97 protein-coding genes, 1 rRNA gene and 1 pseudogene (1 of these 99 running past the window's edge) are annotated in these 95,824 nt (G+C 67.6%); 35 read left to right on the forward strand and 64 right to left on the reverse strand.

Translation table 11 applies throughout. The features are described 5' to 3' along the window. Positions 1 to 56, reverse strand: partial view of a long-chain-fatty-acid--CoA ligase gene (locus A5789_RS23870; protein WP_063012122.1) — the beginning only. Its footprint begins 1,489 nt before the window's first position; the window shows 56 of its 1,545 coding nt (coding positions 1–56); the start codon lies at positions 54 to 56; its stop codon lies beyond the left edge, outside the window. A gap of 250 nt (positions 57 to 306) precedes the next feature. On the opposite strand from A5789_RS23870, the gene A5789_RS23875 reads away from it, so the two are divergent. Both A5789_RS23875 and A5789_RS23880 read left to right on the forward strand, forming a co-directional pair. Then, complete coding sequence (locus A5789_RS23875; protein WP_227462664.1) at positions 307 to 1,479, forward strand: CdaR family transcriptional regulator; 1,173 nt, start codon at positions 307 to 309, stop codon at positions 1,477 to 1,479. A 206-nt stretch (positions 1,480 to 1,685) separates the two neighbouring features. Continuing rightward, the gene (locus A5789_RS23880; RefSeq protein WP_063012126.1) at positions 1,686 to 2,018 is read left to right on the forward strand and encodes a hypothetical protein; all 333 of its coding nucleotides are present in this window, start codon (positions 1,686 to 1,688) and stop codon (positions 2,016 to 2,018) included. Positions 2,019 to 2,043: 25 nt separating this feature from the next. Here A5789_RS23880 and A5789_RS23885 read toward each other — a convergent pair whose 3' ends face one another. From A5789_RS23885 to A5789_RS23895, 3 genes are all read right to left on the reverse strand, one after another. Then, positions 2,044 to 2,865, reverse strand: a complete 822-nt coding sequence (locus A5789_RS23885; protein ID WP_030516045.1) for a YceI family protein — start codon at positions 2,863 to 2,865, stop codon at positions 2,044 to 2,046. A gap of 73 nt (positions 2,866 to 2,938) precedes the next feature. Continuing rightward, positions 2,939 to 5,638, reverse strand: coding sequence for an MFS transporter (locus A5789_RS23890; RefSeq protein WP_082940914.1), 2,700 nt, complete (start codon positions 5,636 to 5,638; stop codon positions 2,939 to 2,941). Positions 5,639 to 5,651: 13 nt separating this feature from the next. After that, complete coding sequence (locus tag A5789_RS23895; RefSeq protein WP_227462665.1) at positions 5,652 to 6,179, reverse strand: MarR family winged helix-turn-helix transcriptional regulator; 528 nt, start codon at positions 6,177 to 6,179, stop codon at positions 5,652 to 5,654. Between the two features lie 451 nt (positions 6,180 to 6,630). Between A5789_RS23895 and A5789_RS38045 the strand changes: the two genes are divergently transcribed. From A5789_RS38045 to lipB, 3 genes are all read left to right on the forward strand, one after another. After that, positions 6,631 to 7,125, forward strand: coding sequence for a transglycosylase SLT domain-containing protein (locus A5789_RS38045; RefSeq protein ID WP_227462666.1), 495 nt, complete (start codon positions 6,631 to 6,633; stop codon positions 7,123 to 7,125). 122 nt (positions 7,126 to 7,247) lie between these two features. After that, on the forward strand, positions 7,248 to 8,477 hold the full coding sequence (locus A5789_RS23905; RefSeq protein ID WP_082940915.1) for a DUF475 domain-containing protein: 1,230 nt from the start codon (positions 7,248 to 7,250) through the stop codon (positions 8,475 to 8,477). A gap of 47 nt (positions 8,478 to 8,524) precedes the next feature. Continuing rightward, positions 8,525 to 9,160 (forward strand): lipoyl(octanoyl) transferase LipB, encoded by a 636-nt coding sequence (gene lipB, locus A5789_RS23910; RefSeq protein WP_064902185.1) that lies wholly within the window; start codon positions 8,525 to 8,527, stop codon positions 9,158 to 9,160. On the opposite strand, the gene A5789_RS23915 is transcribed toward lipB, so the two are convergent. Genes A5789_RS23915 through A5789_RS23925 form a run of 3 tightly spaced genes read right to left on the reverse strand, consistent with a single transcriptional unit; the run spans position 9,118 to position 12,571 of the window. Beyond that, the gene (locus A5789_RS23915; protein ID WP_064902184.1) at positions 9,118 to 10,125 is read right to left on the reverse strand and encodes a hypothetical protein; all 1,008 of its coding nucleotides are present in this window, start codon (positions 10,123 to 10,125) and stop codon (positions 9,118 to 9,120) included. The two genes, lipB and A5789_RS23915, sit on opposite strands and share 43 nt — an antisense overlap. Beyond that, on the reverse strand, positions 10,122 to 11,525 hold the full coding sequence (locus A5789_RS23920) for a pyridoxal phosphate-dependent aminotransferase (protein WP_064902183.1): 1,404 nt from the start codon (positions 11,523 to 11,525) through the stop codon (positions 10,122 to 10,124). Before A5789_RS23920 ends, A5789_RS23915 begins: the two co-directional genes overlap by 4 nt. Beyond that, positions 11,522 to 12,571: a helix-turn-helix transcriptional regulator gene (locus A5789_RS23925; RefSeq protein ID WP_036524955.1), complete on the reverse strand. Its 1,050-nt coding sequence runs from the start codon at positions 12,569 to 12,571 to the stop codon at positions 11,522 to 11,524. The genes A5789_RS23920 and A5789_RS23925 overlap by 4 nt, the downstream gene beginning before the upstream one ends. 387 nt (positions 12,572 to 12,958) lie before the next feature. Here A5789_RS23925 and A5789_RS23930 point away from each other — a divergent pair, with 387 nt between their 5' ends. Then, positions 12,959 to 13,435, forward strand: a complete 477-nt coding sequence (locus A5789_RS23930) for a hypothetical protein (protein WP_063012136.1) — start codon at positions 12,959 to 12,961, stop codon at positions 13,433 to 13,435. Here the strand turns inward: A5789_RS23930 and A5789_RS23935 are convergent. The 4 genes from A5789_RS23935 to A5789_RS23950 all read right to left on the reverse strand — a co-directional run bounded on the left by A5789_RS23935 (position 13,408) and on the right by A5789_RS23950 (position 18,968). Next, a complete protein-coding gene (locus A5789_RS23935) occupies positions 13,408 to 15,960 on the reverse strand; it encodes an MFS transporter (protein WP_064922692.1) in 2,553 nt (850 codons plus the stop codon). The genes A5789_RS23930 and A5789_RS23935 overlap by 28 nt on opposite strands. Beyond that, complete coding sequence (locus tag A5789_RS23940; protein WP_063012140.1) at positions 15,957 to 16,469, reverse strand: MarR family winged helix-turn-helix transcriptional regulator; 513 nt, start codon at positions 16,467 to 16,469, stop codon at positions 15,957 to 15,959. The genes A5789_RS23935 and A5789_RS23940 overlap by 4 nt, the downstream gene beginning before the upstream one ends. A gap of 99 nt (positions 16,470 to 16,568) precedes the next feature. Then, entirely contained in the window at positions 16,569 to 17,408 is an 840-nt protein-coding gene (locus A5789_RS23945) for a DUF72 domain-containing protein (RefSeq protein WP_064903020.1), read from the reverse strand. A gap of 45 nt (positions 17,409 to 17,453) precedes the next feature. Continuing rightward, positions 17,454 to 18,968: a hypothetical protein gene (locus tag A5789_RS23950; protein ID WP_064903022.1), complete on the reverse strand. Its 1,515-nt coding sequence runs from the start codon at positions 18,966 to 18,968 to the stop codon at positions 17,454 to 17,456. Between the two features lie 221 nt (positions 18,969 to 19,189). On the opposite strand from A5789_RS23950, the gene A5789_RS23955 reads away from it, so the two are divergent. Next, positions 19,190 to 20,356 (forward strand): thiolase family protein, encoded by a 1,167-nt coding sequence (locus A5789_RS23955; RefSeq protein WP_063012146.1) that lies wholly within the window; start codon positions 19,190 to 19,192, stop codon positions 20,354 to 20,356. Between the two features lie 54 nt (positions 20,357 to 20,410). On the opposite strand, the gene A5789_RS23960 is transcribed toward A5789_RS23955, so the two are convergent. The 3 genes from A5789_RS23960 to A5789_RS23970 all read right to left on the reverse strand — a co-directional run bounded on the left by A5789_RS23960 (position 20,411) and on the right by A5789_RS23970 (position 23,982). Further along, positions 20,411 to 20,611 carry a hypothetical protein gene (locus A5789_RS23960; protein ID WP_030516058.1) on the reverse strand — a complete coding sequence of 67 codons (201 nt, stop codon included), beginning with the start codon at positions 20,609 to 20,611 and terminating at the stop codon, positions 20,411 to 20,413. Between the two features lie 163 nt (positions 20,612 to 20,774). After that, complete coding sequence (fadD32, locus tag A5789_RS23965) at positions 20,775 to 22,640, reverse strand: long-chain-fatty-acid--AMP ligase FadD32 (RefSeq protein WP_155525530.1); 1,866 nt, start codon at positions 22,638 to 22,640, stop codon at positions 20,775 to 20,777. Positions 22,641 to 22,737: 97 nt separating this feature from the next. Then, positions 22,738 to 23,982 (reverse strand): KasA/KasB family beta-ketoacyl-ACP synthase, encoded by a 1,245-nt coding sequence (locus A5789_RS23970; RefSeq protein WP_064903024.1) that lies wholly within the window; start codon positions 23,980 to 23,982, stop codon positions 22,738 to 22,740. A gap of 218 nt (positions 23,983 to 24,200) precedes the next feature. On the opposite strand from A5789_RS23970, the gene A5789_RS23975 reads away from it, so the two are divergent. Together A5789_RS23975 and A5789_RS36855 are read left to right on the forward strand one after the other, a co-directional pair. Further along, positions 24,201 to 25,199, forward strand: coding sequence for an acyl-ACP desaturase (locus A5789_RS23975; protein WP_064903026.1), 999 nt, complete (start codon positions 24,201 to 24,203; stop codon positions 25,197 to 25,199). Between the two features lie 118 nt (positions 25,200 to 25,317). Then, positions 25,318 to 25,491, forward strand: a complete 174-nt coding sequence (locus tag A5789_RS36855; protein ID WP_156055668.1) for a hypothetical protein — start codon at positions 25,318 to 25,320, stop codon at positions 25,489 to 25,491. Positions 25,492 to 25,516: 25 nt separating this feature from the next. Here A5789_RS36855 and A5789_RS23980 read toward each other — a convergent pair whose 3' ends face one another. Continuing rightward, a complete protein-coding gene (locus A5789_RS23980; RefSeq protein WP_063012151.1) occupies positions 25,517 to 26,221 on the reverse strand; it encodes a VIT family protein in 705 nt (234 codons plus the stop codon). 374 nt (positions 26,222 to 26,595) lie between these two features. Here A5789_RS23980 and A5789_RS38050 point away from each other — a divergent pair, with 374 nt between their 5' ends. Beyond that, positions 26,596 to 26,973: a hypothetical protein gene (locus A5789_RS38050; protein ID WP_030516063.1), complete on the forward strand. Its 378-nt coding sequence runs from the start codon at positions 26,596 to 26,598 to the stop codon at positions 26,971 to 26,973. On the opposite strand, the pseudogene A5789_RS38055 reads toward A5789_RS38050, so the two are convergent. The 3 genes and pseudogenes from A5789_RS38055 to A5789_RS23995 form a co-directional block, all read right to left on the reverse strand. After that, a pseudogene (locus A5789_RS38055) lies at positions 26,974 to 27,249 on the reverse strand (Ada metal-binding domain-containing protein); the annotation flags it as partial. A gap of 23 nt (positions 27,250 to 27,272) precedes the next feature. Continuing rightward, a complete protein-coding gene (locus tag A5789_RS23990) occupies positions 27,273 to 28,025 on the reverse strand; it encodes a 2OG-Fe(II) oxygenase (RefSeq protein WP_064903027.1) in 753 nt (250 codons plus the stop codon). After that, entirely contained in the window at positions 28,015 to 28,500 is a 486-nt protein-coding gene (locus A5789_RS23995; protein WP_064903029.1) for a methylated-DNA--[protein]-cysteine S-methyltransferase, read from the reverse strand. The genes A5789_RS23990 and A5789_RS23995 overlap by 11 nt, the downstream gene beginning before the upstream one ends. 150 nt (positions 28,501 to 28,650) lie before the next feature. Between A5789_RS23995 and A5789_RS24000 the strand changes: the two genes are divergently transcribed. Then, positions 28,651 to 29,073 carry a PPOX class F420-dependent oxidoreductase gene (locus A5789_RS24000; RefSeq protein WP_063012297.1) on the forward strand — a complete coding sequence of 141 codons (423 nt, stop codon included), beginning with the start codon at positions 28,651 to 28,653 and terminating at the stop codon, positions 29,071 to 29,073. A gap of 12 nt (positions 29,074 to 29,085) precedes the next feature. On the opposite strand, the gene A5789_RS24005 is transcribed toward A5789_RS24000, so the two are convergent. Continuing rightward, the gene (locus tag A5789_RS24005; protein WP_064903030.1) at positions 29,086 to 30,558 is read right to left on the reverse strand and encodes an NAD(P)/FAD-dependent oxidoreductase; all 1,473 of its coding nucleotides are present in this window, start codon (positions 30,556 to 30,558) and stop codon (positions 29,086 to 29,088) included. Between the two features lie 39 nt (positions 30,559 to 30,597). Here A5789_RS24005 and A5789_RS24010 point away from each other — a divergent pair, with 39 nt between their 5' ends. After that, positions 30,598 to 31,635, forward strand: a complete 1,038-nt coding sequence (locus A5789_RS24010) for an AraC family transcriptional regulator (RefSeq protein WP_227462667.1) — start codon at positions 30,598 to 30,600, stop codon at positions 31,633 to 31,635. Between the two features lie 13 nt (positions 31,636 to 31,648). Here A5789_RS24010 and A5789_RS24015 read toward each other — a convergent pair whose 3' ends face one another. Beyond that, positions 31,649 to 32,131, reverse strand: a complete 483-nt coding sequence (locus A5789_RS24015; RefSeq protein ID WP_030516069.1) for a nuclear transport factor 2 family protein — start codon at positions 32,129 to 32,131, stop codon at positions 31,649 to 31,651. A 103-nt stretch (positions 32,132 to 32,234) separates the two neighbouring features. Then, positions 32,235 to 33,005, reverse strand: a complete 771-nt coding sequence (locus tag A5789_RS24020; RefSeq protein WP_064903032.1) for an SDR family NAD(P)-dependent oxidoreductase — start codon at positions 33,003 to 33,005, stop codon at positions 32,235 to 32,237. Positions 33,006 to 33,119: 114 nt separating this feature from the next. Here A5789_RS24020 and A5789_RS24025 point away from each other — a divergent pair, with 114 nt between their 5' ends. Beyond that, positions 33,120 to 33,836, forward strand: a complete 717-nt coding sequence (locus tag A5789_RS24025) for a TetR/AcrR family transcriptional regulator (RefSeq protein ID WP_064903034.1) — start codon at positions 33,120 to 33,122, stop codon at positions 33,834 to 33,836. Positions 33,837 to 33,937: 101 nt separating this feature from the next. On the opposite strand, the gene A5789_RS24030 is transcribed toward A5789_RS24025, so the two are convergent. Both A5789_RS24030 and A5789_RS24035 read right to left on the reverse strand, forming a co-directional pair. Next, complete coding sequence (locus tag A5789_RS24030; RefSeq protein ID WP_197516702.1) at positions 33,938 to 34,348, reverse strand: DUF1801 domain-containing protein; 411 nt, start codon at positions 34,346 to 34,348, stop codon at positions 33,938 to 33,940. A gap of 19 nt (positions 34,349 to 34,367) precedes the next feature. Further along, entirely contained in the window at positions 34,368 to 36,917 is a 2,550-nt protein-coding gene (locus A5789_RS24035) for an ATP-dependent Clp protease ATP-binding subunit (protein ID WP_064903036.1), read from the reverse strand. Between the two features lie 338 nt (positions 36,918 to 37,255). On the opposite strand from A5789_RS24035, the gene ctaD reads away from it, so the two are divergent. Beyond that, on the forward strand, positions 37,256 to 39,001 hold the full coding sequence (gene ctaD, locus A5789_RS24040; protein ID WP_082856844.1) for a cytochrome c oxidase subunit I: 1,746 nt from the start codon (positions 37,256 to 37,258) through the stop codon (positions 38,999 to 39,001). Here the strand turns inward: ctaD and yidC are convergent. Together yidC and A5789_RS24050 are read right to left on the reverse strand one after the other, a co-directional pair. After that, the gene (gene yidC / locus A5789_RS24045) at positions 38,998 to 39,834 is read right to left on the reverse strand and encodes a membrane protein insertase YidC (RefSeq protein ID WP_064903038.1); all 837 of its coding nucleotides are present in this window, start codon (positions 39,832 to 39,834) and stop codon (positions 38,998 to 39,000) included. The genes ctaD and yidC overlap by 4 nt on opposite strands. A gap of 115 nt (positions 39,835 to 39,949) precedes the next feature. After that, positions 39,950 to 40,246: a DUF6412 domain-containing protein gene (locus A5789_RS24050; RefSeq protein WP_063012305.1), complete on the reverse strand. Its 297-nt coding sequence runs from the start codon at positions 40,244 to 40,246 to the stop codon at positions 39,950 to 39,952. A 127-nt stretch (positions 40,247 to 40,373) separates the two neighbouring features. On the opposite strand from A5789_RS24050, the gene A5789_RS24055 reads away from it, so the two are divergent. Next, positions 40,374 to 41,468: a dihydrodipicolinate reductase gene (locus A5789_RS24055; RefSeq protein WP_064903040.1), complete on the forward strand. Its 1,095-nt coding sequence runs from the start codon at positions 40,374 to 40,376 to the stop codon at positions 41,466 to 41,468. After that, positions 41,465 to 41,944: a carboxymuconolactone decarboxylase family protein gene (locus A5789_RS24060; protein ID WP_064903042.1), complete on the forward strand. Its 480-nt coding sequence runs from the start codon at positions 41,465 to 41,467 to the stop codon at positions 41,942 to 41,944. The genes A5789_RS24055 and A5789_RS24060 overlap by 4 nt, the downstream gene beginning before the upstream one ends. A 44-nt stretch (positions 41,945 to 41,988) precedes the next feature. On the opposite strand, the gene A5789_RS24065 is transcribed toward A5789_RS24060, so the two are convergent. From A5789_RS24065 to A5789_RS24110, 10 genes are all read right to left on the reverse strand, one after another. After that, positions 41,989 to 42,630 (reverse strand): hypothetical protein, encoded by a 642-nt coding sequence (locus A5789_RS24065; RefSeq protein WP_063012169.1) that lies wholly within the window; start codon positions 42,628 to 42,630, stop codon positions 41,989 to 41,991. 22 nt (positions 42,631 to 42,652) lie between these two features. Further along, positions 42,653 to 43,609 carry an MlaD family protein gene (locus A5789_RS24070; RefSeq protein ID WP_063012171.1) on the reverse strand — a complete coding sequence of 319 codons (957 nt, stop codon included), beginning with the start codon at positions 43,607 to 43,609 and terminating at the stop codon, positions 42,653 to 42,655. Beyond that, a complete protein-coding gene (locus tag A5789_RS24075) occupies positions 43,606 to 44,667 on the reverse strand; it encodes an MlaD family protein (protein ID WP_063012173.1) in 1,062 nt (353 codons plus the stop codon). Before A5789_RS24075 ends, A5789_RS24070 begins: the two co-directional genes overlap by 4 nt. Further along, complete coding sequence (locus tag A5789_RS24080) at positions 44,664 to 45,749, reverse strand: MlaD family protein (protein ID WP_064903078.1); 1,086 nt, start codon at positions 45,747 to 45,749, stop codon at positions 44,664 to 44,666. The genes A5789_RS24075 and A5789_RS24080 overlap by 4 nt, the downstream gene beginning before the upstream one ends. Then, a complete protein-coding gene (locus A5789_RS24085) occupies positions 45,749 to 46,795 on the reverse strand; it encodes an MCE family protein (RefSeq protein ID WP_064903044.1) in 1,047 nt (348 codons plus the stop codon). The genes A5789_RS24080 and A5789_RS24085 overlap by 1 nt, the downstream gene beginning before the upstream one ends. Then, positions 46,783 to 47,781 (reverse strand): MlaD family protein, encoded by a 999-nt coding sequence (locus tag A5789_RS24090; protein WP_064903045.1) that lies wholly within the window; start codon positions 47,779 to 47,781, stop codon positions 46,783 to 46,785. The genes A5789_RS24085 and A5789_RS24090 overlap by 13 nt, the downstream gene beginning before the upstream one ends. Beyond that, a complete protein-coding gene (locus A5789_RS24095; protein WP_082856845.1) occupies positions 47,778 to 48,803 on the reverse strand; it encodes an MlaD family protein in 1,026 nt (341 codons plus the stop codon). The genes A5789_RS24090 and A5789_RS24095 overlap by 4 nt, the downstream gene beginning before the upstream one ends. A gap of 5 nt (positions 48,804 to 48,808) precedes the next feature. Next, positions 48,809 to 49,675, reverse strand: a complete 867-nt coding sequence (locus tag A5789_RS24100; protein WP_064903047.1) for an ABC transporter permease — start codon at positions 49,673 to 49,675, stop codon at positions 48,809 to 48,811. A 1-nt stretch (position 49,676) separates the two neighbouring features. Beyond that, entirely contained in the window at positions 49,677 to 50,522 is an 846-nt protein-coding gene (locus A5789_RS24105; protein ID WP_064922696.1) for an ABC transporter permease, read from the reverse strand. A 272-nt stretch (positions 50,523 to 50,794) separates the two neighbouring features. Beyond that, positions 50,795 to 51,370: an isoprenylcysteine carboxylmethyltransferase family protein gene (locus A5789_RS24110; RefSeq protein ID WP_064903051.1), complete on the reverse strand. Its 576-nt coding sequence runs from the start codon at positions 51,368 to 51,370 to the stop codon at positions 50,795 to 50,797. Positions 51,371 to 51,572: 202 nt separating this feature from the next. Here A5789_RS24110 and A5789_RS24115 point away from each other — a divergent pair, with 202 nt between their 5' ends. After that, entirely contained in the window at positions 51,573 to 52,475 is a 903-nt protein-coding gene (locus A5789_RS24115; protein WP_064903053.1) for a PHB depolymerase family esterase, read from the forward strand. Then, entirely contained in the window at positions 52,472 to 53,038 is a 567-nt protein-coding gene (locus tag A5789_RS24120) for a YbhB/YbcL family Raf kinase inhibitor-like protein (RefSeq protein WP_063012187.1), read from the forward strand. The genes A5789_RS24115 and A5789_RS24120 overlap by 4 nt, the downstream gene beginning before the upstream one ends. Before the next feature lie 3 nt (positions 53,039 to 53,041). Here the strand turns inward: A5789_RS24120 and A5789_RS24125 are convergent, their stop codons facing one another. Beyond that, positions 53,042 to 53,986 (reverse strand): phosphotransferase, encoded by a 945-nt coding sequence (locus tag A5789_RS24125; protein ID WP_064903054.1) that lies wholly within the window; start codon positions 53,984 to 53,986, stop codon positions 53,042 to 53,044. A 94-nt stretch (positions 53,987 to 54,080) separates the two neighbouring features. Here A5789_RS24125 and A5789_RS24130 point away from each other — a divergent pair, with 94 nt between their 5' ends. Genes A5789_RS24130 through A5789_RS38060 form a run of 3 tightly spaced genes read left to right on the forward strand, consistent with a single transcriptional unit; the run spans position 54,081 to position 55,513 of the window. Next, the gene (locus tag A5789_RS24130) at positions 54,081 to 54,527 is read left to right on the forward strand and encodes a MarR family winged helix-turn-helix transcriptional regulator (protein WP_063910718.1); all 447 of its coding nucleotides are present in this window, start codon (positions 54,081 to 54,083) and stop codon (positions 54,525 to 54,527) included. 22 nt (positions 54,528 to 54,549) lie between these two features. After that, positions 54,550 to 55,239: an MBL fold metallo-hydrolase gene (locus tag A5789_RS24135; protein WP_227462668.1), complete on the forward strand. Its 690-nt coding sequence runs from the start codon at positions 54,550 to 54,552 to the stop codon at positions 55,237 to 55,239. After that, a complete protein-coding gene (locus tag A5789_RS38060) occupies positions 55,190 to 55,513 on the forward strand; it encodes an MBL fold metallo-hydrolase (protein WP_231953337.1) in 324 nt (107 codons plus the stop codon). Before A5789_RS24135 ends, A5789_RS38060 begins: the two co-directional genes overlap by 50 nt. Here the strand turns inward: A5789_RS38060 and A5789_RS24140 are convergent. Further along, positions 55,485 to 56,132, reverse strand: coding sequence for a class I SAM-dependent methyltransferase (locus A5789_RS24140; protein ID WP_063012193.1), 648 nt, complete (start codon positions 56,130 to 56,132; stop codon positions 55,485 to 55,487). The two genes, A5789_RS38060 and A5789_RS24140, sit on opposite strands and share 29 nt — an antisense overlap. 100 nt (positions 56,133 to 56,232) lie before the next feature. On the opposite strand from A5789_RS24140, the gene A5789_RS24145 reads away from it, so the two are divergent. Then, entirely contained in the window at positions 56,233 to 56,973 is a 741-nt protein-coding gene (locus tag A5789_RS24145) for a VIT family protein (protein ID WP_036524962.1), read from the forward strand. Here the strand turns inward: A5789_RS24145 and A5789_RS24150 are convergent. Beyond that, entirely contained in the window at positions 56,970 to 57,629 is a 660-nt protein-coding gene (locus A5789_RS24150) for a pentapeptide repeat-containing protein (RefSeq protein WP_063012195.1), read from the reverse strand. The genes A5789_RS24145 and A5789_RS24150 overlap by 4 nt on opposite strands. Before the next feature lie 41 nt (positions 57,630 to 57,670). After that, positions 57,671 to 58,108, reverse strand: a complete 438-nt coding sequence (locus A5789_RS24155; protein WP_063012197.1) for a hypothetical protein — start codon at positions 58,106 to 58,108, stop codon at positions 57,671 to 57,673. A gap of 85 nt (positions 58,109 to 58,193) precedes the next feature. Between A5789_RS24155 and A5789_RS24160 the strand changes: the two genes are divergently transcribed. Next, positions 58,194 to 58,979, forward strand: coding sequence for a helix-turn-helix domain-containing protein (locus A5789_RS24160; protein ID WP_064906771.1), 786 nt, complete (start codon positions 58,194 to 58,196; stop codon positions 58,977 to 58,979). Positions 58,980 to 59,010: 31 nt separating this feature from the next. Here A5789_RS24160 and A5789_RS24165 read toward each other — a convergent pair whose 3' ends face one another. Then, entirely contained in the window at positions 59,011 to 59,625 is a 615-nt protein-coding gene (locus A5789_RS24165) for an NAD(P)-dependent oxidoreductase (RefSeq protein ID WP_064906770.1), read from the reverse strand. Between the two features lie 142 nt (positions 59,626 to 59,767). Here A5789_RS24165 and A5789_RS24170 point away from each other — a divergent pair, with 142 nt between their 5' ends. Together A5789_RS24170 and A5789_RS24175 are read left to right on the forward strand one after the other, a co-directional pair. Further along, positions 59,768 to 60,427, forward strand: coding sequence for a PadR family transcriptional regulator (locus A5789_RS24170; RefSeq protein WP_064906769.1), 660 nt, complete (start codon positions 59,768 to 59,770; stop codon positions 60,425 to 60,427). A 187-nt stretch (positions 60,428 to 60,614) separates the two neighbouring features. After that, positions 60,615 to 61,823 carry an FAD-dependent monooxygenase gene (locus tag A5789_RS24175; RefSeq protein WP_063012203.1) on the forward strand — a complete coding sequence of 403 codons (1,209 nt, stop codon included), beginning with the start codon at positions 60,615 to 60,617 and terminating at the stop codon, positions 61,821 to 61,823. A 55-nt stretch (positions 61,824 to 61,878) separates the two neighbouring features. Here the strand turns inward: A5789_RS24175 and A5789_RS24180 are convergent, their stop codons facing one another. Next, positions 61,879 to 63,912: an MDR family MFS transporter gene (locus tag A5789_RS24180; protein WP_064906768.1), complete on the reverse strand. Its 2,034-nt coding sequence runs from the start codon at positions 63,910 to 63,912 to the stop codon at positions 61,879 to 61,881. Between the two features lie 231 nt (positions 63,913 to 64,143). Here A5789_RS24180 and A5789_RS24185 point away from each other — a divergent pair, with 231 nt between their 5' ends. The 3 genes from A5789_RS24185 (at position 64,144) to A5789_RS24195 (ending at position 65,961) form a co-directional block, all read left to right on the forward strand. Further along, positions 64,144 to 65,019 carry an oxidoreductase gene (locus tag A5789_RS24185; RefSeq protein WP_063012207.1) on the forward strand — a complete coding sequence of 292 codons (876 nt, stop codon included), beginning with the start codon at positions 64,144 to 64,146 and terminating at the stop codon, positions 65,017 to 65,019. Positions 65,020 to 65,083: 64 nt separating this feature from the next. Then, entirely contained in the window at positions 65,084 to 65,557 is a 474-nt protein-coding gene (locus tag A5789_RS24190) for a hypothetical protein (RefSeq protein ID WP_063012209.1), read from the forward strand. Then, entirely contained in the window at positions 65,554 to 65,961 is a 408-nt protein-coding gene (locus A5789_RS24195; protein ID WP_064909584.1) for a DUF3817 domain-containing protein, read from the forward strand. Before A5789_RS24190 ends, A5789_RS24195 begins: the two co-directional genes overlap by 4 nt. Before the next feature lie 15 nt (positions 65,962 to 65,976). Here the strand turns inward: A5789_RS24195 and A5789_RS24200 are convergent, their stop codons facing one another. From A5789_RS24200 to clpS, 10 genes are all read right to left on the reverse strand, one after another. Further along, complete coding sequence (locus tag A5789_RS24200; RefSeq protein WP_064907088.1) at positions 65,977 to 66,585, reverse strand: non-canonical purine NTP pyrophosphatase; 609 nt, start codon at positions 66,583 to 66,585, stop codon at positions 65,977 to 65,979. Then, entirely contained in the window at positions 66,585 to 67,352 is a 768-nt protein-coding gene (rph, locus tag A5789_RS24205; RefSeq protein WP_030516106.1) for a ribonuclease PH, read from the reverse strand. Before rph ends, A5789_RS24200 begins: the two co-directional genes overlap by 1 nt. A 76-nt stretch (positions 67,353 to 67,428) precedes the next feature. Next, complete coding sequence (locus A5789_RS24210) at positions 67,429 to 68,193, reverse strand: cyclic nucleotide-degrading phosphodiesterase (RefSeq protein WP_063012215.1); 765 nt, start codon at positions 68,191 to 68,193, stop codon at positions 67,429 to 67,431. Between the two features lie 69 nt (positions 68,194 to 68,262). Beyond that, the gene (locus A5789_RS24215) at positions 68,263 to 69,039 is read right to left on the reverse strand and encodes a rhomboid family intramembrane serine protease (protein WP_082940917.1); all 777 of its coding nucleotides are present in this window, start codon (positions 69,037 to 69,039) and stop codon (positions 68,263 to 68,265) included. A gap of 99 nt (positions 69,040 to 69,138) precedes the next feature. Beyond that, complete coding sequence (locus tag A5789_RS24220; RefSeq protein ID WP_063012217.1) at positions 69,139 to 70,101, reverse strand: PLP-dependent cysteine synthase family protein; 963 nt, start codon at positions 70,099 to 70,101, stop codon at positions 69,139 to 69,141. 5 nt (positions 70,102 to 70,106) lie between these two features. Next, positions 70,107 to 70,418 carry a MoaD/ThiS family protein gene (locus A5789_RS24225; RefSeq protein WP_051756375.1) on the reverse strand — a complete coding sequence of 104 codons (312 nt, stop codon included), beginning with the start codon at positions 70,416 to 70,418 and terminating at the stop codon, positions 70,107 to 70,109. 47 nt (positions 70,419 to 70,465) lie between these two features. Continuing rightward, positions 70,466 to 70,888 (reverse strand): Mov34/MPN/PAD-1 family protein, encoded by a 423-nt coding sequence (locus A5789_RS24230; RefSeq protein WP_030516111.1) that lies wholly within the window; start codon positions 70,886 to 70,888, stop codon positions 70,466 to 70,468. A gap of 161 nt (positions 70,889 to 71,049) precedes the next feature. After that, positions 71,050 to 72,108, reverse strand: a complete 1,059-nt coding sequence (locus A5789_RS24235; RefSeq protein WP_227462670.1) for a P1 family peptidase — start codon at positions 72,106 to 72,108, stop codon at positions 71,050 to 71,052. A 43-nt stretch (positions 72,109 to 72,151) separates the two neighbouring features. Then, on the reverse strand, positions 72,152 to 72,721 hold the full coding sequence (locus A5789_RS24240) for a DUF2017 domain-containing protein (RefSeq protein ID WP_064907108.1): 570 nt from the start codon (positions 72,719 to 72,721) through the stop codon (positions 72,152 to 72,154). Positions 72,722 to 72,743: 22 nt separating this feature from the next. Beyond that, entirely contained in the window at positions 72,744 to 73,178 is a 435-nt protein-coding gene (gene clpS / locus A5789_RS24245; RefSeq protein ID WP_369817606.1) for an ATP-dependent Clp protease adapter ClpS, read from the reverse strand. A 114-nt stretch (positions 73,179 to 73,292) separates the two neighbouring features. On the opposite strand from clpS, the gene A5789_RS24250 reads away from it, so the two are divergent. Both A5789_RS24250 and A5789_RS24255 read left to right on the forward strand, forming a co-directional pair. After that, on the forward strand, positions 73,293 to 74,606 hold the full coding sequence (locus A5789_RS24250) for a nicotinate phosphoribosyltransferase (protein WP_064907091.1): 1,314 nt from the start codon (positions 73,293 to 73,295) through the stop codon (positions 74,604 to 74,606). Positions 74,607 to 74,641: 35 nt separating this feature from the next. Next, positions 74,642 to 75,220, forward strand: a complete 579-nt coding sequence (locus A5789_RS24255; protein ID WP_064907109.1) for an isochorismatase family protein — start codon at positions 74,642 to 74,644, stop codon at positions 75,218 to 75,220. 71 nt (positions 75,221 to 75,291) lie between these two features. On the opposite strand, the gene A5789_RS24260 is transcribed toward A5789_RS24255, so the two are convergent. Continuing rightward, positions 75,292 to 76,152, reverse strand: coding sequence for an alpha/beta fold hydrolase (locus tag A5789_RS24260; protein WP_063012225.1), 861 nt, complete (start codon positions 76,150 to 76,152; stop codon positions 75,292 to 75,294). Positions 76,153 to 76,364: 212 nt separating this feature from the next. Between A5789_RS24260 and A5789_RS24265 the strand changes: the two genes are divergently transcribed. Then, positions 76,365 to 78,485, forward strand: a complete 2,121-nt coding sequence (locus A5789_RS24265) for an ATP-dependent DNA helicase (protein WP_064907093.1) — start codon at positions 76,365 to 76,367, stop codon at positions 78,483 to 78,485. Between the two features lie 174 nt (positions 78,486 to 78,659). Here the strand turns inward: A5789_RS24265 and A5789_RS24270 are convergent, their stop codons facing one another. The 4 genes from A5789_RS24270 to A5789_RS24285 form a co-directional block, all read right to left on the reverse strand. Next, positions 78,660 to 79,190: a DoxX family protein gene (locus tag A5789_RS24270; RefSeq protein ID WP_082856848.1), complete on the reverse strand. Its 531-nt coding sequence runs from the start codon at positions 79,188 to 79,190 to the stop codon at positions 78,660 to 78,662. A 174-nt stretch (positions 79,191 to 79,364) separates the two neighbouring features. Next, a complete protein-coding gene (locus A5789_RS24275) occupies positions 79,365 to 80,729 on the reverse strand; it encodes an NCS2 family permease (RefSeq protein WP_064907095.1) in 1,365 nt (454 codons plus the stop codon). 135 nt (positions 80,730 to 80,864) lie between these two features. Then, complete coding sequence (gene glgP, locus A5789_RS24280; RefSeq protein WP_064907097.1) at positions 80,865 to 83,450, reverse strand: alpha-glucan family phosphorylase; 2,586 nt, start codon at positions 83,448 to 83,450, stop codon at positions 80,865 to 80,867. A gap of 81 nt (positions 83,451 to 83,531) precedes the next feature. Continuing rightward, positions 83,532 to 84,293 (reverse strand): dienelactone hydrolase family protein, encoded by a 762-nt coding sequence (locus A5789_RS24285; protein WP_064907099.1) that lies wholly within the window; start codon positions 84,291 to 84,293, stop codon positions 83,532 to 83,534. Between the two features lie 183 nt (positions 84,294 to 84,476). Between A5789_RS24285 and A5789_RS24290 the strand changes: the two genes are divergently transcribed. Both A5789_RS24290 and glgB read left to right on the forward strand, forming a co-directional pair. Continuing rightward, positions 84,477 to 86,480, forward strand: a complete 2,004-nt coding sequence (locus A5789_RS24290; RefSeq protein ID WP_064907101.1) for an alpha-1,4-glucan--maltose-1-phosphate maltosyltransferase — start codon at positions 84,477 to 84,479, stop codon at positions 86,478 to 86,480. 34 nt (positions 86,481 to 86,514) lie between these two features. Next, positions 86,515 to 88,725, forward strand: a complete 2,211-nt coding sequence (glgB, locus tag A5789_RS24295; RefSeq protein ID WP_082940918.1) for a 1,4-alpha-glucan branching protein GlgB — start codon at positions 86,515 to 86,517, stop codon at positions 88,723 to 88,725. A 35-nt stretch (positions 88,726 to 88,760) separates the two neighbouring features. Here glgB and A5789_RS24300 read toward each other — a convergent pair whose 3' ends face one another. From A5789_RS24300 to A5789_RS24315, 4 genes are all read right to left on the reverse strand, one after another. Further along, positions 88,761 to 89,129, reverse strand: coding sequence for an SSI family serine proteinase inhibitor (locus A5789_RS24300; protein ID WP_146098814.1), 369 nt, complete (start codon positions 89,127 to 89,129; stop codon positions 88,761 to 88,763). Between the two features lie 119 nt (positions 89,130 to 89,248). Beyond that, a complete protein-coding gene (locus A5789_RS24305; protein ID WP_063012269.1) occupies positions 89,249 to 90,097 on the reverse strand; it encodes a tetratricopeptide repeat protein in 849 nt (282 codons plus the stop codon). 61 nt (positions 90,098 to 90,158) lie between these two features. Next, on the reverse strand, positions 90,159 to 90,512 hold the full coding sequence (locus tag A5789_RS24310; protein ID WP_051756420.1) for a DUF3817 domain-containing protein: 354 nt from the start codon (positions 90,510 to 90,512) through the stop codon (positions 90,159 to 90,161). Positions 90,513 to 90,582: 70 nt separating this feature from the next. Beyond that, the gene (locus A5789_RS24315; RefSeq protein WP_063012271.1) at positions 90,583 to 91,764 is read right to left on the reverse strand and encodes an acetyl-CoA C-acetyltransferase; all 1,182 of its coding nucleotides are present in this window, start codon (positions 91,762 to 91,764) and stop codon (positions 90,583 to 90,585) included. 133 nt (positions 91,765 to 91,897) lie between these two features. On the opposite strand from A5789_RS24315, the gene mce reads away from it, so the two are divergent. Beyond that, positions 91,898 to 92,368: a methylmalonyl-CoA epimerase gene (mce, locus tag A5789_RS24320; RefSeq protein WP_030516129.1), complete on the forward strand. Its 471-nt coding sequence runs from the start codon at positions 91,898 to 91,900 to the stop codon at positions 92,366 to 92,368. Positions 92,369 to 92,454: 86 nt separating this feature from the next. Beyond that, a complete protein-coding gene (locus A5789_RS24325; RefSeq protein ID WP_064907103.1) occupies positions 92,455 to 93,447 on the forward strand; it encodes a hypothetical protein in 993 nt (330 codons plus the stop codon). A gap of 101 nt (positions 93,448 to 93,548) precedes the next feature. Here the strand turns inward: A5789_RS24325 and A5789_RS38065 are convergent, their stop codons facing one another. The 4 genes from A5789_RS38065 to rrf form a co-directional block, all read right to left on the reverse strand. Continuing rightward, the gene (locus A5789_RS38065) at positions 93,549 to 93,851 is read right to left on the reverse strand and encodes a hypothetical protein (RefSeq protein ID WP_064907105.1); all 303 of its coding nucleotides are present in this window, start codon (positions 93,849 to 93,851) and stop codon (positions 93,549 to 93,551) included. Positions 93,852 to 93,860: 9 nt separating this feature from the next. Continuing rightward, positions 93,861 to 94,550, reverse strand: a complete 690-nt coding sequence (gene nucS / locus A5789_RS24335) for an endonuclease NucS (protein ID WP_063012275.1) — start codon at positions 94,548 to 94,550, stop codon at positions 93,861 to 93,863. Between the two features lie 45 nt (positions 94,551 to 94,595). Further along, the gene (locus A5789_RS24340) at positions 94,596 to 95,339 is read right to left on the reverse strand and encodes a rhomboid-like protein (RefSeq protein ID WP_030516133.1); all 744 of its coding nucleotides are present in this window, start codon (positions 95,337 to 95,339) and stop codon (positions 94,596 to 94,598) included. A gap of 266 nt (positions 95,340 to 95,605) precedes the next feature. Then, positions 95,606 to 95,722, reverse strand: a 5S ribosomal RNA gene (gene rrf, locus A5789_RS24345). Between the last annotated feature and the right edge of the window lie 102 nt (positions 95,723 to 95,824).

Here is a 95,824-nt window from a genome sequence, read left to right on the forward strand (position 1 = left end):
ATGACCCCGTCGGGGTTCTGCTGAACGGCCCGGTGCAGGCCCTGAGTGAGATACATGCGCGTCTCTGCTTTCTGCCTTCGCTTCGCTCCGGCGGGGTCTCGGCCTCTTGGCCTCGATTTTTCCCTCCTCCGCTCAGTCGCTGCGCTCCCTCGCTCCGTCAGTCCAAAATCGAGGCGGCCGAGCCCCACGGAGGAACTCCGATGAGTGTCGTACGCCACAGGCTGGGCAGCCATGGATTTCGCGTCGAAGTTCGGGGGCTGGGATTTGTTGGTTTCTCCAAAGTCGCGTCGTATTCTCGGGCCTGTCATGACTGAGTCGTCCGAGTCCTCGAGTGCCCCGCGGCAACGCTTGCTGGCGCGGATGCGGGCCGAGCGCGACGCCCTCGCCGCCCGCATCGTCGACCGGGCCCGCGCCGAGATTCCGGATTACCGCACGATCGATGCGGCCGATCTGCTGCCGACGACGATGGCGATCATGGACCGGCTGTTCGCCTCCCTCGCCGGTACGGCCGATGTCGAATCGTCCGAAGGCACCCGGCTGACCGATTACGGCCGGATCCGCGCCACGCAGGCGGTGTCCATGGAGGCGCTGCTACGCGCCTGGCGCCTGGCCGAACGCCTGCATCTGGAGACGCTGAGCGCGGTGGCGGCCGAATGTGGCGCCGACGACGCGGTGCTGTTCGAGATCACCCGTGATCTGCTCGAATTGGTCGACGATGCGACGGCCTCGTTCTCCGACGCCCACCACGAGGTCGAGCGCACCCGGTCCGGTCACGACCGCATCCAGCGCGCGGAATTCACGCGGGCCGTGCTGGCGGGCACGATTTCGGCCACCGAGCTGACATTGGGCATTCAGCGCTACGGCCTGCGCGCCGACGCCGACTATCGCGCCTTCCGCGCCCGCGCCGACGCGGCGCCGCCGACCGAATTCGACCGTCTGCTGCGACCCCAGGGCGCGGATTACGCCTTCCGCACCGTGATCGACGGCGACTATGCCGGGTTCACCGATCGCACGATCCACATTCCGGGAGCGGCACTGCTGGCGTTCGGACCACCGCGCCCGCTCGCCGAGGCCCCGCGGTCGTTTCGGCTGGCGGGCCGCGCCCTGGCCACGGCGGCCGCGCTCGGCCATACCGGGACCTGTGAATTCGACAGTCTCGGCCTGCTTCCGGGCGTCGCCGCCGATCCCGAACTCGGCGCCGAACTCGTGCGTCGCTATCTCGCGCCGCTGGGCAGCGGCGGCTCGGCCGCGACGCTGATCGACACCGTGACGGCGTATCTCGATACCGGCATGCGCATCGAGGCGACCGCACAGCGACTGATCGTGCATCCCAATACGGTCCGCTATCGCATCGGCCGTTTCGAGGAGCTGACCGGGTGCGATCTGCGCCGGGCGCACACGGGTGCGCAGGTGTGGTGGGCGATTCAATACGACCGTCTGGTACGGCCTGGCGCAACGAATTTCGCGTCTGCGAATTAGTGAAGTTTCCCCCGAAATGCCGTGCGGTTGCTCCGGGGTGGCTTAGGCTCTGACTGCCTCGATAGCTCGGGGCTTGCAGAGCGGGTCGCCATGCCCACAGTGTCCCGCTGTCGCAACATCAGGTCAGGTGGGGGCTGCGTCCCCGACAGCCCCCATCGCCCCTGAACAACACCGTAGTGTGAAACATCGATAAATCGAGGGACAGTATGCGCGGATTCCACGCCCCGTCGCCCGCCGAACGATTGCTGGCCGAGATCTACGAGGCCGGATACACCTCCGTCGATGACTTCATCGATCGACTACGGTTTCGCCCGCGCCACGCCGCGCCGGAACCGGCCCGTCACGCCGCGGTGATCGACCCGTTCACCGACACCATCGAGCTGCAACTCGACATCCCCGATGCGGCGGATTCCCTTGCGGGCATGACACATTGGTATCCGGAGTTCGATGCGGACGTCGAGGTCGACCCCAGCGCCGACACCACGGAATTCCCTGCGGTGCAGCGCATCTGGGTCGTCCCGGAACGCCACGCGAGCTGACCGGTCGCACCGGCCCGGCCCGCCGCTACATCTGCGGTAGCGAATCTCCCTGCACCAGTTCGATATCCAGCTCGATCTTCACGGTGGTGCCCACCGCGGCCACACCGGCGCGCACGACGGCGTTGTAGTCGATCGCGAAATCGTTGCGGTGCAAATGGGTCTCGGCATGGAATGCGGCGCGGACCCCGCCCCACGGGTCGGGTCCCGACCCGCCGTAGGTCAGGTCCAGCTCCACCGGGCGGCGCTGACCGTGCAACTCCAGTTCACCGGGCATCACCCAGGTGTCGGCGCCGGTGCGCCGCAATCCGGTTCCGGTGAATCCGATCAGCGGGTAGCTCTCGACATCGAGGAAGTCGGCCGAGCGCAGATGGTCGTCGCGCATCCCGATTCCGGTGTCGATGCTGGCCGCCTTGATCTCGGCGAAACCCGTTGTCTGCTCGAAGTTCCGGGCCACGTCCAGCCGGCCGCCGACCTCGGCGAACCGCGCCTTGATACTCGCGATACCGAGGTGGCGGGCGGTGGCCACGACCGTGGAATGCACCGGGTCGATGGTCCACGGGCCGGGTGCCGGCGTGCCGAGGGAGTTCGCCTCCGACTGCAACGCCACCGCACCCAATTGCCCGCTGCCGGAAGCCGATATCCGCGCGATCTGCGCCACCGGCTGATAACCGGGGGCGGTCACCACCGCGGTGTGCATACCGGCGGGCAGCGGCTCGGTCGCCGCGGCCCCGGTTTCGTCGGCCACCGCACGGGCGAGCTGACGACCGTTCAGATCGGTCACGGTCAGCAGCGCACCCGGCACCGGCCAGCCATCGGAATTGCGAACCTGTGCGGTCAAACCGCTCATGCCTGCGCCTCGCTGACGCTCGGCTCCGGCATGCGCGGGGCGCCCTGTGACATTGATTCGCTCGCAAGCTCGCTCATGACAGCTCCGTGTTCTGATCGACACCACTGGGCTCGACACCATTGTGCCGGACCCCGTTCCGTTCTCCGTTCGTCGCGGCACCGTTGGTGCCGGCGACTCCGGCGGGCCCGGCGGCCGGGCGCTCGCCCTCGTCACCGTCGTCGTAACCCAGCCGGACATCGTGCTCGACCTCGCCGCCGCCGACGGCGACCCGGCTGGTCACCGGCGGATATCCGCGCGCGACCACCGTGTACTCACCCTCGCTGAGGTCGGTCAGTACATACTGCCCGTTCTCGTCGGTGCGAGTGGTCCCGATCGGGGTTCCGGAGCGATCCAGCACCGTGACCTCCGCGTCCGGCACCGCACCGCCGTCGGCGAGCACGGTTCCGGTCAGCACTGCCATCGGCGAGAGCTCGATGTCGTGATGCAGCAGGCCACTGTCGGGCACGACCAGCGCGGTCGCGCTCGGGCGCATGTGTTCGGCCACCGCGACCAGGGTGTAGGTCCCCGAGACCACACCGTGGCAGAGGTAGTTGCCGGACTCGTCGGTGACGGCCGCGCCCACCACTTCACCACGCAGATCGGTGAGGGTGACGGTCGCACCGGCCAGCGGCTGACCCGTCACAGTGGTCCGGACCGTGCCCGACAGCTCGCCCGAACCCTGCAGGGTCAGGTCGAGGCGCTGAGTGCGGCCGTCGGCGGTGACATTGACCGCGGCGGGCTGGTGACCGTTCGCGGAGACGATCAGCACATAGTTGCCCGCGCCGGGCGGCTCGATCGAGTAGCGACCGCCGCTGTCGCCGGTCGAACGCGAAACCTGGTGTCCGCGTTGGTCGATCAGTGTCAGCGCGGCGCCCGCGACCGGTCGGCCGTCGGCCCGCTGCACCTGCCCGCCGATGGCGTGGCCGCTGCCGTGGGAGTTGACGACAGGAGTGTTTGTCATCGCCGAAACCTCCGCAATTCGATGTGATTCGTGCCCGTTGGCCGCGGCGTGCCGACCCGCCGCCGCGGCGGCGAGAACCGGTTCGGGCTCGGAGAGCGCCTGGGCGGCACCTTCCCACACCTGGTTCTCGGCCCATTCGGCTTCGGCCGTCTCGACCGGATCCTTCGGCGCCGGGGCGGGCGCCGAAGCATCCTGCAGCGGAATCTCTTTCATGAACATCATGACGATGCAGGCCAGCAGGGCCACGCCCGCCGCGGTGTAGAAGACGCCGTGCATCGAGTTGGTGAATCCGATCAGGATCGGGTCCTTGATCTGCTGCGGCAGCGCGCCGATTCCGGCGGTGTTGGCCTGCAACTGGTTCAGCTTGCCGGCGTCCAGTCCGGGCGGCAGGTGACCGCCGAAGGCATCGGTGATCTTGTGCGGCAACAGATTGAACAGAATCGTCAGGAAGACCGCGACACCCAGTGTGCCGCCGACCTGCCGGAAGAATGTCGCCGACGCCGTCGATACACCCATATCCGACCGCGGACCGGCATTCTGCGCCGCGATGATCAACGTCTGCATACAGCAGCCCAGGCCCAGACCGACCAGCGCGCCGATCGCGAGCACCTGCCACATCGCACTGTCGAAGTGCAACTGGGCGTAGAGCAGCGCGCCCACGGTCACCAGGAAGGTGCCGACCACCGGCAGGATCTTGTAGCGGCCGGTGCGCTTGACGACCTGACCGGAGATCATCGAGCCGATCATGATGCCCAGCACCAGCGGCAGCATCAGCAGACCCGCCTCGGTCGGCGAATAGCCGCGCACCACCTGCAGATACAGCGGCACCATGCTGATCGCGCCGAACATCGCAATACCGACGATGAAACCGCCGATCATCACCACCGAGAAAGTGGAGTTCTTGAACAGCCGCAGCGGAATCAGCGCGGAGTCCTTCATCAGGTACTCCACCCCGATGAACAGCACCAGGCCCACCGCGCCGACGGCGTAGCAGATCACCGAATTGCCGGAACCCCAGCCCCAGGTGCGGCCCTGTTCGGCCACGATCAGCAACGGCACCACACAGATCGCCAGCGCGATCGCACCCCACCAGTCGACATTCAACTTCTGCCGCTGATGCGGGACATTGAGCACCTTGGCCACGACCGCGAGGGCGACCACGCCGATCGGCACGTTCACCAGGAACACCCAGCGCCAGCCGTCGATCCCCCACAGGGTGTCGTAATCGGAGAACAGACCGCCGAGCACCGGGCCGAGCACGGTCGAAGTGCCGAAGACCATCATGAAATAGCCCTGGTAGCGGGCCCGTTCACGCGGCGGGACGATATCGCCCACGATGGTCATGGCCAGCGACATCAGGCCACCGGCGCCCAAACCCTGGAACGCCCGGAACGCCGCCAACTCGTACATCGACGTCGCGAACGTACACGCCGCCGACCCCACCACGAAAATACCGATCGCCAGCAAATAAAACGGCTTACGACCATAAATATCGGCCAACTTGCCGTACAACGGCGTCGAAATCGTCGCCGTGATCAAATACGCCGTCGTCGCCCACGCCTGCTGATCGAAACCATGCAAACTATTCGCGATCCGGACAATCGCCACACTCACAATATTCTGATCCAGCGCCGCCAAGAACATCCCCAGCAACAAACCGGACAAAATAGTCAAAATCTGGCGATGCGACAGAGACGGTCGCACGTCCGCCGGCGGCGCGACGGTCGGAGCGTTCGGCTGCGCCGGCGGAGCCTCACTGGTCGAAGTCGTCATGTGTATGTAAGCCCTAATTCGAATCGGCTGTTGCAGTGGATTTTTCGGCTGTGGATTCCTCGATGCCGCTGACGAGCAGCTCGAGGAGATCGGTCAATCTGGCCCGTTCGTCGGCGGGCCACTCGGCCATCACCTCGGCCAGCCAGCGGTTGCGGTTTCGACGGTTCTCCTCGAAGACCCGCACCCCCTCGGCGGTGGGCGCCAGCACGCAGGCCCGGCCGTCCACGGGGTCGGCCCGGCGTTCCACCAGGCCGTGTGCCACCAGCGATCGAGTCTGCCTGCTGATGGTCGATGTTTCGGTATGCAGGGTGTCCGCCAGCTTCCCCGTCCGCTGCGGACCGTCGTGGACCAGGCAGAACAGTACAGAATAGGCCGATCGCTCCAGACCGTCCGGACCGTACTTGGCTATGTGCGATTTGGTTCTGCCGATCGCCCGCATCAACCGGATCAGCTGGCCGCCGAGTCGATCGGCCACATCCTGTTCGGTGACGCCGGCGCTGTGTTCGATGCCGTGCTCGCCCGGGCCTACATGGTTACGCAAGCTACCGCCTTCGGCCCGCGTGCTCACACGGGGATCACGGGCATCGACGACCATGACCGAGCTTCCTTCTCCCCACGACGCATTTGATTAGCATGTACAACTAGTTGCTGAGGCCAACTATACATACGTTCGGAACCCACTCGCACGTACCCCGGCCCACACCCGGGAACGCCGGGCCGGACACGCCGAGCGCAATCCGGACATCCCGTGATTACCGATGGTTTGCTCGAACTGTCGCATTTCCGACTCTGATCGATCGGCAAGTCGACGCGGAAGGACCGAGCTGACCATGTCTGCGCCAATCGAGCCCGCCCGAATTCCGGCCCAGCCGACAAATCAGACCCCGAACACCGCGGATTCCGCAACGCATTTTCCGGCCGCCTTCGCAGCGCCGATCGACTCGGCAACCTCGCCGCCATCTTTCGACCCCACTCGGATCGCAGGCCAAATTGTGACCGAGACGACACCGGCGCCTCAGCTTCGCCGCGCCGCTCTCGCCGCATTCTGCGCGCTGTGGCTGGTCGGCGCGCCGGTGGCCCTCGCCGCGACGGCCGGCGCCGACTGCGGGCCCGCGTGCGCCGACACCTCCGGATCGGCATCCGGTTCGGCCTCGGGTTCGGCGGGATCCTCCGGTTCCGCCACCGCGGGTCTGCTGCTGGGCCTGCCGATGAAGACGGTCGCCCTGACGATCGTCCCGGCTCCGCAGTTCCCGTCGTTCGACAACGTGATCACGCACGAGAGCAGCTGGAATCCGTTCGCGGTCAATCCGGAATCGGGCGCCTACGGTCTCGGGCAGGCGTTGCCGCCGGAGCGGATGGCCTCGCACGGGGTGGACTGGATGGTCAACCCGGTGACCCAGATCCGCTGGACCTACGACTACATGGTCGAGCGGTACGGCAGCCCCGACGGAGCCTGGGCGTTCTGGCAGTCCCACCACTGGTACTAGCTCTCGATTGTCGCCGGACCACTTCAACTGTCACAATCGAAGGCAGGGTTGCGAGCACTCTGAATGCTGTAACCCGCGAGGTCATACCCCCCGCGGGTGTCGAATTGACGAAAGGCATCGGCATGTTCGTGCGAGTTTTCGCCCTGTCGTTCCTGGTTGCCGCGGCGTCTCTAGTCGTCGCGCTGCTGTACGGCGGGCCGGAGGCCGTGGTGCTGGTCGCGGCCCTCGGCGTTCTCGAGGTATCACTGTCGTTCGACAACGCGGTGGTCAATGCCAGTGTCCTGCAGCGGATGAGCGCGTTCTGGCAGCGCATCTTCCTGACCGTGGGCATGGTGATCGCGGTCTTCGGTATGCGCCTGGTGTTCCCACTGGTGGTGGTCGCGATCGGGGCGCATCTGGACCCGATCGAGGCGCTGCGGCTGGCGATGAACCCTCCCGCCGGCGGCGCGCCGTTCTTTCCGGACGGCCGGCCCAGTTACGAGACGCTGCTCAACGACGCCAATCCGAAGATCGCCGCCTTCGGCGGCATGTTCCTGCTGCTGCTGTTCCTGAACTACATCTGCACCCAGCGTGAGGTCACCTGGCTGAGCTGGCTGGAGCGACCGCTGGCGCGGATCGGGCGGTTCTCGATGTTCACGGTGGTGATCGCGCTGATCGCGCTGGTACTCACCGCCGGTGTGCTCGCCCCCAACAACAAGGCCGACGTCGTCATGGTCTCCGGCGCTCTGGGCATGGCCACCTACTTCCTCGTCGACGGTCTCGGCGCGCATTTCGAGAACGAGCAGCCCGGCCAAGGCCCCTCGCGCGCCGCCGTTCTGACCGGGCGCGCCGCCTTCTTCGGCTTCATCTATCTGGAAGTGCTGGACGCCTCGTTCTCCTTCGACGGCGTGATCGGCGCCTTCGCCATCAGTGCGGATCCGATCGTCATCGCCTTGGGACTGGGTCTGATCGGCGCGATGTTCGTCCGTTCGATCACCGTCTACCTGGTGCGGCGCGGCACCCTGGCCGAGTACATCTACCTCGAACACGGTGCGCACTGGGCGATCGGCGCGCTCGCGGCGATCCTGCTGGTCTCCACCGGCCACCATCTGAACGAGGTGGTCACCGGCCTGCTGGGAGTGGGGATCATCGCCGCGGCCTACCTCAGCAGCATCGTCCACAACCGGCGCCACCCGGCGCCCGCCGCCACCGAGACCGAGCTGGAGCATCTGTCCCTCGGCGGGGACGAACTGACGCTGCGCGGCGACACCGGCAAGCTGTCCAGCCTCGACGCCGGGTTCCCCATCGATCGGGTCAGGCTGCCCGGCGACGCGCTGCCGCCGCGGGACAAGCTGAATACCGAAGCGTTCTGACGACTACTGCGCGAGTTCGCTGTCGACCCCGGTCGTATTCTCGGAGCATGAGGTCGCGGCCGCTGACACTGATCCAGGACGAACTCGTCGACTACGACAAGGCCATGGAGCGCATGGCCGAACTGGTGGAACAGCGCCAGCGCGATGAACGACCGGATACGTTGTGGCTGCTGAGCCACCCGCAGGTCTATACGATCGGGCGCCGGACGCCGAGTGCGCATCTCCCTGACCCCGACCACGGGATTCCGGTGGTCGAGACCACCCGCGGCGGGCAGCTCACCTATCACGGCCCGGGACAGCTGGTCGGATATCTCGTGGTGAAACTCGGGGACGGCGAGGGCGTGGTGGACTACATACGCGAGGTCGAGCACCGCCTGGTCGCCGCACTCGACCGGCTGGGCATCCGGGCGCAACGCCGCGACACCCCGCCGGGTTCGGAGCTGCTCACCGGCGTGTGGACCGTCGAGACCGGCCGCAAGATCGTCTCCATCGGCATGCGGCAGAGCCGCGGCGTCACCAGTCACGGATTCGCGCTGAACGTCGACGGCGATCTGGAGCCGTGGCAGTGGGCCGTCGCCTGCGGACTGCCCGATGTGGATATGACGTCGGTGCGGCGCGAACAGCCGGGCGCGCGAATGGATCAGGTCCGGCCGATCGTGGCGGAGGCGTTCGCGGCCGTCTGAGCCTCCGGCAGCCCGGAGTCCGCCAGTCGCAGTATCGACGCGGTTACCGCCGCGCTGTAGGCCCGGCTGGCCGGGGCCGGTCGGCGCGCCGGATAGTTCGAGCGGTGGGTCACCACGACGCCGTTGCCCAGCACCACGGTCGCGTCGGTGACGGTCGCCGCGCAGTTGCCACCGGCCTTGGCGGTCAGGTCGACCACGACCGCACCGTCCCCGAGCGCGTCGAGTGCGGTCCGGTCGACCAGCAGCGGCGCCCGTTGTCCACGGCGCACCGCGGCGCAGAAGACCAGATCCGGTTTGTCCGCGCGGATCCGCTCCAGGACCCAGGCGGCGTCGACCTCACCGGACCAGTGAAAAACATTGGGGCCCTGCGCATCCAGGGCCTGCCGCAGTTCGGGCCGGCGCCCCAGCACCACCGGCGGTTCGGCCCCGCAGGCGGCTGCCGCCGCGACGGCGGACAGTCCCGCCTGGCCGCACCCCAGGATCAGTGAGCGGATCGGCCGGCGCACGGTGCGCGGCACCAGCCGCCGGCCCGCGAGATAGGCCACGCTGCCGGCGATCCGGCTCATCGCCGAGAGCGCGTCCAATTCACCGGACTCGCGCGAAAAGAGTTCGAACGCAATCGATTCCACACCCAATTCACGCAGTTCGGCGATCTGCGGGGCTCGCCGCAGCGGGTCCTGGAAGCCGATCAGTGTGAGGTCCGGCCGCCGCGACATCGTGCGCAGATCGTGGGTCGTCGGCTTTACCCACGCCAGCACATCGCAGGCCGCGACCACGGTGCCGGGATCTATTGCGACGGCAGCCCCCGCGGACCGGTAGGCCGCGTCGCCGAAGCCCGCCGCCCGCCCGGCATTCGCCTCCACGACGACCCGCATCCCCGCCGCGGTCAGGCATCGCACACCGTCCGGTGTCAGCGCCACCCGCCGTTCCCGGGCGGCGGTTTCGCGCAGCACGCCGACGATCACGCCGGTGGCTCCGCGAGACCGCGCCGACGCAGGATGTCGCGGTAGGTGGCACCACCGGCCAGGTCAGCGACGAGCCCGCCGAGCCGGTCGAACAGTTCGTCGATCAACTCCCTGGACTCGGTGCCGGGGCCGCGCCGGGGCGCGAGGACGTTGAGCCGCACACCCCGCCGCGGTGATCCGGTGCGGCCCAGCGCGACGCCGTCGATTCCCGCGCCGGCCAGCAGCAGATCCTCCAATGCGGCACTGTCGCCCACCCCAGCCGCGTCCAGGAGGGCGGAATCGGCGACCACGGACAGGAACATGCTGGCCCCGGAACCCAGCGGCCGCAGTGTGTTCGATCCGAATTCGGCATTGATCGCCGCGATCCGCTCCAAGGCGGTGTCGAACTGTTCGCGCACCAGCTTGCGGTTGTGCTCGAAATACGCGTCGGGCGTATGGTCCAGCACCGCGCGCACCAGATGCGTACTCTCACGCTGAAAAGCGATCGTGAGTCGCGCCCGGATACGCTCCAGCCACCGCGAGTCCCCGGAGCAGGCCGCGCCGAGCTTGCACGGGCCGAAGGCGTTGTAGCCCTTGGAATTACCGGTGACGGTCACCATCCGGTCGTACAGCCGGACCGGGCCCTGCGCGGTCGGCACCTCCAGCGCGGCGAGCGGAATGTGCCCGCCGACGATCCGGTCGAAGGCCATATCGCAGACCACCGGAACATCGGCGGCGACCAGAACCGCCGCCAGTTCGCGCAATTCGTCCGAGGAGTACCGCGTGACGACGGGATTGCCCGGCAGCGTGAGCAGCACGGCACAGACGGCGTCACCGTGCCGTTCCAGTTCGCGGGCCAGTGCCATCGGATCGATCCGGAACGAGTCGTCCGGCGTCGCCTCCGGAACTACCACTCGCACATCGAATTTCGCGATGTGGGTGGCGAAGTTCTTGTAGAAGCCCTCGGGACAGACGATCACGCCGCCGGGCCGCACGACCGTGGCGATCACCTCCTCGAGCATCAGCATGCTCGAATACGGGCAGACGACAACCTCTTCGGGACGGACCCGGACACCGGTCACTCCGTCGGCGGGGCGGTGCAGCCGGTCGAACAGGTGGGCGGCGGCCGACTCCCGCAACTCCAGCGGTTGCCGCTTGTCGTAGTCCGGCAGGCCGCGGCGCCGGATCCGATGGGGCGCCAGATCGTTCCACGCCCGCCGCAGGGCGCGCGCCGCCGCCGGATCGATCTCGAATCCGGTCTCGCCGTGATAAGCGTCCAGCACACCGTGGTACCGGCGACCGGATCGGCCGAGAAACGGCACGCTCTCCGGCAGCTGCCGGCGCAGTTCCTTCTTGCGCTCCTCCGAACGCAGAATCAGCGCGGCGGCGGCGCGCTCGGCATGCCGGGGGCCGGTCGTCACAGCCGCCCTGTTTCCAGCGGCGCCTGGCCCGGCGTCGGGATTTCGTTCCACGCTCGAACGAGCGTCTCGCGGAACAGCTCCCGTCCCTCGCCGTCACCCAGACGCTCGAATCGGGCCAGTCGGGGATCGGCCAGCAGATCGTTGACCACGATCGCCGAACCGATGCGCCGCAGGTCGTAGAGCTTCTCGAAGCGCCGGACCGCGAATGCCACATCATGTTTGAGCACCGAGAAACGCGTCGCGACCCGGGTCTGCCGCGAATAGTCGTATTCCCCTACGCAGACGTATCGGTCGTCGACGACGAGCATGCTCTGCGCGTTGCGCGCGTGCTCACGCTTGACCAGCACACTCTCGACACCGGAGCGCGCCTGCCACCACAACTTGTCGTCGTAGGGCCACACATCCTCGATGCGATCCAGAACGTACATGCGCCGCACCGTGACTCGCGGCTCGTGCACCGAATCGGCGAGGCGCACGATCGCGGCGTGGTAGTCGTCGCCGACGTCACCACCGATGGTGCCCAGGTCGGCGGTGTGTATCGCGCGAACGGACTGCTCGGCCTGCTCCAGAATGGTCAGCCAGTCGTTGACCGTATTCCACTCCCACACCGTCGCACTGCGCGAAGGTATCTGCGCCAGGAGCTCTTCCGCGCGTTCGAGCTGGCGGGCGGCGATGAGGCGCAGCGGCTCCACCTCCTCGCGCGCACCCCGGGCGTCGAGCACGGTCTGGGCGATCGTCAGCACCCGATCCACCACCGCGGGGTCCTTGCCGAGGAGCACGTTGAAACGCATCCGCAGGTCGTAATGCCCGCCGGGTTCGGACGAGCCGGCGACGCCGTCCATCGGAAGTTCCTGCCCCAGCGCAGAACTCAGACGTTCCCGCAGCGGCAGCGGCGGCACCCGGGTGCCGTTCTCGATCTGCTGCACGAGGCTGCGTGAACAGTCCGCCTGTTTGGCCAGCGCGGCCTGGGTGAGACCGGACTCGATACGGAGTCGGCGCACCAGTTCGCCGATCCGTTCGCCACCGTCTGGGTCAGATTGTGTCACGATGCGGAATTCTAATCACATGTGGCCCATTGCATCATCAGCTAAACATCAATTTTTCATTACTCCGATGAACGCACCTCGAACACCGCTCGTCGATAACTCGAATGCGCTGGGCCCGCCGCGGATTCTGCCACAAGGCGCCCGAACTGCTTCCGCGAAGCCAACTTTCACCCCTTCGTACCCACCACTGGTAATCAATGCGGATATTCTCAGGGCATATCTGATTCAAGATGGGCATTGAGGTCTCGAAGATATCTCAGATAAGCACAGATGCTTAGTTGACAGCCCCGGAAAGCCGTCCTTAGCATTTAGCTATAGCCACCGGCTCTCCGTTTATCGGAGCGGCAATGACCGCCGCAGCGGCCGGCTTGGTGGAAGGGGAATGCCATGACGCTTCATATCACCGACTGGTTGATGACCAGCGATGTCACCCCGGAATCTGCCCAGCGTCTGCCCTCACTTCCCGGGCAGTGGCTGCTGAGCTGGCTGCCCGGCGAGCTTCTGACCCAGGAGCAGGCGCTGAGCGGCATGATCGTCGACGAGATCCTGTCCGATCCGGCTTTCGTGGACGACCTCGGGGCCGTCGAGATGGCCACCCTGCACGCCGCCGAACTCGGCATCACCCTGGACGAGGCGGTGATCCGGCTGTGTGCCCGGGTCCTCGAGCGCACCGCCCTGCGATCCGGCGAAATCGGACCGGACGATATCGAGCCCGGGGATATCGGGCCGGGCGACAGGGGGGCGAGCACCACCGAATACGGCCCGGTCCGAGGCCACCCACACCTACCGCACGCCCACCGCACCCCGGTCTCGCCGCACCGGCCGCGGCATACCGATCACGATCTGTCGGCGGCGCCGTCGTAGCAGAGCCGCAGGTCGTGGGCGCTCCGCTCGCCGTCGACCGCGACGCGCGCACTGGCGGGCGGATAGCCGCGACCCACCACCGTGTAGTCCCCGGCGGGAAGATCGTCGATCCGGTAGCGACCGTCGCCGTCCGTCAACGCGGCGGCCACCACCGTGCCGCCCGAGTCCAGCACCGCGACGTGGGCATGGGCGACCGGGCCGCGCTCGGAGCGCACCCGGCCCGACAGCACCGCCGTCGGCGCGAGTTCGATGTCATAACGCAGCATGCCGGTCGCGGGCACGGTCAACGTCGTGGCATCGGGCCTGCGATGTCCGGCGACCGCGACCAGGGTGTAGGTGCCGGCGACGATGCCGTGACAGGCGTAGGCGCCGTCGGGTCCGGTCACCGCCGCACCGACGACCTCCCCCCGCCGATCGGTCAGCGTGACGGTCACGTCCGCGAGGGGCCGGCCCGGCCCCTCGGTGACGATGCCGGACAGCTCCCCGGCGCCCAGCAGGGTGAGGTCGGCCGTCTGCGGCTCGGCACCGATCGCGACGTTCACCGCGGCGGGCTGATGCCCCTCGGCGGAAACGATCAGCACATGGTTCCCCTGGTCCGGCGCGCTCAGGCGGTAGGCGCCCGCGCCGTCGGTCGCGGCTCGGGAAACCTGATGTCCCCGTTGGTCGATCAGGGTCAGCGCCGCGCCGGATACCGGTTGCCCGTCTTCGCGGTGAATGCGTCCGGACAGGGGCGCGTCGCCGGCGCTCTCCGGGAACGCGGCGTGCGCCCCCGTTCCGGCGGGTGCCGGTTCCGGCCGGGCGGCTCCCTCGTCGTCCTCCCACAACGGCTCTCGCTCCCAGGCCTCCGGCTCCGACCCGGCCGTCTCGGCGTCGTCGTCGGGCGCCGTGTCGAGGTCGAGCACGGTCGGCTCGTCCGGTGCCGACTCCGCGCGCTGCGGCTGCGCCGGTGGCGTCGGACTGTCCTGCAGCGGAATCTCTTTCATGAACAGCAACACCACACAGGCCAGCAACGCCACCCCGGCAGCGGCGTAGAAGACGCCGTGCAGGGATTCGGTGAAGCCGATGAGAATCGGATCGCGCACCTGCGCCGGCAGCGCCGCGATGCCGCTGGTGTTGGCCTGCAACTGGTCGAGTTTCCCGGCGTCGAATCCGGGTGGCAGCACACCACCGAAGGCGTCGATGATCTTGTGCGGCAACAGATTGAACAGAATCGTCAGGAAGACCGCGACACCCAGCGTGCCCCCCATCTGCCGGAAGAATGTCGCCGACGCCGTGGACACACCCATATCCGACCGCGGACCGGCATTCTGCGCCGCGATGATCAACGTCTGCATACAGCCACCGAGTCCGAAGCCGATGACCGCGCTGTACACCAGCGGTTGCCAGAGCGGGCTGTCGTAATGCACCTGCGCGTACAGCGCCGCCCCGCACGCGATGACGAAAGTACCCAGCACGGGCAGGATCTTGTACCGGCCGGTGAGCTTGGTGATCTGCCCGGCGATCAGCGAGCCGATCATGATGCCCAGCACCAGCGGCAGCATCAGCAATCCCGCCTTGGTGGGCGAATAACCACGCACCACTTGCAGATACAGCGGCACCATACTGATCGCGCCGAACATCGCGATACCGACGATGAAACCGCCCAGAATGGTGATGGAGAACGTCGAATTCCGGAACAGCCGCAACGGAATCAGCGCGGCGTCCTTCATCAGGAATTCCACGAGGAGGAACAACACCAGGCCGGCGGCGCCGATCCCGTAGCAGAGCAGCGCCCGCGGCGATTCCCAGCCCCAGCCGCGGCCCTGTTCGGCGACGATCAGCAACGGCACCACACAGATCGCCAGCGCGATCGCGCCGAACCAGTCCACGCGATGCCGCTGCCGCTCGTGCGGCACGTTGAGCACCTTCGCGACCACGGCCAGCGCGAGCACGCCGATCGGCACATTCACCAGGAACACCCAGCGCCAGCCGTCGATCCCCCACAACGTGTCGTAATCGGAGAAGAAGCCGCCGAGCACCGGGCCGGCGACCGTCGCGGTGCCGAACACCATCATGAAGTAGCCCTGATACCGCACGCGTTCGCGAGCGGGCACGATATCGCCGATGATGGTGAACGCCAAGGACATCAGGCCACCGGCGCCCAAACCCTGGAACGCCCGGAACGCCGCCAACTCGTACATCGACGTCGCGAACGTACACGCCGCCGACCCCACCACGAAAATACCGATCGCCAGCAAATAAAACGGCTTACGCCCATAAATATCGGCCAACTTGCCGTACAACGGCGTCGAAATCGTCGCCGTGATCAAATACGCCGTCGTCGCCCACGCCTGCTGATCGAAACCATGCAAACTATTCGCGATCCGGACAATCGCCACACTCACAATATTCTGATCCAGCGCCGCCAAGAACATCCCCAGCAACAAACCGGACAAAATAGTCAGAACCTGCCGATGCGAGAGTGTGCCCGGCGCGGCGCCCGGGGCCGGCTGCGCCGCCGGCTCCCGGGTGGTCGAAGTGGTCATATTTCCAAGCCCTGTTTCGGTTCGGCCGTCGATGGCGGGGTTGATTCGATACCGCAGTTGAGCCGGTCGAGCAATGCGATCAGCGTGGACCTGTCCGCGTCTGGCCAATCGGCCATCACCTCGGCGATCCAAAGGTTGCGCAAGCGCCGATTCTCGGCGAACACCCGGACACCCTCGTCGGTCGCGGCCAGTACGCATGCCCGGCCGTCGATCGGATCGGCGCGACGCTCGACCAGGCCGTGTGCCACGAGAGATCTGGTCTGCCGGCTGATGGTGGAGATCTCGGCGTGCAATTGCTCGGCCAGCTTGCCCGTCCGCTGCGGTCCGTCGTGAACCAGACAGAAGAGCATGGCGTAGGCGAGCTTCTCCAGTCCGTCCGGGCCGGTCTTGGACAGCTGCGTCTTGGCGCGATTCACCGCGCGTACGAACCGGATCAGTTGGGCGCCTAGTCGATCGGCGTCGTCGAGCGCTGTGGCAGTGACGGTGCGGTCAAGGCCGGCAGCGGTCATCGGGTGTCCCCTTTTCCCAGATCTGCAGACTTGCTTAGCGCGTACAAGTAGTTGCCGACGCCAACTATACAGACGGCGTACGGCGGTGGTTCATTTCGTTCAGAACAGGGTCATCGGCTCGATCGGCGCCGGATCCACGAGGGCCGGCAGTTCCGCGCCGGCGGACCGCACGTCATCGTAGAACCGCCGGGCCAGCAGTAGCGAATCCGCATTGTCGGGAGTGTGGACGAATACCGTCGGCGACCGCCCTTCCCGCAACCACTCGACGACGAGGTCGCGCCACGGCCGCCAGCCGGCGACGGTCGCCTCGACATCGTCGTTGCCGTGATACCGCACGATCGGATAGTCGGTCAGTGCGCGCAAGCGGCGCGGCAGGCGCGGCTTCTTCGCGCTCGCCTCGTACTCGGCCGGGCTGCGCGACGGTGCGGCGAACAGGGTGGTGGTGTCGAACGGAATCCATTCGGCACCAACCCGTTCCAGCACGTACTCCAGCCGGTCGGCCGCCTCGGGATCGGCGAAGAACGCGCGGTGGCGCACCTCGACCGCGCAGCGGTACCGGCGCGGCAGGCGCTGCAGCAGTCCGGCGAGCACGCCGAGATCGTCCGGCCCGAACGAGGCCGGCAATTGCGCCCAGAGCGCGTGGATGCGCGGCCCCAGCGGTTCCACCGCGCGCAGGAATTCCGCCAATTCCGTTTCCGCACCGCGCATCCGGCGTTCGTGGGTGATGGTCCTCGGCAGCTTGAGCACGAATCGGAAATCCTCGGGCGTCTGCTCGACCCACGACCGCACGGTGGCCGGACTCGGCGTCGCGTAGAAGGTGGTGTTGCCCTCCACCGCGGTGCAGTACCGGGCATAACCGCCCAGTCGCCGCCGCGAATCCGGCTGATACGCGCGCCACGCCTCGTGGGTCCACTGCGCGCATCCGACCGAGAGTGTCATGGTGTCGACGGTAACCGCCCGCGGTGACAGGGAACGCGGGGCAGCTCAGTCCTGCCGCGTGCCACCGCGGAAGAACAGGATCTGGTCGCCGTAATCGGCCAGGGCACGCGCCTGCCCCGCCTGCCGGATTCCACTGGCGGGCAGGTTGGTCAGCTTGGCGAACATGCCGGAGTTGCCGAACGCCGCCCGGACCTGGGTTTCGGAGGCGTAGTCGGCGCCGTAGTCGGCGAGCATCGCGAAGTCCAACGGCGCCAGCGGAGTATCCAGCGGCTCCTGTCCGGCCGGGCGGCCCAGAGCGGCGAACTGTCGCGCGGCACCGTCGGCGTACCAGCACAATTCGTAGGTCAGATTCTCGATGGTGTTGACCGCGAGCACCGGCCACTGCCGCGAAAGCCGCAGCGCCAGAGGGTTTTTCCCGGTGGGCGCGAGTTCCCAGAACAGGCTCAGCACATGCACCCAGCTGCCCGCGCGCTGCAGCAGCACCACATCGTCATCGAGGTTCGGAGCGGCGTTGAGGACGGGATCGGGCATATGCCAATGGGTTTCGCCGACCCCGGCGAAGGCGCTGCTGTCCACCGGATGCGCGCCGTCGGCGGCATAGGCCTCGATCACCGCCGCGCGCACCCGGGCCACCGCGTCGGCGGCGGCGCAGCGCACGCTCAACGCACCGTAGGAGGTGGCGATCTCCATGGGCTTGGACGGCGGGTCCGCCAGCGCACCGGCGGCGAGGGGTTTGAGCCCGACCAGGCCGAGCTTCCAGTTGATCTCCTCGATCGTGGTCAGATCGCCGGCGGTTTGGTAGAGGATCTGCTGCTGGGTGAGATATCCGGCGCGTTCGAGCGTCGGGCATTCCAATTTCACCAGGGCGCCATGGGTTTTGCTGGTGAATTCGAGTTCGTCGATCGAGGTCTCACGCAACCGCGTGGTCATCTCCGGCGTGGTCCACGCGGAATACCGTTCGCGATACATCGCCAGCGCCTGTTTGCGCGCGCGGCCGATCATCAGGGTGCGCAGCAGCATGTTCAGGCTGGCCAGATAGCGGCCCGCCTGATCGGGATTGGCGGCGAACAGGCCCGCGCGAATACGCACCGCCTCTGCACTGGCCGCCACCGCCGACTCGGGATCCAGCCGGCACAGCCACACCCCGCATTTGGACAGACCGTCGGCGCACACCCCGGCCGCCATCGGATAGTTCTGCGCCACTTGGTGATACGCGTCGCAGGCCTGGCGGATGGTCGCGGTGGCCAGTTCACGATGGCCGATGGTGCGGGCGGCCTGTTCGAACAATCGCAACGCCTCGGTGACCTGCCCGGCGAATTGCGCGGTCACATGACCGGCGGTCAGCCAGTGCAGCCGGATCAGCACCGCCTCCTGGGCGGGTTCCAGCGCTGCGGGCGCGCGGTCGCGGTCGGCGCCTTCGGTCTTGGTGTCCAGGCAGGCCTTGGCCAGCTCGCACAGCGACGTCGCCAGGCGCAGTTCGGCCTCGGCCGATCGTTCCTGAGCGGCGGCCCGTCTGTGGTCGGCCACCTGCTGTTCGATCGCGCTCAGCGCACTCGCCATCCCAACTCCCGCATCACCTTCCACATACGGTCGTCGACCGGCCGCATCGTGCCGTGCCGAGTCTGCCACATCCGGGGACCGCGCAGCAGCCGACGACGCCCGCGTGCCGCGCCGCCGCCGGGCCGCAGACCGCCCGCAGACCGGGCCCACTCTCGGAAAAGAAGCGAATCGGTGTTAACTTATAGCAGAACCTCGAGTAACTTTGATCGATCGGAGTGGCTATGACCACGGCAGTCGTCGTCGATGTCGTCCGGACCCCGTCCGGTAAGGGAAAAACCGGTGGCGGCCTGTCCCAGGTCCACCCGGCCACCCTGCTGGCCGGAGTGCTGTCCGACCTGGTCGCACGCAACGACCTGGATCCGGCGCTGGTCGACGATGTGATCGCCGGCTGCGTGACGCAGAGCGGGGAACAGGCGTTCAACATCGCCCGTACGGCGGTGCTCGCGGCCGGATTTCCGGAGGCCGTCCCCGCTACCACCGTCGACCGCCAGTGCGGCTCCAGTCAGCAGGCCGCGCACTTCGCCGCTCAGGGCGTGATCGCCGGCGCCTACGACATCGCCATCGCCTGCGGTGTGGAGTCGATGTCGCGGGTGCCGATGTTCTCCAACGGCCAGGGCGCCGACGCCAATCGCGGTCCGATCGCCCATCGCTACCCCGAAGGGCTTGTGCAGCAGGGTATTTCGGCAGAGGTGATCGCCGCGCGGTGGAAGTTCGACCGCGCCGCACTGGACGAATTCGCGGCCCGGTCGCACCGGCTGGCCGCCGAGACCGCCGCTTCGGGCGGGTTCGATCGCGAGATCGTCGCGGCCGGAACCCTGCAGGCCGACGAGACCATTCGCCCGTCCACCACGGTCGAGGGCCTGGCCGGTCTGCGTCCCGCCTTCGCCGACGACCAGTACCTGGCCCGCTTCCCCGAGATCGACTGGTCCATCACGCCGGGCAACTCCTCCCCGCTCACCGACGGCGCCTCCGCGGCCCTGATCATGAGTGAGGAAAAGGCCGCCGCACTCGGCCTGCGCCCGCGCGCCCGCTTCCATTCCTTCGCCGTCACCGGCGACGACCCGCTGCTGATGCTGACCGCGGTCGTCCCCGCGACCCGGAAAGTGCTGGCGCGCGGCGGCCTGTCGATCGACGACATCGACGCCTACGAGGTGAACGAGGCCTTCGCGCCGGTCCCGCTGGTGTGGGCGCACGAACTGAACGCCGACCCGGCCAAGCTGAACCCCCGCGGCGGCGCCATCGCACTGGGGCATCCGCTCGGCGCCTCGGGCGTCCGCATCCTCGCGACGCTGGTCAACCACCTCGAACAGTCGGGTGGCCGCTACGGCCTGATGACCATGTGCGAGGCCGGTGGTCTCGCCAACGCCACCGTCATCGAACGACTCTGAGGATCGATCGGATCACGTGTGCCGGTCGGCGTCCCCGACGCCGACCGACGCACGCTACCCGCGGCGCCGGCAACTGTCGGGCACGATATGCCCGGCGGTTACCAGCGCGTCGAACGCCGCCTGCTTGATACCGCAGCCGTCGGTCGAACAATCGGTGTGCAACTGCATCACCTGATGCGCACGCTCCACTGTCAATGGCCGGGTGGGCGCCGAATGTGCCATCACCACAATGAGATAATCGGTAGACAACTCCATGACATTGCCCCATATCCGGTTCTACATGTTGATGTAGCTACACGGTAACTCCGCAACGGGGTGTCGCCGACGGACAAGTACCGGACAATCCGGTGCCCAGAGGACATCTCAACGGGCACACGAGGATTGCCTCACCTAATCAGCCTCCCCCGCTCCGCCACGGCTAGTCGTCGGAGACGTCCGGGAATGCCTGCTGGCGGTGGCCGCCGCGCAGGGTTCCCGTCAGATATGCGGCCTTACAGGCACGTCGGGCGATCTTCCCGCTCGACGTGCGCGGAATCGATCCGGCCGGCACCAGGAGCAGTTCGCGCACGATGACCCCGTGGCGCGCCGAAATCGCCGCCCGCACCACCTCCGCCACCGGCCCTGTATCGAGTTTCGCTGTGCCACTTCCCCGTTCGGCCACGATTACCAGATGTTCGCCTCCGTCCCCGGAGGCGGCGAGTTCGGCGGGCAGCTCGTCACCGCGAACCGAGAACGCCGCCACGAAACCCGGCCGCAGTGCGGCCGACGACTCCTGTGCCGACATCTCCAGATCCTGCGGATAGTGGTTGCGCCCGTCGACGATCACCAGATCCTTGACCCGGCCGGTGATGTACAACTCGCCGTCGTGATACACGCCGTAGTCCCCGGTGCGCATCCAATATGCCTGTGGCGCAGCGCCTTCGGCACGGCTGGCGGCGGGCTGCCGGGCGCTGAGCCGATTGTGGAAGGTCGCCTCGGTCTCCTCGGCACGGCCCCAGTAGCCGATGCCCATGTTCTCCCCGTGCAACCAGATCTCGCCCACCCGGCCGTCCGGCAGTTCGGCGCCGTTGTCGTCGACGATCACCGCCCACTGTGAACGCGCCACATATCCGCAGGACACCTGTGCCACGGCGTCTTCCGCGTCCGGGGCGACCTCGACGAGGTCTCCGGCATTGAGGCGGGTGCGGTCGGCGTAGACGACCCGCGCGGCGTCCTCACGCCGGGTGGCCGACACGAACAGGGTGGCCTCGGCCATCCCGTAACACGGCTTGATCGCCGTCTTCGGCAATCCGTAGGGCATGAAGGCATCGTTGAATTTCGCCATCGACGACACCGACACCGGCTCACTGCCGTTGATCAGACCGATCACATTCGACAGATCGAGGTGCTCACCCGCCTTCGGGCGTCCGCGCGTCGCGGCGTGCTCGAACGCGAAATTCGGTGCGGCGGCATAGGTTGCGGCGCCGTCGGAGGCGGCGGCCAACTCCTTGATCCAGCGATAGGGCCGCCGGACGAACGCACTCGGCGACATGATGGTGATGAACTTGCCGCCGATCGCCGGCAGAATCACACACAGCAGGCCCATGTCGTGGAACAGCGGCAACCAGGTGACGCCGCGGGCGGTTTCGTCGATGCCGAGCGCGTCGATCATCTGCAGCAGATTCGTGCCGACCGAGCGATGCGTGATCTCCACGCCGGCGGGCGTGCGGGTGGAACCGGAGGTGTACTGCAGATACGCGACGCTGTCGATATTGATATCCGGTTCGGTCCAGCCCGCGCCGACGCTGTCGGGAATCGCGTCGACGGCGATGATGCGCGGACGCTGACCCGTCGGCATGCCGCGGAAGAATTCGCGCACCCCGGCCGCCGCGGAACTCGCGGTCAGAATCGCGGTCGGCCGGCAGTCGCCGAGGACGGCGTGCAGCCGGTCGGTGTGGCCGGGTTCGTCCGGATCGAACAGCGGTACAGCGATATTGCCCGCGTACACCGCCGCGAACATCGCCACCACGTAGTCCAGGCCCTGCGGCGCCAGAATGGCCACTCGATCCCGCGGCCGGGTCACCTGCTGCAACCGGGCCGCCACCGCCCGCAACCGCGCACCGAACTGACGCCAGGTTAGCTCGTGGTACTCACCGTCGCGCTCGCGCGAATAGTCGATGTAGCGGTAGGCCAGCTCGTCCCCGTTCGCCGCACTGTGCTTGTCGACGAATTCGATCAGGGTCGCATCGCCCAGGATCTTGATGTTGCCGTGTTCGTCCAGATAGTCATCGAAGGTCTCGCCGATCATTCCCTCATCCTTTTCACGCACGAACGTCACGCACGAACAGTCACGCAGGAACGAAAGCCCGGAGCCCGCACTCGGCGGAGCTCCGGCGGGCAACTCAATACCGGCCGAAGGTCAACGACACGTTGTGGCCGCCGAATCCGAAGGAATTGTTGACCGCGTAGTCGATCCGCCCCGCCCGGGCCTGGCCCTTGACGATGTCCAGATCGACATCCGGATCCTGGTTGTCCAGGTTGAGGGTGGGCGGGACGACGCAGTCGCGAATGGACAGCACCGTGAGCACCGATTCCAGTGCCCCGACGGCGCCGATGGAATGTCCCAGCGCCGATTTCGGCGCGTAGACCGAGGCGTGATTGCCGACCGCCGCGGCGATGGCACGGGCCTCCGCGGTGTCGCCGATCGGGTTGGCGGTGGCATGCGCGTTCACATGTCCCACATCGGTTTTCGACAATCCGGCGGTCTGCAGCGCGCGGGTGATGGCCCGCGCCGCGCCCGTGCCGTCCGGATCCGGCGCCACCAGGTGGAAACCGTCGGAGGTGAGGCCGGCGCCGAGCAGCCGGGCATGCACGGTGGCGCCGCGAGCCCGGGCGTGTTCCTCGGATTCGAGCACCATCATCGCGCCGGCCTCACCGAAGACGAATCCGTCACGATCGGTGTCGAAGGGACGCGAGGCGCGTTTCGGATCGTCGTTGCGCGTACTCATCGCCCGCATCATGGTGAACGCGGCGATCGGCACGGCCTGGATCGACCCCTCCACACCGCCGGTCACGACCACGTCGGCGTCGCCCATCACGATCATCTTCCACGCGTTGGCGATGGCCTCCGACCCCGAGGAACACGCCGAAACGGGGGTCGCGATACCGGCTTTGGCGCCCAATTCCAGCCCGACCACCGCGGCCGCGCCGTTGGGCATGATCATCTGGACCGCGAGCGGGCTGACCCGGCGATATCCGCCGTTGGCCATCTTGTCCTTGACGTCGATGAGCGCCTCCACACCACCGAGCCCGGTGCCGATGGAGACGCCGAGCCGCACCGGATCGACCTCGGGCGCACCGGCGTTGCGCCACACCTCACGCCCCAGCACCAATGCCATCTGCTCGACGTAGGACAGCCTGCGGGTCTCCTCACGGCTCAGAACGGTGGACGGAACGACCTTGAGGTGACCGCCGATGCGGACCGGAAGTTCGAACTGGTCGATGAAACCGTCGTCGAGTACGTCGATTCCGCTCTCACCGTTCAACAGTCCCTTCCACGTGGAGTCGACATCACCGGCGATGGACGTGGTCGCGGCCAGGCTGGTGACGACGACGTCGCGGTAGCGCATACGGCTGGAAACCGTCATTCTCGGCTCACTTTCGACAGGCAACACTGCGGAACAGGGGCAACACTGCGGCGAATACAAGCTGGAGCGACAACGGTGGCGGTGGAGCGGCTACATTAGCGAGACGAAACACGACCGGCACAGCCCTGAGTGCCACCCGGCAACCCGGTCGTGACTGCACTGTACCGGTTTCCTCCCGCAGCGTCGCACGGCGATCCACAACGAGGAAGGGCAACACCGTGGTCAGGAATCTCACCCAACTCGAGTTGCTACTGGAACTCGAGCCCGTGGCGGAGAGCAACGTGCATCGGCATCTGTCGATGGCGAAGACGTGGCATCCGCACGACTACGTCCCGTGGGATGCGGGACGCAATTTCGCGGCCCTCGGCGGAACCGATTGGGACCCCGCCCAGTCACGGCTGAGCGAGGTCGCCCGCGCCGCGATGGTCACGAATCTTCTCACCGAGGACAATCTGCCGTCCTACCATCGCGAGATCGCCGAGAACTTCTCCACCGACGGCGCCTGGGGAACCTGGGTGGGACGCTGGACGGCCGAGGAGAACCGGCACGGCATCGTGATTCGCGACTATCTGGTCGTGACCCGCGCGGTCGACCCCGTGGCCCTGGAACGGGCCCGGATGGTCCACATGACCAACGGTTACGACGCGATGAAACTCGTGCGCGAAAGCGACAAGGCCAGCGTGGTGGAGCGGGCCGACACCGGATTCCTGCACTCGGTCGCCTATGTGACCTTCCAGGAACTGGCCACCCGCGTCTCACATCGCAACACCGGGAAGGTCTGTGACGATCCGGTCGCCGACCGCATGCTGGCGCGCATCTCCGCGGACGAGAACCTGCACATGATCTTCTACCGCAATATGTGCGCGGCGGCTTTGGATCTGGCGCCCGACCAGGCGCTGGAGGCGATTTCCGATATCGTGTGCAATTTCCAGATGCCGGGCGCCGGAATGCCGGATTGGCGGCGCAACGGCGTGCTGATGGCAAAACACGGAATCTACGATCTGCGCCAGCATCTGGAGGAAGTGGTGATGCCGGTGTTGCGCAAGTGGAATGTGTTCGATCGCAACGACTTCACCGCGCGCGGCGACCGGGCCCGCAATACCCTCGGGGAATTCCTGGAGAAACTGCGAAACGATTGTGCGCGTTTCGAAGAACAGCGGGACCGGGCGCTGGCCCGGGCGGCCCGCAAACGGGAGCTGGTGGGCTCCCGGTCGTGAGCGGCGGCAGCGCCGCGGTGTAAGCGACTGCATCCCCGAGCATTTCGATTGGGTTTCGAAAGCGACAGAGCGGCAGAACACATTGCCAGAAAATAGCCGCGGGTGCACACTGGGAGTTATGACCGCTTCACCCCGCGCTGCTCACTCCACGGACCGCGAAACCGTGGCGCTGATCGACGCATCCCATCCCGTCGTGCACGTCGAATTCCGGATCGGCGATCCGCACCGGCAAGCCAAGATGCGCGCGGTCATGGACCGGCTGCGCGTGGGAAACCGGTTCCGGAACCGTTGATTTCGCCTGCCGCCCCGACCGCCCGCTAGACCGCGATACCGACCAGGTGGCCGACCACATAGGTCGTCGCCATCGCCAGCGCACCGCCCGCCAGCACGCGAATCGTCGCGCGCCCCACCGGCGCCTGCCCCAGACGGGCGCCGATGGCGCCGGTCGCGGCCAGTGCCACCAGAACCGCCGTCGCGGTGACCGGAACCCGGATCGCCGCCGGTACCAGCATGGCCAGCAGCGGCAGCAGCGCCCCGATGGTGAACGCCGAGGCCGACGAAAGCGCGGCATGCCGCGGGTTGGTCAGTTCGCTCGGATCGATGCCCAATTCGGCCTCGGCATGGGCGGCGAACGCGTCCTTGGCCGTCAACTCCTCGGCGACCTTCCACGCGGTGGCCGGCGTCAGGCCCTTGCCCTCGTAGATGGCGGCCAGCTCGGCGAGTTCACCCGCCGGGTCCTCGGCGAGTTCCCGCCGTTCCACGTCCAGCACCGCGCGCTCACTGTCGCGCTGTGTGCTCACCGACACATACTCGCCCAATGCCATCGACACCGCGCCCGCCGCGAGTCCCGCGACGCCCGCGGTGACGATCGCCGACGTCGACGTAGTGGCGGCCGCCACACCCACGACAATCCCTGCGACGGAGACGATTCCGTCGTTGGCACCCAGCACCCCGGCCCGCAGCCAATTCAGTCGTACCGACAAACCCGGTCCGTGAGTTTCCGGCCGGACCACACTCTCCATTACCGCCGTATCCGCTTGCACCAGACAAAAATAACCCGGCCGCCTTTTCCTCGCCAGCAAAGAAAGGCTGCCCGAATTTAGGTAAACCATTGCACAGGAAGGTATCCCATACCTTATTTCGAAAAGCCGGAACACTCCGCCGATTATCGTGCCGGATATCGAATTGCGTTCGTCGCCAAGACTTTCGGCGATGTCGCCCGGCAGGACCCGCACGGGTTGCGGCGCTGTCCGATTCGCGTCGATCGCCCGGGGACCGGGGGCGGTCCCGGCCGGGTGGTGTGCGCCACCCAGCCATGAGAGGGCCGGATTGCGGGGTGATTGCGACTCTCGGCGCTTACACTTTGCGAGACCAACTGGAAAGGGACTGGCGCAGAATGGACGCGGTCGTCACGGAAGTTGCGGTCGAAGGTAAGCGGCTCATCGACGAGGTGTGGCTGGGGCGGATCAGTCGCGAGCAGGCGGTACATCGGTTCGTGCAGGTGGGCGACGGTTTGGTCGAGTTCGACACGGCCGCCGACATCGTCGACGACGGACTGGCCTGGCTCGATTCCCACGCCTCCCGGCTACGACTACTGGCCTGGTGCTCCTGGCTGGAACTACCGGTCTTCGGCGGCCTGGCCGTGCTCGGCGTGCTGACCGAGGACTACCTGTCCACCGGATTCTCGCTGATCCTGCTGGCCGCCCTGCAATTGGTGCACCGGCACATCGGTCCGCCCCGGCCGCCGATCCGGCGGCGGCAGCGCAGCATCTGAGCGCGCGGATTTCCAGCGCCGATACGCCTCCGGCAGACACCGCGCGCACGGCCGGTATCCGGCGGCGACGGCGGTGGCCTCGTCGGCGAAGAACACCCGGTATGCGGCGTAGTTGCCGCGGCGCAGGGCGCGCAGTGCCGCCGGGCAGTCCAGCCGCCCGTAGATGCGCTGACGCCGATGCCCGCCGACCGTGCCCGCGGTCGGGCTGCGGTACGGCACGGCGTCGGAGCCGAGCAGCACGTAATACCGCGCCGGAGCACGGTCCCCGTCATCCATCGACACCCCTGTCGACGCCGCCCTCACGCATCGTGGAAAACGAGGCCGAGGGTATGGCGGTGCCCGCTGCGCACCACGCTCACGCCGTGGCGCATGGGCGCGGCCGACCAGCCGCGGGCGGACCGTACCGGGCGCTCGCGGGTGGTGAAGACCAGCCCGTGCCCCTGCGGCAGAGTGACTGCCGCGCCGCGGGATTGGGCGCGCGGGCGCTGTTCGACCATCAGGAATTCGCCGCCGGTGTAGTCCGAGTCGGCGGCATCCAGTCCGACCACCACCTGCAGTGGAAAGATCATGTCGCCGAAGAGGTCTCGATGCAGCGCGTTCCAATCGCCCGAGCCGTAGCGCAGCAGAATCTGCGCCGAGCGGTTCTGCCCGGCCCGGTGGCACTGGGCGATCCAGTCGTCCAACTCGTCCGGCCACGAACCGGGACGGCCCAGTCGTTGCGCCCACATCCGCGCGATGGGCAGCAGTTTCGGATACAGCGCGGCGCGCAACTCGGAGACCACCGGAGGCAGATCGTGGGTGAAGTAGCGATATTCGCCGGACCCGAAACGGTGGCGCGACATCTCGATGGTGGAGCGGAAGCGGTGGTCCTCGCCGTACAGGGCCGCGAGCGAGCGGCATTCGTCCGCGCTCAGCAGGCTGCCACTGAGCGCGTACCCGTGCTCGTCGAGGTCCTCCGCCATCCGCGTCCAGTCCTGCGCATCCACCCGAGCGCCGAACGACGTCGCGGTGAGCCCCGGTCCGGTCGGTGCCGGACCGTTTTCACGCGGCATGTTCGAGCTCCAGCAGTTGCCGCTTGCGCTCGAGTCCGCCCGCGTAGCCGGTCAGGCGGCCGTTCGCGCCGATCACCCGGTGGCACGGTCGCACGATCAGAACCGGGTTGGCACCGATCGCGGCCCCGACCGCCCGCACCGCAGCCCGCGGCGCACCGACCCGGGCTGCGATGTCACCGTAGGTCACCGTGCGGCCGTACGGGATGTCGTCGAGCGCCTGCCACACCCGACGCCGGAATTCGCTGCCCTCGACCGCATAGTCGAGTTCGAAGCGGGTGCGCTGCCCGGCGAAGTAGCTGTCTAGCTGGCACACGACCGATTCGAACGGTGCGCGATCCTCGGCCCAATCAGGTTGCGCTACAGCACCTTTCCCGCCCGCGATGGACAGGGCGGTGAGGGCGACACCACCCGGGCGCACCTCGCCGACGAGCATGAGCTCACCGAGCGGACTCGCCGTCGTCGTGTAGACCGTCATTGCTGATCCTTTCGGTATTCGATCCGTACGCTCCCCAATCTGCCGGAGCCCCGGATCGAATACCGGCGGAAATCCGACATCGCGTCCGAACCGCGCGGCGGGTGCGCGCATTGCGGGAATGAAATGATTCGCGCAGGCGTCGGACCGGATATGCGACTCCCCGATTCCGCGCGCGAATTCGTCGGCGCCGGCGCCAACGCGACCCTGGTCACCCTGAACGCCGACGGCAGCCCGCAGATTTCCGTCGTCTGGGTGGCGTTGCAGTCCACTCCCGAGGGCGACGAGCTGGTCAGCGCACATCTCGGCGAATATCTGAAGGTGCGCAACGTGCGCCGCGATCCGCGAGTGGCGCTGACCATCGTCTCGGATCAGCCCAGCGAGTTCATGCGGCCGTATCTGTCGGTCACCGGCACCGCGCGCATCGTCGAGGGCGGGGCGCCCGAACTGCTGCAGGAACTGGCCGCCGTGCTCGCCGCACCGGGTCTGAACTTCCCTCCTGCCGACGCACCGCCGGGACTGCTGACCCGCGTACGGATCGACAAGATCGGCGGCGTCGGCCCCTGGGCGAGCTGACCGGCGCTGCACTCAGGCGTTCGACAGCGCCGCCGTGCGCCGGACCGGCTGCAGCGTCTTGTCCAGATTCGTGCGCATGGTCGTGGCCGAATCCAGCAGGTAGTTCTGCCGCACCTTCCACGGATGCCGATCGCCCTGCCGCGGGAAGTCGCCGATGGACCGCTGGATATAGCCGGAGGCGAGGTCGAGCAGCGGATGTTCGGTGAGCTCGCCCTGCGGTTGCGGTACCACCGCGTCGTATCCACGCCGGTCCATATGGGCGATCACCTTGCAGACCAGCCGTGAGGTCAGGTCGGCGCGCAGCGTCCAGGACGCATTCGTGTAGCCGATGCAGACCGCGAAGTTGGGGACGCCGGTGAGCATCGTTCCCTGCCAGACGAACCGGTCGGACAGGTTCACCGGCTCACCGTCGACCTCCAGCGTGATACCGCCGAAGGCCAGCAACTTCAGGCCGGTCGCCGAGATGACGATGTCGGCGGGGAGCACCCGGCCCGATGTCAGCCGGATGCCCTCGGGCCCGAAGGTGTCGATGTGATCGGTGACCACCTCGGCCTTACCCTTGCGCATCGCCTTGAAGAAGTCGGCGTCCGGCACCGCGCACAGCCGCTGATCCCACGGGTTGTACTCCGGGGTGAAGTGTTCGGCGACCAGCTTCTCGTCCTTGAGAATGCGAGTGGTCAGCCCGGTGAGCAGCTTGCGCGCCGCCTGCGGACGACGTCGGCAGTACTGATAGAAACCGACGTTGAACAGGATGTTCTTCGTGCGGATCACACGATGCGCCAAGCCCGCCGGCAGCAGTTCCCGAATCTTGTCGGCCTGCTTGTCCCGACCGGGCACCGCGGAGATCCAGGTCGGTGAACGCTGCAGCATGGTCACCAGTTCGGCCTGCTCGGCCATCGCCGGAACCAGCGTCACGGCGGTGGCGCCGCTGCCGACGACCACGACCTTCTTGCCGGCGTAGTCGAGATCCTCCGGCCAGAACTGCGGATGCACCATGGTGCCGGAAAAGGTCTCCACGCCCGGGAATTCGGGCGCGTGGCCCTCGTCGTAGTCGTAGTAGCCGGCGCACGAGTAGAGGAAGCGGCAGCTCAGCGTGCGCTCCGCATCGCCCTGCCGCAGGGTCAGCGTCCATCGCGACTCGGCGCTGGACCATTGTGCCGCAACGACTTTGGTGCCGTAGCGAATATGCTTGTCGATCCCGTAGCGGCGCGCCGTCTCGGTGATGTAGCGCAGAATCGAGGGACCGTCGGCGATCGATTTGGCATCGCGCCAGGGCTCGAACGGGTAGCCGAGGGTGAACATATCCGAATCCGAGCGGATGCCGGGGTACCGGAACAGGTCCCAGGTGCCGCCCAGCGACTCGCGCGCCTCGAGAATCGCATAGGACTTTCCGGGCAATTCGGTCTGCACGCGGTAACCGGCGCCGATTCCGGACAGACCAGCGCCCACGATGACGACGTCGACATATTCACCAGCTGCGGTCATGGTTCCAGTCTCCTGGTTCCGCCCGCGGCATTCTTGACTTTGCGCGACAAGTATTTGATTCTGGACGACATGTCGGTGATCCGCTCGGCCGGTTTGCGCGGTTTTCGCGCGACCGTGGCCGAACTCGGGGGAAATGCGGAGGAATACGCGGCCGCGGCCGGTTACCCGATCGCCGCCCTGGACGCGGACGATCTGCTGGTGTCGGACGAGGCGATGGCGCTGGTGCTGGAGATCGCCGCCGACCGGCTGCGGTGTCCCGATCTGGGCCTCCGGATCGCCGCCCGGCAGGACCTCGGCATGCTGGGACCACTCGCGCTGGCCATCCGCAGCTCGCCGACCCTGGCCGATGCGCTGGAGTGCACCTCGCGCTACCTGTTCGTGCACGCGCGCTCGCTGAGCCTGACCATCGAACCGGATCCCTACGGCGACCGTGGTGTGACGGCCCTGCGCTACGGCGTCGAACCGGGGTTCCCCCAACCCGTCCAGGGCACCGATCTCGGCCTGGGATTTCTGCATCGCACGCTGATCCGGCTGGTGGACGGCCCGTACGGCCTGCGCTCGGTGGAGCTGCCGTACCGCCCGCCGGGTCCGCGCGCGGCCTACGAGAATTTCTTCGGCGTCCCGGTGCGCTTCGAGCGACCGGCGGCCATGCTGCGGCTGCCGAGCAACCTCACGAGCCGGGCGATCGCGGGCGGCGATGCGAATCTGCGCCGGCTGGCGGTGGCATTCCTGGCCGAACAAGCCGGTGACACCGGCGCCTCCACGGTGCCGGGGGTGCGGGCCGCCGTACAACAGCTGCTGGGCACGACCGCACCGCAGATCGATTCGGTGGCAAGGCTTTTGACGATCCATCCGCGCACCCTGCAGCGGCGCCTGGCGGCCGAGCACACGACTTTCGCCGCCATCGTCGACGATGTGCGCCGCAGTGAGGCCCGACGCTATCTGACCACAACGGATCTGCCGATGAGCCAGATCGCCTCACTGCTCGGCCTCGCGGAACAGGCCACCCTGACCCGCTGCGCGCGCCGCTGGTGGGACAGCACTCCCACCGCGATCCGGCGCACCGCCCGGGCCTGAGCGGCCGACCGGATCAGTGCGTGACGCTGGGGTCCCAGCGGCTGGCGGTGATGGTGAATCCCTGGATCGAGGACAGCGGCATCATCGCCTCGTAGTTGCGCTGATAGCCGGTCTTCGTGATGCGCCAGCGGCCGTCGGATTCACGGCGATAGGTGTCGCGGTAGTACGCGGCGCCGCGAATCATGATCCCGTGCTCGGGAACGATGACCGTATCCTCGAGACACCAACTGCCGGAGGCGGAATCGCCGTCCACCGCGATCTCGGGATGACTGCACACATGCGAGGTGATCATGGTGCCGGTCATCGCGCCGCTGAGATAGCCGACGATGGCGTCGCGGCCCTCGAACTGCAGCGGCTTACCGCCCGACGGCGAGCCGTAATCGGCCACCGCGTCCGCGGCGAGGGTATCGGCGAACTCGTCCCACTCCCGCAGATCCAGCGTCCGCAGATAGCGGTATTTCAACGCACGAATCTCTTCCAACGCAACCAGATCCATCGCGGTCACCTCCTGGTTTCGGCCCCGCCAGCACAATAGAACACGTTTCTGTTTCGGTCCGGGCTTTCCCGATGACCGGGACGGCCCGGACCGATTCGCCACATCAGGCGTGGGTGCCGCCGTCGATGCGCACCTCGGTGCCGGTGATGAAGGCGCCGTCGTCGGAAGCGAGCATGGCCACCACGCCGGCGACCGTGTCGGGCGAGGCGAAACCCTGGCCGAGCATCGGCATGAGCTTGGTGAACAGCGAGAAGTCGGCGTCCTCGGGCAGGCCCGGGCCGCGGCCGTCGGTCATATCGCTCGAGATCGAGCCGGGCGCCACGGCCACCGCGCGCAGGTTCTGCTTGGAGTACTCCGAGGCCAGCGCATGGGTCATCGACATGATGCCGCCCTTCGACGCGGCATAGGCGGCCATATACGGGTGCGCGAAGTAGGTGGACGTGGAGGCGAAGTTCACGATGACGCCGCGGCCGCTGTCCAGCAGCGCAGGCAGCGATTCCCGGATCATCAGGAAGGTGCCGGTGAGGTTGGTGGTGATGATGCGGTTCCAGTCCGCCAGCGGCATCTCGTGGGTGTGCGCCGAGCGGAGAATGCCGGCCGCGTTGACCAGCGCGTCCAGCCCGCCCAGGGTCTCCACGGCCCTGGCGACCCCGGCCTGCACCGAGGACTCGTCGGAGATGTCGATCGTGAAGGTGGTCAGCCGATCGGCGCTGCCCTTCTCGGCGGCCTGCTTCGCGGTTTCGGCCAGCCCCGCCTCGTTGACGTCGGCGGCCACCACGGTGCCGCCCTCGGACAGGATGCGATGCACGGTGGCGCGGCCGATCCCGGATCCGCCGCCGGTGATCAGAACCCGGCGGTCTGCGAAACGCTCCATTGCGAAACTCTCCTCAACTGCGATTTTCTCGTTTTGTTTGACACAGTACGCCTGAGTGGCACGTTGTGCCAGAGTGACAATTCGCGCTTAGACTGTGCGGACAGGAGGTGACTCATGCCCGAGTCGAGAACCGGCCCGTCCGCCCCCGCATCGCCGCGCCCGAACCTGGCCGCGCGGCGCAAGTCGGCGACCCGGATGGAGATCGCCCACACCGCCGCCCGCTTGTTCGCCGAGCGCGGCACCGCGGCGGTCACCGCCGAGCAGATCGCCGCCGCTTCCGGCGTCGGCCTGCGTACCTTCTATCGCTATTGCCGTACCAAAGAGGATGCCGTGGAACCGATGCTGTCGGCGGGCGCGTCTCGCTGGCTGGACATCCTGGGCGACGGACCGGACCGATTGCCTACGATCGCGGAACTGGAGACCGCCGCGATCCGCGCCCTGAACGTGGTGGACCGCGACGAACTCGACATCACCCGCGGCCTGTTGCGCGCGATGGCCGACGATTCGGCCCTGCGCGCGGTCTGGTTCCGGGTCAACCTCACCGGTGAGCACGCCCTGCTGGAGTTGCTGACGAAACTGTCCCCGGACACCGATCCGCTGCGCCTGCGCACCCTGGCCGCCGCGGCCGCCGGCGCGATCCGCATCGGACTCGAGCAATGGGCCGACGACGACGGCCCGGTGGCACAGCCGGGTAGTGTTGCCGAAACATCCTCGGCCGCAGCGCGAACCGATACGCGAGCAGGCGGACCGGCTCCCCTGGTGGTCAGATGTATGCGCGAACTGACCGCCGGCGTCTACGCACAAGCCCCTGCGGACACGACAACGGGCTGAAAACGGCCACGGCGCCGGACCGCGCGATCCGCCCACGGCGACGTGCCGGCCTGCGCCGATCCGCCGCACGACAGGTCCATGAACTCTGCCGGAGAGATCCGTCAATCGACCTGTGCGGCATCATGTTTCAGCTTACGCCAACCGCCCGCGCGATTGTTCGCGATGATCTGCCGCAGCATCGCCGACAGCGCGGGGGCGTTGATCGTCTCCCCCTCGCGAATCGCCACGGTGCGCGCCGTCGTGTTGTCGTGACCGCCCGTGATGATGCCCTCGGGATCGGGCACCATCGCCCCGTCGTAGAGGAATATGTCGACGTGCGTCTTCGTCGCCAGAAGCGCGCAGATGTTTCCGTCGAGGACGAAATACGGTCGCACTCTGCGCTTTACGGTCTCGGTGACATCCCGGTCGGCGGCGTGGACGAGTTCGCGCACCTGGCGGCAGATATCACGCTGCCACGCCGGTAGCGCGTCGATGTAGGCGTCGACGCGCGGATCGGCCACGTAGCTCACCATGCCGGACCCCTGGCGGAGGTCAGCTCTTGCCGGATTTCGCTCCGGACTTCTTCTCGGACTTGGCATCGGACTTACCGTTCGCCTTCTTACCCTTCGGCTTCTGGCCGTTCGCGGAAGCGTCGAGCGAGCGTTCGGCCCCGGATCCGGCCACCGCGGCGACGAGCAGCCCGGACTCGTCGGCATCGACGCGCACGGTGTCGCCCGGGTTCAGCTCGCCACCGAGCACCAGCCGGGACACCTGATTCTCCAGCTGCTTCTGCACCGTCCGGCGTAGCGGGCGAGCGCCGAATTCGGGCTGATAACCGTTCTCCGACAACCAATCCCGCGCCGCGTCGGTGACGTCGAGTTCGATGTCCTGGGCGCGCAGGCGGCGCCGGGGGCCGTCGAGAACCAGATCGACGATGCGGCGCAACTGTTCCTGGTCGAGCCGGTGGAACACGATGGTCTCGTCGATGCGGTTGAGGAATTCCGGCCGGAAATGCTGTTGCAGCCGCTCCATCAACCGCGGGGTGATGGCGTCGAGCTCCGCCGAAGTGGCCTTCAGAATCAGATCCGAACCGATATTGCTGGTCATGATCACGATGGTGTTCTTGAAATCGACCGTGCGCCCCTTGGCGTCGGTGACGCGCCCGTCGTCGAGCAACTGCAGCAGCACATTGAAGACGTCCGGATGAGCCTTCTCCACCTCGTCGAACAGGATCACCGAATACGGCTGGCGGCGAACCTTGTCGGTGAGCTGTGCGGCATCCTCGTAGCCCACATATCCGGGCGGTGCGCCGACCAGCCTGGACACCGTGTGCTTCTCCTGGAATTCGCTCATATCGAATCGGATCAGCCGGTCCTCGTCGCCGAACACCGCCTCCGCCAGCGCTTTCGCCAATTCCGTCTTGCCCACACCGGTCGGGCCGAGGAACAGGAACGAGCCGATCGGACGGTTCGGATCCTTCATCCCGGCGCGGGCGCGGCGCACCGCCTCGGCGACGGCCACGATCGCCTCGTCCTGCCCGATCACCCGCTTGTGCAGCACATCCTCCAGCTGCAGCAGGCGCTGTCGTTCCTCGACCGTCAACTCCGACACCGGAATTCCGGTCTGCTTGGACACCACCTCGGCGATGTCGTCGAGAGTGACCGTCGGCGCCTCGTCGGCGGTGATGTGGCCGACCCGTTCCTCGGCGGCGGCGATCTCGCTCTTGAGTTCGTCCGCCCGGGCGTAGTCCTCGGCCGCGACGGCGGCATCCTTCTCGCGCTCGAGGCGCGACAATTCCTCCTGTGCCGCACGCAGATCCGGGCCCGGCATGCGGGTGCGCAACCGGACCCGGGCGCCGGCCTGGTCGACCAGGTCGATCGCCTTGTCGGGCATGAACCGGTCGGTGATGTAGCGGTCGGACAGCTCCGCCGCGGCGACCAGCGCCTCGTCGTCGTAGTGCACCTGATGGTGCTCCTCGTAGACGTCGGCGAGTCCGCGCAGGATTTCGATGGTGTCCGCTACCGACGGTTCCGGGACCAGCACCGGCTGGAAGCGGCGCTCCAGGGCGGCGTCCTTTTCGATGTAGCGCCGGTATTCGTCGACGGTGGTGGCGCCGATGGCATGGAGTTCGCCGCGGGCCAGCGCCGGTTTGAGCAGGTTGCCCGCGTCCATCGAACCCTCGCCGCCGGTGCCGGCGCCCACGATGGTGTGCAACTCGTCGATGAACAGCACCAGTTCGTCGGAGTGCTCGCGGACCTCGTCGAGAATCTTGGTCAGCCGCTCCTCGAATTCGCCGCGATATTTGCTGCCCGCCACCAGCGAGCCCACATCGAGGGCCACCACCCGCCGGTCGGCCAGGGTGCTGGGCACATCGCCGTTGACGATGCGCTGCGCCAGGCCCTCGACGATCGCGGTCTTGCCGACACCGGGGTCGCCGATGAGTACCGGATTGTTCTTGCGCCGCCGGGAAAGGATTTCCACGGTCTGCTCGATCTCCTCGGCGCGGCCGACGACCGGGTCGACCTTGCCCGCGCGGGCCTCGGCGGTCAGATCCCGGCCGTATTCGTCGAGCGTCGGTGTGTCGGTGGGCTTCTTCTGCCCCTCGGCGACGGGCAGTTTCGCACCCGAAAGAGACTGCGCGGCAGGACTTTCCAGATTGTCGGCAATGCCCAGCAAGATATGCTCCGGGCCGATGTAGCTCGATCCCGCTTCGGCGGCGTTGCGCTGCGCGGTGCGCAGGGCCAGTTTGGCGCCGGGGTCCAGGACGACTTGGCCGCCCGCGGTCGCGGTGGCCTCTCCGCTGCCGGCGGCACCGCGCATCTGCGCGGCGACCTGGTCCGGATCCCGGCCCAGCTGGGCGATGATCCCGCGCGACGGTTCGACCTGGGTGGCGGCGTAGAGCAGATGTTCGGCGGTGACCTCCGGATTACCCCAGTCCTGCGCGGCCGAGCGGGCGATCGCGATCAGCTCCTTGGCACTGTCGCTGAGCAGCCGGCCCAGATCGATGCGCTGTACCGGTGGCTGCGCGGCCATCCCGGGGCCGAAGAAGCGATTGAACAGATCGTCGAAGGAGTTGAACGAACTGGGCCAGGCAGCGGTCATGTCCACACCTCGTATCTCGGAATCTCGTCGTCGCAGCGGCGAGCGAATGGACAGCTACGGTCCGCACCGCCGCACTCACCTCAGAACCACTCCGAAACGGTCGGGTCCAACCGTACTCCCGACCGTCGTTTCCGTGGAGGTCACCGAAGCATCCGTTACTTCCCAGCGATCCCCGTGGAAGTTTCCGGCGATCCATCTGCCGGGAAGTGGGTATCGATGGGAGCATGGGCGCGTCCGGCGAAGATCACGACCGATCGCGCACCGATACCCGGCGGGATTCGACACGTTGATCTTGCCGCGGTGCCACACTCGAAGATGGTTGGGCTCGAGGAGGAACTGTGACTACAGCACCATCTCGCGGCGCCGCCGAGATCGAAGCCGCAAGGCCTTATCCCCGGCGGATCGCCCCGAAGGGTTCGCAGCTCTGGACGATCGTCACGACGACCGATCCGAAGCTGCTCGGCATGATGTACATCGTCAGCTCGATGGCGTTCTTCCTCGTCGGCGGGCTGATGGCGCTGCTGATGCGGGCCGAGCTCGCTCGCCCGGGTCTGCAGTTCCTGTCGCCGGAGCAGTTCAATCAGCTGTTCACCATGCACGGCACCCTGATGCTGCTGTTCTATGCCACGCCCATCGTGTTCGGCTTCGCCAACTGCATCCTGCCGTTGCAGATCGGCGCGCCCGATGTGGCCTTCCCCCGACTGAACGCGCTCAGTTATTGGCTCTATCTCTTCGGCGCCACACTCGCCACCGCAGGATTCGTCACACCGGGCGGCGCCGCCGACTTCGGCTGGACCGCCTACACTCCGCTGTCGGATATCGTGCACTCCCCAGGTGTGGGCTGCGATATGTGGATTCTGGGTCTGGCCGTCTCCGGCCTGGGCACCATCCTCGGCGGTGTCAACATGCTCACCACCGTGATCGTCCTGCGCGCGCCGGGTATGACCCTGTTCCGGATGCCGATCTTCACCTGGAACATCGTGGTGACCAGCGTGCTCGTCCTGATGGTCTTCCCGATCCTCACCGCGGCGCTCATGGCCCTGGAATACGACCGCCGTCTCGGTGGCCACATCTACGATCCCGCCACCGGCGGCAACCTGCTCTACCAGCACCTGTTCTGGTACTTCGGCCATCCCGAGGTGTACATCATCGCCTTGCCGTTCTTCGGCATCGTCACCGAGATCTTTCCGGTGTTCAGCCGCAAACCGATCTTCGGCTACACCGCCCTGGTCTACGCGACGATGAGTATCGGGGCGCTGTCGGTGGCGGTGTGGGCACACCACATGTTCGCCACGGGGGCGGTGCTGCTGCCGTTCTTCTCCTTCATGACCTTCATGATCGCCGTCCCGACCGGGGTGAAATTCTTCAACTGGATCGGCACGATGTGGAAGGGCCAGCTCACCTTCGAAACGCCGATGCTGTGGGCGCTCGGATTCCTCGTCACCTTCCTGTTCGGCGGCCTGTCGGGCGTCATCCTCGCCAGCCCGCCGCTGGACTTCCACGTGACCGACACGTATTTCGTTGTGGCGCATTTCCATTACGTGCTGTTCGGCACGATCGTGTTCGCGACGTTCGCCGGCATCTACTTCTGGTTCCCGAAGATGACCGGCCGACTACTCGATGAACGCCTGGGCAGACTGCATTTCTGGACCACCTTGCTGGGCTTCCACACCACCTTCCTGGTGCAGCACTGGCTGGGTGCGGAAGGAATGCCGCGTCGCTATGCCGACTATCTGCCCTCCGACGGATTCACCACGCTCAACACCGTGTCCACCATCGGTTCGTTCATCCTCGGTTTCTCGATGATCACCTTCGTGTGGAACGTGTTCCGTAGCTACCGCTACGGCGAGGTGGTCACGGTGGACGACCCGTGGGGGTACGGCAATTCGCTGGAGTGGGCGACGACCTGCCCGCCGCCCCGGCACAACTTCTACGAGCTGCCCCGGATCCGGTCGGAGCGGCCGGCATTCGAGTTGCACTATCCGCACATGATCGACCGCCTGCGCGCCGAATCGCATATCGGCTGGGGCGCCCCGCATGCGGAGGTTTACGAGACCGCCCCCGCCGAACAGGAACGGGCCTAGATCGTCGGGACCGCCGGTGGCGGCAGCGGTTCCAGCGGGCCGAGCCTGCGATGGACCACGTGCTGCTGCACGAAGGTCCAGGTATTGCTGGTCGCGAAGTAGACCAAGATGCCGACCGGCATCACCAGGCCCGCGACCAGTGTGCCCAGCGGAAACAGCCACAACGTCATCGCGTTGATCAGCCGCATCTGCGGGGTGATCTCGAGCTGGCGAGCGATCGACGCCCGCGCGGTGCAGTGGGTCGCGACGGCCGCGATGAGTACCAGCGGGATCGCCACGACGGCCACCGACGCCACGCTGTCGGTGGAGGTCAGCGTCGCCGACAGCGGTGCGCCGAACAGATCGGCGTGCAGGAACGACCGCACCTGCTCCGGTGCGAACACGTAATTCGCGGTATCGGCGTTCTGCGCCGCGGACATCGCCGTGGTGTTTCCGAGGAACGGCACATACGAGCCGCCGCCGGTGCGGTCGAAGGAATGCAGCACATGCAGCAGTCCCAGGAACATCAGCAGTTGCACGAGCACCGGCAGGCAGCCGCTGAGCACGTTGAAGTTGTGCTGCTGCTGCAATTTCCGGGTCTCGACGGCCAATCGCTCGCGGTCGTCGCCGCATTCGACGCGCAGCTGCCGCATCTTCGGTTGCAGAACGGCCATCGTGCGGGAGAACCGGACCTGAGCGAGGAACGGCCGATACAGGGCGGCGCGCAGGGTCACCACCAGCATGACGATCGCCAGGGCCCAGGACAGGCCGCTCGCGGCGCCGAACAGGACGGCGAATCCGGTGTGCCAGAGCCAGAGAACGGCGGCGACCGGGTAGTACACGAAATCGAGCATGGGATATCACCTCACTTCGAGGCACCCGTGAAGGTACGGGCGAGTGAACAGGGGCGGCTGGACAGCTGCGCGTTCACTGCGGCCGGCTGGGAGCACCGGCGTGGGTGACGCGCGATCAGCTCCAGCGACCCGGTGCCCTGGGCCGCACCCGGCCCGCCGTATCCGGATTGCTCTGTCGCAGAAAAGATCCCCGCCGCCGCTGCTGCGCCGACACGGGTGGTCCACTGCTGACACCGATCGGCTGCAGTCGCACCCGGCTGGAGTAGGCGGCGACCACCGCCAACGCGAGAACCGCCGCGGCGGCAACCGCCAGCAGTGAATTCGGTTCGCCCGCAGGCATGATCGTGGCGGCGACCACGGACAGTACGAGGGCGCACAGCATCAGCGCCGTCGAACGGATCCGCATCACCATGACGATCAGGGTACCGAACGGCACGGCGCACCGAGCTGAGCCGACGGCCTGGTGTCCGGGCACAGGGACCGACGGCAGACCCGGCAAAACGCCCACAGCGAACCAAGCACTTGCTAGTGTCGGAGCGATGATCTCGACGATCGTCTGGGGTACGGGCAATGTCGGCCGTGCCGCGATCCGCGCCGTGCACGCGCACCCCGAACTGGAATTGACCGGGGTGCTGGTGCACGATCCGGCCAAGGTGGGGCGCGATGCGGGCCGGCTGGCCGGACTCGACCACGACCTCGGTGTCGCGGCCTCGGCCGATGTCGACGCCCTGCTGGCACGCCATCCTCGCGCGGTCGTGTACGCGGTGTCCGGCGATATCCGGCCCGACGACGCCCTGCGCGATATCGTGGCCGCGATCCGCGCGGGCGCCGTGGTCGTCACCCCCGCCCTCTACGCGCTCTACGATCCCCGCAACGCTCCCGCCGAGGTGCGCGAGCCGGTGCTGGCGGCGATCGCGGCGGGCGGTGGTTCGCTGTTCGTCTCGGGTATCGATCCCGGGTGGGGCAACGATGTGCTGCCGCTGCTGGTGAGCGGGCTCGGTCACCGGGTCGACACGATCCGCTGCCAGGAGATCTTCGACTATTCCACCTACGACCAGCCGGATTCGGTGCGCTACCTGGTCGGGATGGGACAGCCGATGGACTACGAGCCGCCGATGACCGCGCCCGGTGTCCCGACGATGGTGTGGGGCGGTCAGATTCGCCTGATGGCACGCGCCCTGGGCGCCGAACTCGACGGCATCCGCGAGACGCTGGACCGGCGTGCCCTCGGCACCACGGTGACCACCGCGGCGATGGGTGACTTCGACGCGGGCACCCAGGGTGCGGTGCGGTTCGAGGTGCAGGGCATGGTCGGCGGCCGGCCGCGCATCGTGATCGAACACGTCACCCGCATCCACCCCGACTGCGCACCCGACTGGCCGCGCCCGCCCGACGGCGCGGGCGCGCATCGCATCATCGTGGAGGGCGATCCGCGCATCGAGGTGACCGTCGAGGCCGAGACCGAGGGCGGTAACCGCGCGGCCGGCGGAAATGCCACTGCCGTCGGCAGATTGGTCAACGCCATCGACTGGCTGGCCGCGGCCGAGCCCGGCCTCTACGACGCCCTCGACGTCCCCTTGCGCCCCGCGGTCGGCAGATTCGCGAGCGACCCATCCGAAAGGACACCGCAATGAACATCGACATCCCCGAGGGGACGGATCCGATCGGCTACGTCTGGGGTGAGATGGTGCCGGGGATCGGGCCCGCCGCCTCGAAACTGTCGCTGGCGGTCTACTCCCACAGCACCCTCGGACTGCGAGAGTTCGAGGCGGCGCGGCTGCGGATCGCACAGATCAACGGCTGCCTGTTCTGTCAGGACTGGCGCACCGAGCGCGACGGGCAGAAGGTGGAGATCGGCTTCGAGCAGGCCGTCACCGATTGGCGCACAACCGATTCCTTCGACGACCGAACCCGGCTGGCCGCCGAATACACCGAACGCTACGTCCTCGACCACCACAATCTGGACGACGAGTTCTGGGCCCGGATGCGTGCGCACTACAGCCAGGCCGAGATCGTCGAGCTGAGCATGTGCATCGGTTCGTGGCTGGCGTTCGGCCGGCTCAACCGCGTCCTCGGACTCGACACCGTGTGCGTGCTGCCGGGCCACTGAGGGTCCGGGCGCTGCCCGGGGGTGCTACTGCTCGGGCGAGGCCGTCACTGTTTGGGCAGGGCCCCGGCCATTCCGCCGACGTCGGTCACCTTCCAGCCGCTGCCGGGATCGACGTCGACCGTGTAGGTGACGGTGGTCTGCGCGCCCTGCGGCGTCTGTGCGCTGGTGGAGTTCACGTCGAGGAAGACGTCGACCTTGTAGACGCCGTTCTCGTTGCTCATCACCTTGGCCGCGATCGGGGTCGCCGACGACGTCCACTTCAGCGGGACCAGGATCTCCTGCAGTTTCGGTGCGGTAGCGTCGAATTTCCCGGCCAGCTGCGGCGAGGTGCCGGCCTTCAGCTTGCCGATCCACGCGCCGACGTTCCGGTAGTCGATATTCGAGGCGCCGACCGCGTAATCGGTGGCGACCTGCTCGGCATGCTGCTGCGCGGCCGCCCGGTCGTCGCGGTCGCGCAGATCGCCGCGCGCCGACAGCCACAGCGATCCGAAGACCGCGGCCGGCGCGATCAACGCCACGCCGGCCGCCACGGTGGCGACGGTCGACAGCCGGATCGACAGTGTGCGAGGCGTTTTCGTGGTCTGCGCGGTGGTCTCGGCTGCGGTTGTCTCGGCAGGCGCGGCCGCGGAGGACTCGGCCTCCGCGTCGACTGCCCGCTTCGGTTCGGTACCGATGTCGTTCGACATGGCGTCCTCCTTCTCGGTGGTACTACTTGACATTGATGCGCACCCGCACGGTTCCGTCGGTGCCCACATCGTCGAGGGCCTGCGTGATCAGATCGGAGATGTCGATGCGCGGCGCGGAATCGGTGGTCGCCGCCGCCAGCGGCGCGAGCGCCGGGCCCAGGGATTTCAGTTCCGGACCGAGTTGCGCCAGCCGGTCGGTCAGCTTCGCCAGGAACGGCGCCAGGCCGTTGCCCTCGGTGTAGCTTTCGGCGGGACGGGCGTCCACCATCCGGCCCACCGCCGCGACCAGATCGTTCAGGGCGTGGGTGAACTGCACGAACGCCGGTGCCGCCGTACTCGTGGCCGGACCGGCCCACTCGATATCGGCGGCGGCGGCCTGAAAGCTGTTGAGCAGATCCGCGATCCGCGGGCTGCGGCTCATGATCGCGGCGGCCAGCAGATCTCCGGAACGGGTCAGATTCGGAATCGCGGCGTCGGTGCCGTTCAGCGCGGAGCTCGCGGTGGCGACCAGCGAGCCGACCACCTCGGGATCGAGCTGGTTCATGGTCTTGGTGACCAGCCGCGCGACGTCCGGAATCGACAGCGGCATGCGCACATTCGACGTTTCCAGGCGCTGGCCGTCGTGCAGGTAGGGCCCGTTGCCCGAGGTGGGCCGGAATTCGACGTACGGTTCGCCGAGGGCCGACAGATGTTCGATGGTCACGGTGCTGTCGGCCGGCACCCGTTTGTCCGCGGCCAGCCGCATCCCCACCTCGACACCCGCGGCGGTATGCCGCACGGCGGTGACGCGGCCGACCTCGAGTCCGGTGAGCAGCACCGGCGATCCGACACCCAGACCACCGGAATCGGTCAGCACCATGGTGGTTCGGTTGTAGTCGGCGAACGGGTCGGCTCGTACGACGCCGAAGGTCAGATAGCTCGCTCCCAGGACGGTGATCGCGACGATACCGCCCAGCGAGGTCAGCGCACCCCACCTCATCGCACCACTCCGATCATCCGCAGCGTCGCCAGGATGCGGTCGGTCTGCTGATCGGGCGGCACCTCCGCGGACGCGTCCGAGCGCACGCCGACGATATTCACCTTCGGCCCACGTTCGACGAACGGAATCACCTTGTCGCGCAGCAATTCCACGACCGCCTGCAAGTTCGAGGGACGGCTCAGGTCCACCGGTCCGGCCGAGAGCAGCAGCGGCGCGAAGGCTTGGGCGGCACCGTCGGCGCCGCGCAGCACCGGCCCGAGCCAGGTCAGCGACGCACCCACCGGCCCCAGCCCACCGAAGATCTTCGTCACGCCGACGATGGAATCGGTGATGCCGTTCATTCGGTCGACGGAGGTCCGGCTGAGGATGTCGTCGAGTTCCGGCTGAATATCGTGCAGCACCTGAGCGTTGGTGCCCAGACCGTTGAGCAGCGCGTCGACGCTGTCCAGGTTGTTCGACAGATCCGTGGCGTCGGTGGCCATGGTGTGCGAGATGCGGGCGGTCTGCGCCGGATCCTGCGGCAGGGTGCGATTGAACTGCTCGATGACGTCCTGCAGTTGAGTCACCGCACCGCCCTGGGTGAAGGCGGCGATCAACGCCATCGTATCTTCCAGTTGCACAGGCGGTTTCGACTGCGCCATCGGAATCGTGGACCCGTCGTGCAGCAGGGTGCCGAAACCGTTCGGCGGGGTGGTCAGCGCGACGTGGATATCGCCGAGCACCGTGTTCTGCCGCAGTTCGGCGACGGTGGTCGCGGGTAGTCGCGCCGCTGTCGAGATGTCGGCGTCGACCACGACGTAACCGCCGCGTCCGCCCGAGGCCGCCGGATTCACGACGGTGACCCCGGAGACCGTGCCGACCTGCGCGCCGTTGGCCATGATCTTGGCGCGCGCCGGCAGGTTCAGCACATTCGAGAACTCGATGCGCACGTGGTAGGTCGGGCCGGACACGGTGGTTCCCGGTACCGGCACCGACGACGGGTCGAACGCGCATCCGGCGGCCGACACTGCTGCCGCCAGGACGATCGCCGAGCCGGCGGTGAATCGCCGAAACCTCATCGCGCACCTGCCATTCCGAATATCAGGGCCGCCATGTCCACCTTCGCCAGGCCGTCGGCGGCGGTGCAGCGCCCGGGGGCGAGCGCGTCGATCGCCGCGCACACCTGATCGGCGTGTTCCTGCGGAATCGCCACCTTCGGCGGGGCGTAGCCGATGCCGGAGTCGCCGATCGTGTGCACGATCCGGGCGAGAACCGGTGTCAGCGAGATCATCTGGGCCAGTGAGCCCACATTCGCGCGCAGGAATTTCACCAGCGGAACGGTGTCGTCGAGGGCGCGCATGATCGGATCGCCGAACAGGGTGGTGATGTCGTCGAGCATCGGCAGCACCTGCCCGAGGCCGTCGAACAGCGCCGCGCCGGGCCGCAGCAGATCCTCGGTGGCCTGGTCCAGGACCGGCCCCAGGCGGGTGAGCATGGTCTTCAATTCACCCCAGTGCGCCTCCACATCCTTGGACACCGAGGCGAACGCGTCGAAAATGCCTGCCAGATGGGCGATATCGGCATCGGGCGCGGACAGCGCGGTAGCGAGTTTCTGCACCAGCGCGTTGATCTGCGGTCCGGTGCCCGCGGTGGCGTCGTTCAACGAGGTGAGTCCCCGCGCCAGGGCATCGGGGTGCGCGGCGTCCGGGCCCTGGATCTGCGACGACAACGCGGCCAGCGCGTTCAGGGTGTCGCTGATGCTCTTGGGCGTCAGGGTTTTGGTGAGGCAGCGGGCGGGATCCCAGCGTGCGGTCTCCTTGCCACCGGACACCACCGCGAGTTCGCGGGAGGCGACGATGCTGTCCGACAGCGTCGTCGCACCGGCGTCGGCGAGGATCGGATGATCGGATCGGACGTCGAATTCGACCTTGACCGCATTGCCCTGTGTGGCAACGGATTTCACGGTACCCACGGTGATGCCGCGCATCGTGACCTGGTTGCCGGGATAGAGCCCGACACTGTCGGGCATGATCGCGCAGTAGGCCGTGGTCGCCCGCATCGGCTGGAAGGCGACGAGATAGCCGACCGCCGCGACCGCGACGACGGCCACCGTCCCGGCGATCGACATGAAGGCCCGCGAACCGAGCAGCTTGTGCAGCATCAGCAGTCCTTCCCCGGCACCGGAATACACAGGTGGGCGGCCGGTGCGCCGACCGTCTGCCCCGACTGGTCGACCGTGACCGCGTCGTCCGCACCGCTGAGTTGCGCGAACTTCTGCTGCAGGCTCCGCACCGTCCCGATCACCGGCTCGAGTTCGCCGCCGAGCTTTTCCAGCTGCGGCAGCGCGTCACTCAACTGCCGCAGTTTCGGTTTCAGCGCCGAATCGTAGGTGGGCGCCAGTGCCGCGACCCGCTCGATCACCGCGCGCAGCAGCCGCACGCCCTCGCGCAGTTCGGCGCGCTTGTCGACCAGCAACGTCTCCATCTGGTTGACATTGACCATCAAGCGGCCCAGGTCGTGTTCGGCCCCGTCGTACATCGTGACGTATTCGTCGGCGACCGCGATCGCGTCGGTGACCTGGGTGCGCTGCCGGTTGAGCGCGTCGACGTAGGTGCCGAGCGTGTTCAGGGTGGTGCGCAGCGCATCCGGCGCGGCCTCGATGGAGGTGTCCAGGGCGGCCAGATTGCGGCGCAGCGTGTCGCCGTCGATCTGCCGCAGCGGTTGCGCCGCATCCTGGAAGGTCTGCACGAGGCTGTAGGGCAGCCGCACCCGATCCATCGGAATCGGCTTGTCTCCCAATGGTTTACCGCCCACGGGAAACAGTGCGACATAGTTGCCGCCGACGATGGTCAGCATCCGGATCTCCAGCGTGGACTGATCGCCGACGAAGACGTCCGAATCGACGGTGAACCGCATCCGCACACGATCCGGATGCAGCTCGAGCGATTTCACCGTGCCGACCGGGATACCGGCGACCCGAATATCGTCGCCGACCTTCACCGACTGCGCTTCGGACAGTTCGGCGGTGTAGGTCTTCTTGCCGAACGGCACCACGTAGAGGATGCCCGCGGCGGCCGCGCAGACCACCACGAGCGCGACGCCGACGATACCGAGCCGGATTTCGCGCCGGCGGATGGTCGCCGCATCCGCCACGCGCCTATCCCGCGACCGGAAGAGATTCGCCCGGAACAGTTTCAGCCGTTGCATATCGCCACCTGCTGTCCCGCGACGAGCACCCGCACCGCCTGCGGCAATTCGGCATTTCCCTTGGAGCACTGCGGTTTCCAGCCCGCCACCGGCTTCGGCGTCGCCGCGTCGAGCCCGCCGAGCAGGGCCGGCAACTTGCCGAAGACGTCCACGGCCTCCTTCGGGTCGGGGAACAGCCGCCGGATCAGTGCGTCGACGTCGTTGCCGGACTGCAGGCCGAGGGCGTCGAACAGGCTGTCCAACGGTCCCAGCACCGACGGCGCGGCCATCGCGAACTGCGCCAGCCCCCCGATGTTGGTCTGCAGGGCCTGGAAGATATCGGTGAGCCGGGCCAGCAGCGGCACCAGATAATGCACCCGCCCGCCGACGCGCTGCGACAGATCCGACATGTTGTGGATCAGGGCGCCGATCACCTGCTGGCGGTCGTCCACATAGGAGGCGAGCCGGCCGATCGCGGCCAGCACCGGTTCGACATTGCTGCCGTCGCCCTCGATCAGCGCGACCATACTGGCGCTGAACTGGTTGATCGCTTCCGGGGAAATGGTGGCCAGCACCGGTTTCAGGCCGTTGAACATGCTAGTGACATCGAACGACGGCACGGTGTGGTCGATGCCGATCGTGCGTCCGGCCGGCAGCCGCGTCCCCGGCTTCGGCTGCTGCTGCAGGTCGATATAGCGCTGACCGGTGAGATTCTGATAGCGGATGGCGAGCTTCGAATTGTCGAAGATCGGCGCATCGGTCTTCAGCGACAACCGGACTCGTGCCAGTGTCCCGTCGAGGGAGATGTGCTCGACCTTGCCGACCTGCACGCCGAACTGGCGCACGTCGTCGCCCACCTTCAGCCCGTTGGCATCGGTGAACAGCGCCTGATGCGTAGCGGTCTCGCCGCCGACGGGCCGCTTGATCGCGGTGAACACGACCGACAGCACGACGATCATCACCACGGCGGACAAGCCCAGCCGCCAGGCGGCGGCGCCCACCTTCATCGGATCCCTCCCAGCAGCGGTGCCGGCACCGGCACGCCGCGCACATCGATTTCCGTGTCGAGCACCGGGCCGTCCGGGGTGTCGCGCAGGCCGGCGCGCAGGCGGCGCACGAGTTCGGCCAGATCGGCGCCGGACTGCTGTGGCCGGGGGACCATCCGCGCCAGCACCGCGAGGACCGGAGCCACCGCGTCCGTGCTGCCGGACAATTCGGATCCGGCACGAGTGCCCAGACCGGCCAGCGCGGGCAGGACCGAACCGGTCAGCGCCGACGTTCCGGCGTCGTAGGAGGCCCGATTGTTCTGCAGCCGTGGGATATTGCGGATCAGGTCGAGGACCTGGATGGTCGCGCCCGCGAAGCGGCCGCCGCCGTCGAAGGCCGGGCCGAGCCGGCCGACCAGTTCGGAACTGGGCATCTTCTGGTTGTCGGTGATGGTCTGTGCCACCGAGATCAACGCCTGGGCCAGCGGCGTGAATCCGCGCACGTCGTTGGAGACCTGGGCGATCACCGTGGCCATCTGCGGGGTCAGGAGTGCGTTGCCGGTCTGCGACAGCCCACGCAGCAGTCCGCCCATGGTCGCGTCGTAGACCGCGTCGGCGTGCTGCCCGGTGAGGTCGATGGTGGAGCCGCCGCGCAGCGGGGCGCCGCCGGAGCCCGGCCGCAACTCGATCTCGCTGATGCCGAACAGATTCGCCGGCGCGTAGTCCACCCGCAGGCTGTCGTCGATACCGTGCAGCTGAGATCGGTCCAGTCGCAGCGTGATTCGCTGCGTGCCGCCGTCGGCGGGCACGATCGCCGCGACCTCACCGACCTGCACACCGTCCACTCGCACCGGTGTGCCGGTCAGCACCCCGTCGCCGATCTGCTCGGTGTGCAGCGCGATGCGCAGGCTGTCGTCGGCGCGCAGGCCGCGATAGGCCAGCGAGGCGATCGCGACGGCGGCCACGAGCGCGATCGCCACGCCGCCGACCAGCAGCGAGCGCCGCTTGTCCACCGCCACTCCGGGCATTCCGTAATTCGGCACCTGTACTACCCCGTGAAGTCGATCGACGCGTTGAAACCCCACAGCATCAGCGTCAGCACCATGTCGATGGCCACGATCGCCACCGACGACGCACGTACCGCGCGACCGGACGCGATGCCGACGCCCTCGGGCCCGCCGGTGGCGAAGAAGCCGTAGTAGCTGTGGATCAGGATCACGACGGTCGCGAAGATCGCCACCTTGATCACCGCGGCGATCACGTCGAATCCGCAAACGAACTGGAAGAAGTAGTGGTCGTAGACACCGGCCGACTGGCCGTGGACCAGTGTGACGAGTCCGCGGCAGGCCAGATACGACAGGATCAGCCCGATCAGGAAGGTCGGCACGATCGAGACGGCGCCGGCGATCACCCGGGTGGTTACCACGAACGGGACCGACCGCAGGCCCAGGGCCTCGATCGCGTCGATCTCCTCCGAGATGCGCATCGAGCCGATCTCGGCGGTCATGCGACAGCCGGCCTGGGCGGCGAATCCGATGGCGGCCACGATCGGAGCCAGCTCGCGGGTGGTGGCGTAGGCCGAGACGATGCCCGAGACCGGGCCCATGCCCAGGATGTTCAGCATGGTGAAGGATTCGACGGCCACCGAGGCGCCCATCACCAGGCCGAGCACGATCATCATCGGCACCGTGCCGCCGCCGACGATCACCGACCCGCGTCCCCAGGTCATATCGGAGATGATGCGCAGCGTCTCGTCGCGATACCGCCTGAGCGTCAAGGGGATCGACGACAGCACCTGCCAGAGGAAGGCCAGGACGAAGCCCAGTCCCTCCACGCGAGCCAGCAGCAAGCCGCGGCGGCGATAGAAGCGCACGAAGTGGCTGAGCCCCTTGGGCATATAGGTCGAGATCGCCACGTCAGACCAGCCTCGTCGGCAGGAACATCTCGACCACCTGGGTCACGCCGAGATTGACGATCGCGATCGACACCACCGACAGCACCACGGCCGCGTTCACCGCATCGGCCACGCCGCGCGGGCCGCCCTTGGCCTCCAGTCCGCGCTGGCAGGCGATGATCACGACGAGAAATCCGAACAGCACGGCCTTGAGCAGCGAGACCCACACATCGGCGACGGTGGTGAAGGATCCGAAAGTGGCCCAATAACTTCCGGGGGTGACGTTCTGACCGCCGACGGCCACGGCATAGCCGGCGACGATGCCGACGAAGATGATCAGGATGTTCAGCAGCGGCGCGACGAGGATCATCGCCACCAGTCGCGGGATCACCAGCCGGTGAATCGGCGAGATGCCCATCGTGTTGAGCGCGTCGATCTCCTCGCGGATGGTGCGCGCGCCCAGATCGGCGGCGATCGCGGCCGCGCCCGCGCCGCCGAGCAGAAAGCCGGTGGCCAGCGGCGCGCCCTGTTTGATCACCCCGAGCCCGCCGGTCGCGCCGAGCAGCGAATCCGCGCCCAGGGTGTGGATGAGGTTGCCGACCTGCACCGAGACGATCACGCCGAACGGGATCGCGATCAGGATCGCGGGGATCGCGGTCACCGTCACCAGCCGCCACGCCTGCAGAATCGCTTCGCGCCACTGGAATTCGCGCCGCACGACGTCGGTGGCCGTGCCGGTCACCGATTCCCGGGCGATATCCACGGACCTGCCGAAGGTTCGCAGTGCGGACACGACGGTGTCCGAGAAATTCTTGCGAACGATACGAACAGCGGACGCGCCCGAGGAGGCCCGGGTCACCGGCGCCATGATCGGCGGGCCGCGTCCGGGCGGTGTGGCTCGAATTTCACAATCGTCTCTCCGTGATCGGCAACACTGCCAACACGAAGCTATCGGTTACAGCTAGTTACAGTAAAGCTGATCACGGTGTGAGGGTGACCGCTCCGAGGGGCGTTCGAAGTGCGGCGATAAATCCAGCTCACGTGCATGTTTTCTTAAGTGAACGCGAGTTCTGGAACCTGTTATCAGCAACGAACGGCTATCGCTATGACCCGCGTCACGTGTGACCGGCCACAAGGCGGTCACCAGAGACCGGGGACGAGCCGCCTCGTGCGAGCGCGGTAGTCCTCGTAGGAACGGCCCAGGGTGTCGACCATCGCCCGTTCTTCCACATCGATACGACGCAGAAATGCCAGGGTGGGCACGACGATCAGCAGCAGCAGCGAGATCCAGTTCCCCGCCGCGACACCGAAACCGATGGTGAGCAGCAGAACTCCGGTATAGGAGGGGTGCCGCACCCAGTGATACGGCCCGCGATCGACGACGGCCTGATCGGCATCGACCTCGACGGTGGTGCGAAAGGCCTCGCCCAGCACCGTGATCGCCCAGATTCGCACACCGAGCCCCACGACCATCAGCGCGACTCCGGCAACCTGCCAGACAACCTCGCGATGGGTGGTGAAGCGCAGATCGCTGTCGGCCGGCAAGGCGATCGAGACCACGTTCGCCACTGCGATCGATACGGCGACGACGATCATGATGGTGGTCCGGGTCCCGCGGTCGCGGACGGTGGATCCTTTGCGGCGCAATCGGTCCCGAATTGCCAATCCGATCTCGAAGAGCAACCAGATCCACGTCGTCACCACCGCGGCATTCACGACGACCCTCCCATGGGCTCGCGGCGGGACCGGGCGCCCGCCGGTACCGAATAAACCACCGCCACCGCGTCCGGCACATCGGGAAAGTCCCGGAGATCTCCCCCGATCTCATCCCAGGAGGCCTCGCGCCGTTCCGACAGAGCTGCGCAGTATTACTGTATTGATCCGACGGCGAACGGGCGTGCCGCGTGAAGGGGAGCCGATGACCGCCGAACTGATTCCGGGCGAGCTGACCCACGACGGCCGGCGGCGGAGCTTTCATCTGCGACCGCCCCGGGACCCGGACAGTCCGCTGATCGTCGCGTTGCACGGGAATATGGGACCGGATGCCGAGGGCGGCGGTCTGCTCATGCACGACTGGACCCGATTCGCCGATCACGCCGAGGAATGGGGTGTCGGTGTCGTCTATCCGGACGGCTGCCACGGCAGTTGGGCGGACGGCCGCGGCGTCACGGCCGCGGAGGAAAACGGGGTGGACGATGTGGGGTTCCTGCGCACCCTGATCGACTGGTGCGCGGAGAAGTTCCGGACCGCATCCGATCGAACGCTGGTGGCCGGCATTTCCAACGGCGCCTTCATGTCCCATCGTCTCGCGCTCGAATGCAGCGAACGGGTCGCCGTCTTCGCCGCGGTGGCCGGGGCACTGCCCGCCGATCTGACCGCGGTGCGGCCGACCCACGCGGTGTCGGCGATGCTGATCAACGGCGATGCCGATCCCCTGGTTCCGCTCGCCGGCGGCCATTCCCGCCACCGCGGGCCGGACGGCGAACCGCGCGGTCGGATTCTCGGCGCCGCCGCGACCGCCGAGCACTGGGCGAGCCTCGACCGATGCGCGGACGAACGAACTACCGTCACGACCGCCGGCTCACGACGCGTCACCGCCGCACACGGCATCGGCGATACCGCCGTGACGGCATGGACGGTAGTCGGCGGCGGTCACACCTGGCCGGGTGTCGCCGTCCCGGAGGAGTGGGCCGGTGCTCCCGGTGCGGTATCCACCCTGGAATTCGATGCCACCGTCGAAATCCACCACTTCGCCCGCCCGCTGCTGCGACCGGCGGCGCGGCGGCTACGTCCACCTCGGTCGGAGAAGGAGAACCGATGAGCATTCTCGGCAAACTGCTCGCCAATCGCCGCGCCGGTACATCGGAGCTGGCGTGGAATCAGCCGAACCTGAGCAGCGACACCGTCTTTCGGCTCACGAGTCCGGATTTCGAGCCGGAGACCACGCTCGACATCCGGCATGCCTCCCACCGAATCGGTGGCGCCGACGAGTCCCCGGCGCTGAACTGGAGCGGCGCGCCCGACGACGCGGCGGGCTTCCTGCTGGTCGTCGAGGATCCCGACGCTCCGATGCGGAAGCCGTTCGTCCATTGCGTCGCGCTCCTCGAGCCGTCGCTGCGGAGCTTGGCACGCAACGCATTACGTGCCGATACCACCGAGCCGGGGGTACGGGTGCTGCGCTCCGGTTTCGGCAGCGGGTACATGGGTCCCGCGCCGGTCAAAGGACACGGTCCGCACCGGTACGTCTTCCAGTTGTTCGCCCTCGGCGCGCCCCTCACCACAGCCGCGGGCAAACCTGTCGAGAACGCGAAACCCCGGGATGTGCTGGCGGCCGCGCAGGCCGTGGGCCGGGCCCGGATCGACGGTTTCTACGAACGTCGTTGAGGCTCAATCGCCGTTCGGCCGATAGCTGCGCAGGGCCTGCCGCAGTACCGCCAGTCGCTGGTCCCGAAAGTCCGTGCGGCCCTGTTCGATCGCGTCCAGTACGTCGAGGGCGGGGTCGGCACATGCCCAGAAGCGCAGCTTGTTCTCGGTGACGGGCTCGAGATCCCGTGCGCGACAGCGCTGGATCTCGCGCACGAAGTCGCGCCCCGCCTCCGGGTACAGATAGCAGAGGTCGTAGTCGGGATCGCCGATCTCCACATCGCCGAAGTCGATCAGGCCGCTGATCGCGCCGTCGGTGATCAACAGATGGTCCAGGCTCATATCGGCATGGATGAGGGTCGGTTCGAAGTCGAAGTTCGCGTCGTCGTCGAGATATCGCTGCCAGGCCGCGGACAACTCCTCGGCCTCGGCCGCGTCCAGCAACGGAAGCACCTCGGCGCGAACGGCCTTCAGATCCGCGGCGAAATCACCCCGCAGATCGGTGACCTCGATACCGAAGCTCCGTGCCCGGTCCACCGGAAACGAATGGATCAGATCGATCAACTCCGCGATCGTCCGCGCCGCGTCGGAGTGCAGCAATCCCCGCTCGGCCCATTCTTCTTCGTCGAGCGATTCGCCCGGTACCAGCGGATACACACAGAACTCGCCCGGCCCCAGCGGATTCGGCGCGGTGAACAGGAATTGCGGAATCGGCACCGGCAGCAACGGGGCCAATTCCGGAAGCAGACCGGCCTCGCGCGCGATTCCTTCCGCGCCGTGCGGGTCCTGGGGCAGACGCAACACGTAGGGCTGTCCCGCCCAATCCAGCTGCAGCGCAACGCTGTCCAGCCCGGCGCCCAGCAGACACAGTGAACCACTCGCCAACTCCGGCCGGGGCGAGCCGGCGAGGGCGCCGCGTACCCGGTCCTGCCAGCCGGGGGGAAGTTCCACGCTCGCGCGCATATCCATGTCCGAATCGTAGAACCGGTGTCCACCGGTTATCGCCGGGCGGCGATCGGCGCACGCCGGGCGGCCGGGATGACGGCCGTCTAAGATCGGCGGCGTGCCGGAATCCGGGAGCTCAGTACCCGCCTCGGTCCAGGTGTGGCGGGCGTTGCAGCGGGTGTACGTCGACCTGCGCCCGGAGCTGGATGCCCAACTGCGTCGCGGCTACGGCATGCCCGCCAGCTGGTACGACATGCTCGTGGAACTCGCGGGCACGCCGCGTCTGCGGATGAGCGACCTCGGCGCGACCATGGTGCTCAGTCGCACCCGGGTGAGCCGCCTGGTCACCGAACTGGAGGCGCGCGGCCTGGTCACCCGCGAAACCAATCCCGCGGACGGCCGATCGGCGTACGTCGCCATCACCGTGGCCGGGCGGCAGCGGTTGCACGAGGCCACCCCCCACCATCACGCGGTCGTCGACCAGCATTTCGCCGGTCTGGGCGCCGACGAACTCGGCGCTCTCGCCACCGCCCTGCACAAGGTGCTCGCCGAGGACAATCCGTGACCCGCTGGCGCACAATGGACCGATGTCCGCTCTCTCGACGGTGCTCGATCCGCTTCGGCACACCGCCGGCTATGCCCGCTACTTCCTGAACAAGAGCGCGCGCGACCGCGAGGATGCGCAGGCATTGCGCGAGCTCGAAGCCCGGCCGCTGACGCTGCCCGCCGGTCTCGAACTGGAATGGCTGGGCACCGCCGGGTATCGGATGACCTACGAGGGCGCGACACTGCTCGTCGATCCGTTCCTCACCCGGGTGCCGTTGTCGACGGTGGTGCGCCGCCGCACCGCGCTTCCCGACCCCGCGTCGATCGACCGCTTCCTGACAGGCCTCGGTGACGTATCGGGAATTGTTGTCGGACACGGCCATTGGGACCACGCGCTGGACGCTCCCGAGCTCGCGCGCCGTTTCGGCTGCCCGGTCTACGGCTCACGGTCGGTGCGCAATCTCATGGCCCTGCACGGACTCGGCGAACGGGGTGTGGAGGTGGAGCCGTACCGCCGCTACGAACTCGGACCGTTCACGGTGACCTTCGTGCCGAGCGTGCATGCGAAGATCCCCTTTCGGCACCCGGATCCCCTCCCCCGGCGACACCAGCTGCGAATCCCTGGCCGCGCTGGCGCCGATGGCGTACGGCTGCGGACAGACCTGGGGCATCCACATCGCGGTGGCCGGTATCGAGATCTACCACCAGGGCAGCGCCGATCTCATCGATGACGCGATCCGGCACCGCGAGGTCGACATCTTCCTCGCCGGAGTGGCCGGACGGTCGGTGACGCCGGACTACTGGCACCGGATCCTGACGCGGCTGCGCCCCGCCACCGTCGTGCCGATGCACTACGACGATTTCCTCCGGCCGCTGGACGCGCCCATGGGCTTCACGGTCGATATCGCCCTGGCCGCGGTGCCCGACGAGATCGGCGCCGTGAGTCGCGCGATCGACGTGGTCGCCCTGCCGGCTCTCAGTCCTCGCGAACCGGACGCCCGATGAGCAGATGAGCCGGAATCGGCTGCCGGTCGATCTGCCGGTGTTCGACCGCCAGCCCTGCTCGTTGCAGCGCGCCCGATACCTCGTCGACCGGCCGCAGCCGGAAGCCGTGCGCGGTGAACGGCATCTTCGCCATCGCCGCCGGATCTCCGATGCCGACCACCACCCGGCCACCCGGGCGCAGCACCCGAGCCAGCTCCGCGCAAGCCCGGTCCAGATCGTCGATGAAATAGACGGTATTCACCGTGATCACCGCATCCAGGCTCGCCGATGCGAGCGGCAGTTCGGTGAGCGCGCCTTCCACGATCCGCAACCGGCCGGTGCCGATATCGCGGGCGAAGCGAGAACGGGCACGCGCCGACATATCCGGAGAGATCTCCACGCCGTGCACGGTCCCCGCCTCCCCGACGGTGCGCAACAGGATCGACAGCCCCACGCCGCCACCGAAGCCGATATCGGCCGCGGCCTGTCCCGCGCCCACCTCGGCCGCCTCGACCGCGGCGTCGATGGCGAAGCGATTGGCCCGGTTCAGCATCCGCGCCACCACCTTGCCCAGCACCCCGTGCGGATTGCCCAGCTGTTCGGCGACCGTGGACATAGCGCGTGTGACAAGGGAATTCATGGCACGCATGCTACCGATCCGGGCTCGCCTGGGCGGCGGACGCGGCTCGCCTGCGGCGCAGGTCCACCACCCGGCCCGCTCGGCGGCCTACTCTGCATCCGTGAACGACTCCGACAATGTGCGCGACTCCGGAAGCTGGAAGCATCCGCACGAACCCCACGGCGGCGGTTTCGCCTCCCGGCTGAACTGGTTGCGGGCCGGAGTGCTGGGCGCCAACGACGGCATCGTGTCGACCGCGGGCCTGGTGGTGGGCGTCGCCTCGGCCACCGCGGCCACCACGCCCATCCTCACCGCCGGTGTGGCCGGGCTGGTCGCGGGTGCGCTGTCGATGGCTGCCGGCGAATACGTCTCGGTCAGCACCCAGCGCGACAGCGAACGTGCCCTGCTCTCGCTGGAGAAGCGGGAGCTCGCCGAAGATCCCGATTACGAACTGACCGAGTTGACCGAGATCTATCGGCACAAAGGACTGTCGGAGGCGACCGCGCGGCAGGTCGCGCAGGAGTTGACCGCCCACGATGCCTTCGCCGCGCACGCCGAGGCGGAATTGGGTCTGGACCCGAACGAGCTGACCAACCCGTGGCAGGCCGCGTTCTCCTCCGCGCTGGCGTTCACCTGCGGCGCCCTGTTGCCGCTGCTGGCGATTCTGCTGCCGCCGGCGAACTGGCGCATTCCGGTGACCTTCGCCGCCGTGCTGGTGGCGCTGGCCGCGACCGGATCGCTGAGCGCGCGCCTCGGCGGCAGCAATCGACGCCGGGCCGTGCTCCGGGTGGTGATCGGTGGTGCGCTGGCCATGATCGTGACCTACGGTATCGGCCAGATTCCGGGCGTATCCAGCGGCTAGTCGCGGATTCGATTGTCGCGCACGATGATTCCCGCCGCCCGCGCGAAGGCGGGCGCCATCTCCATCAGCTGGGGTGTGGTGATGATCGCCCCCTTCAGCGTTCCGATATCGGCGATGAGGTCCAGGGCGGTCGCGCCCCGCAGGTCCACGTCCTTCAAGGTGGCCCCGTGCAGGGCGACGCCTTCGAGCCGCGATCCGGGAAAGTCGACCTTCCGAAGTGTGGCGGCGGAGAAGTCGGTATCGCGAAACACGCAGTCGGCGAAGGTCACGTCCTGCAGTGTGGCCGCACGGAAGTTCACCGATTCGAATTTGCACCCCTCGAACCGGATGCGACGCAGCTGCGCGTCGACGGCGATGACTCCCGACCACGCGGAGTCGACGAATTCGGCATTCAGCCACCGAGTTTCGCAGGCGTCGATCCCGATCCACCGCACCCCGCGCAGCCAGACGTCGTCGAATCGGCAGTGATTCAGGCTGCCGCCGCCGAGGACCACACCGGTCAGCGCCGACTCGCTGAACCAGGAGCCGCCCGCCGACACCTCGTCGAGGGACGTGGCGTCGAGGTGGACCCGCTCGTACTCGGTGTCGGGTGCGAGCGGTTCCAGCAGCGGCGTCAGACTCGGGGCATACGGCAGATCGGCGAGGTCGCGAGGCATTCCTGCACCCTAGACATGCGCACCGACAGGCCCGCGGCGGCTCACTTCACGAATTGGTGGTCGGTGCGCACCCTCCCGTCGGTGTCGAAGGTCAGCACCTCGAGTCCGGATCCGGCGACCGTGCCGTCCGCGCGCGAACGCATCACCCAGGTCAGGGCCACGGCGGCCCCGGCGTGCCGAACCGGCTCGCCCTCGGGCTCGAAGACATGCTCACCGTCGGCGACGAACATGTCGTATGCCCGGGTGACACGGGTGAACATCGCGTCGTAGCCGCGGACCTCGATCGCCGGAGCGGCGACCCCGTAGTGGCGGGCGGTGTCGCGAATGCCCTCGGGCGGATTGACCATGACCTGATAGCCGTCCTCGGCCCAGACCTCGCGGATCAGCGCGCGACGCCGGTCGGCATCGGGTTCGTTCCACTGGCCGACCCAGCGGTCGAGCAGATTCTTCAATTCGATATCGGTGGGTTCGTAGCTCATGCCGCCGAGTCTGTCCGCCGGCCCGCACTCGCGCGATTCCCTCCAGGGTATGGCGGAGCGCCACGCCTAGGCCGACGATGATCCCATGACGACAGTCGCGCAACCGGGACCCTTCGCGCAGGAACTGCGACGCTGGCGGGGGCTGCGGCGGTGGAGCCAGCTCGACCTGGCCATCCGCGCCGATACCACGCAGCGCCACCTCAGCTATCTCGAACAGGGCCGCTCCCGGCCGGGCCGATCCATCGTGCTGCGGCTGGCGGAATCACTGGAACTGTCGCTGCGCGAACGCAATGCGCTGCTGGCGACGGCCGGCTACGCCCCCGCCTACGACGAATCCGGTGTGGACGCACCGCAATTGGCTCCGGTGCGCGCGGCGCTGCGCACGATCCTGTCCGGGCATATGCCCTATCCGGCGCTGATCGCCGACCGCTACGGATGTTTGATCGAAGCGAACGCCGCGTTCGACGTCTTCACCGAGGGCTGTGCGCCCGAACTGCTCATCGCGCCGATCAATGTGCGCCGCTTGGCATTACATCCGGACGGCTTGGCGCCTCGGGTGGTCAACTTCGCCGAATGGGGCCGACATGTCACCGAATCCATGCGGGCACGCAACCGCCACTCACCGGATCCGCGCGCCGAGGAACTGGTCGCCGAATTCGAGAGCTACCTCCCGGACACCGACCCCGGGCCCGGCTATCTCGGCTTCGCGGTGCCGCTGCGACTGCGCGGGGAGGCCGGCGAGTTGCGTTTGATCACCACACTGACCTCGTTCGCCACCGCCACCGACGTCTCGCTGGCGGAACTGCATCTGGAGGCCTTCCTGCCCGCCGACGAATCCACCGCGGAACTGCTCCGCCGGCGCGCCGGGTGACCGATCGCGCTCGACCGGCCGGCGCCGAAACCTACTGCACCGGTTCGAAATCCATGCGGCCGTCTTCGGTCACCGCGTAGATGCCCGAGGCCAGATCCAGCGCGACCACGGTCCGTGCCGCGGCCTCGGCGATATGAATGCGCGGCGGATCGGGCCGGTCCGCGTCCTCCGGATAGTAGGTTCCGGGACCGTAGAACTGGCCGTAGCGCAGGACGACGCCACCGATCCCGAGCACCGCATCCTCGAGGAACTGCTTGGCGGCCTGTCCCTCTCCGGTCATCTCCCACGCGACGCTCTGGGCGAGAAAGCGTTTCGCACCCGCTGCCTGTGCCGCGGCGATCAAATTCGCGGTGCCCTCGCGGCGCATCCGCGAATTCGCCGCCCGTCCGGCGGGCAGATCGGCGGGATCGTCGGGCAGGTCGGTGAGCTGGTGCATCACCAGATCGGGCGCGAAATCGCGTACCGCCTGTTCCAGCGCCGCCGCGTCGTAGACATCGCAGACGACCGGCCGCGCACCGAAGCCGGTCAGCATCGACGTCTTCGACTCCGAGCGCGTGAGCCCGGCTACCTCGAACCCGGCCGAGACCAGCAGAGGTGTCAATCTGGCGCCCAGCACTCCGGTCGCGCCCGCCACAAAGATCCGCACGACGAATCACGATAACCGCCCGACTCCGGTCGGCCGGTCCGACACTCTCGACTGCGCGGTGCGTGCGCTCCTTCGTTCGTCTCCCTCTTGCCCAGTCATACTCGTCGACGTATATTCGTAGACGAGTAAGGAGGTGTGGGCAATGCCCGAGAAGCGGAAAGTCGCCAATCTGCTGGCCTTGGCGGTCCTGGCGACGCTGATCGAACGTCCCATGCACCGCTACGAGATCGCGGCCCAGATGCGCGAACGCGGCAAGGACCGCGATATGGACATCAAATGGGGTTCGCTCTACACGGTTGTGCAGAATCTCGAGAAGCACGGATTCGTCGAGGTCATCGGCAGCGAGCGCGACGGCGCCCGGCCCGAGCGGACGATCTACCGGCTCACCGACGCCGGCCGCGCCGAGGCCGAGGACTGGATCCGGGAACTGATCTCGACCCCCGAACCCGAACCCCATCGGTTCGTGGCGGGCTTGTCCGTCGTAGCCCTGCTGCCGCCGGACGAGGTGATCACACTGCTCGACGAGCGCACCCGGCTGCTCGCGGCGGAGATCACCGAGCGCCGCCGCGAAATCGAGGAGCAGACACGATTTCTGCCGCGGCTCTTCCTGGTCGAGGCCGAATTCGGCGTGGCGATGCTCGAGGCCGAGGCGGCCTGGGTCGCCGAACTGCGTACGGAACTCGTCTCCGGCACCTTCCCCGACATCGATTTCTGGCGGCGCGCCCACTCGGAACAGATTCCGCCCGCCGAGGTCGCCGCGATGGTGGAAGGAGGGACGTTCCGACAGCCGACCGACGACTGATCCACGCTACGACAATCCACCGACGAACCGGGCCCGGCGCAGTGCGGCAACACCGCGCCGAGCTCGATCCACTTACCTCTCGAACCGCATTCACGCAGGCGAACCCAGCCCGAGTATGGCAACTTCAGGATAACTGGGCAGCGCGTGCGCGGATCGGATCGGGTTCATCCACTCGAGGAGATTTCCCATGTCCGCAGTCACATCCGCCCTCGTCATCGGCGGCGGTGTCGCCGGCCCCGTCGCCGCCACCGCCCTGCGCAAGGCCGGAATCGAGGCGACCGTCTACGAGGCCTATCCGGGACCGGCCTACAACATCGGCAGCGCCCTGGGTTTCGCACCCAACGGCCTGGCCGCCCTGGACACCATCGGCGCCGGCGATGCCGTGCGGGCCGTCGCTCTGCCGATCACTCGCACCGTGATGTCGTTGGGCCACAAAGATATCGAGCTGCCGACGGCCGCCGGCCTGGAACCGCTGCACGCGATCGATCGCAGCGCCCTGCATCAGGTCCTGCACGATCATGCCGTCGACACCGGCGTGGCGGTCGAATACTCCAAGCGCCTGGTCGGCGTCGAGGAACATCGCGACGGCGTGACCGCCCGGTTCGCCGACGGCTCCACCGCCACCGCCGACATCCTCGTCGGCGCCGACGGCATCAAGTCGCGCGTGCGCACGCTCATCGATCCGAACGCCCCGGGCGCCGACTACACCGGCATGCTCGGTTTCGGCGCCTACACCGCATGCTCGCATCCGGTCACCCCGGAGACCATGGTGTTCGCCTACGGTCGCAACGCCTACTACCTGTATTGGTCGATGCCCGACGGCCGGATCGCCTGGGGCGCCAATCTGCCCCACAAGCAGTATCTTTCGCTGACCGAGGCGCGGGAGGTCCCGGCCGAACGGTGGTTGCGGACCCTGCGCGAGGTCTACGGCGAGGACACCCCCGGCGCCGAACTGGTTCGCAACACCCGGCCGGAAGAGTTGGTCGTCACCGGCGGCCTGCACATCATGCCGCCGGTGCCGCACTGGTATCGCGATCGCATGGTGCTGGTCGGCGACGCGGTGCACGCGCCGTCCAACAGCACCGGCCAGGGAGCGTCGATGGCGATCGAGAGCGCGGTGCAACTCGCTCGCTGTCTGCGCGATTTCGATTCACCGGCAACGGCTTTCGCCGCCTACGAACGGATCCGTCGTCCCCGGGTGGAGAAGGTGGCGGCCCGGGGAGCCAAGATCAACCAGTCGAAGACCGTCGGCCCGGTGATGCGCCGGATGATGCCGCTGGTCATGCCGCTGGCGACCAAACTCTTCAAAATGGAGGAGGTCATGGCCCGCGAACAGAGCTACACCATCGACTGGGACGCGCCGGTCGACGAGCGCGCGGAACTCGCTGTCGCGTGAGCGTATTCACCTGGAGGGCAAGGTAATCGAGCCCGAGCGCCGCGGCCGGCGGTGATCACACCGTCAGCCGCAGCGCCTCCGGCCGTTCCACTTCCTCCAGCAGTTTCGCCGCGATATTGTCCAGCGCGCGATCGAAGAGTGCGCGATCGTCCGGGTCGGCGCAATCCCAATCGTCGAGATAGCGGCACAGCCATCTGCGCCAAGCGGCGAGAATGCGGTCGTACTCGGCCTGGCCACTCGCGGTCAGATCCATTCGGTCGCCGTCGAATTCGATGTAGCCGGATCGCACTGCCTTGTCGTACACCGGTTCCAGCACTTCCGGCGGCATCCAGTGCGCTCGCGCCACCGCCGCGAGCTCGGCCGAACCGCGGGCGCGCTGCAACATCTTCACCTGCCCGATGGCCCAGGCCTGATCCCGGCCGAGCGGACTGTCCACGGCCGCCAGGATCTGCGGATCGGGCAACTCGTCGTCGCGCAGTCTGCGCAGCACGTTCGCCAGCGAATGCTCCAGGCGGACAATACGATCCGGAGAATCGGGCACCGAGAAACCGCCGCCCACATCGGCCGCCTCCGCGCGGACGCTGTCGCGCAACGGAACCTGCTTCAGGAACCACGCCACGACGAAACCGACCACGGCCACCGGCACCACCCAGCGGAAGACGTAATCGATGGTGTCGGCATAGGCGTCGATGATCGGGATCGCCTGGGCGTACGGAAGCTGGTGCAACAGTTGCGGACTCTGCGCCACCGCGGGCGGCACCCCGGGCACCTCGGTGAGCGCCTGGCGCAGATTCGGTTCCAGCTGATTGCTGTAGAGCGTGCCGAAGATCGCGGTGCCGAAGGTCGACCCGACGGTCCGGAAGAAGGTGACACCCGAGGTGGCGGTGCCCAGGTCCTGGTACGGGACGGTGTTCTGCACGACGATCGTCAGCACCTGCATCGCCAGGCCGATGCCCAGACCGAGGATCAGCATGTACAGCGATTGCAGCCAGAATCCGGTGGTCCGGCCCATGGTCGACATCAGATACAGCCCCACCGCCATGACCGCGGTGCCCGCGACCGGGAAGTATTTGTAGTAGCCGGTCCGGCCCACCACCTGGCCGGAGATGATCGAGGTGGTGAACAGGCCCACCACCAACGGCAGGGTGCGCAGTCCGGACGCGGTGGCCGAGACACCGTTGACGTATTGCAGATAGGCCGGCAGATAGGTCATCGCGCCGAGCATCGCGAAGCCGACGATGAAGCTGAGGATCGAGCAGACGGTGAAGACATTGCTGCGGAACAGATGCATCGGCAGCATCGGCTCGGCCGCGCGGGTCTCGACGAAGACGAACGCTGTCAGCAGGACCACCGCGGCCGCGAACAGTCCGATGATGGTCGCCGAACCCCACGGATACTCCTGGCCGCCCCATTCCAGTCCGAGAATCAGACAGCTGACGCCGATCGCGACCAGTGCGATGCCGGCGTAGTCGACCACCGGCCGCACCGCGGCGCGGATCGACGGAATCGCCCGTGCCGCAACGGCGATCATCAGAATCGCCAGCGGCACGTTCACGTAGAAGCACCAGCGCCAGCTGGCATGGTCGGTGAACAGCCCGCCCAGCGTAGGGCCGACCACGGTGGTGATGCCGAAGACCGCGCCCAGCGCACCCTGATATTTGCCCCGGTCACGCAGCGGGATCACATCGGCGATCAGCGCCATCGAGGTCACCATCAGCCCGCCCGCGCCGACTCCCTGGATGCCGCGCGCGACGATGAGCAGCGTCATGCCGTGAGCGAGCCCCGCCACCATCGACCCGATGATGAAGATCAGTCCGCTGAGCTGGAAGATCAGTTTGCGGCCGAACAGGTCGCCGAATTTTCCCGCCAGCGCGGTGGCGACGGCCTCGGCCAGCAGATACGCCGTCACGACCCAGGCCATATGCCCGGCGCCACCCAGGTCGGCGACGATGGTCGGCAACGCGGTCGACACGATGGTCTGGTCGAGCGCGGCCATCAACATCCCCAGCACGACGGTGGCGAAGACGGCGTTGACGCGGGTATGGCTCACGGGTGCGGGCGATTCGGCGACTGCGGCGACACCGGACATTAGCTCAGTATGTGCCCTTGTCCCGATTCGATCGGCGTAACACGGCAATACGCCGGCTTGCTTCCCTCACCCGCAAATCTTCGGCATTCATATCGCCCATGCCGGAGCGATGGTCGATACCCTGACGACACGGCGACCGAACCCTACCGCCGGAACTTACTCTGGAGTAAGGTCACGCGGTGAGGATGCGACGAGGCTCCTACTCCCAAACGTAAACAGTGAGGTCTCACCATGGCGTGGAATCCCAGCGAGATCCCGGCGCAGCACGGACGCACGTTCGTGATCACCGGAGCCAACGGCGGTATCGGCAAGCACACCACCCGAGCACTGGCCGCCAAGGGGGCGACCGTGATCATGGCCTGCCGCAACACCACGACAGCACAGCAGGTCGCCGACGGTATCGAGGGTGATGTCCGAGTTTCCGCACTGGATCTGGCCGATCTCGCCTCGATTCGCGAATTCGCCGAGCGCACCGGGGAATTCGATGTGCTGATCAACAACGCAGGACTGATGAACATCCCCTTCTCGCGGACCGAGGACGGCTTCGAAACCCAGTGGGGGGTCAACCATCTCGGTCACTTCGCGCTGACCGGACTGCTGCTGGACCGTATCGGCGACCGGGTGGTCACTCTCGCCAGCATCGCGCACCGGCAGACGCCGAAGCTGTGGATCGACGACCTCAACTACGAGAACCGCCGCTACCAGCGCAACCTCGCCTACGCACAGTCGAAGTTGTCGAATCTGATGTTCGCGCGCGAACTGCAACGACGCCTGGCCGAGTCCGGATCCGCCAAGCGGTCCTATGCCGTCCACCCCGGCGTCTCGCCCACCGATCTGTTCACCCGGACCGAGACCCCGCTCGACAAGGTCGCCAAGCCCTTCATCGCATTGGCCGGGCACTCCCCGCGCAAGGCGGCGGAGTCGAGCCTCTACGCGGCCACCGTGCCGGACGCCGATCCGAACACCTACTGGGGACCGACGCTGCTGTTCGGTTCCCGCGGTCCGGTGCGGCCGTCACCGTCGAGCGGGCTGTCGAAGAACACCGATCTGCAGCGGCGGCTGTGGGAGGAATCCGAGCGGCTGACCGGCGTGACCTACAAATTCTGACCAGCGCCGATCGCCGGGCACCTCACACTACGGCCCGTGTAGTAGACCGGGTACCGTGGTAGGCGTGTCCGCTCCACATCGTCGCCCGGCCCTGATCATCCTGGTGGTCGTGGCCGCGCTGGCGTGCCTGGGGTTGGGCTGGTGGCAGTGGGGACGGTTCGAATCCTCGTCCGGAACCGCGCAGAACCTCGGTTACGCGCTGCAGTGGCCGCTGTTCGCCGGATTCGTGGTCTTCGCCTATTTCCGGTTCGTGCGACTCGAACGCGATACCGCCGCCGAGCACACCGAGGCGACGGAACCGGCCGAGGCATCGAGCCCGGCCGACTCCGCGACTCCGGCTCGGCGGAAGACCAAACGGGCTGCGCCGCGCGAGATCCCGGCCGGCATCCTGCCCGAACGGCCGACCGCCGCCCGCGACGACGACCCGGTGCTGGCCGAATACAACAAATACCTTGCCGATCTGCACGCACAGGATGTGCGCGAGCGGATGCACGCCGTGGGGCTCGACGGCCCCGACATCGAGAGGAGAGCCGGTTGAGCGCCGACCGCCCCACCACCCCGGCCGCCACCACCACACCGGCACCGGCCGGCACGCCCGCCCCCACGGCCCGCGACACCGGCCGCATCCGGTCGGCGCTGACCCGCTACCGCGTGCTCGCCTACATCACCGGTGTCTGGCTGCTGCTGTTGTGCGCGGAGATGGTGTACAAGTACCTGCTGCTCGACGACAGCAGCAAGGCGCCGCACTGGCTTTTCTACATCGGCCAGATCCACGGCATCTTCTACATGCTGTACCTGGTGTTCACCATCGACCTGGGCATCAAGACGCGCTGGAAGCCGCTGACGTTGGTGATCACCGCGCTCGCCGGAACCATCCCGTTCCTGTCCTTCGTCTGCGAGCACTACCGCACCCGCCAGGTCCGAGCCGAGTTCTTGAGCTGAGCCGCTCGGTCGCGCTCAGGACTCGGCGAGTTCGGCCAGTGCCGGAAGCAGGGCGCGCAGGGCTCGGCCGCGGTGGGAGGCGGCGTCCTTGTCCGCCGGAGTGAGCTGGGCCGCCGAGACCGACCCGCCGGCCGGGACGAACAAGGGGTCGTAGCCGAAACCGCCGTCGCCGACCGGCTTTCGCGCGATCTTGCCCGGCCATTGGCCGAGGGTGACGACCTCACGGCCGTCGGCGACCAGGGCGCAGGCCGAGACGAAGCGGGCGCCGCGGCGTTCGTCGGGGACGTCTCCCAGCTGGGCGAGCAGCAGCTCGTTGTTGGCCGCGTCGTCGCCGTGGCGGCCCGCCCAGCGCGCGGACAGCACGCCCGGCATACCGTTGAGAGCGTCGACCGCGAGGCCGGAATCGTCTGCCACACAAGGCAATCCGGTGGCCGTCGCACCGTCGCGAGCCTTGGCGAGAGCATTTTCCTCGAAGGTCGCACCCGTTTCGGGGGCCTCCGGGAACGGCGGCACCTCGTCCAGGCCGATGATCTCCAGACCCGCGACGCCCGCCTCGGCGAGGATGCGGCGCAATTCGCCGAGCTTCTTCGCGTTGCGACTGGCCACCAGTACCCGGCGCGCCATTACTTCCTCTTCTCGCCCGGCTCGGGCAGATGTCCCGGATACGGCAGCGCGAGCGCCTGCTTCTGGACCTCGAACAGCTGCTCACAGCCGGCCAGCGCGGAATCCAGCAGCTTGTCCAGGGTCGAGCGGGGGAAGGTGGCGCCCTCGCCGGTGCCCTGGATCTCGACCAGGGTGCCGGTGTCGGTGGCGACCACGTTCATATCGACCTCGGCGCGCGAATCCTCCTCGTAGGGCAGGTCCAGGCGCACCCGCCCGTCCACCACACCGACGCTGACCGCGGCGATCATGCACGAGATCGGCTGCGGATCGGCCAGGCGGCCGGCGGCTCCGAGGTAGGTGATCGCATCCGCCAGCGCCACGTAAGCGCCGGTGATCGCCGCGGTGCGGGTGCCGCCGTCGGCCTGCAGGACATCGCAGTCGAGGGCGATGGTGTTCTCGCCGATCGCGGCCAGGTCGATGCACGCCCGCAGCGACCGGCCGACCAGACGGCTGATCTCCTGGGTGCGCCCGCCGACCTTGCCCTTCACCGATTCGCGCCCGCTGCGGGTGTGAGTGGCGGCCGGCAGCATCGCGTATTCGGCTGTGAGCCAGCCCAATCCGGAGTCGCGCCGCCACGGGGGCACGCCCTCGGTGACGCTCGCGGTGCACATCACCCGCGTCTGACCGAATTCGACCAGTACCGAACCCGCCGGATGCGTGGTGAATCCCCGGGTAATCCTTACCTCGCGGAGTTCGTCGTCCGCTCTGCCATCGGCTCGTCTAGACACCACGCCAGCCTAAGGGATGGGTACGACGCCCCTCCCCCGGCGGGGCACCAACATCTCCACCCGGCGGGGTCGGCGCTCAGATGTCGATGACCTCGCCCGGCGAGACCGCGTGCACGGGCCCGCTGAACTGCTCCTTGGCCTCGGCGATGACGTCCTCGCGCGAGGTCCACGGCGGAATGTGGGTGAGCAGCAGTTCGCCGACACCCGCACGGTCGGCGATCATTCCGGCCTCGGTGCCCGAAAGGTGAATCCCCGGTGGGCGATTGGCCGGATCGTGCGTCCACGAGGCTTCCGACAGCAGGATGTCGGCACCCTCCGCGAGTTCGAAAACGGCGGGGCACAAGGCGGTGTCACCCGTGTAGACCAGGGTGCGGCCGGTGGCGGTGGTGATGCGCAGGCCGTAGGACTCCGGCGGGTGGTACATCCGGCGAGCGACCACCGTGTGGCCGGGGCCGAAGCGCACCTCGGCGCCCTCCTCCCAGGGGCGCATATCGATCACGTCGGACCAGTCGTCGCATTCGCCGCCGATCTCGGCCGAGGCGTTGCCGATTCGCAGCGCCGAATCCGAGGGGCCCTGCACGATGGCCTTCCCGGTCGGCGGGTTCGGGTGATACCGCCGCCACACCAGCAATCCGGGCAGGTCCAGGCAGTGATCGGCGTGCAGGTGGGTGAGGAAGATGTCGACCTCGCCGGGATCCAGGTGGCGCTGCAACGCACCCAGCACGCCGGGACCGAAATCGATCACGGTGGGGGTCATATCCGGACCGGTCAGCAAATAGCCCGACGCAGGGGAATCCGGGCCGGACACACTGCCCGAACACCCGAGGACGGTGAGGCGCATTCCCCCATGCTGCCACGCTGCATTCTCACTCAACTGGGGATCCCCCAAATCGCCGGCCGGGTTCCGCAGTCACCCCGACGATGCGAGGCGGCCGGCACTCTCCCCGCGACGATGACGACGTTCATTCGATGAGAGTACCCAGCCGGCCAGCAGTCCACCCAACGCACCGAAAAGATGCCCTTGCCAAGAGATTCCGGACTGTCCGGGCAGCACACCCCACAGAATCGAGCCGTAGAGCAGACCCACGACGACGCCCACGAGGATCTGCCACAGGTTGCGGGTGAACAGGCCGCGCGAGATCAGATAGGTGAGCCAGCCGAACACCAGGACCGAGGAGCCGATATGCACCGAACCGCTCGCCCCGGTGAGCCAGGTGCCGATCCCGGCCACGATCCAGACGATGGCGGTGGCGGCCAGACCGCGACCGATCCCGGTGAGCAACGTCAGCAGTCCGAGCACGATCACCGGCAGAGTGTTGCCGATCAGATGCGCCCAATTCGCGTGCAGGACGGGGGCGAAGACGATGCCCTCCAGACCCGCGGCCGTCCGGGGCCGCACCCCCGCACCGTCGAGGTCGTGGTTCGAGACGGTGTCGACCCCCTCGACCGCGTACAGCAGCGCCACGAAGCTGAGGGTCATCGCAATCGCCCGCTGCCACAACAACTTCAGCGCGGCGGTGCGTCCGGCCTCGGATGCCGGCGTGGCGGGAACGGGCCGCGGCGAGGGAGATTGCGAACCGGGCGGTACGGAACCGGCGGGTTTTCCCGCGGACTTCTGCAGTTCGGCCCGCAGCGCGGCAATCCGATCCGGGTCGAAGGACGGGCCCATCTGCTCGGCCACCGCCATCACCTCCTCGCGAGACCGGCCGTCCGGTCGCTCGCCCTCAACGGTACCGCTGCGGCGAGGAACCGGACTCGGACCGGCGCTGCGGCCGGTCCACCGGGATTACGCCCAGAGCTGGCCTTCGAGCCGTTCCTCGGCATCCTCGAGCGTGCCGTCGTACGCGCCGGTCGACAGGTACTTCCAACCACCGTCGGCCACCACGAACGCGATATCGGCCCGCTTGCCCGCGCGCAACGCCTTGTTGCCCACACCGAGGGCGGCGTGCAGGATCGCACCGGTGGAGATGCCGGCGAAGATGCCCTCCTCCAGTACCAGCTCCCGGGTGCGCCGCACCGCGTCGTAGGGCCCGACGGAGAACCGCGAGGTCAGCACCGATTCGTCGTAGAGCTCCGGAATGAAGCCCTCGTCGATGTTGCGCAAGCCGTAGACCAGTTCGCCGTATCGCGGCTCGGCGGCCACGATATCGATCTCCGCGACCTTCTCGCGCAGGTAACGACCGGTTCCCATCAGAGTCCCGGTGGTGCCCAGACCGGCGACGAAGTGGGTGATCTCCGGAAGGTCCGCCAGGATTTCCGGGCCGGTGCCCTGATAGTGCGCGTCGGCATTGGCGGGATTGCCGTACTGGTACAGCATCACCCAGTCGGGATGTTCGGCGGCGATCCGCTTGGCCTTCGCGACGGCCTGGTTGGAACCACCGGCGGCCGGCGAGTCGATGATTTCGGCGCCGAACATGGTCAGCAGCTGCCGCCGCTCGACCGAAGTGTTCTCCGGCATCACACAGACCAGGCGATAGCCCTTGAGCTTGGCTGCCATGGCCAGCGAGATGCCGGTATTGCCACTGGTCGGCTCCAGAATCGTGCAGCCGGGCCGCAGCGTGCCGTCGGCCTCGGCCTGTTCGATCATGCGCAGGGCGGGCCGGTCCTTGATCGACCCGGTCGGGTTGCGGTCCTCGAGTTTGGCCCACAGCCGGACGTGGTCGTCACCGTCCCATTTGGGCGACAGCGTCCGCAGACCCACCAGCGGGGTGTTGCCGAGGGTCTCGATCAGCGATTCGTAGCGTGCCACGGAAATCAGCGGCCGAGCGCGCCGCCGGCGACGGTGCTGTCCAGGCCGCCTCCGGCGACGGCAGGAAGAATGGTCACCGATCCGTTGGCCGGAACCTCGGCCTCCAGCCCACCGGCGAAGCGCACGTCCTCGTCGTCGACGTAGATGTTGACGTAGCGGTTGAGCTTGCCGTCGGACAGCAGGCGCTGTTCGAGTCCGGGGTAGTTGGTCTCGAGGTCACCGATCACCTCGGCGAGGGTGGAACCGGTCGCCTGGACCCGCTTCTCACCTCCGGTGAGGGTGCGCATGATGGTCGGGATGGACACGGTTACCGACATGGGTGCTCCTGTTTCTTCTGGTCGCCTGGTTCGCGGACGCGTCGGGCTCAGGCCCGGGGGTATTCGGTCACGATCTTCACCGGTTCCTCGGTGACCACACCGTCGAGGATCCGGTAGCTGCGCAGTTCGTGCTCGTGCGGGTCGCGGGTGGACACCAGCACGTAGTGGGCGTTCGGCTCGGAGGCGTACGAGATGTCCGTCCGGCTCGGATAGGCCTCCGTGGCGGTGTGCGAGTGGTAGATCACCACCGGCTCCTCGTCGCGGTCGTCCATCTCCCGCCAGACCCGCAGCTGTTCGCCGGAGTCGAATCGATAGAAGGTGGGCGAGCGCTCGGCGTTGATCATCGCCACGAATCGCTCGGGACGGTCGGAGCCCTCGGCGCCGGCGATCACACCGCAGGCCTCGTCGGGATGATCGGCGCGGGCGTGCGCCACCATCGCATCCACGAGATCGGCCCTGATCACCAGCACAGTTCGAATCCTTCCGCTCACCGCACGACGCGCCGGCCCGCGCGGGTCGTATCGCTGCCGTCAACGGCCGAGGATATTCGGCTATTCCCACCCACCGCGCGGCCGGGCCTGATATAGCACGTCGGAGGGCGGCGGAATACCTCGATCGGGGCGGACGCCACTCAGCCGAACAACTCACGGTAGGTCGGAATGCCCGCCACCGGGTTCGCCCGCAGGACCGCGTCCACGATCGCCCGCTCCACACAGACCGCGGCCGCGGTGCACAGTTCGTCGAGCAGCAGCAGATCCGCCGGAAACGCGGGCGGCAGCGCGATATTCGATTCCGCGGTCGCCGTGCCGGTGGCCAGCGCGAACAGAGTGTCACCGTCCAGCGGGGAATGGGCGGGACGGATCGCGCGGGCCAGCCCGTCGTGCGCGGTGACGGCGAGGCGGCGACATCCCGCCGGATCCAGCGCGGCATCGGTGGCCACCACACCGATGGTGGTGTTGAGCACGGTTCCCTTCACCGGCAGGGCATTGGCGCGGGCCAGCGCTTCGGCCGTGGCGGGTGCCAGACCGAAATGCTCCGGTCCGTCGGTACCCACTCCCCACGGCAGACCGGTCCGCGGATCGAATACCGAGCCGACCGGATTGGCTACCACCAGCGCACCGACGGTATGACCGGCGGCCGGGCCCGCGGTGAAATGCACACTGGCCGTGCCGATTCCGCCTTTAAGGGAACCGGCACGCGCGCCGGTACCGGCGCCCACACTGCCGCGCTCGAACACCGCACTCGCCGATTCCGTTGCGCGATAGCCGAATTCCGCGGTCGGCCGGATATCCCACGCCCCCACCGGGAGATCGAAGATCACCGCGCCCGGAACGATCGGCACCACCCGCGAGGGATCGGCCGGATCCATCGGAATGCCCTCGCCGTCCTCCTCCAGCCGGCGCATCACCCCGTCGGCGGCCGCCAGCCCGTAGGCGCTGCCGCCGGTGAGCAGTACCGCATTCACCTGCCGCACCGTCTGTCCGGGATCGAGCAGATCGGTCTCGCGAGTGCCCGGTCCCCCGCCGCGCACGTCGACCGAGGCGGTGGCGCCGCCCGGCACGCGCACCACGGTGCATCCGGTCGCGGCGCCCGAACCCAGCGTCGCGTCCGGATCGAGTTCGTGATGATGGCCGACGAGCACACCAGCGACATCGGTGATCGAATCGCGAGGTCCCGGCACCGAAGTCACATGTCCTCCTGCAGAGGTCGGCATCCGCGCGGCGAGAGCGGAGTCAGGGAGCGAGGGCGTGCAGCAGCGAATCCTGCATCCAGGTGAGCCAGTGGTAGACGTCCAGGTGCGGGGCGCGGGGGTCGTCCGGATCGAGTTGGTCCGGCGTGTCGGGATCTATGCCCAGTGCGGTGCCGAGCGCGAGCCGCACGTCGTTGAGCGCGTTCAGCCAGGCGTCGGCCTGTTCGGGGGTGAGCACGATCTTGCCGCCGCGCTCGGGCAGGGTTTCCAGAACCACCGTGCCGGCGGCGACCTTCGCGTCGATGATCTCGGGTTCGTGCAGGCTGCGCAGAGCGCTGTTGAGATCGGCGCGGTCGGCGTCCGGGGAACCGGGTTCCTTGCGATGGAAGTCGGGCAGCAGCCGCGCCAGCCGCGGGTCCTCCGGCGCAGCGCTGTTGCCGGTGCGAAGTCCGGTCAGCTCCGCGAGATCGTCCTCGGGGGTGGACCGGGCCCGATCGGTGAGCAGTCCGGTTACCGCCCCCACCAGCGAACGCAGAACGTCCGCCTCCCTGGAGTCCATTTCCGACCGCAGCTTGAGCCCGCTCAGCGAGTTCTTCCTGCTCCACTTGCGCACGGGGCTACCGTAGCCGTCGCGGTCACTGGTCACGTTGCATGGTCGCCCAGAGTCCGGCGGCATGCAGACGCTGAACGTCGTGCTCCATCCTGTCCCGGGACCCCGACGACACCACCGCCTTGCCCTCGTTGTGTACCTGCAGCATCAGTTCGGTTGCCTTGGCTTTGCTGTAACCGAACAGCTTTTGGAAGATGTAGGTGACGTAGTGCATCAGGTTCACCGGGTCGTCCCAGACCACCGTGACCCACGGCCGGTCCTCGGCCTCCAGGATCTCGGTGACCTCGACGGTTTCCGGTGTGGCCTGAGCCGCCGACAACTGTCCGGCTACGGCGCATACGCGGCTGCTCCGCCCCGCCCACGACTGCCCCGGCCATGCCGTGTCCTGCGGGCCCGTCGCTCGCGCCGCTGCCTGGTTCGCGCCGACCGGACCGGCGGCGATCCGGACGGCGTCTCTCATGCACAGACCCATACCCTCAGAGTACGACGCGCCTCCGGATAAACAACACCCGCGCCGAGCAGGTCCCGAAGGCCATCCGCGCCGCCGCGCGTCCGGTATGTCTACAGTGGCCGCGTGGACACATCGGCCGCCGCCGCGAGCACCGCCCTGCTGACCGACCAGTACGAGCTGACCATGCTCGCGGCCGCCCTGGCCGACGGTTCGGGCCAGCGGCAATGCACCTTCGAGGTATTCGCTCGCCGGTTGCCACACGGCCGCCGATACGGCGTCGTCGCGGGTACCGACCGGTTGCTCACCGCGTTGCGGGACTTCCGTTTCGGCGAAGCCGAACTCGCTGTGGCAGCGCGATTCCTGGACCCGCGAACCCTGGAATGGCTGCGCGATTTCCGCTTCACCGGCGATATCGACGGCTATCTGGAAGGCGATCTCTACTTCCCCGGCTCGCCGATCCTGTCGGTGCGCGGCAGTTTCGCCGAGTGCGTGGTGCTGGAAACGCTGATCCTGTCGATCCTCAACCACGACAGCGCGATCGCCGCCGCGGCGGCTCGGATGGTCAGCGCGGCCGCGGGACGCCGGATGATCGAGATGGGTTCGCGCCGCACCCACGAACTGGCCGCTCCCGCCTGCGCCCGCGCCGCCTATCTGGCCGGATTCGACGCCACCTCGAATCTGGAGGCGGTGCGGCGCTACGGGATTCCTGGCGCCGGCACCAGCGCTCACGCCTTCACGCTGCTGCACAGCGGCCCGGACGGGCAGCACGAGGCGGCGGCGTTCCGCAGTCAGGTCGACGCGCTGGGCATCGGAACCACACTGCTGGTGGACACCTTCGACATCACCGCCGGGGTGGCCCGGGCCATCGAGGTGGCCGGGCCCGAATTGGGCGGCGTGCGTATCGATTCCGGCGACCTGGGCGTCTTGGCGCGGCAGGTGCGCGATCAGCTCGACACCCTCGGCGCGAAACACACCCGGATCGTGGTGTCCGGCGATCTGGACGAATACGCGATCGCCGCCCTGCGCGCCGAACCGGTCGACGTCTACGGCGTGGGCACCTCCCTGGTCACCGGGTCGGGCGCGCCGACCGCCGGAATGGTCTACAAGCTGGTGGAAGTCGAGGGCGTACCGGTGGCCAAGCGCAGTAGTCACAAACAGTCGCGAGGCGGTACCAAGCGCGCCGTGCGACTGTCCCGCGACACCGGCACCATCGTCGAGGAGATCGTGTATCCGGCCGCGGCACCCCGACCCACCGGCAACGGGTACGAGGTGCGGGATCTGCTGATTCCGCTCATTCGCAAAGGCGAGCCGGCAGCCGATTCACCGGACCTGGCCGGCAGCCGGGAGTTGGTGGCACGCGGCCTGGTCAGCCTCCCCTGGGAAGGTTTGAAATTGTCCGCGGGCGAACCGGCTGTCGCGACCACATTCCTACAATGAAGGAGAGGCAACCGGCGCGAAACGAGGTGCGGGAGATGGGTAGAGCACTCATCGTCGTCGATGTGCAGAACGACTTCTGCGAGGGCGGCTCCCTCGCGGTCGCGGGCGGCGCCGCGGTGGCCCGGCAGATCAGCGAGTATCTGGTTGCCCGGGGCGACGACTATGCCGCCATCGCCGCCACCCGCGATCTGCACATCGATCCGGGCGGCCACTTCTCCGATCGGCCCGACTTCGTGGACACCTGGCCGCGTCATTGCGCCGCCGGCACCCCGGGTGCGGATTTCCACCCGAACCTGGAGACCACACATTTCGAGGCGGTGTTCTCCAAGGGCGCCTACAGTGCCGCCTATTCCGGCTTCGAAGGGGCGACCGAAGAGGCGGTCGGATTGGCGGAGTGGTTGCGCGCCAAGGGCATCGACGCGGTGGACGTCTGTGGCATCGCCACAGACCACTGTGTCCGCGCCACCGCCGCCGACGCCCGCGCGGCGGGTCTGTCCACGCGGGTTCTGCTCGATCTCACCGCGGCGGTGTCGGCGGAGACGACGCAGATCGCGCTGGATCGTCTGCGTGCGGCTGGTGTCGAGTTGTCCGGACAGGTCCCTTTGCTGAACTGAACTGAGCCTCGCTGAACTGACCCGACCCGCCCCGCGGTCCCGGGCGGACCGGACTTCGGCCCCGCCCGACCTCAGCCGGCCAGGAAGCCGACCAGCGCACCGGCCACCGCCTCGGGGTTCTCGACTTGGGGATAGTGACCCGTCGCGGGCGGTTCGTCCAGCACTTCGAAGCGCGCTCCCGGCAGCCGTTCCCGCAGGCGGGGAAGGAGATGGCCGCCACTGATCGGATCGGCCGGACCCCATACGAAAAGCGTGGGCCCGGAATACGTTTCGAGCGCCTGCTGCCAGCGTTCGGCATTGGCCCGGCGCTCGGCGTGGTAGCGATTGAGCGCCCATTGCACGTGCTTACCGCCGCCGTCGGTCATCGCCAGCCACATCTGATGCAGATCGGCATCGGGGACCGGGCGCCCCAGGATCTTGCGCAGGGTCATCCGGAAGGTCGTCTCCGACATGAGCGGATTCAGTATCTTGCCGATCGGGGTGGTCATCAGATGCTGAATCGGCAAGGGCCGGTACAGGTCCGGGTACAGGCCGCCGTTGAGCCAGGCCATCCGCTGTACCCGCGTACTGTCGCGGGCCAGTAACTCCTGTGCCACGCTGACCCCGTAATCGTGTGCCACGAGCGCGGTGCCGGTGATTCCGAGCCGCTGCCAGAGCTGTTCGACCAGCGTGGCCTGTTCGGTCATCCGGTACTCGTGCCCGCGCGGTTTGTCGCTGGCACCGAAGCCGAGGAAATCCAGAGTCGTTACCCGGCAGCCGGATTCGGTGAGGGCGGGCAGGATCGAGACCCAATCGTGCGAGGACGTCGGATATCCGTGCAGCAGCGTCACCGGCCGCCCGTCGATCGGGCCGTCCTGCCGGTGGAAGATCCGGTGGCCACTCAGTTCCAGGTGCGAACCCCCGGCGATCCAGGTGCGGTAATCCGGCTCCACGCGCGTCTCCTTCCCCGTACCGCACCCCCTGATGCGGATTACCGCCAACCCTACTGGCCGTCCCGGACGCGGCCACCGGATCCGGCGTCACCGCGACGGCCACTGTGGACAACCGCCGGCCTGTGCACAACCTCGCGCGGACGGGAGCGGGCAGGCACGGGCGACCGCCGCCGGTCGGGTCGATTGTCGGCAGGGGGCGCTAGTCTTCCTGGGTGCCCGAACTCCCGCCCGTACCGACCCTGCTGGCGACCGCCGTGGAAGCACTCGGCGGTACGGCGCGTACCGGTCAGCAGACGATGTCGGCCGCGGTCGCGCACTCCATCGACACCAAGGAGCACCTGGCCGTCCAGGCCGGAACCGGCACCGGTAAGTCGCTGGCGTATCTGGTGCCGAGCCTGCGGCACGCGGTGCAGAGCGGACGCACGGTCGTGGTGTCGACGGCCACCATCGCGCTGCAGCGGCAGCTGGTCGACCGCGATCTGCCCCGGTTGGCGCAGGCGCTGGAGAAACCACTGGGCCGGCGCGCCCGGTTCGCGATCCTCAAGGGCCGCAACAACTATCTGTGCCTGCACAAGATCAACAGCGCGATCCCGGACGAACCACCGGAGACCGAACTGTTCGACGCCTTCGCGATCTCCCGGCTCGGGCGCGAGGTGCAGCGACTCAACGAGTGGGCCTCCGATACCGAGACCGGCGACCGGGACGAACTGGTCCCCGGCGTCAGCGACCGGGCATGGCGCCAGGTCAGCGTGTCGGCGCGGGAATGCCTGGGCAAATCGCGCTGTCCCTTCGGCACCGACTGCTTCGCCGAACGCGCTCGCGCGGAATCAGGACAGGCCGATGTGGTGGTCACCAACCACGCGCTGCTGGCCATCGATGCCATCAGCGGCATCCAGGTGCTGCCCGAACACGATGTGGTCGTCATCGACGAGGCGCACGAACTGGTGGACCGGGTCACCGGCGTGGCGACCGCGGAACTGTCCACCGCCACCATCACCGCGGCGGCCAAGCGCTGCACCAAACTCGTCGACGAGGGCGATCTCGACCGGCTCGAGGGTGCGGCGGAGGCTTGGCACGAATTGCTCGAGGATCTGCCGGCGGGCCGCTGGGACGAGTTACCCGCCGGCGGCGATCAGGTTCTGGCGCTGCTGCGCGACGCCGCTTGGACCGTCCGCACCGCCCTCGCACCTCCCGGTTCCGGTGCGCCACAAGGCGATCCGGAGGCCGCTGCGGCCCGCAACATGGCGGTGGCCGCGGTCGAGGAGGTGCACGATACGGCCGTGCGCGCGCTGACGGCGTTCGAGGAACCCGATCCCGCGGCCCGCCGCGATGTGCTGTGGCTGGCGGTGGACGAGGTGCGCGGCGTCGCCCGGCGCACGCTGCACATGGCCCCGCTCTCCGTGGGCGGGTTGCTGCGCAGCCGGTTGTTCGGCACCGCGACGGTCATTCTCACCTCGGCCACGCTGCAGGTCGGCGGATCCTTCGACGGATTGGCCGTCACCTGGGGCCTGCCCCCGCAGACACCCGATCGCGCCGGAACCGACGTCCCGGGCGCCGACCGCGCGGACAAGGGCATCCGCCGCATCGACCCGGCCATGGCCAACGGGGCCGAAGCGCCCGCCGACACGTCGGCCATGCGCTGGAATTCGCTGGATGTAGGCTCACCCTTCGATCACGCCAAATCCGGCATCCTCTACGTCGCCGAACATCTCCCGGCCCCCGGCCGCGACGGCCTGGCCCCGTCCTATCTGGACGAGATCGAGCGGCTGATCGAGGCGGCCGGCGGGCGCACGCTGGGGCTGTTCTCCTCGATGCGGGCCGCCAAGGCCGCCAGCGAGATCCTGCGCGAACGCCTGGACACGCCGATCCTGTGCCAGGGCGAGGACGCCACCGGCACGCTGGTCCGCCGCTTCGCCGAAGATCCCGCGACCTCGCTGTTCGGCACGCTCTCGCTGTGGCAGGGCGTGGACGTTCCGGGACCGTCGCTGAGCCTGGTCATTCTCGACCGGATTCCCTTTCCCCGGCCCGACGATCCACTGCTGGTCGCCCGGCAGCAGGCCGTCCAGGCGCGCGGCGGCAACGGCTTCCTGACCATCGCGGCCAACCACGCCGCCCTGCTGCTGGCTCAGGGCACCGGACGGCTGCTGCGCAGCGTGCACGATCGCGGCGTGGTGGCGATTCTGGATTCCCGGCTGGTGACCGCCCGGTACGGCGGATATCTGCGCGCCTCGTTGCCGCCGTACTGGGAGACCTCCGATCCCGAGGTCGTCACCAAGGCGCTGCGGCGGCTGACCGCCACAGCCGCCGATCTGACCGCCGCCGCCGAAAAATGAACCGAACCGTTATGTGACACCACCCACATTGGCTGGGAACCTACTTCTATCCGGAAGTAAGTTGGCGGGCGATACTTCCGGTGCACCCCCAATTCCACATCGGAGTATCCGAGGTCCCCGCGTCGCGAACCCTGCACGCGACGTGGGGACACTCATATCGCCCGGCTCGCGAAACTACTTCACCAACAAGGTGATCACCGCGGCCACCACACCGATCACGACCGCGCCGACTCCCCAGACGATGCCGTGCCGCTGCCACGGCCGCCCGTGGTCGACCGAGAACCGGCCCGGGCCGGTGAAGCCCAGTGCCACCGCGACCACCGCGAACAACAGGGCGGATTCGTATCCGGCGAGCCCGTGCGGCCAGGTCACATGCATCGCATTGATCATGGTGCCGAGCACGATCGCGGCCGCCAGGGGTGTCACCAGCCCGAGGAACAGCAGTCCGCCGCCGACGGCCTCACACAGCCCGGCCAGGGTGGCGAAGAATTTCCCGGGGTCGTAACCCATCTGCTGGAATCCGTCGGCGGTCGCGGACAGGCCGTAACCGTTGAACCAGCCGAAGAGTTTCTGGGTGCCGTGCACGAACAGCAGTCCGCCGAAGACCAGCCGCAGCAGTAGGAGGCCGATATCGGCGGCGACGGGATCGGCGACCGTCCGGAATTCCAGCGAGCGGGCGGTCCGGGTTTCGGTGTTGGCGGTCATGATCGCGGAGTCCTCATCTCGTTAGTTGGCGAAAGCAAAACGGACTGCGGTCCGATTGATAACACGGTCACCAACCGAACCCGGTTCACGGAGTTGTTCCGTGCGGTTCGTTCCGTCCGGCTTGCTCATAGGACGAGGAATCCCCGCCGAACTCATCGGCGGCCGCCGAGCGGTCTACTCGGCGAGGAAGAAGAAGTACGCGAGGAAGACCGCCATCAGCACCCACATGACCGGGTGCACCTCCCGCCCGCGCCGCCGCGCGACCATGACGACGGGATAGAAGGTCAGCCCCATCGCGATTCCGTTGGCGATCGAGTAGGTCAGCGGCATCATGATCACGGTGATGAACGCCGGAATCGCGAATTCGAGCTTGCTCCAATCGATGTCGCCGAGCGCGCGCGACATCAGCACACCCACCACGATCAGCGCCGGCGCGGTCACGGCGGGAACGTCGGCCACCACCGCGAAGATCGGGAAGAAGAACATGGCGGCCAGGAACCACCCCGCGGTCGACACCGCGGTGAGCCCGGTACGCCCGCCCGCACTGACGCCGGCCGTGGATTCGACATAGGCGGTGGTCGTCGAGGTGCCGATGATCGCCCCCGCGGCGGTACCGATCGAATCGGCGGCCAGCGCCTGCGCGGCGCGCGGCAGTTTCCCGTCGGGCCCGAGCAGCCCGGCCTGGTTGGCGATTCCGATCAGCGTGCCCGAGGCGTCGAAGAAGTCGACGAACAGCATGGTCAGCACGACGATCGCCATCTGGCCGGTGAAGGCGTGCGGCAGATTCACGATGGCCTGGCCGAAGGTCTGGTCCAGCCCGTGCGGCAGCGCCACCACCTGATGCGGCAGATGCACCAGCCCGCTGACGATGCCGACGACCGTCGTGCAGACGATGCCGTACAGCACCGCGCCGTGCCAGCCCAGCACCAGGAAGACCACCGTCACCAGCAGTCCGAACAGGGCCAGCAGCGTGGTCCCCTTGGTGAAATCACCCAGGTGTACGAAGGTCGCCGGATCCGAGACCACGATCCCGGCGTTCTTGAAGCCGAGGAACGCGACGAACATGCCGATCCCCGCGCCGACGGCAAGTTTCAGCTGCAGCGGAATCGCGTCGATGATCTTCTCGCGGATCTTGGTCACAGCGAGGACGAAGAAGATGATGCCCGACAACAGCGTGCCCGACAGCGCAACCTGCCAGTCGATCCCCATCCCCAGCACGACCGAATACGCGAAGAAGGCGTTGAGCCCCATCCCGGGCGCCAGCGCGATCGGATAGCGCGCCCACACCCCCATCACGAGCGTGCCCACCACCGCGGCCACCGCGGTCGCGGTGAACACCGCCTGGGTCGGAATGCCGCGCGATCCGAGTTGACCGTGGTCGCCGAGAACCGCCGGGTTGACCGCGAGCACATAGGACATCGCCAGGAAGGTGACGGTGCCGGCCATCAGCTCGCGCTTCATGGTCGATCCGAGCCTCGCGATTCCGAAGTAGGAATCGAGGCGTCCCTTGGACCGTGACAGGACGTCGACACTGCTCATGTACTGCTCTCCACCCTCGCCCCGGACCTATCGGACTGCCGAGGGCACCGTATCGGTCCCGGACCGGTCGATGCCATTCAGATCGGCGAACATGCGGCAAATCACGTTCCCCGATATCCGCGCTGACCAGACGTTCTACGGCCGCGCCGCGGCGACCAATCCGAGTTCCGCCGGGCCCGACAGCAAACGGTGTCTGGGCAGCACGCGGACGGTATACCCGACGGCACCCGAATGCGGCACCGGCGTGGTGACCGCGAACTGCTCGGTGCCGGCATCCGTGGCGATGTGGTCCATGTCTACGACCTCGGTATCGGTCAGCTCGTCGTCGGAACCGACCCGGCCCAATACCGCCTGCACCACCACGTCGCCGACGGACAGCCCGGCGAGATCGATGCGGGCCCGCAGCGACAGTTCCGCACCGATCACCGGAATATCGGGCAGGCCGGAGCTGTCGACCTGCAGGACCTTCACCTGCGACCACGCCCCCTCGAGGCGGCGGCGGTAGTCGGCCAGCTCCCGCGCCCCGGCGAAGTCGTCGGCCGCGACCGCGGCGTACGACGCGGCGGCCGGAAGGTAGTAGCCGGTGGTGTAGTCGCGGACCATGCGCGAGGCGAGCACCTTCGGGCCAAGGGTGCGCAGCGTGTGGCGCACCATTTCCATCCAGCGCACCGGCAGGCCGGAGTCGTCGCGCTCGTAGAACCGCGGCAGCACCGAGCGCTGCAGCATCTCGTACAGCGCGGCCGCCTCCAGATCGTCGCGCCGATGTTCGTCGCGGACGCCGTCGGCGGTCGGGATGGCCCAGCCGTTGTCGCCGTCGTACATTTCGTCCCACCAGCCGTCGCGGATGGAGAGATTGAGGCCGCCGTTGAGTGCGGCCTTCATCCCGGAGGTCCCACAGGCTTCCAGCGGACGCAGCGGATTGTTCAACCACACATCGCAACCCCAGTAGAGGTAGCGGGCCATCGACATGTCGTAGTCGGGCAGGAACACGATGCGGTGCCGCACCGCCGGATCGTCGGCGAACCGCACCACCTGCTGGATCAGTGCCTTACCCCCGTCGTCGGCGGGATGGCTCTTACCCGCGACCACCAGTTGCAGCGGCCGCTCCGGATCGAGCAACAGCGCGCGCAGCCGGTCCGGATCGCGCAGCATCAGCGTGAGCCGCTTGTAGGTGGGCACGCGCCGGGCGAATCCGACGGTCAGCACCCCGGAATCGAAAACCTCGTCCACCCAGCCCAATTCGGCCGGGGCCGCGCCGCGTTCGAGCCAGGAATCCCGCAGCCGGCGACGCACCTCGGCGACCAGCACCGCACGCAGCGCCGCCCGGGTCTCCCACAGCTCGCGCAGATCCACCGACCGCAGCTGTTCCCAGCCGCGCGCCTCGGCCACGAGCTCCGGCCCGACGAGATCGCGCGCCTTGTCTATCCATTCGCGAGCCGCCCAGGTCGGGGCGTGCACCCCGTTGGTCACCGAACCGATCGGCACCTCGGCCGCGTCGAATCCGGGCCACAGCGGCGCGAACATGTCGCGGCTGACCTCGCCGTGCAAGCGCGAAACACCGTTGGCGCGCTGGGCGAGTCGCAAACCGAGGTGGGCCATGTTGAACACCGAAGGATCGGCCTCACGTCCCAGCGCCAGGATCCGGTCCACCGAAATTCCCGGCAGCAGTGGCGATTCCCGTTCCCCGTGGGCGCCGCCGAAGTAGCGGCGGACCAGCCCGGCGGCGAACCGGTCGATACCGGCGGGCACCGGAGTATGCGTGGTGAAGACGGTCGCGGCCCGCACCGCGGCGAGCGCGGAGTCGAAATCCATTTCGCCCGACATATATTCGCGGATCCGCTCGATCCCGAGAAATCCAGCGTGGCCCTCGTTCATATGCCACACGTCCGGATCCGGCAGACCGCGCGCCCGGGTATAGGCGCGGATCGCGCGCACGCCGCCGATGCCGGCCAGAATCTCCTGTTTGATGCGGTGGTCCTGATCGCCACCGTAGAGCCGATCGGTCACCGCCCGCAGTTCCGGATCGTTGTCGCTGATATCGGAATCGAGCAGCAGCAACGGAATTCGCCCCACCTGCGCGATCCACACCCGGGCGCGCAGCACCCGGCCCTCGGGCATGGGCACGTGGACGAGCACCGGGGCGCCCTCCTCGGCCAGCAGTCGCAGCGGCAGGCCTTGCGGATCGAGGTCGGGATAGCGCTCGGCCTGCCAGCCGTCGGCGGTGAGCGACTGCCGGAAATAGCCCGACCGATACAGCAGGCCGACGCCGATCAGCGGCAATCCCAGATCCGAGGCCGCCTTGAGATGGTCACCGGCCAGAATTCCCAGCCCGCCCGAGTAATTCGGCAGCACCTCGGTCACACCGAATTCCATGGAGAAGTAGGCGATACCGCGCGGCGCCGGGGTTTGCGGTTGCGCGGCGTTATGTTCGGCGAACCAGCTGGGTCTGGTCAGATAGTCCCGCAGGTCGGCCTCGGCGGCGTCGACGGCCGCCTGATAATCGGGGTCCGCGGCCCACTCGTCGAGCCGCTCCGCGTCCACCTCGCCGAGCATCCGCACCGGATCGCGGCCGACCCGCGCCCACAACTCGGGATCCAGCTGCGCGAACACATCCTGAGTAGGCCCGTGCCACGACCACCGCAGATTGGCGGCCAGCTCACCGAGGGCGGCCAACCGCTGTGGCAGATGGGCACGAACGGTGAAACGACGCAATGCCTTCACCGGGTAGACCCTACACGGCGGTATCGGGCCGCACCCCGCACGCCGAGACCGGGCCAGCGCGCTGACCTGCTGCGAAAGGTGTTATCCCCGCAGCGTCCGAGCGAGCAGGGCCAGCAGTTCGCGCCGGTGCCGCGCATCGGCTTCGCGGTCGTAGGCCGCGGTGTCGGTCTGGGTGTAACCGTGGTGTGCGCCGGGGTAGACCTCGGTGCGGTAGCGCACTCCGGCCGCGGCCAGCGCCTTGTCGAACGTCTCGATCTGGTCGGGCGTCAGCGAGCGGTCCTGGTCGGCATGGCCGAAATACATTTCCGCCGTGGCACTCTCGACGGCGAGATGCGGGCTGTCGGGGCCGTCGACGACCAATCCCCCGGTGTGGAATCCGGCCGCGGCCGCGATTCGGTCACCGAACGCGCCGGCCGTGTACACCGTCAACCGGCCGCCCATGCAGTAGCCGGCGGTGGCCATCGGCCCGCCGGCCGTGTGCTCGAACGCCGTGAGCCAGTCCAGATAGGCACCGGCGTCGCGGACCACGAGATCGCGGGTGAGTTCCCGCAGCATCGGGACGATCGTGGCGAACAGGTCCGGACGCTGCTGCGGGTCGATGAAATCCGGCAGCTCGACCAGCGGCGCCCGGCCGTGCCGGTAGAAGACGTTGGGCACCAGCACCGTGTATCCGGCCGCGGCGACATCGTCGGCCAGCGCGCGCAGGCTCGGACGCAGTCCGAACGCGTCCATGTACAGCAACACACCGGGGTACTTCCCGCCCGCCGCGGGATAGGTGACGTACGCGTCGGCGACACCGTCGGGCGTCGCGATCTCCACGGCCTGCCCCTGCCCCGCTGTCATGCGCAATTCCCTTTCTCTCGGCTCTCTCGGCGAATTCGTTCGTGCCGGTAGTGCGCACCGGCGTCCACAGAAACGGAACCAACGCCCCGGAAAGTCTGCCACGGGCACCTCCGGCCCGCAATCGCCCAGGCCCACGTCGCGCGTGTTCGTGGTCGCGCCCGGACTACCGGTACGGTTGGTGCCGTGACCGGTCGCATCGCCATCGATGACACCGCCCCGGCCGTCGCGGGCGGATATCCGGCCAAGGCCGTGGTCGGCGAGGTGGTGCCGGTACGAGCCGTGGTGTGGCGCGAGGGCCACGACGCGGTGGCGGCCACTCTGGCCGTGCGCGGACCGGACGGCGGACGCACCCAGCGGATCCGGATGGCGCCCGAGTTCGAACCCGATGTCTTCAACGCGGTCTTCACCCCGAATACGCCGGGGCTGTGGACCTTTCGCGTCGAAGGCTGGGGCGATCCGATCACCGGGTGGCGGGCCGCGGTCGAGGCGAAACTCGCCGTCGGCCAGAGCGCGGCGGATCTGGCCAACGATCTCGAGATCGGTGCCCGGCTGTTCGAACGGGCGGCCCAGGCGGTGCCGAAACGCCAGTGGGAGAAATTGCGCGCCGCCGCGGCCGCGCTGCGCAGCGATGCGCAACTGCCGGCGCGGGTGGCACCCGCCTTCAGCGCCGAGGTGGCCGAGATTCTGCGCGAGACGCCGCTGCGCGATCTGGTGACCCGCGGTCCGGCCCACACCGTGCTGGTCGAGCGGCGGCGAGCGCTGGTCGGCTCGTGGTACGAATTCTTCCCCCGCTCCACCGGCGGCTGGGACGCCGACGGAAATCCGGTGCACGGCACCTTCGCCACCGCGACGAAAGAACTGCCACGCATCGCGGCCATGGGTTTCGATGTCGTCTACCTGCCGCCGATCCACCCGATCGGAACGGTGAATCGCAAGGGCCCCAACAACTCTCTGACCTGCGGTCCCGATGATTTCGGTTCCCCCTGGGCGATCGGCTCGGCCGAAGGCGGCCACGACGCCGTCCACCCGCTCCTGGGGAGCGAGGCGGATTTCGCCGAATTCGTCCGTGCCGCAGGCGAACTCGGTCTCGAGGTGGCGCTGGATCTGGCGCTGCAGTGCGCGCCCGACCACCCGTGGGTGCGCAGCCATCCGGAATGGTTCACCACCCTCCCCGACGGCACCATCGCGTTCGCGGAGAATCCGCCGAAGAAATATCAGGACATCTACCCGCTGGATTTCGACAACGATCCGGACGGGCTCTACGCCGCCGTCCTGGGCGTCGTGCGGCACTGGATCGCCTTGGGAGTCACCATCTTCCGGGTCGACAATCCGCACACCAAACCGGCCGACTTCTGGGAATGGCTCATCGCGCAGGTGCGCCGGACCGATCCCGACGTGATCTTCCTGTCCGAGGCATTCACCCGCCCGGCCCGGCTCTACGGTCTGGCGCGGCGCGGATTCTCCCAGTCCTATACCTATTTCACCTGGCGCACCGGCGCCTACGAACTGGCCGAATTCGGTCGCGAACTCGCCGCCAAGGCCGACGAGGCCCGGCCCAATCTGTTCGTCAACACTCCCGACATTCTGCACGAGAGCCTCCAACACGGCGGTCCGGGCATGTTCGCCGTGCGCGCCGTGCTGGCGGCGACGCTGGGTCCGAGCTGGGGTATGTATTCCGGCTTCGAACTTTTCGAGCACCAGGCGGTGCGTCCGGGCAGCGAGGAATATCTCGATTCCGAGAAGTACCAGTTGCGCCCGCGACGATTCGCCGAGGCCGCGGCCCGCGGCGAGTCGCTGGAACCGTTGATCACCCGGCTGAACGAGATTCGCCGAGCCCATCCCGCGCTACAACAATTGCGCTGCATCGCCTTTCACCACGTCGACAACGAGGCACTGCTGGCGTACTCGAAGATCGACCCGAGCTCCGGAGACGCGGTGCTGGTCGTGGTCAACCTCAACCCGTTCGGCGCCGAGGACGGGATGATCTCGCTCGACATGCCGGCCATCGGACGCGAATGGCACGACCGGCCGACGGTCCACGACGAGATCAGCGGCGAGGAATACCACTGGGCGCAAACCAATTACGTGCGACTCGACCCCGTGCGCGCGCCCGCTCACATCCTCGCCCTCCCGGCGGTCTCCGCGGCCGCGCGCACCGAATCGGCCTACCGCAGGACCTTCCGGTGACCGCAGGCCGGACCACGGCACGGCGGCCGCGCCGATGAATCGGCGCGATCTGATGTTGCTGGCCGCCGGTACCCACACCGACCCGCACACGGTCCTCGGCGCGCATCCGCATCCGGACGGTACGGTGATCAGAACCCTTCGCCCCCATGCCGATTCGGTGTCGGCGCGCATCGGCGGCGTCGACCATCCGCTGCGCCCCATCGGCCACGGGGTCTTCGAGGGCGTGGTCGAATTTCCGGATCTGTGGGACTACCGCCTGATCGTGTCGTATCCGGGCAGCCGGACCGTGCTGACCGCCGACGGATACCGCTTCCTGCCGACCGTCGGCGAACTCGATCTGCACCTGCTCGGCGAAGGACGACATCGGCGGCTCTGGGAGGTACTCGGCGCCCATCCACGCCGCTACACCACCCTCGACGGCGAGGTCACCGGCACGTCGTTCGCGGTATGGGCGCCGAATGCGCGCGGCGTGACCGTCTTCGGCGATTTCGACAGCTGGAGCGGAACCAGTGCACCGATGCGCCGGCTCGGATCGTCCGGGGTGTGGGAGGTGTTCGTACCCGGCGTCGCGGCGGGCACGCGCTACAAATACCGCATCCACGGCGCCGACGGACGGATCGCCGACCATGCCGATCCTCTCGCCTTCGCCGCCGAGACCCCGCCCGCGACGGCGTCGGTCGTCGCAGACGCCGGCTACCGGTGGACCGATCAGGACTGGTGCGCCACCCGTGCCCGGCGCGACCCCACCCGCGAGCCGATGAGCGTCTACGAGGTTCATCTCGGCTCGTGGCGGCCCGGGCTGGACTATCGCACCGCCGCCGAACAGCTCGCGGAATACGTTCGGGCCCAGGGCTTCACCCACGTCGAACTGTTACCCGTGGCGGAACATCCCTTCGGCGGCTCCTGGGGTTATCAGGTCACCTCCTACTACGCACCGACCGCTCGCTTCGGCTCCCCCGACGATTTCCGCGCCTTCGTCGACCACCTGCACGCCCACGGGATAGGTGTCATCCTCGACTGGGTTCCCGGCCATTTCCCGCGCGACGAATGGGCCCTGGCCCGCTTCGACGGTACCGCCCTCTACGAACATCCCGATCCTCGCCGCGGCGAGCAATTGGAATGGGGCACTTACATTTTCGACTACGGCCGCAACGAGGTGCGCAACTTCCTGGTCGCCAACGCGCGGTTCTGGCTCGAGGAGTTCCATATCGACGGGCTGCGCGTCGACGCCGTCGCCTCGATGCTGTACCTGGACTATTCGCGTCCACCGGGCGGCTGGGAGCCCAATGTGCACGGCGGACGGGAGAATCTGGAGGCCGTCGCCTTCCTGCGCGAGTTGAACGCCGCCGTCCACGCCGATCATCCCGGCGTGGTGACCATCGCCGAGGAATCCACCACCTGGCCGGGCGTCACCCGGTCCACGGAGGTCGGCGGGCTGGGCTTCACCCTGAAATGGAATATGGGCTGGATGCACGACACCCTCGGCTACTTCGGACGCGATCAGGTGCATCGCAGCTGGCACCACAACGAGATCACGTTCTCGGCGGTCTACGCGTGGAGTGAGAACTATCTGCTGCCGATCAGCCACGACGAGGTGGTGCACGGCAAGGGCACGCTGTGGACCCGCATGCCCGGCGACGACTATGCCAAGGCCTGCGGTGTTCGCGCGTTGCTGGCCTATATGTGGGCGCACCCGGGCAAACAGCTGCTGTTCATGGGCCAGGAGTTCGGCCAGTTCCGGGAGTGGTCACACGATCGCGGACTGGACTGGGACGAACTCGCCAACCCCCTGCACGACGGTATCCGCGCTCTCGTCGCCGATCTCAACACCGTCTATCGCGCCCACCCCGCGCTGTGGACCCAGGACACGGCGCCCGGTGGCTACGCCTGGATCGAGGCCGACGACCACGCGCACAACCTGCTCGCCTTCCTGCGCTACGGCACCGACGGCTCGGTCATGGCCTGCGTCTTCAATTTCTCCGGCGTCGAACACCGCGACTACCGCATCGGCCTGCCGGCGTCGGGCACCTGGCGCGAAATCCTCAACACCGACGCCACCTCGTACGGCGGCAGCGGCACCGGCAACCTCGGCGCGGTATCGGCATCCGCCTGCCCCTGGCACGGCCGGCCCTATTCGGCGGAGGTCACCTTCGCCGCCAACAGCGCGATCTGGCTGACCCCGATCACCACCGCAGCATCGGCAACGGATGATGCAGCGCGCACCGCGTTGCGTTCTCGGCGGTGACGATCGGATGGGCGGCGCGCACGGTCGCCCCGGGCTCAGAACTTCCAGGGCGCCGGCAGATCCGGGACCACACACCCATAGGTGTGCTCGATCGACACCGGGGTGCCGCGAACCGTACCGTGCGCACGCAACTCCACGGGGTAGTACCGGAAACAGCGAACTCCGGAATCCGAATCGGGTAACGCCAGTTCGGCATCGGCCAGATATGCGCACGCGGCGGCGGCCTCGGGATGTGAGCCGCCGGTCGGATCGCAGGTCAACGTGACCGTGCGAGGCGAGCGATCGGGTTCGGTGCGGGTGAAGATCAATTGGGTGGCCGCATCATGGGCCGCGGCGCTGCCCACCGGCATCAGCACTGCCGCGGCGCATGCGGCACCGATCAGACCACGCATCGTCGCCTTCACATCGGCCTCCCGTCCCCGCGCCGACGGCGGATTCCGCCGGCGCCTGCGCCGATTATCGGTCGTCGCGGACGATCGGTCGACCACCGCGACGACCGGCGTGGCTCAGTACGGTGCCGGGCTCAGTACAACGCCGTCGCCAGCTTGCGCCGGGCCGCGACGACCACCGGATCGGCGGTGTCGAACAGCTCGAACAGTTCGACCAGGCGAGTGCGCACGCGGTTGCGGTCGTCGCCCGCGGTCCGCTTGATCAACCCGATCAGCCGATCGAAAGCGGCCTCGGGCTGCTGGTTGAACAGTTCGGCATCGGCGGCGGTGAAGGCGGCGTCGATATTGCCGGGATCGGCGTCGGCCACCGCGATCGCATCGGCCGGCAGCTCGCGGGCACGGCCGAAGAACCGCACCTGGCGCAGCGCCGCCTTGGCTTCCTCGTTGGCGGGTTCGGCGGCCAGAATCGCCTCGTAGGCTGCTTCGGCCCCGGCGATATCACCGCGATCGAGCGCCTCTTCGGCGGCCACGAACCGCGGATCCTCGGGCACGGGCGCCTGGCCTTGGTCGTCACCGGCGCCGGGGAGTTTGCCCCGCACCGCATCGACGACCGCGGCCAGCCACTGCTTGACCTGTTCCTCGGGCTGCGAGCCCTGGAAGTCGGCCAGCGGCTGCCCGGCGGCCACCGCGATCACGGTCGGAATGCCCTGTACCCCGAAGGCCTGCGCGATCCGCATATTCGGCTCGGCCTCGATGGTGGCCAGCTCCCAGCTGCCCCCGGCGCTGCCGACCAGCCGCTCGAAGAGCTTGACCAGTTCGACACTTCCCGGGCTGCGCTGCGAATACAGGACGACGACAACCGGCACCTCGAGCGATCGCCGCAGCACCTTGGTCTCGAAATCGGCCTCGGTGACGGCGTGATCGCCCGGGACGTCCGTGGCGGCCGGCTGTTTCAGAGCGGAGAGATCCACCGCGCCGGACATGGCAGCGGCAGCGGCGGGCGAGGGACGACGTGCAGCAGGTCGAGTCACGACATCCAGTTTGTCACGACGCGGCGGGCGCCGGGGCCGCGGCCGGGCTCAGCTCTCCCAATTGTCCGGTCCGAATCGCCCAGCGCTCGAACCACACCGAGGAGAACGGCACCACCGACGAGACGAGCCCCAGCAGGATCGTCTTACCCGGCCATTCGTATTCGCGCCACGCCAGCAGCAGGCTCACCGCGTACAACACGAAGATGAGCCCGTGCAGCATGCCGAACACCATCACCGGCCAGGTGATGGGTTCGGGCAGCCGCTTGAGCACGGAACCGAGCAGCAACAGCGCCCACGACGGCGCTTCCAGCAGTCCGAACAGACGCACCCGCTTGGCCACGGTGCTCACGTCGAAGAATTCGCCCATGGCCACCATTGTGCCCAACGACTACGCAGCGTCGTAGTAGGTGTGGGTCATGCCACAGCGCGAATCGAGGTCAGACGCGGACGATGAGCGCGTCGCCCTGGCCGCCGCCACCACACAGCGCCGCCGCACCCACACCGCCACCGCGGCGCTTCAGCTCCAGCGCCAGATGCAGCACGATCCGCGCGCCCGACATGCCCAGCGGGTGACCGATCGCGATCGCACCACCGTTGACGTTGACCTTCTCCGGATCGATCCCCAGCTTGCGGGTCGAGGCGATCCCGACCGCCGCGAAGGCCTCGTTGATCTCCACCAGATCCAGATCCGCCGGGGAGATACCTTCCTTCGCGCAGGCTTTCGCGATGGCGTTGGCGGGCTGGTCCTGCAGCGTCGAATCCGGACCGGCCACCACACCCGCGGCCCCGATCTCGGCGAGCCAGCTCAACCCCAGCTCCTGGGCCTTGGCCTTGCTCATCACGACCACCGCGGCCGCACCGTCGGAAATCTGCGACGCCGACCCCGCGGTGATGGTGCCGTCCTTGGCGAAGGCCGGGCGCAGCTTGCCCAGCGACTCCACCGTCGTATCCGCGCGCACGCCCTCGTCCTCGCTCACCACGATCGGATCGCCCTTGCGCTGCGGCACCGACACCGGCACCACCTCGTCGGTGAACACACCGTTCTTCCACGCCGCGGCCGCCTTCTGATGCGAAGCGGCGGCGAACGCGTCCTGCTCGGCGCGGCCGATCCCGTCACCGGCGTTGCGGGACTCGGTCAGCGCGCCCATCGCCTGGTCGGTGAAGATGTCGTGCAGCCCGTCGTAGGCCATGTGGTCACGCAGGGTCACATCACCGTATTTGAAGCCCTCACGGGACTTCTCCAGCATGTGCGGGGCCCGGCTCATCGACTCCTGACCACCGGCCACCACGATCTCGTACTCACCGGCGCGAATCAGCTGATCCGCCAACGCGATCGCGTTGATACCCGACAAACACACCTTGTTCAGCGTCACCGCCGGAACATCCATCGGAATACCACCCGCGACCGCGGCCTGACGCGCCGGAATCTGGCCCGCACCCGCGGTCAGCACCTGACCCATGATCACGTAGTCGACCTGCTCAGGCGCCACCCCAGCCTTTTCCAGCGCCGCCTTGATGGCGAAACCACCCAGATCCGAACCGGAGAACCCGGACAACCCACCGAGCAGCCGACCCACCGGAGTACGGGCGCCGGAGACGATGACAGAGGTGGTGGCCACGATGAACCTCGCTTCTCACATTCGGGGACGCAGCGGCGTGCCGCCCTCGTACTCGGCGACGGGCCGCTCTCGTACTCAACGGTAACCCTTCCCGTCCCGGCAGCTCCAGGTAGGTGCGCGCTACCTTCGTAGAGTGAGCACTACCGATACGTCCGCTTTCATTCCCGCCGATTACGTCATCGCCGTCGATCACGTCGGCGTCGCCGTGCCCGATCTCGATACCGCCGTGGCGTGGTATTCGGACAATCTCGGCATGGTCGAAACCCACCGTGAGGTCAACGAGGCCCAGGGCGTGCACGAGGCGATGCTGTCGCTGCCCGGTTCCGGCGACGACGCCACTGCTCTGCAGTTGCTGGCGCCACTGAACGAGGAGTCCACGATCGCCAAGTTCATCGACCGCAACGGCCCCGGATTGCAGCAACTGGCCTACCGCGTGACCGATATCGACGCGGTAGCTACTTTCCTGCGAGGCCGCGGCGTCCGTTTGCTGTACGACGCTCCCCGCGCCGGAACCGCGAACTCGCGGATCAATTTCATCCACCCCAAGGATGCTGGCGGTGTGCTCGTCGAACTAGTCGAACCGGCCGCGAATCCTACTCACTAGTACCGCGATCCGGCCACGGAAACAGTTCATAACGACATTCGCAGTCGACTCACCATGGTGGGTCGACAGGCTGTAGTTTGTGGGGCATGTCGTCCACTGAGCCCGATCGCAATCGCTTCGTCGCGTTGCCTTTCACGGTAGTACGTAAAGGCTACGACCGTGACGAAGTACGCAATTACTTCGACCGTTTCGATGCCGAGCTGAGGGTCACCGCAACAGATCGCGATGCCGCCGCCGCTCAGGCCCGTAACCTGGCCGCCCAGCTGGAGGACGCCCGCGACGAGATCGATGAGCTTCGCAAGGAAGTAGATCGCCTGTCGGTTCCGCCCACCACCGCGGAAGGCATGAGCGACCGAATCTCCCGGATGCTGCGATTGGCATCCGACGAGGCGTCCGAGGTCCGCGCACAGGCGCAGGCCGAGGCTGCCGAGATGATCTCCATCGCGGAGCAGCAGGCCACCGAGATGCGTGGCAAGTACGAATCCCTGCTGGCCGAGACCAAGGAGAAGCGCGAGGCGCTCGAGGTCGAATTCGAGCAGACGCTGTCGAACGCGCGCGCCGAGTCGGCCAAGATCGTCGAGGCCGCCCAGGCCGATGCCACCCGCATCACCAAGGAGGCCGAGGCCAAGCGCAAGGCCGCCCAGCAGGACTTCGAGGCCACGATGGCCGAGAAGCGGACCAAGCTCACCAAGGCCATGGAGGAGCTGGAGGCATCCAGCCGCTCCGACGCCGCCCAGCGCATCAAAGAGGCCACCGACGAGGCCAACCGCCTGGTCACCTCCGCCACCCAGTCCGCCGATCGCAAGATCGCGCACGCCAAGGAACTGGCCGAGGAGATGCGCGTCCTGCGCGGCCGAGTTCTGGCCCAGCTGCTGGGTATCCGCGGCCAGCTCGATTCGGTCCCGGCCATGCTGGCCGCGGTCAACCGCGAGAGCGAGCTGCTCGACGGTACACCGGAGCAGCGTTCGCTGTCCGGTAAGCAGTCCGGTTCCGGCCGGCAGAAGGCCATCCCCGAGGTCAAGGCGGAAGACGAAGAGTCCGTCGACGAAGAGCGCGAAAGCGCCGAAGTCTCGAGCTGACAACACGCGCCACCCCCTCAGGGCGACACATTCACCACCCGTTTCGAGGCCGCTCCCGCACCGCGGGGGCGGCCTTCCCTATGCCCGCACCCAGGGCCGGGTTACGACCAGCGCCGCGTGATCGTGCGGGTATGGCGCCCGCGCCAGCAACCGGAATGCCAATGGCGACGGTCGTTTTCGCCGCCGTCGGCCGGCCACGCCACGATATGCGCTGTGCCGGGCGGGATCTCGTGATCGCAGCCCGGACATCGGTAGGTCTTCACCGCACGGGAGCCCGGGATCGTGCGCACCACGAAGGTTTCCGCGCCACCGCGCCCGTCCTCGGTGCGCCCGAAGACGTCACCGATGGGCCGCGGTTCCCGAGGGAGCCGCGACGATGTCGGACGGGGTTTCCGGCGTGGCACGAGCCGCCCTCAGAACAACCGGAATTCGGTGCTGTCGGTGCCGCGCAGGGCGTCGTAATCGAGTGTGACGCAGCGGATCCCGCGATCGGTCGCCAGGGTCCGCGCCTGCGGTTTGATCTGCTGTGCCGCGAAGACACCGGTGACCGGTGCCAGCAGCGGATCCCGGTTCAGCAATTCCAGATACCGGGTGAGCTGCTCCACCCCGTCGATCTCGCCCCGGCGTTTGATCTCCACCGCCACCGTGGCGCCGGCGGCGTCGCGGCACAGGATGTCCACGGGACCGATGGCCGTCATGTATTCGCGGCGGATCAGCGTATAGCCGTCACCCAGCGTGCCGATGTGTTCGGCGAGCAGCTCCTGGAGATGGGCCTCGACGCCATCCTTCACGAGCCCGGGGTCCACGCCCAGTTCGTGCGCGGAGTCGTGTTCGATGTCCTCGACAGTGATCCGCAGCTCCTCACCGGCTTTGTTGGTCACCACCCAGAGCTGGGAGCCGTCGGGCATCGTCTCGACATCGGTCTCGCGCTCTTCCATCCAGCAGGGCGGGCTCATCCAGTTCAGCGGCTTGTAGGAACCGCCGTCGGAATGCACCAGCACCGAGCCGTCCGCTTTCATCATCAGCAGCCGGCGGGCCATCGGGAGATGTGCGGTGAGCCGACCCACGTAATCGACCTGGCAACGAGCAATCACAAGGCGCACCGGTCGAGTTTAGGCCCTCGCCGAGACCGCTTGCGCGCGGGGCGATCAGCCGACGAGCAAGATGTATCCGAGTACGGCCGCGATGACGAGCAGACCCGTCTCGAACCGGTTGAGCCGGTGTGCGCGGGCATGACCGCTGCGCAACAGCAGCCACCCGGTGAGCAGTCCGATCGTCAGGGCGATCAGATGCCCGACATTGGTGAAGGTGTGGCCCATGACGACGCCCGCGACGGCGACGGCACCGAGCGAGATGGCCCATGTCGGTCGCCACTTGGCGGGCAGAACCACCATCAGCGAACCGATGACCGCCAGCGCGCCGTAGCTGACCCCGACGTCCTCGGCGAGGGAGATACTCGTCGGCAGCCATTTCACGCTCACCGCCACCCACAGGCCGCCGGCGACGAGGAGTGTGGCGCCGATATGGCCGGCGATGAAGATGCGCAGCAGCGACAGGGCGCCGAATCGCCATTCCGCCAGAATGAGCAGACAGACCAGCAGCGGGATGAGCAGTGCGCCCGCGGTGCCGTCACCGATCACGAACGCACTGGAGAACAGGGTGCCGAACCGTCCGGCCAGCAGATTGTGCAGATTGGTGCTCGCATGCTGGATGACGCGGGTCTGCTGCGTATCGCTGAGTACCGACACCAGCACGGTCACCGCGATGAGCAGGGCGCCGTAGCTGTAGGTCATCGGCAGCTTGAATCGATCCCGCAGCGTGAGGGAACGGCCGGCCTGCGCGGGGCCGGACTCCAGTGCTGACTGTGTGGCCGGCTCCTGGAGTAGAACCATTCCGATCACCTTCCGCTACCAGACCGGTACCGATTGCACCGGGTCGACACCATCCATGATCCCGATCGATCCCCCGAATGGTGTCAGGCTTACTTAGGAAAGTCCTGTGAACCCGGGGATACCCACCCGAACCGATCCCATTCGCCCGAAAATCCGCCGGGCGAGTCGCAAGTCGACTCGGCCGGCGACGCACGCATGGACCCGACCGGGTCCGTATATGGGTAAGGCCCCCAACCTGCTGGTTGGGGGCCTTACCTGAATGTATGTTCCGGCGGTGTCCTACTCTCCCACACCCTGTCGAGTGCAGTACCATCGGCGCAGGTGGCCTTAGCTTCCGGGTTCGGAATGGGACCGGGCGTTTCCCCACCGCTATAGCCGCCGTAACTCTATGAAACTATCCACACAGTTGTGTGTTGTTTCAGATACCGCACAGTGGACGCGTAGCAGCTTTGTTGGTAAGTCCTCGGCCTATTAGTACCAGTCAC

It is taken from the genome of Nocardia sp. 852002-51101_SCH5132738, from assembly GCF_001665695.1.
Taxonomy (GTDB): domain Bacteria; phylum Actinomycetota; class Actinomycetes; order Mycobacteriales; family Mycobacteriaceae; genus Nocardia; species Nocardia nova.

Excerpts from the sequence above, each read along its gene's own strand:
- A5789_RS24270 (WP_082856848.1), bottom strand. The coding sequence starts at position 79,190 with ATGACCGCCAACACCGAAACCCGGACCGCCCGCTCGCTGGAATTCCGG.
- A5789_RS24285 (WP_064907099.1), bottom strand. The coding sequence starts at position 84,293 with ATGACAGCGGGGCAGGGGCAGGCCGTGGAGATCGCGACGCCCGACGGT.
- A5789_RS24025 (WP_064903034.1), top strand. The coding sequence starts at position 33,120 with ATGCCCGAGTCGAGAACCGGCCCGTCCGCCCCCGCATCGCCGCGCCCG.
- A5789_RS24200 (WP_064907088.1), bottom strand. The coding sequence starts at position 66,585 with ATGGCGCGCCGGGTACTGGTGGCCAGTCGCAACGCGAAGAAGCTCGGC.
- A5789_RS24185 (WP_063012207.1), top strand. The coding sequence starts at position 64,144 with ATGGCGTGGAATCCCAGCGAGATCCCGGCGCAGCACGGACGCACGTTC.
- A5789_RS24065 (WP_063012169.1), bottom strand. The coding sequence starts at position 42,630 with ATGTCGAACGACATCGGTACCGAACCGAAGCGGGCAGTCGACGCGGAG.
- A5789_RS24310 (WP_051756420.1), bottom strand. The coding sequence starts at position 90,512 with ATGGGCGAATTCTTCGACGTGAGCACCGTGGCCAAGCGGGTGCGTCTG.
- A5789_RS24150 (WP_063012195.1), bottom strand. The coding sequence starts at position 57,629 with ATGCCTCGCGACCTCGCCGATCTGCCGTATGCCCCGAGTCTGACGCCG.
- A5789_RS38050 (WP_030516063.1), top strand. The coding sequence starts at position 26,596 with ATGGACGCGGTCGTCACGGAAGTTGCGGTCGAAGGTAAGCGGCTCATC.
- A5789_RS24085 (WP_064903044.1), bottom strand. The coding sequence starts at position 46,795 with ATGCAACGGCTGAAACTGTTCCGGGCGAATCTCTTCCGGTCGCGGGAT.
- A5789_RS24325 (WP_064907103.1), top strand. The coding sequence starts at position 92,455 with ATGTCGTCCACTGAGCCCGATCGCAATCGCTTCGTCGCGTTGCCTTTC.
- A5789_RS24175 (WP_063012203.1), top strand. The coding sequence starts at position 60,615 with ATGTCCGCAGTCACATCCGCCCTCGTCATCGGCGGCGGTGTCGCCGGC.
- A5789_RS23990 (WP_064903027.1), bottom strand. The coding sequence starts at position 28,025 with ATGCCGCGTGAAAACGGTCCGGCACCGACCGGACCGGGGCTCACCGCG.
- A5789_RS23935 (WP_064922692.1), bottom strand. The coding sequence starts at position 15,960 with ATGACCACTTCGACCACCCGGGAGCCGGCGGCGCAGCCGGCCCCGGGC.
- A5789_RS23945 (WP_064903020.1), bottom strand. The coding sequence starts at position 17,408 with ATGACACTCTCGGTCGGATGCGCGCAGTGGACCCACGAGGCGTGGCGC.
- A5789_RS23960 (WP_030516058.1), bottom strand. The coding sequence starts at position 20,611 with ATGGAGTTGTCTACCGATTATCTCATTGTGGTGATGGCACATTCGGCG.
- glgB (WP_082940918.1), top strand. The coding sequence starts at position 86,515 with ATGAATCGGCGCGATCTGATGTTGCTGGCCGCCGGTACCCACACCGAC.
- A5789_RS24055 (WP_064903040.1), top strand. The coding sequence starts at position 40,374 with ATGATCTCGACGATCGTCTGGGGTACGGGCAATGTCGGCCGTGCCGCG.
- A5789_RS24015 (WP_030516069.1), bottom strand. The coding sequence starts at position 32,131 with ATGGATCTGGTTGCGTTGGAAGAGATTCGTGCGTTGAAATACCGCTAT.
- A5789_RS23880 (WP_063012126.1), top strand. The coding sequence starts at position 1,686 with ATGCGCGGATTCCACGCCCCGTCGCCCGCCGAACGATTGCTGGCCGAG.
- A5789_RS23890 (WP_082940914.1), bottom strand. The coding sequence starts at position 5,638 with ATGACGACTTCGACCAGTGAGGCTCCGCCGGCGCAGCCGAACGCTCCG.
- lipB (WP_064902185.1), top strand. The coding sequence starts at position 8,525 with ATGAGGTCGCGGCCGCTGACACTGATCCAGGACGAACTCGTCGACTAC.
- A5789_RS23930 (WP_063012136.1), top strand. The coding sequence starts at position 12,959 with ATGACGCTTCATATCACCGACTGGTTGATGACCAGCGATGTCACCCCG.
- A5789_RS24050 (WP_063012305.1), bottom strand. The coding sequence starts at position 40,246 with ATGGTGATGCGGATCCGTTCGACGGCGCTGATGCTGTGCGCCCTCGTA.
- A5789_RS23980 (WP_063012151.1), bottom strand. The coding sequence starts at position 26,221 with ATGGAGAGTGTGGTCCGGCCGGAAACTCACGGACCGGGTTTGTCGGTA.
- A5789_RS24020 (WP_064903032.1), bottom strand. The coding sequence starts at position 33,005 with ATGGAGCGTTTCGCAGACCGCCGGGTTCTGATCACCGGCGGCGGATCC.
- clpS (WP_369817606.1), bottom strand. The coding sequence starts at position 73,178 with ATGAGAGACGCCGTCCGGATCGCCGCCGGTCCGGTCGGCGCGAACCAG.
- A5789_RS23970 (WP_064903024.1), bottom strand. The coding sequence starts at position 23,982 with ATGACGGTTTCCAGCCGTATGCGCTACCGCGACGTCGTCGTCACCAGC.
- A5789_RS24140 (WP_063012193.1), bottom strand. The coding sequence starts at position 56,132 with ATGAATTCCCTTGTCACACGCGCTATGTCCACGGTCGCCGAACAGCTG.
- A5789_RS24075 (WP_063012173.1), bottom strand. The coding sequence starts at position 44,667 with ATGAGGTTTCGGCGATTCACCGCCGGCTCGGCGATCGTCCTGGCGGCA.
- A5789_RS24005 (WP_064903030.1), bottom strand. The coding sequence starts at position 30,558 with ATGACCGCAGCTGGTGAATATGTCGACGTCGTCATCGTGGGCGCTGGT.
- A5789_RS24105 (WP_064922696.1), bottom strand. The coding sequence starts at position 50,522 with ATGGCGCCGGTGACCCGGGCCTCCTCGGGCGCGTCCGCTGTTCGTATC.
- A5789_RS24080 (WP_064903078.1), bottom strand. The coding sequence starts at position 45,749 with ATGCTGCACAAGCTGCTCGGTTCGCGGGCCTTCATGTCGATCGCCGGG.
- A5789_RS24215 (WP_082940917.1), bottom strand. The coding sequence starts at position 69,039 with ATGGCGGTGGCCGAGCAGATGGGCCCGTCCTTCGACCCGGATCGGATT.
- A5789_RS24170 (WP_064906769.1), top strand. The coding sequence starts at position 59,768 with ATGCCCGAGAAGCGGAAAGTCGCCAATCTGCTGGCCTTGGCGGTCCTG.
- A5789_RS24120 (WP_063012187.1), top strand. The coding sequence starts at position 52,472 with ATGAGCATTCTCGGCAAACTGCTCGCCAATCGCCGCGCCGGTACATCG.
- A5789_RS24060 (WP_064903042.1), top strand. The coding sequence starts at position 41,465 with ATGAACATCGACATCCCCGAGGGGACGGATCCGATCGGCTACGTCTGG.
- A5789_RS23995 (WP_064903029.1), bottom strand. The coding sequence starts at position 28,500 with ATGACGGTCTACACGACGACGGCGAGTCCGCTCGGTGAGCTCATGCTC.
- A5789_RS24070 (WP_063012171.1), bottom strand. The coding sequence starts at position 43,609 with ATGAGGTGGGGTGCGCTGACCTCGCTGGGCGGTATCGTCGCGATCACC.
- A5789_RS24115 (WP_064903053.1), top strand. The coding sequence starts at position 51,573 with ATGACCGCCGAACTGATTCCGGGCGAGCTGACCCACGACGGCCGGCGG.
- A5789_RS24030 (WP_197516702.1), bottom strand. The coding sequence starts at position 34,348 with ATGGTGAGCTACGTGGCCGATCCGCGCGTCGACGCCTACATCGACGCG.
- A5789_RS24090 (WP_064903045.1), bottom strand. The coding sequence starts at position 47,781 with ATGAAGGTGGGCGCCGCCGCCTGGCGGCTGGGCTTGTCCGCCGTGGTG.
- A5789_RS24210 (WP_063012215.1), bottom strand. The coding sequence starts at position 68,193 with ATGCGCCTCACCGTCCTCGGGTGTTCGGGCAGTGTGTCCGGCCCGGAT.
- A5789_RS24125 (WP_064903054.1), bottom strand. The coding sequence starts at position 53,986 with ATGGATATGCGCGCGAGCGTGGAACTTCCCCCCGGCTGGCAGGACCGG.
- A5789_RS24305 (WP_063012269.1), bottom strand. The coding sequence starts at position 90,097 with ATGTCCGGCGCGGTGGATCTCTCCGCTCTGAAACAGCCGGCCGCCACG.
- A5789_RS24275 (WP_064907095.1), bottom strand. The coding sequence starts at position 80,729 with ATGAGCAGTGTCGACGTCCTGTCACGGTCCAAGGGACGCCTCGATTCC.
- A5789_RS23885 (WP_030516045.1), bottom strand. The coding sequence starts at position 2,865 with ATGAGCGGTTTGACCGCACAGGTTCGCAATTCCGATGGCTGGCCGGTG.
- A5789_RS24135 (WP_227462668.1), top strand. The coding sequence starts at position 54,550 with ATGTCCGCTCTCTCGACGGTGCTCGATCCGCTTCGGCACACCGCCGGC.
- A5789_RS24000 (WP_063012297.1), top strand. The coding sequence starts at position 28,651 with ATGCGACTCCCCGATTCCGCGCGCGAATTCGTCGGCGCCGGCGCCAAC.
- A5789_RS23875 (WP_227462664.1), top strand. The coding sequence starts at position 307 with ATGACTGAGTCGTCCGAGTCCTCGAGTGCCCCGCGGCAACGCTTGCTG.
- A5789_RS24340 (WP_030516133.1), bottom strand. The coding sequence starts at position 95,339 with ATGGTTCTACTCCAGGAGCCGGCCACACAGTCAGCACTGGAGTCCGGC.
- A5789_RS23950 (WP_064903022.1), bottom strand. The coding sequence starts at position 18,968 with ATGGCGAGTGCGCTGAGCGCGATCGAACAGCAGGTGGCCGACCACAGA.
- A5789_RS23905 (WP_082940915.1), top strand. The coding sequence starts at position 7,248 with ATGTTCGTGCGAGTTTTCGCCCTGTCGTTCCTGGTTGCCGCGGCGTCT.
- yidC (WP_064903038.1), bottom strand. The coding sequence starts at position 39,834 with ATGCTCGATTTCGTGTACTACCCGGTCGCCGCCGTTCTCTGGCTCTGG.
- A5789_RS24155 (WP_063012197.1), bottom strand. The coding sequence starts at position 58,108 with ATGAGCTACGAACCCACCGATATCGAATTGAAGAATCTGCTCGACCGC.
- A5789_RS24225 (WP_051756375.1), bottom strand. The coding sequence starts at position 70,418 with ATGTCGGTAACCGTGTCCATCCCGACCATCATGCGCACCCTCACCGGA.
- A5789_RS23955 (WP_063012146.1), top strand. The coding sequence starts at position 19,190 with ATGACCACGGCAGTCGTCGTCGATGTCGTCCGGACCCCGTCCGGTAAG.
- A5789_RS23940 (WP_063012140.1), bottom strand. The coding sequence starts at position 16,469 with ATGACCGCTGCCGGCCTTGACCGCACCGTCACTGCCACAGCGCTCGAC.
- A5789_RS24180 (WP_064906768.1), bottom strand. The coding sequence starts at position 63,912 with ATGTCCGGTGTCGCCGCAGTCGCCGAATCGCCCGCACCCGTGAGCCAT.
- A5789_RS24035 (WP_064903036.1), bottom strand. The coding sequence starts at position 36,917 with ATGACCGCTGCCTGGCCCAGTTCGTTCAACTCCTTCGACGATCTGTTC.
- A5789_RS24160 (WP_064906771.1), top strand. The coding sequence starts at position 58,194 with ATGACGACAGTCGCGCAACCGGGACCCTTCGCGCAGGAACTGCGACGC.
- A5789_RS24255 (WP_064907109.1), top strand. The coding sequence starts at position 74,642 with ATGGGTAGAGCACTCATCGTCGTCGATGTGCAGAACGACTTCTGCGAG.
- A5789_RS36855 (WP_156055668.1), top strand. The coding sequence starts at position 25,318 with ATGACCGCTTCACCCCGCGCTGCTCACTCCACGGACCGCGAAACCGTG.